Annotated in this window: 77 protein-coding genes; 28 read left to right on the plus strand and 49 right to left on the minus strand. The window is 44.3% G+C overall.

What is annotated here, in order from left to right:
* Window positions 1-162: 162 nt before the first annotated feature.
* On the minus strand, window positions 163-1,128 hold the full coding sequence (locus FFM75_RS10220; protein ID WP_137629077.1) for a hypothetical protein: 966 nt from the start codon (window positions 1,126-1,128) through the stop codon (window positions 163-165).
* 136 nt (window positions 1,129-1,264) lie between these two features.
* Between FFM75_RS10220 and FFM75_RS10225 the strand changes: the two genes are divergently transcribed.
* On the plus strand, window positions 1,265-2,458 hold the full coding sequence (locus tag FFM75_RS10225) for an SAM-dependent methyltransferase (RefSeq protein WP_137629078.1): 1,194 nt from the start codon (window positions 1,265-1,267) through the stop codon (window positions 2,456-2,458).
* Between the two features lie 50 nt (window positions 2,459-2,508).
* Here the strand turns inward: FFM75_RS10225 and FFM75_RS10230 are convergent, their stop codons facing one another.
* The 16 genes from FFM75_RS10230 to FFM75_RS10305 all read right to left on the minus strand — a co-directional run bounded on the left by FFM75_RS10230 (window position 2,509) and on the right by FFM75_RS10305 (window position 17,057).
* The gene (locus FFM75_RS10230) at window positions 2,509-3,225 is read right to left on the minus strand and encodes a sulfite exporter TauE/SafE family protein (protein ID WP_137629079.1); all 717 of its coding nucleotides are present in this window, start codon (window positions 3,223-3,225) and stop codon (window positions 2,509-2,511) included.
* Between the two features lie 75 nt (window positions 3,226-3,300).
* Complete coding sequence (locus FFM75_RS10235; RefSeq protein WP_137629080.1) at window positions 3,301-3,651, minus strand: AzlD domain-containing protein; 351 nt, start codon at window positions 3,649-3,651, stop codon at window positions 3,301-3,303.
* A 20-nt stretch (window positions 3,652-3,671) separates the two neighbouring features.
* Window positions 3,672-4,457 carry an AzlC family ABC transporter permease gene (locus FFM75_RS10240; protein ID WP_137629147.1) on the minus strand — a complete coding sequence of 262 codons (786 nt, stop codon included), beginning with the start codon at window positions 4,455-4,457 and terminating at the stop codon, window positions 3,672-3,674.
* Window positions 4,458-4,604: 147 nt separating this feature from the next.
* A complete protein-coding gene (locus tag FFM75_RS10245; RefSeq protein WP_137629081.1) occupies window positions 4,605-5,102 on the minus strand; it encodes a GNAT family N-acetyltransferase in 498 nt (165 codons plus the stop codon).
* Between the two features lie 148 nt (window positions 5,103-5,250).
* Entirely contained in the window at window positions 5,251-6,582 is a 1,332-nt protein-coding gene (locus FFM75_RS10250; RefSeq protein ID WP_137629082.1) for a D-alanyl-D-alanine carboxypeptidase family protein, read from the minus strand.
* 64 nt (window positions 6,583-6,646) lie between these two features.
* On the minus strand, window positions 6,647-7,807 hold the full coding sequence (locus tag FFM75_RS10255) for a sensor histidine kinase (protein WP_137629083.1): 1,161 nt from the start codon (window positions 7,805-7,807) through the stop codon (window positions 6,647-6,649).
* A gap of 15 nt (window positions 7,808-7,822) precedes the next feature.
* Window positions 7,823-8,512, minus strand: coding sequence for a response regulator transcription factor CroR (gene croR, locus FFM75_RS10260; protein ID WP_137629084.1), 690 nt, complete (start codon window positions 8,510-8,512; stop codon window positions 7,823-7,825).
* 356 nt (window positions 8,513-8,868) lie between these two features.
* The gene (guaB, locus tag FFM75_RS10265) at window positions 8,869-10,020 is read right to left on the minus strand and encodes an IMP dehydrogenase (protein ID WP_137629085.1); all 1,152 of its coding nucleotides are present in this window, start codon (window positions 10,018-10,020) and stop codon (window positions 8,869-8,871) included.
* Between the two features lie 173 nt (window positions 10,021-10,193).
* A complete protein-coding gene (locus tag FFM75_RS10270) occupies window positions 10,194-10,916 on the minus strand; it encodes a DUF1129 domain-containing protein (protein WP_223876661.1) in 723 nt (240 codons plus the stop codon).
* Between the two features lie 24 nt (window positions 10,917-10,940).
* On the minus strand, window positions 10,941-12,041 hold the full coding sequence (gene ychF, locus FFM75_RS10275; RefSeq protein ID WP_137629087.1) for a redox-regulated ATPase YchF: 1,101 nt from the start codon (window positions 12,039-12,041) through the stop codon (window positions 10,941-10,943).
* A gap of 23 nt (window positions 12,042-12,064) precedes the next feature.
* On the minus strand, window positions 12,065-12,256 hold the full coding sequence (locus tag FFM75_RS10280) for a DUF951 domain-containing protein (protein WP_137629088.1): 192 nt from the start codon (window positions 12,254-12,256) through the stop codon (window positions 12,065-12,067).
* 20 nt (window positions 12,257-12,276) lie between these two features.
* Window positions 12,277-13,167, minus strand: coding sequence for a ParB/RepB/Spo0J family partition protein (locus FFM75_RS10285; RefSeq protein WP_137629089.1), 891 nt, complete (start codon window positions 13,165-13,167; stop codon window positions 12,277-12,279).
* Window positions 13,154-13,924, minus strand: a complete 771-nt coding sequence (locus FFM75_RS10290) for a ParA family protein (RefSeq protein ID WP_137629090.1) — start codon at window positions 13,922-13,924, stop codon at window positions 13,154-13,156. Before FFM75_RS10290 ends, FFM75_RS10285 begins: the two co-directional genes overlap by 14 nt.
* 2 nt (window positions 13,925-13,926) lie before the next feature.
* A complete protein-coding gene (gene noc / locus FFM75_RS10295) occupies window positions 13,927-14,778 on the minus strand; it encodes a nucleoid occlusion protein (RefSeq protein ID WP_137629091.1) in 852 nt (283 codons plus the stop codon).
* Window positions 14,779-14,796: 18 nt separating this feature from the next.
* Window positions 14,797-15,531: a 16S rRNA (guanine(527)-N(7))-methyltransferase RsmG gene (rsmG, locus tag FFM75_RS10300; RefSeq protein WP_137629092.1), complete on the minus strand. Its 735-nt coding sequence runs from the start codon at window positions 15,529-15,531 to the stop codon at window positions 14,797-14,799.
* A 242-nt stretch (window positions 15,532-15,773) separates the two neighbouring features.
* Window positions 15,774-17,057, minus strand: a complete 1,284-nt coding sequence (locus FFM75_RS10305) for a NupC/NupG family nucleoside CNT transporter (protein ID WP_137629093.1) — start codon at window positions 17,055-17,057, stop codon at window positions 15,774-15,776.
* 645 nt (window positions 17,058-17,702) lie between these two features.
* Between FFM75_RS10305 and FFM75_RS10310 the strand changes: the two genes are divergently transcribed.
* Window positions 17,703-18,551 carry an alpha/beta hydrolase gene (locus tag FFM75_RS10310; RefSeq protein WP_137629094.1) on the plus strand — a complete coding sequence of 283 codons (849 nt, stop codon included), beginning with the start codon at window positions 17,703-17,705 and terminating at the stop codon, window positions 18,549-18,551.
* 71 nt (window positions 18,552-18,622) lie between these two features.
* On the opposite strand, the gene FFM75_RS10315 is transcribed toward FFM75_RS10310, so the two are convergent.
* Window positions 18,623-19,522: a LysR family transcriptional regulator gene (locus tag FFM75_RS10315; RefSeq protein ID WP_137629095.1), complete on the minus strand. Its 900-nt coding sequence runs from the start codon at window positions 19,520-19,522 to the stop codon at window positions 18,623-18,625.
* 138 nt (window positions 19,523-19,660) lie between these two features.
* Here FFM75_RS10315 and FFM75_RS10320 point away from each other — a divergent pair, with 138 nt between their 5' ends.
* The 7 genes from FFM75_RS10320 (at window position 19,661) to FFM75_RS10350 (ending at window position 25,552) form a co-directional block, all read left to right on the plus strand.
* Entirely contained in the window at window positions 19,661-20,893 is a 1,233-nt protein-coding gene (locus FFM75_RS10320) for an aminotransferase-like domain-containing protein (protein ID WP_137629096.1), read from the plus strand.
* Between the two features lie 279 nt (window positions 20,894-21,172).
* The gene (locus tag FFM75_RS10325) at window positions 21,173-21,985 is read left to right on the plus strand and encodes a transporter substrate-binding domain-containing protein (RefSeq protein WP_137629097.1); all 813 of its coding nucleotides are present in this window, start codon (window positions 21,173-21,175) and stop codon (window positions 21,983-21,985) included.
* Between the two features lie 86 nt (window positions 21,986-22,071).
* Window positions 22,072-22,770, plus strand: a complete 699-nt coding sequence (locus tag FFM75_RS10330; RefSeq protein WP_171001484.1) for an amino acid ABC transporter permease — start codon at window positions 22,072-22,074, stop codon at window positions 22,768-22,770.
* Window positions 22,771-22,781: 11 nt separating this feature from the next.
* Window positions 22,782-23,543: an amino acid ABC transporter ATP-binding protein gene (locus FFM75_RS10335; RefSeq protein ID WP_137629099.1), complete on the plus strand. Its 762-nt coding sequence runs from the start codon at window positions 22,782-22,784 to the stop codon at window positions 23,541-23,543.
* Between the two features lie 140 nt (window positions 23,544-23,683).
* Window positions 23,684-24,001, plus strand: a complete 318-nt coding sequence (locus FFM75_RS10340; RefSeq protein WP_137629100.1) for a PadR family transcriptional regulator — start codon at window positions 23,684-23,686, stop codon at window positions 23,999-24,001.
* Window positions 23,998-24,636 carry a DUF1700 domain-containing protein gene (locus tag FFM75_RS10345; protein WP_137629101.1) on the plus strand — a complete coding sequence of 213 codons (639 nt, stop codon included), beginning with the start codon at window positions 23,998-24,000 and terminating at the stop codon, window positions 24,634-24,636. The genes FFM75_RS10340 and FFM75_RS10345 overlap by 4 nt, the downstream gene beginning before the upstream one ends.
* The gene (locus FFM75_RS10350) at window positions 24,620-25,552 is read left to right on the plus strand and encodes a DUF4097 family beta strand repeat-containing protein (protein ID WP_137629102.1); all 933 of its coding nucleotides are present in this window, start codon (window positions 24,620-24,622) and stop codon (window positions 25,550-25,552) included. The genes FFM75_RS10345 and FFM75_RS10350 overlap by 17 nt, the downstream gene beginning before the upstream one ends.
* A gap of 117 nt (window positions 25,553-25,669) precedes the next feature.
* Here the strand turns inward: FFM75_RS10350 and FFM75_RS14075 are convergent, their stop codons facing one another.
* The 3 genes from FFM75_RS14075 to FFM75_RS10360 form a co-directional block, all read right to left on the minus strand.
* Window positions 25,670-26,074 carry a GGDEF domain-containing protein gene (locus tag FFM75_RS14075; RefSeq protein ID WP_223876662.1) on the minus strand — a complete coding sequence of 135 codons (405 nt, stop codon included), beginning with the start codon at window positions 26,072-26,074 and terminating at the stop codon, window positions 25,670-25,672.
* Entirely contained in the window at window positions 26,061-26,846 is a 786-nt protein-coding gene (locus tag FFM75_RS10355; protein WP_223876663.1) for a hypothetical protein, read from the minus strand. Before FFM75_RS10355 ends, FFM75_RS14075 begins: the two co-directional genes overlap by 14 nt.
* A gap of 261 nt (window positions 26,847-27,107) precedes the next feature.
* Entirely contained in the window at window positions 27,108-28,193 is a 1,086-nt protein-coding gene (locus tag FFM75_RS10360; protein WP_137629103.1) for a YdcF family protein, read from the minus strand.
* A gap of 150 nt (window positions 28,194-28,343) precedes the next feature.
* On the opposite strand from FFM75_RS10360, the gene rlmD reads away from it, so the two are divergent.
* Window positions 28,344-29,789, plus strand: coding sequence for a 23S rRNA (uracil(1939)-C(5))-methyltransferase RlmD (gene rlmD / locus FFM75_RS10365; protein WP_137629104.1), 1,446 nt, complete (start codon window positions 28,344-28,346; stop codon window positions 29,787-29,789).
* Between the two features lie 25 nt (window positions 29,790-29,814).
* Complete coding sequence (locus FFM75_RS10370; RefSeq protein WP_223876664.1) at window positions 29,815-30,252, plus strand: hypothetical protein; 438 nt, start codon at window positions 29,815-29,817, stop codon at window positions 30,250-30,252.
* Window positions 30,253-30,385: 133 nt separating this feature from the next.
* Here FFM75_RS10370 and FFM75_RS10375 read toward each other — a convergent pair whose 3' ends face one another.
* The 9 genes from FFM75_RS10375 to FFM75_RS10415 all read right to left on the minus strand — a co-directional run bounded on the left by FFM75_RS10375 (window position 30,386) and on the right by FFM75_RS10415 (window position 39,138).
* The gene (locus FFM75_RS10375) at window positions 30,386-31,204 is read right to left on the minus strand and encodes a Cof-type HAD-IIB family hydrolase (RefSeq protein WP_137629106.1); all 819 of its coding nucleotides are present in this window, start codon (window positions 31,202-31,204) and stop codon (window positions 30,386-30,388) included.
* 1 nt (window position 31,205) lies between these two features.
* Window positions 31,206-31,967: a DeoR/GlpR family DNA-binding transcription regulator gene (locus FFM75_RS10380; protein ID WP_171001480.1), complete on the minus strand. Its 762-nt coding sequence runs from the start codon at window positions 31,965-31,967 to the stop codon at window positions 31,206-31,208.
* Between the two features lie 192 nt (window positions 31,968-32,159).
* Window positions 32,160-32,606, minus strand: a complete 447-nt coding sequence (locus FFM75_RS10385) for a MerR family transcriptional regulator (RefSeq protein WP_137629108.1) — start codon at window positions 32,604-32,606, stop codon at window positions 32,160-32,162.
* Window positions 32,607-32,688: 82 nt separating this feature from the next.
* On the minus strand, window positions 32,689-33,552 hold the full coding sequence (locus FFM75_RS10390; protein WP_137629148.1) for an SDR family oxidoreductase: 864 nt from the start codon (window positions 33,550-33,552) through the stop codon (window positions 32,689-32,691).
* A gap of 143 nt (window positions 33,553-33,695) precedes the next feature.
* Entirely contained in the window at window positions 33,696-35,690 is a 1,995-nt protein-coding gene (locus tag FFM75_RS10395) for a PTS sugar transporter subunit IIABC (protein WP_137629109.1), read from the minus strand.
* A gap of 14 nt (window positions 35,691-35,704) precedes the next feature.
* Window positions 35,705-37,357, minus strand: a complete 1,653-nt coding sequence (gene treC, locus FFM75_RS10400) for an alpha,alpha-phosphotrehalase (RefSeq protein ID WP_137629110.1) — start codon at window positions 37,355-37,357, stop codon at window positions 35,705-35,707.
* A gap of 163 nt (window positions 37,358-37,520) precedes the next feature.
* Entirely contained in the window at window positions 37,521-38,168 is a 648-nt protein-coding gene (locus FFM75_RS10405; protein WP_137629111.1) for an endonuclease III domain-containing protein, read from the minus strand.
* A 143-nt stretch (window positions 38,169-38,311) separates the two neighbouring features.
* The gene (locus FFM75_RS10410; RefSeq protein ID WP_137629112.1) at window positions 38,312-38,554 is read right to left on the minus strand and encodes a hypothetical protein; all 243 of its coding nucleotides are present in this window, start codon (window positions 38,552-38,554) and stop codon (window positions 38,312-38,314) included.
* A 26-nt stretch (window positions 38,555-38,580) separates the two neighbouring features.
* Entirely contained in the window at window positions 38,581-39,138 is a 558-nt protein-coding gene (locus tag FFM75_RS10415; protein ID WP_137629113.1) for an NADPH-dependent FMN reductase, read from the minus strand.
* Between the two features lie 231 nt (window positions 39,139-39,369).
* Here FFM75_RS10415 and FFM75_RS10420 point away from each other — a divergent pair, with 231 nt between their 5' ends.
* Complete coding sequence (locus tag FFM75_RS10420; protein WP_223876665.1) at window positions 39,370-40,620, plus strand: hypothetical protein; 1,251 nt, start codon at window positions 39,370-39,372, stop codon at window positions 40,618-40,620.
* Window positions 40,621-40,668: 48 nt separating this feature from the next.
* On the opposite strand, the gene FFM75_RS10425 is transcribed toward FFM75_RS10420, so the two are convergent.
* On the minus strand, window positions 40,669-41,325 hold the full coding sequence (locus FFM75_RS10425) for a hypothetical protein (protein ID WP_137629115.1): 657 nt from the start codon (window positions 41,323-41,325) through the stop codon (window positions 40,669-40,671).
* Between the two features lie 188 nt (window positions 41,326-41,513).
* On the opposite strand from FFM75_RS10425, the gene FFM75_RS10430 reads away from it, so the two are divergent.
* On the plus strand, window positions 41,514-41,999 hold the full coding sequence (locus FFM75_RS10430) for a Fur family transcriptional regulator (protein ID WP_137629116.1): 486 nt from the start codon (window positions 41,514-41,516) through the stop codon (window positions 41,997-41,999).
* A 58-nt stretch (window positions 42,000-42,057) separates the two neighbouring features.
* Here the strand turns inward: FFM75_RS10430 and FFM75_RS10435 are convergent, their stop codons facing one another.
* The gene (locus FFM75_RS10435; protein ID WP_137629117.1) at window positions 42,058-42,288 is read right to left on the minus strand and encodes a PLDc N-terminal domain-containing protein; all 231 of its coding nucleotides are present in this window, start codon (window positions 42,286-42,288) and stop codon (window positions 42,058-42,060) included.
* A gap of 68 nt (window positions 42,289-42,356) precedes the next feature.
* Window positions 42,357-43,202, minus strand: a complete 846-nt coding sequence (locus FFM75_RS10440) for a metallophosphoesterase family protein (protein ID WP_137629118.1) — start codon at window positions 43,200-43,202, stop codon at window positions 42,357-42,359.
* Between the two features lie 171 nt (window positions 43,203-43,373).
* On the opposite strand from FFM75_RS10440, the gene FFM75_RS10445 reads away from it, so the two are divergent.
* Entirely contained in the window at window positions 43,374-43,925 is a 552-nt protein-coding gene (locus FFM75_RS10445; protein WP_137629119.1) for a GNAT family N-acetyltransferase, read from the plus strand.
* A 511-nt stretch (window positions 43,926-44,436) separates the two neighbouring features.
* On the opposite strand, the gene FFM75_RS10450 is transcribed toward FFM75_RS10445, so the two are convergent.
* The 4 genes from FFM75_RS10450 to FFM75_RS10465 form a co-directional block, all read right to left on the minus strand.
* Window positions 44,437-44,865 (minus strand): CidA/LrgA family protein, encoded by a 429-nt coding sequence (locus tag FFM75_RS10450; RefSeq protein ID WP_137629120.1) that lies wholly within the window; start codon window positions 44,863-44,865, stop codon window positions 44,437-44,439.
* Between the two features lie 2 nt (window positions 44,866-44,867).
* Entirely contained in the window at window positions 44,868-45,599 is a 732-nt protein-coding gene (locus FFM75_RS10455) for an LrgB family protein (protein WP_137629121.1), read from the minus strand.
* Between the two features lie 176 nt (window positions 45,600-45,775).
* A complete protein-coding gene (locus tag FFM75_RS10460; protein WP_137629122.1) occupies window positions 45,776-46,615 on the minus strand; it encodes a DegV family protein in 840 nt (279 codons plus the stop codon).
* An 850-nt stretch (window positions 46,616-47,465) separates the two neighbouring features.
* The gene (locus tag FFM75_RS10465; RefSeq protein WP_137629123.1) at window positions 47,466-49,829 is read right to left on the minus strand and encodes an FAD-binding protein; all 2,364 of its coding nucleotides are present in this window, start codon (window positions 49,827-49,829) and stop codon (window positions 47,466-47,468) included.
* Window positions 49,830-50,359: 530 nt separating this feature from the next.
* On the opposite strand from FFM75_RS10465, the gene FFM75_RS10470 reads away from it, so the two are divergent.
* The gene (locus FFM75_RS10470; RefSeq protein ID WP_137629124.1) at window positions 50,360-51,775 is read left to right on the plus strand and encodes a DASS family sodium-coupled anion symporter; all 1,416 of its coding nucleotides are present in this window, start codon (window positions 50,360-50,362) and stop codon (window positions 51,773-51,775) included.
* A 69-nt stretch (window positions 51,776-51,844) separates the two neighbouring features.
* Complete coding sequence (locus tag FFM75_RS10475) at window positions 51,845-52,738, plus strand: LysR family transcriptional regulator (protein ID WP_137629125.1); 894 nt, start codon at window positions 51,845-51,847, stop codon at window positions 52,736-52,738.
* A gap of 848 nt (window positions 52,739-53,586) precedes the next feature.
* On the opposite strand, the gene FFM75_RS10480 is transcribed toward FFM75_RS10475, so the two are convergent.
* Entirely contained in the window at window positions 53,587-54,105 is a 519-nt protein-coding gene (locus FFM75_RS10480) for an HXXEE domain-containing protein (protein WP_137629126.1), read from the minus strand.
* Between the two features lie 127 nt (window positions 54,106-54,232).
* On the opposite strand from FFM75_RS10480, the gene FFM75_RS10485 reads away from it, so the two are divergent.
* The 4 genes from FFM75_RS10485 (at window position 54,233) to FFM75_RS10500 (ending at window position 58,968) form a co-directional block, all read left to right on the plus strand.
* The gene (locus FFM75_RS10485; protein WP_137629127.1) at window positions 54,233-54,775 is read left to right on the plus strand and encodes a TetR/AcrR family transcriptional regulator; all 543 of its coding nucleotides are present in this window, start codon (window positions 54,233-54,235) and stop codon (window positions 54,773-54,775) included.
* Window positions 54,776-55,022: 247 nt separating this feature from the next.
* Window positions 55,023-56,201 (plus strand): metal-dependent hydrolase family protein, encoded by a 1,179-nt coding sequence (locus tag FFM75_RS10490; protein ID WP_137629128.1) that lies wholly within the window; start codon window positions 55,023-55,025, stop codon window positions 56,199-56,201.
* 116 nt (window positions 56,202-56,317) lie between these two features.
* The gene (locus tag FFM75_RS10495) at window positions 56,318-57,016 is read left to right on the plus strand and encodes a zinc metallopeptidase (protein WP_171001486.1); all 699 of its coding nucleotides are present in this window, start codon (window positions 56,318-56,320) and stop codon (window positions 57,014-57,016) included.
* A gap of 1,013 nt (window positions 57,017-58,029) precedes the next feature.
* On the plus strand, window positions 58,030-58,968 hold the full coding sequence (locus tag FFM75_RS10500; protein WP_137629130.1) for an alpha/beta hydrolase: 939 nt from the start codon (window positions 58,030-58,032) through the stop codon (window positions 58,966-58,968).
* A 199-nt stretch (window positions 58,969-59,167) separates the two neighbouring features.
* On the opposite strand, the gene FFM75_RS10505 is transcribed toward FFM75_RS10500, so the two are convergent.
* The 3 genes from FFM75_RS10505 to purB all read right to left on the minus strand — a co-directional run bounded on the left by FFM75_RS10505 (window position 59,168) and on the right by purB (window position 62,725).
* Window positions 59,168-60,283 (minus strand): glycerate kinase, encoded by a 1,116-nt coding sequence (locus FFM75_RS10505; RefSeq protein WP_137629131.1) that lies wholly within the window; start codon window positions 60,281-60,283, stop codon window positions 59,168-59,170.
* A gap of 67 nt (window positions 60,284-60,350) precedes the next feature.
* Window positions 60,351-61,256: a metal ABC transporter solute-binding protein, Zn/Mn family gene (locus FFM75_RS10510; protein WP_137629132.1), complete on the minus strand. Its 906-nt coding sequence runs from the start codon at window positions 61,254-61,256 to the stop codon at window positions 60,351-60,353.
* Window positions 61,257-61,426: 170 nt separating this feature from the next.
* Window positions 61,427-62,725 (minus strand): adenylosuccinate lyase, encoded by a 1,299-nt coding sequence (gene purB, locus FFM75_RS10515; RefSeq protein ID WP_137629133.1) that lies wholly within the window; start codon window positions 62,723-62,725, stop codon window positions 61,427-61,429.
* A 318-nt stretch (window positions 62,726-63,043) separates the two neighbouring features.
* Here purB and FFM75_RS10520 point away from each other — a divergent pair, with 318 nt between their 5' ends.
* The 3 genes from FFM75_RS10520 to FFM75_RS10530 all read left to right on the plus strand — a co-directional run bounded on the left by FFM75_RS10520 (window position 63,044) and on the right by FFM75_RS10530 (window position 66,636).
* A complete protein-coding gene (locus FFM75_RS10520; RefSeq protein WP_137629134.1) occupies window positions 63,044-64,333 on the plus strand; it encodes an adenylosuccinate synthase in 1,290 nt (429 codons plus the stop codon).
* A gap of 30 nt (window positions 64,334-64,363) precedes the next feature.
* Window positions 64,364-65,335 (plus strand): GMP reductase, encoded by a 972-nt coding sequence (locus tag FFM75_RS10525; RefSeq protein ID WP_137629135.1) that lies wholly within the window; start codon window positions 64,364-64,366, stop codon window positions 65,333-65,335.
* Between the two features lie 518 nt (window positions 65,336-65,853).
* Window positions 65,854-66,636: a tyrosine-protein phosphatase gene (locus FFM75_RS10530; protein WP_137629136.1), complete on the plus strand. Its 783-nt coding sequence runs from the start codon at window positions 65,854-65,856 to the stop codon at window positions 66,634-66,636.
* 51 nt (window positions 66,637-66,687) lie between these two features.
* Here the strand turns inward: FFM75_RS10530 and cls are convergent, their stop codons facing one another.
* Window positions 66,688-68,133, minus strand: coding sequence for a cardiolipin synthase (gene cls / locus FFM75_RS10535; protein ID WP_171001481.1), 1,446 nt, complete (start codon window positions 68,131-68,133; stop codon window positions 66,688-66,690).
* A gap of 131 nt (window positions 68,134-68,264) precedes the next feature.
* On the opposite strand from cls, the gene FFM75_RS13975 reads away from it, so the two are divergent.
* Complete coding sequence (locus FFM75_RS13975; RefSeq protein ID WP_171001482.1) at window positions 68,265-68,414, plus strand: hypothetical protein; 150 nt, start codon at window positions 68,265-68,267, stop codon at window positions 68,412-68,414.
* Between the two features lie 195 nt (window positions 68,415-68,609).
* Here FFM75_RS13975 and FFM75_RS10540 read toward each other — a convergent pair whose 3' ends face one another.
* Entirely contained in the window at window positions 68,610-68,873 is a 264-nt protein-coding gene (locus FFM75_RS10540) for a Txe/YoeB family addiction module toxin (protein ID WP_171001487.1), read from the minus strand.
* Window positions 68,866-69,135 carry a type II toxin-antitoxin system Phd/YefM family antitoxin gene (locus FFM75_RS10545; protein ID WP_137629138.1) on the minus strand — a complete coding sequence of 90 codons (270 nt, stop codon included), beginning with the start codon at window positions 69,133-69,135 and terminating at the stop codon, window positions 68,866-68,868. Before FFM75_RS10545 ends, FFM75_RS10540 begins: the two co-directional genes overlap by 8 nt.
* A gap of 86 nt (window positions 69,136-69,221) precedes the next feature.
* Here FFM75_RS10545 and FFM75_RS13980 point away from each other — a divergent pair, with 86 nt between their 5' ends.
* From FFM75_RS13980 to FFM75_RS10555, 3 genes are all read left to right on the plus strand, one after another.
* Window positions 69,222-69,365, plus strand: coding sequence for a hypothetical protein (locus FFM75_RS13980; RefSeq protein WP_171001483.1), 144 nt, complete (start codon window positions 69,222-69,224; stop codon window positions 69,363-69,365).
* A 315-nt stretch (window positions 69,366-69,680) separates the two neighbouring features.
* Window positions 69,681-71,126, plus strand: a complete 1,446-nt coding sequence (locus FFM75_RS10550) for a branched-chain amino acid transporter BcaP (RefSeq protein ID WP_137629139.1) — start codon at window positions 69,681-69,683, stop codon at window positions 71,124-71,126.
* A gap of 229 nt (window positions 71,127-71,355) precedes the next feature.
* Window positions 71,356-73,383 carry a KUP/HAK/KT family potassium transporter gene (locus tag FFM75_RS10555; RefSeq protein WP_137629140.1) on the plus strand — a complete coding sequence of 676 codons (2,028 nt, stop codon included), beginning with the start codon at window positions 71,356-71,358 and terminating at the stop codon, window positions 73,381-73,383.
* A 42-nt stretch (window positions 73,384-73,425) separates the two neighbouring features.
* Here the strand turns inward: FFM75_RS10555 and FFM75_RS10560 are convergent, their stop codons facing one another.
* On the minus strand, window positions 73,426-74,457 hold the full coding sequence (locus FFM75_RS10560) for an AI-2E family transporter (RefSeq protein ID WP_137629141.1): 1,032 nt from the start codon (window positions 74,455-74,457) through the stop codon (window positions 73,426-73,428).
* Window positions 74,458-74,912: 455 nt separating this feature from the next.
* Here FFM75_RS10560 and FFM75_RS10565 point away from each other — a divergent pair, with 455 nt between their 5' ends.
* The gene (locus FFM75_RS10565) at window positions 74,913-76,040 is read left to right on the plus strand and encodes a vitamin B12 independent methionine synthase (protein ID WP_137629142.1); all 1,128 of its coding nucleotides are present in this window, start codon (window positions 74,913-74,915) and stop codon (window positions 76,038-76,040) included.
* Window positions 76,041-76,100: 60 nt separating this feature from the next.
* Here the strand turns inward: FFM75_RS10565 and FFM75_RS10570 are convergent, their stop codons facing one another.
* From FFM75_RS10570 to FFM75_RS10585, 4 genes are all read right to left on the minus strand, one after another.
* Window positions 76,101-76,565: a DUF7000 family protein gene (locus FFM75_RS10570; RefSeq protein WP_137629143.1), complete on the minus strand. Its 465-nt coding sequence runs from the start codon at window positions 76,563-76,565 to the stop codon at window positions 76,101-76,103.
* 9 nt (window positions 76,566-76,574) lie between these two features.
* The gene (locus FFM75_RS10575; protein ID WP_137629144.1) at window positions 76,575-76,946 is read right to left on the minus strand and encodes a DMT family transporter; all 372 of its coding nucleotides are present in this window, start codon (window positions 76,944-76,946) and stop codon (window positions 76,575-76,577) included.
* Between the two features lie 14 nt (window positions 76,947-76,960).
* Window positions 76,961-77,269 (minus strand): DMT family transporter, encoded by a 309-nt coding sequence (locus FFM75_RS10580; protein WP_137629145.1) that lies wholly within the window; start codon window positions 77,267-77,269, stop codon window positions 76,961-76,963.
* Between the two features lie 176 nt (window positions 77,270-77,445).
* Window positions 77,446-80,643 (minus strand): BspA family leucine-rich repeat surface protein, encoded by a 3,198-nt coding sequence (locus FFM75_RS10585; protein ID WP_223876666.1) that lies wholly within the window; start codon window positions 80,641-80,643, stop codon window positions 77,446-77,448.
* Window positions 80,644-80,744: the final 101 nt, after the last annotated feature.

The raw sequence follows: 80,744 nt of genomic DNA on the forward strand, positions 1-80,744 counted from the left end.
GTAAAGAAAAGGAACCCCGTTCGCAAGTGAACGAAGTTCCACATAAACCCTCCATCAACACCCGTTGACAAAGAGCCTAAAAAAATCACCGATTCACACTTGAAAATAAGCGTTTTATCGATGATTGTAAAGTCAATTGCCCTACTGACACTAACCTTTTAATTATTTAAATAATTTTTTTGCAGCTTGAACTGGTGAAATATGATCACTCGCCGCTGTTTGTAGCACGGTTCGAACATCTTGATCACTCAAAGCATCCGCATCAATCCCCGCTTCTTTTAATTCTGAACGCGTTGATTTAATTTGGCTACTTGAAACTGACGACCCATTGACTTGTTGTTGTGAACTTGTCACGGTGTATTCATTGCTACCAGAATAGTTGTTCGCAGCTTTTTGTTCTGAGTTGGTTAAGCCTGAGCTACTAGCATCTGCCTTACTTGTAGCAGTACTGCTATTGCTAGAAGAACTGGTGGCTTGACTACTACTGCTGTCACTCGTGCTATCAGTGGCACTGCTACTATTTTGTGAACTGCCATTCGTCACAACTGGTGTTGAACCAGTTAAAGATTTCAAAGCGGCATTGTTTTGTTTCCGTAATGCTTTAGCTTGTTTATAAATATCTTTATAGTAACTTTGACTAAAGTCCTTACTTTGGAACATCACGGTCAAAACACCATTAGAATCGGTAAATTCGTTAGTTTGGTTAAGTTCCAAAGCCTTTTGATAATTTTTACTATACGTCTTCCGTTTGTTAACGACACGTTTAATCAACTTTAACTCAGTTTTCGCACGACTAACCAACACTTTTGACCCGTTCTTGGTGTTCGAAACGGTGGTGAAGCTGGTTTTAGCTTGCGAAAATTGACGTTCCTTGATTGCGTTGGCGCCATCAACGTAAGTCTGCGTTTGCGTCAAGTAACGTTGTGCAACGGCATCGTTGGCTTTCGTACGCGTCGCCCGACTAAAGAATGATTCGGCTTGCGAATAATTTTTATCTTGAATGGCTTCTTTCCCATACCGCATCGCCGTGGCGTAAGCAGTGGCTTGTTCACGATGTTTCGAATAAGTGTAACCGCCGACACCAATCGCGATCACTGCTGCGACAATCACCCACATCCACTTTTTCAAAATGACACCCCCATTAGTTGGTTTCTTTATTATACCATGTTTAGCATCGTAACCGTGAGACCTAGTGCTTACATTCCGATTTTCATTGGCGTATAATAATGCTTGTATTTTTAATCGAGAAAGGATCTTTATTGTAATGCTAGAAAAGACGTTTTACCGCACCTTGTTAAGCCACTCCTTCAACATCCCGGTTCATGTGAACTACTGGGATGGCAGTAGCGAAAACTATGGTGGCGACGGTACTCCTGAAGTTACGGTCACCTTTAAAGAAGCCATTCCGATGCGCGATATTACCAAGAACGCTTCGATTGCCTTAGGCGAAGCTTATATGGATGGTAAGATTGAAATCGAAGGCAGTATTCAACAGTTAATCGAATCAGCTTACGAATCGGCCGATAGTTTCTTTAACAATTCGAAGTTTAAGAAATTTATGCCGAAGCAATCCCATTCAGAAAAGAAGAGCCAACAAGACATCCAAAGTCACTATGATGTCGGCAACGACTTTTATGAAATGTGGCTTGACCCAACTTTGACGTATTCGTGTGCCTACTTCCGGAACGAAGATGACACGTTGGAACAAGCTCAAATCAACAAAGTTCACCACATTATTCAAAAGTTGAACCCACAACCGGGTAAGACCTTATTGGATATTGGTTGTGGCTGGGGAACCTTAATGTTAACCGCCGCTAAAGAATACGGGTTGAAAGTTGTTGGGATTACGTTATCTCAAGAACAATACAACTTAGTTAACCAACGGATCAAAGACGAAGGCTTAAGTGATGTGGCTGAAGTTCGCTTAGAAGATTATCGTGAACTCGGTGACGAAACCTACGATTACATCACTAGTGTTGGGATGTTTGAACACGTTGGTAAAGATAACTTAGCGATGTATTTTGAACGCGTTAAGCACTATCTTAAAGACGATGGCGTCGCTTTGTTACATGGGATTACCCGGCAACAAGGTGGGGCGACCAATGGTTGGTTAGATAAATACATCTTCCCAGGTGGCTATGTCCCTGGGATGACTGAAAACCTACAACACATTGTTGACTGTGGGTTACAAGTTGATGACGTTGAAACCTTACGTCGCCATTACCAACGGACCACTGAAATGTGGGACGAAAACTTTAACGCTAAGCGTGAAGCAATTGAAGATAAAATGGGCACGCGCTTTACGCGGATGTGGGATTTATATCTCCAAGCCTGTGCTGCTTCATTCCAATCTGGGAACATTGATGTGATGCAATACCTTGTTTCTAAAGGCCCATCATCACTTAACTTACCAATGACCCGTGAATATATGTATGAAGATAATACTGTAAAAGCTTAATCAAGCTATAAAAGGCGGTCGCATTTAAGTTGCGACCGCCTTTTTGCTCGTCAAAAAATCAAATAATATAGCCCACTCAGCCCAATAAAGGCATAAATACCACGACGAATCACGGTCATCTTAAGTCTTGGTAACCAGTGCGCTGCTAAAGCCGTCCCAATAACGGCGCCAACCATCCCCACTAACACATAAGGAATAATCGTCGGCGTCAGAATCCCATTAATAACCCGCACAGTTGTGATATAAATAACGTCGACCAAGAAAAAGAGCTGTAAATTCGCCGTATATTTTGCCGTAGAATGTGATAACGACAAAAAATACAAGGCCATCAAGGGACCACCAATCCCAAAAAGCCCATTAAAAAAGCCCGAAATAATCATGAAGCTCACCGCAATCCACCATGGAAATGGCTTCGTCCCGGCCTGCTTGGCGATTGAAAAATATAGCGACAAACTCACTAATAGACCGCCAAGCAATCGTCGCAACACCGTTAAATCGAGCACTTGCCCCAAATGAACTGACCAGGCCGCCACACTGGCATAAATGATAAAGGGTGCCAGAATTCGCTTAACATTCAAAGCCCGGCGATATCGAATCACCAGGGTCAGCACACTAGCCGCCATAATCAAGCCCGCAACCCCCGCGCTTTGTGCCATCGGTAATAATGATGGTAAAAAAATCATCATGATAATGGCCGCACCAAAACCAGTCAGTCCTTGGACTAAACCAGCCAACAATCCTGGAATGAAGACTAATACCCAAGTCATTTTGGACACTCCTTTAACTAATATCAGTAACAGCTCACAAAAAAAGACCGGTTCCCCAGTCTTCGTAATTTACGATTATATATGCAGGACTAACACGAAAATCATCACTGACACTAACCCAACAACAACTGATAAAGTCATTGACCGTGTCCGATAAGCAATCACACCCACTAATATAGATGAAATAATCATGCCTAAGTTGCCCGATGTCATAATGTTGTACTTGCTATCCACAAATACACTCTTGACCACTAACGCGGTAAACAACGAGACCGGCACAAAGCGCATCCACTCATTAAACCATTCGGGAATCTGCCGCTTCGTAAAGAATAAAAGCGGAAAGAAACGTGGGATAAAGGCCACGATTGCACAAAAGATAATCAACCAAAAATGGTCCATACTATTCATTGAACTAACTGATTGCATAATATAAACTCCTCGGTGCCCTACTTGTCAGATTCTTCCATGGCCGATTGACCAGTGGGATCGTGAATCTTATACAACAAATGACTTTCTGGCTTACGTGCTAATAACTGACGTTCAATAAAGTAGCCGGTTAATGACGCAATTAACGTCGAGACCACTAATCCCAACGTACTCTTCATCAAAACGAGGAAGAAAATCGTTAAAACGCCGGATAAAGCACAGACTAAAATTGTCAAGCGACTCTTTGTTTGCATAATTGCCATATAAATAAACAAGGCTGTCAACGCAAAATCAACCACACTTAAATTGATGGTCAGCGCACTCCCAATTAAACTACCAACAATATTGCTGACCGTCCAAAAGAGTAATGAATAATGTTCAACTAATAAAGCTTGCGTTGGCTTCCAATGCTTATCCGTCGCAAATTTTAAATAATTGACCGCATAGTTTTCATCATTCATGGAAAACGCGAACGCAAAAATAAACGGTAACGGCTGCCCCTTTAAATAGCGGGACAAGCTGGAACCTAGTAACGCGTAGCGTAATTCCAAGAAAAACATCATCAAAATAATTGTCGTCATCGGTGCATTAATCGTCAACATCGATGCAATCAAAAATTGGGCGCCACCGGAAAAGACCATTACTGAAATCAACGCCGTCAGTAAGTGGTTGAACCCGGCTGCATGCAATAAGACCCCACAAGCGAGACCGATGGGGATATAGCTAAGCCCAAGTGGCATTACTGTCCGTAAAACCATTAACCAATTTGGCTCGTTCTTTTTCACCAAGAATGCCTCCAGTACCATACCAGTAAAGAATTCTAGCAACATTGTTTGATGTCTATTTGTTTAGACATTCGGGTTTAATTTTAACATGTTTCTAGCTGCAATCCTACCTTTTACATGAGATTGTTCGGCCATTCACACTATGTAATCGTTTGCAGTTAAAAATTATTAATCAAAATGGCGACCCAAAATAACCAAATCGTTTGGTCGTTGATCTAATTCTGCCACGGCTGGTAAGAACCCCCATTGATCGTAGCCGAATTTCTTAAAGAGTTTAATGCTGGGTAAATTGCTTGAAAAAATATAAGCCAATAAGGTCGTTAAGCCAACGGTCGTTAATTGATCGGGTACCATCGTTAAGACCTGACTACCGATTCCTTGGCCTTGAACACCACGGTCTAAATAAATCGAAATTTCAGCGGTTTTAGCATACGCTGCTCGCCCATAAAATGGTGAAAAGCTTAGCCAACCGACAACATTATCACCTTGTTCAACCACCCATAACGGGTAATGTTCCGGTGAATGTTCTAAAAACCAGGCTCGGCGTTGATCAACCGTGACCGGCTTAAGATCAGCTGTAACTTGATGACTTGGAATCGTTTGATTATAAATATCGACAATCGTAGGTAAATCTGACATGGTCGCTATCCGTAGCGTCACATCCATACTATCAACCTCCATTCAACGGCTTATGTAAGCCTAGACCTATTATACATTTTTATGCACCATCATTAAATTCCTTTTTCAATCAGTTAATGGGCACACTAAAAAAAGCGTTTGGACAAAGCTGTCCAAACGCCCAATGTCTTAAAATTTAGAACCAGCTCTTAATACCACGCCACATTCTGACGAAAATATTGGCCTTTTGAACTGATTTTTGTGGGGTCAAGTTGACTTGCATCGTCTTGCTCTTAGTCCCATTAACAACTTGAATCGCGGTCTTATTTAAGCTTAAGTTAGCCGTCCCAACCGTTTTACCGTGGGTCAACGGTGCTTGCAATTTACCACTAGTTGTCGCCGACTTCTTCAAGCTAGCCGTCCCTTTAATCGCAGAAGCATCGGTGCCAGTTGGCAAGTAGATCTTCGTGGCACTACTATTAGAAACCAATTTCGAGGTTAAAGCTTTCCCATCTTGCACATCAACAGCCTTCACATTATTGATCGACTTGTTTTTATCCAAGGTTGTCGTGGTAAAGTTGTGATAAACATATGACATGATCTTAGCCGTTTGGGTAAACCGTTCCGTCCCACTATCATTGGCGGAACCAGCATGCATTACGACCGTAATAATCCGGTTACCATTACTAAACTTAACAGTCCCAGTAAAGGCATTCCCGGCTTTAGTTGACGTCCCAGTCTTCAACCCATCCACTGGTAAAGCGGAATAATGTTTAACTAAGCCCTTCAACATGTAGTTACGGTTATCCATCTTAGTTGCCGAACTCGTGCCTTTTTCAAACCAAGCATGGGCAATGCTTGAAGTCTTCAAGACTTCCGGATATTTACTCAATAACTTTTGCGCAACGGTAGCAACATCTTGGGCCGACATTTCGTTTTCTTCAGAACCCGCAATGTTACTATAACCAATCGTACTACCGACTTCTTTATTGGTTAACCCAGAAGCATTAATGATCGTCGCATCCGTAATCCCAAAGGACTTCGCCGTTTTCCGCATTAATTGAACGAACTTATGTGGCGTCCCGGCAACCGCATCACCTAACGCCGTAATCGCTGCGTTAGCAGAATAAATTTCAGTCGCATTATATAATTGCCGTACTGAATACGTCTTAGTTGATAGCAATGGCACGTTGGCATATGACGTGTTTTGACTCATCTTAGCCACGGCCTTGCTGACACTGATCTTTTGATTCCAAGACAACTTACCTTCATGAATCGCCTTTAAAACCAAATAAGTACTCAACATCTTCGTCATTGACGCAATCGCCATTGGCTTAGTGCTGTTCTTGCTATATAAAATCTGACCCGTACTAGCGTCAACGGCAATCGCCGCTTTCGCTGAAATTGATGGGGTGCTAGCCGCTTGTGCGGTCATGGTGGCATCGGCCACGCCTAATCCAGTGGTCGTGAAGGTGACTGCCGCCACTAAGGCAATCATCGTTTTCTTTAACTTTCCAGCAAATCTCATTTCTCAATTATCCCTTTCCTGAATGCTACTTTTAAGTTTAAATAATTATGCAACCTGAAACAAGCTAATTTGCAACTTTCCGTTCCTTTTTCGTTAATGGATGATCATGTTTGACGGGTAAGTGGATCACAAAGCTCGTCAATTCATCATCACTTTGGGCATAAATATAACCGCCATGATGTTCGACAATACTTTGCGCAATTGCTAACCCCAAGCCCGAGCCGCCCGTTGCTTTGGAACGCGACTCTTCAACCCGGTAAAATCGTTCAAACAACATCCCTAATGAATCAGCTGGAATTCGTTTACCATCATTGGCAACCCGAATCACCACTTCTTCACCCCGTTGTTCAGCTTGTAAGATCACCTTCTTAGCGCCAGTGCCGTATTTAAACGCATTGGTAATTAAGTTGTTAAAGACCCGACCGAGCTTTTCCGCATCGGCTTCCAAATAAATCGGTTTTGGGCCAGTTTCAACTTCAATCGTGAGTTGTTTCTTATTCGCTTCTAGTTCAAAACTTGCTGCCAATTGCTCCATCATCGCCGTAATATTTAGTCGATTGATATTGAGCGGTGTTTCGGTCTGGCGAACTTTCGTATATTCGAAAAGGTCTTCAACCAGTGATTTCATCTGTGTGGCCTTGTTATAGGCGATATGCGTGTATTTAACCAAGTCTTCTTCAGATTGGTACTGGTGATTTTCAATCAAGCCTAGATAGCCAATAATTGATGTTAACGGGGTCCGAATATCATGACTCACATTCGTAATCAACGCATCTTTAGACCGTTCGATCTCCCGTTCTTCATCCATAGAATGAATCGCGGAGTCGACTAACGCATTGACACTTTCAACCACGCGTTGCGTATCACCCGTCAAGCTAAAATCGATACGATGATCAAAGTGGCCCGCCGCAATATAATGCAATTCACTAATGATATGACGTAATTGCATCTGTTTGTAACGCCGAATTAGTCGCCAATACAAAACAAAGGCATCTGCAATCAGCATGAGCGCCACAAACAGATTCTCATAGCTCCAAAGCTGATAATTCGTTGGTCCTAATTTGATGGACCGTTTAATTTGAAAAATCCCACTTTGTAGCCCGGGATTATGCGCAATCGCTTGGTTGATCAAGACCACGATTGACAAGTTCAAAAGGAGTAGCAAAATCACAGTTACTACTCCTTCGAAGAATAATTCACTTTTTTCGCGTCCTGTTAATTTCAAACTTAACCCTCACTCTTACCGCGATTCAATCTTGTAACCAACGCCCCAAACAGTTTGGATCACTTTTTCGCCATCGGTGGCTTCTTCAATCTTATCGCGCAAATGGCTCACATGGACCATGACTGTCTTAGCGGACACGATGCTTTCTTGTTGCCAAACCCGTTCAAAAATATCATCAGCTGAAAAGACCCGATTGGGATGACTAGCCAATAAATATAAGATACCGAATTCTAATGCGGTAAGTTGAATGTCTTTACCAGTCAAAGTCTTCACTTCATGGGAGTCTTTATTGATCACTAACGGTCCGATATCCAAAATATCTGGTTCATTAGTCGTCACATTGTTTTCTGACCGCCGTAAGAGTGATTTGACCCGCGCCATAATTTCTAGCGGATTAAATGGCTTCGTTACATAATCATCGGCCCCAGTAATCAAGCCTTGGATTTTATCCATATCACCAGTCTTGGCTGATAAGACTAAAATTGGTAATTGTGAGTCTTTACGGACTTCTTTAATGACTTCAATCCCATCCATTTCAGGCATCATGATATCCAAGATCATCAAGGCAATGTCAGGATTCGTATTTAATTTAGTTAAAGCTTCCTTACCGTTAAAAGCACTAACGGGTTCGTAGCCTTCATTTTTAATATAAATTTCTAATAATTGTGCTATTTCTTTGTCGTCATCGACTACTAAAATTTTCATATTTGATTTGCTCCTCATTAATTGAGTAATTATGATTCTATTCTAACAAAAAGTTGGCCTAACTTGGGGGTTGGACCGCTTTTTTAGTGAAATCGCAAGGAATCAGAGTGTGAGCGAAGACGGGTTGCCAGTGAACACGTTTCGGCTCGATAGCCAGGTAAACGTGTTCTTAGTTAACGAGCCGAAACGTGTTCAGGCGGGCAGCTTCTTCCGCTTAGCTACACTAGGTGACCATGGTGAAAGACCACACCATAATCCCCTAGCTAGGCTAATGCTCAGAAGCTCCCACCCGCCTTCACACTCAAAAAAAAGAGCCCGGAACCGAAGTCCCCGACTCTCAACGCAGATTCAACTAATTACCCGTTAACCGAATAGTTAGGTGCGTTCTTCGTAATTTGAATTTCATGTGGATGTGATTCCCGCAAACCGGCACCAGAGATTTCCACGAATTGGGCATTTTCAATCAAGGCATTTAAATCCTTTGCCCCAACATAACCCATCCCAGAACGTAAGCCACCGAGCATTTGGAAGATAATGTCATCGACACTCCCCTTAAATGGCACGCGACCTTCGACCCCTTCAGGGACCAACTTGTTGGCTTCATTAACGCCACCTTGGAAGTAACGATCAGATGAACCATGTGCTTGTGACATCGCACCAACGGAACCCATTCCACGATAGAATTTGTATTGACGACCATCGTCAAAAACAACTTCACCAGGTGCTTCAGTGGTCCCAGCTAACATACTCCCAAGCATTACGGCGTTCCCACCAGCAGCTAAGGCCTTCACGATATCACCAGAATACTTGATCCCACCGTCAGCGATGATTGGCTTGCCGTATTCGCGTGCAACACTAGCAGCATCATAAACGGCTGTTAATTGTGGCACCCCAACACCAGCAACGATCCGCGTCGTACAGATTGAACCAGGGCCAATCCCAACTTTGACAACATCAACACCGGCTTCAAATAAAGCTCGTGTGCCTTCAGCAGTTGCCACATTCCCAGCAATCAAGGTTTGCTTAGGGAAATGTTCGCGAATTTCTTTGATCTTACGTAAGACCCCTGCAGAATGACCATGCGCGGTATCGATGATGATCGCATCGGCGCCGGCCGTAAACAAGGCTTCAGCCCGATCAAAGGTATCACTCGTCACCCCAACTGCGGCAACAGCTAACAAATGGTTGTTCGCATCAACGGCAGCATGTGGATGATCAGCCGTTTTCTCAACAGCCTTAACTTTGCTAACTTCTTCGGCTTGGGCTTCAATGCTCAAGTTCTTATGAATAACTGCTAACCCACCTTGGTTCGCCATCGCGATCCCCATGGCAGATTCTGAAACAGTATCCATCCCCGCACTAATAATTGGAATATTAAGTTGCAAATTATCAGCCAGCTTGACACCTAGATGAACTTCATTCGGTAAAACATGACTTTCGGCCGGAATTAATAGTACATCATCAAACGTATAACCCTTTTTTCCAAACTTTGTATCCCAATTAGACATTGAACGTTAGCTCCTTATGATTTTATTTTATCTGTAAAGGTAACAAAACATCGCGACAAATGCAAGGGTTAGTCTGGATTATCAGTAACTTTTCATTTAATTCATCGTCACTGCGGACCCACCGCTAACAAAAAATCTGAGGGCATCTGCCTCAGATTTTTTACCTTGCCACGCTAGAATAAACTGGTCGTAATGTTGTAACGGCGTTTGAGCCATAAACGAGCCACAAACACGATTGCCGCAATAATCAAGTACCAGATAGCTGATAAAGCTGGGTTGATTGACGTTGGCAATGCTGCTGCCAAGGTAAAGATCATCATCCAAGCAATAATCGCCATGACGGACCATAAAATCTTCCGCCAAGTTGGCACTTTGTTTTTCTTGTTTTTAGCTGGTTGCAAGTAATCAAATAACTTGGCAACGCCAAGACCACCAACGATCGACGTGATCAAGATGGCCGTAATACCTTGTGCCCCAGCTTGTTCTGATGAGGTTTTGCCAAAGAAACCAATGGCACCATACATCAAACAGAAAATCATGAATAACATTAACCCGTTATCCAAAGCCGTGATCCAGTAATTAGCCCGCACTTGTTCAGCAGGATCTTTTTTAGGCCCTTCAACAATTTCTTGTGTCCGTTCTTGGACCGTCCCATACAATTGGCGCGCAGTCGTCCCTTTATGTTGTTCAGTTAATAACGTCGCCGTCATTTCATCTAGCGCTGCTTTTTTCTTTTCTCCAGTGAGGCTAGTCGCGTTTAAAGCTTTACGCATTTGGCGCATGTATTCACCATTTCGCTTCGTTAACTCACTATCTTCTCGAACAGGATGTTCAGCCGCTTGGATTTGTTTGGCGCCAGCTTGGGCGTTCCGCGGTTCTTTAGGTGCTTCACTCACGAGCAAGTCCTCCTTTGCTTAAGCTTAGACGTTGAATCGGAATTCAACGATATCGCCATCTTGCATGACGTAATCTTTACCTTCAAGTCGTAATTTACCATTTTCTTTGACTTTGGCTTCATTACCCGCTGCATCTAAGTCAGCAAATGACATGACTTCGGCCCGAATGAATCCACGTTCAAAATCAGAGTGAATAATCCCAGCCGCTTGAGGGGCCTTAGTGCCGCGTTTAAACGTCCAAGCACGCGTTTCCTTGCCACCAGCCGTAAAGAAGGTTTCAAGGCCTAAGAGCTTGTAAGAAGCCCGGATAAGCTTATTCAAGCCTGGTTCTTCAACGCCTTCAGCTGCCAAAAAGTCGGCCTTGTCGTCATCGTCTAATTCCGCGATTTCTTCTTCAGTTTCCGCAGCCACACCAATGGCTTGGGCGCCTTCGTTCTTCGCGTAGTCAGCAACAACTTGATAATATTTTGAACTTTCAGGGTCCGCCATATCATCTTCAGCGATATTAGCCACATATAAAACTGGCTTAGACGTCAACAAGAATAAGCCACGAACAATCGCTTGTTCGTCCTCATTAAATTCAAGTGACCGGACTGGTTTGCCATCTTCCAAAGCTGGTTTGATCTTTTGTAAAACAGCCAATTCAGCTTTGGCTTCTTTGTCGCTACCCTTAGCGGCACGTTGCACTTTAGCCAAGCGCTTGTCAACGGCTTCAAGGTCCGCCAAGCTCAATTCCAAGTTGATGGTTTCAATATCATCTTGTGGGTCAACCTTCCCCGTCACATGCGTGATGTTGTCGTCATCAAACGCCCGCACCACATGAACGATCGCGTCAACTTGGCGAATGTTTTCCAAGAACTTGTTCCCTAGACCTTCACCCTTGCTAGCACCTTTAACGATCCCAGCGATATCAGTAAATTCAAACGTCGTTGGAACCACTTTTTTGGCGGGAATAATTTCTTGAATCCGGTCTAAACGATCATCTGGGACTTCGACCATTCCCACGTTTGGATCAATCGTTGCGAACGGATAGTTGGCCATTTCGGCGCCGGCCTTCGTAATTGCGTTAAATAGTGTTGATTTACCCACATTTGGTAACCCAACGATCCCTGCTGTAAGTGCCATATCAGTTATTCACTCTTCCTTTATTAATCTTCTTTAGCTTTTTTAACAAGAACTTTTTTGAGTTTCTTATCGAACTCACGACGCGTCATCATGACCACGTGACCACAACCGGTACATTTAATCTTAATGTCCGCGCCCATCCGCGTAATTTCCCAGCGATTTACGCCACACGGATGCGCTTTCTTCATTTCGACAATATCACCTAAATCATACATGCGCAACGCTCCTTCACAAATTAATTCAAATCGACGTGTAAGATTTCCAAAATCCGGGTTAAATCATCATTTGACAAATACGGAATTTCAATCTTGCCTTGCTCTTTTTGGTTCGCTTTGGCTTGGATCGAAACAGCCGTCCCAAATTTTTCTTGTAATTGTTCTTCACTTGCCCGAATATATGGTGACTTTTTAACGATCACTTTTTTGGCAGGTTGTTTGGCATCACCATTGTAGCGCGCCACAATTTGTTCCAATTGACGCACGGTTAAATTATCTTTAACGGCTTTTTTTGCCAAGGGTGCTAGCTTCGTTTTATCTTTTAATGATAGCAACGTCCGCGCTTGGCCCATTGAGAGTTGACCTTTTTGAATCAACTGTTTAACCGCTGCTGGCAAGCCTAACAGGCGCAAATAATTGGCGATATAAGGCCGACTCTTACCTAACCGTTTTGACACTTCAGCTTGGGTCAACTTCAACTTCTTCATCAAAGAATCGTAAGCTTCCGCTTCTTCTAATGGCGTCAAGTCTTCGCGTTGCAAGTTTTCCAACACGGCGACTTCCATCATTTCTTCTTCAGTCACATCCCGGACAATCGCTGGAATCGTGGCTTGTTTAGCTAACTTCGAAGCTCGGAAACGACGTTCACCAGCAATAATTTCATACTTTTGAATTTCTGCATCCGGTTGCCGTACGATAATTGGTTGAAACACGCCTGATTTTTTAATCGAACTAGCGAGTTCTTTTAACGCTGCTTGGTCAAACTTTTGCCGTGGTTGATAAGGGTTAGCGCGAATATCCGTTAACGCAAGATCAACAACTGCTGCTTCACTTTCAGGTTCATCAACATCTGCAAATAAGGCATCGATTCCCCGCCCTAACGCTTTGCTTTGATCTTTACTTCTTGCCATGCGCAGCTAACACTTCCTTTGCTAAGGCTGAATAAACTTGGGCCCCTTTTGATTTTGGATCGTAATCAATAATCGATAACCCATGACTTGGCGCTTCTGATAAACGCACATTTCGGGGAATAATCGTGTCATAAACCGCGTCTTTGAAGAACTTCCGCACTTCCTCATTGACTTGTTGACCAAGATTAGTCCGGGCATCGTACATCGTTAATAAAACGCCTTCGATCTTTAATTGGCGATTAAAATGCTTTTGCACTAACTTCACGGTGTTTAGCAACTGACTCAACCCTTCCAATGCATAGTATTCACTTTGCACTGGAATCAAAATTGAATCACAAGCCGTAAATGCATTGATCGTCAGTAGCCCTAACGAAGGGGGACAATCAATCAACACAAAATCGTAGTCATCGCGCACTTCATCAATGGCATCACGCAACCGCGTTTCCCGCGCCATCATTGGCGTGAGTTCGATTTCAGCTCCGGATAATTGAATCGTAGCTGGGACGATATCTAGCCCTGGATGCGTGGTGTGTAAAATCGTTTCTTTCATCGGGGTGTCGTTAATCAAAACATCGTAAATTTCATGTTCGATTGCTGATTTTTGAATCCCCAATCCGCTTGTGGCATTGCCTTGCGCGTCCGTATCAATTAATAGTACTTTTTGGCCTTGTTCGACTAACCCAGCACCTAAGTTGATGCTCGTGGTCGTCTTGCCAACGCCACCTTTTTGGTTGGCGAGTGCAATTACGGCTCCCATAATTATTTACCACCCCTTGGTTGATTTTTCGGGATTTCAATTGTGATGCGATACCCATCGCCAGTATCTTCTTCATGCGTCTTTACTGGTAGGCCGGTATCCGTCACCATCTTAATCGAATGTTTAATCGTATTGACTGCAATCCGGGTATCTCCCGTTAATCCCCGTGGTCGCCGTTTTTTCGGCTTTGGCGGTGTCACTAACTTTTGAATCAGTTGTTCCGTCTCTTTAACCGTCAATGCTTGGTCAATGACTTTAGCTAGCACATCAACTTGTTGCGCCGGCGTTAGTGTCAGCAGTGCCCGGCCATGCCGTTCACTGATTTGCCGTTGTAATAAAGCTTGTTGAACTGGCTTAGCTAACTTCAATAGCCGCAACTTATTGGCGACAAATGATTGACTCTTACCAAGTTCACTGGCCAAGGCCGCTTGCGTTAGCTCATTGAGCTGCATCAATTCTTGATACGCCGTGGCTTCTTCAATCACCGTCAAATCTTGCCGTTGCAAGTTTTCAATCAACGCCATTGAGGCCGTTTCGCCGTCATCCATTTTTTGAATGATCGCTGGCACATCCGCCCAATGTAAGGACATGATCGCCCGAAACCGCCGTTCACCAGCAATGATTTCATATTTCTTAGGTTCATATTCCCGTAACACGATTGGTTGTAATAACCCGTGTTCAGCGATGGTCGCCGCTAATTCCGCAATACCGGCCTCGTCAAAAACTTGGCGCGGTTGAAAACGGTTTGGAATAATGGCCGTTACCGGGACGCGAACAATTTGTTGATTGTTCGACGCCGCGGCCGTGTCCTTATCACGCTTATCGCGATTCGAGCCAAATAAGGAGAATGCCATTTGAATTACCTCCCAACATTATTCATGCGCCGTTAACGGCTGCTTAGCCGGTGTTCCCGGTTTCCGGGGATACCGTTTAGGTGATGGGCGCTTCTTGTCGATCACAACAATATGCCGCGGATCACCCGTTTCTGGTAATGTAAATGCTTGGTCGTCAGTCAGCTGCCCACCTAATTGTTGAATCGCATAGGCACCTTCCGCCGTTTCAGTCCGCGTGTTGGCTGCCTTTAAAGCGACCATTTGACCACCGACTTTTACAAGTGGCAAGCATAATTCGCTCAACACTGATAACCGCGCAACCGCCCGTGCCGTCACTAAGTCATAGCTTTCACGGTGCACCGACTTTTTACCGGCAAAGGTTTCAGCACGATCATGGAAAGTTTGAACCCCCGTCAAGCCTAACGCTGCCACCAAATCATTTAAGAAATTAATCCGCTTATTCAACGAATCAACGATCGTCACTTGTAGTTGTGGAAAGACGATCTTTAATGGTAATGACGGGAAGCCCGCCCCAGCACCAACATCACACAACGTTAGTGGTTGGTCTCGTAATGCGGCCACATAAAATGCCGGCGTAATCGAGTCATAAAAATGTTTCAAATACACTTCGGCTTGATCAGTAATCGTGGTTAAGTTAAATTGACGATTAGTTGCAACGAGTCGTTCATAGTAAGTCGCAAACTGGGCCATCTGCTGATCATTCAGCGTAATACCCTTGGCCGCCAATGCTTGTTTAAATTCTTCTGGATTCATGTAACGCTCCTTAAAATAAAGGTGTAACACCCTGACAGTTGTGAAACAAAAACAATGTTTCACGTCACTTCATAACTTTAACTTAAAACTAGGGTAAAATCAATGCTCCGACCCGCAATATTAAGCGTGACCAACCCTTGTGAATGCTACATTTTCACTGTAATAGCGGGTTTCAATTTTAACAACGAAAAAACGCCCGGCAAAATTGCCGAACGCTTTTAATAACTGATTTTAAATTAAGCTTACCAAACGAATAAGCCGACGACCCCTGATGATAAGAGGGAAACTAAAATCCCAGATAACAACATGTAGCCGACATTCCGTGAAATTAAGTCATTCTTTTCACGATCAACGATTCCTTTGAACGCCCCAATGATCATCCCGACCGTTGAGAAGTTTGCAAATGAGGTTAAGAAGACCGTCAAGACAGCGCGGAAATGTGGTGAGAAGGTGCTAACCTTACCGGTAACTTCACCCATGACAACGAATTCGTTTGTTACTAACTTCGTCCCCATGTATGAGGCCAATTGGAACGCATCGTGCGCATTGAAGCCAAGTAACCAAGCAAATGGGAACATGATGACCCCAAAGATATTTTCAAGTGATAAGTTCGTATTGATCAAACCTAATAACTTATCGATTAATTTGGCTAAGGCCACAAAGGCAATAACGTTAGCCGCGATAATTAAGATTAACTTACCGGCACCTAAGATTGAGTCGCCTAAGAAAGAGAAGAATGGTTCGCGAGCTGGCTTAGCTGCTTTAACTTGTTCATCAGCTAAGGTTTCAGAACCGCTAGTTTCGGTCGTTGCTGTTGTTTCTTCAACGGCAGCACTACCGCCAACTTTAGCAATCGTATCTTCTTCTGGTTTCACTTCAACTGGGTTCAAGATAGCTGCAATAATCGCCGCATTTAAGACGTTCATTGGCACCGCCGTCAAAATAAATTGACCTGGCATCATCTTGATATAAGCCCCTAAAATTGAAGCCGTCACACAACTCATTGACATCATCGCAATGGTTAAGTTCCGTTGTGCTTTCATTTGCTTCAATTGTAATTGTGAAACAGCTAAAGCTTCGGTGTTCCCTAAGAACATCATTTCAACAACGAAGAATGATTCGAATTTTGGTTGACCGGTAATATAAGCTAACCCACGGCCGACCCATTTAATGATCCATGGCAAAACGCCGATGTACGTTAAAATATCGAATAATGGCACAATCAATAAAATTGGCAATAATGAACTGGTAACGAAGTCCATTTGCTTAACATTGACCCAACTGGCCAAGGCAAATGAAATCCCATCATATGAAACGTTCACTAACCAAGTAAACCCGTCAGCAGCTGCTTTAACAGCATCGACCCCGACTTGTGACCCGGTTAAGAACCATGCTAAGAGTACTTCTAAAACCAACATGATACCAACTGAACGCCAGTGAATGGCGTGCTTTTGCTTGGAGAATAAGTAGGCGATGGCGATGAACACCACAATCCCAATAATATTAACCACCAAGTTAAAGACCATGTGAATAATCCCTCTTCCCTATAAAGTTAGTGACCCAATAAAATATTAAGAAAAAACTACCTTTATTAAGATACCATAAATATTTATACGGTGGGAGGTCTTCCGGACAAAATAATCCAATTAATTTAAGGACCCCAAAACCGCGTTATATCAGCAACGAAAAGACCGGCTAGCTCTAAAAAGTTAACCGGTCCAATTTAGAACGTGGTCGTCAAAAGTGGCCACGCGCCCCTGCCAAGGACCCTCATCATACCACGTTCACCAACTTAGCGAACTAAATAATTGACCCGTCCCCTAAATGCGCGTAAGCTACAGTCAATTAATGAAAGGGGGTGATGCTTTTTGAGTACCATATCTAATCTTAAAGCATCAGTCTCTGCCCTGTTCGGAGCACAAGACTGATTGCCTTTAAGGAGACCTGACCAAATCAATTGGTCAGGTCTTTTTGTGTTTTAATAAGCGAAGATTAGGCGTGTAAGCCCCTGCCAACTTCACGTCGCTCAATCTAGACCATTATCACAATTATTGGCAAGAAGCCTTTGAAAATCACCAATTTACGACAAACACCAGTTGCAACTTCTGCTTAATTAAGCTAAATTTAGGATTGAAGGATTCAACTAACGGGGATGGAGGCAGCAACGGACCATGAAAAGTACCACAAAACAAGGCTTAATTACCACTGGGTGGTTTGCGATTTTGCTCGCAGTCATCGGTGGCACGATGTTGTGGCAACGCCAAGTCCGCCATCCACGCCAAAAGGTCAGTGCGGTGACCGTTACTTCGACTGATCGAATTCCAACGGTTCTGCTACTCGGCAATCAGACGAGTACCAGCCACGGTCGTCAATTAGTCGCCGGTTTACAACAAAACAACGGCGCTCAATCAATCGTGAAAGCACAAATCAGCCGGCAAGGGACCGTCACCTTCATCGGTCGGTTCCAACCGCATGACAATCGTCCTTATTTAAAAATCATGTTGCCAACCGGTCGCGCAACTGCCAAGCAACAAGCCCAGTGGGTCCGCGCCATTTTACGGCAAGCCCAACAACAACTGGCTTTCAAGAAATTCAATTTAATTAGCTATGACGATGGCGGTATCGTTGCCACCCGGTACTTATCCCGGACAACTGCAGCGCTAACCCCACAAAACTTTGTCGCGATCGCCACACCGTTTAATGGGACTAGTAGTCGTTTAAATACTGAAAAGACGACCGCTGTAACGACCCAACGTCAAACAACAGTCTTAAAACAATTGATCGCTGAACGTCATCAAATCAATCGCCACATGCGCGTCTTACTCATTGCCGGCCATGCTAAATCAGCCACCAAAGGCGATGGTGTCGTGCCAATCCAAAGTGCCTTAGCCGGGCAAGCTGTCTTTAGCACCCAAGTCACCCACTATCAACAACGGGTCTTACACACTTGGCGCGCGAGTCACGACCAACTTTTTAACAGTTGGCGGCTCGTTAATTTAATTCAAAACTTTATTAACTAACTACTAAAAAACGACGTTCAATTTTGAACGTCGTTTTTAGCTATCAGCTACGCAATCGCAACTAGCCGAGCCTAGGCTTGCCAGAGCATGTCATCATGATATTCATCCGTTAAAAATTGCTTGATTGACCGAATCATCATTGACGTCGACGGCGCCGTCGCTTGCGTCTTGTTAGCGACTAAGGCAATCTCACGATTATACGGTTCCGCAAATGGATAAGTATTCACATCACCGGTTAGTTTCTTCAAGGCTAACTTGGGTAAAATCCCCATGCCAAGTCCAGATTCCACCATCGAAATAATCGATTGATCATCGATTGAAAACCGTAAGAAGTTATTCGTCACATGATAATGGTCTAACGCCAATTTCGTATCGCGATCGTAGTCACTCTGTTGCAAAATAAAGTTTTGATCGGCCACATCATCAATCGTGATAAATTGGCCATTTTCTGGTTCAAATCCAGCTGGTGTCACACAATAAATCGGGTCATTAATCAATGGATGGACTAATAAATTGTCACTGACCGGCATTGAGGTAAACCCAATATCGATCGTGCCAATTTTAGCCCACTTCGTAATATCATTAAAATCTCCCTGAACGACCGAAATCTCAATGTCTGGGTACTCGTGATTGAACCGGCGAATGATACGTGGTAACCAATTGATACAAACACTACTGAACCCACCAATTCGAACGGACCCTGAATGAAGCCCCTGAATGTTATCCGCCACTTGTCGTAAATTGCCTTCAGTATTTAAGATTTCTTGCACATATGGCAAGACTTGCCGACCATCGCTCGTTAATTCAACCCCCGAACGGTTCCGAATGAATAAAGGAAAACCGAGTTCTTTTTCTAATTGGTTAATCGAATGACTGACCGCACTTGGCGTCACATTTAACGTCGCTGCCGCTTGATAGAAGGTTTTCTGTGCAACCACAGTTGCAAAGACTTCATATGCAAAGTTCGCCATAATTTAAATTGCTCCTTAGATGAATTGATTTCACTTTTAATTGAAAAAGTTGAGCTTTACTAAATTCACCCTCCATTTTATCATATGGACATTAAGAAATTAATCCTGAGTTAGCAAATTATATGTGGGGGCAATATTATGAAAGAATTATTAGCACAACGCGTTTTAACTAATGACACGTCTGATTTAGATGAGATTTTCAAGAATAGCGCCAATCCCGCGAACATTTCCTTTGCTGGCGGGTTTCCAGATCAGCATCTCTTTCCAGCTGCTGAGTTACAACAAGCTTACCGTGACGCCATTGAAACGACCGGTCCAAGCCTATTCCAATACGCATCGACCCAAGGCTTACCAGCCCTACGGCAAAAATTAGCGGACCGGATGCGGTCACATGCTAGCGTCGATGTGACGGCTGACGATATCTTATTGACCCAAGGTGGCCAACAAGCCATTGACCTCGTTGCCAAGTTACTACTAAACCACGGTGATGCCATGGTCGTTGAAGGCCCAACTTATATGGGCGCCTTGGCAGCTTTTGACACTTACGAACCAACTTATTATGAAGTTCCGGTCGATAATCACGGCATGGATATCAAAGTCCTCCGCCAGACCTTAAAAGCCCATCCTGAAATCAAATTAATTTATACCGTCCCAGATTTTCACAATCCAACCGGGACGACTTTAAGTGCGAAACGGCGCCAAGCCATGGTTGCGTTAGCCAACCAATATAATGTCATCATTTTAGAAGATAGCCCTTATCGCGACTTGCGTTATAGCGGCCAAGCACTGCCAGCCATCAAACATTATGATACTGAAGGCCGCGTCATCTTTATTTCGAGTTTTTCTAAAATCTTGTCACCCGCTTTGCGAACCGGCTGGTTAGTCGCATCACCGACCTTGATGACACAACTCATCGGCTTAAAATCAGCCATTGATGTCCAATCACCAAACATTACGCTAGCGGCGATCAACACTTATCTTGACCAACACGATATCGACCAACATATCGCGACGATTAATCAAGCTTATCGCGAAAAACGCGATGCCATGTTATCGGCCTTAGATCGTTATTTCCCTAAGAACGTGACTTACACCCGGCCTAACGGGGGCTTCTTCATTTGGGTCACCTTGCCAACCGGCATCGACGCGCAACAGCTCTTAACTGATGTCGTGTTACCACAAGCACACGTGGCTTACGTCCCAGCGGCTTGTCAATTCGCCAGTCGCCAAGTCAAAAATGCCTTCCGGTTAAACTTTACTAGCTTAGATCCAGTAACGATTACCCGTGGCATCCAGCAACTTGGTCAGTTACTTCAAACCCAAGTCACCCCGAAACCAACTGCGACTTGGACACCCGCTATTCAACTTTAACCCTGGTAATCAGTCTTAAAAAACTAAAACAGATAGCCCGTTCAAAAGGCCACCAACCGAAAGTTAGACTTTCGATTGGTGGCCTTTTAGCATAAAATTCCAAATAGGCATCGGGAAGGGCTTTTAGTGCCCCTCGTTTTTTATTAAAGTTTCGATGAGGAAAATTGCAGACCAGCGCACCCTCATTTAAAATACAGTAAGTACTTATTTTTTGTCAGTCGACTAGTTTTCATTTATGATAAGAGCTGTGTCAAAAAAATTAGGGAGTGTCATACGATTATGAAACGTTTTGTAAAAAAGTTTGGGTTGGCATTATTCGGGGTCGCTTTAGCGGTCGTCTTAACCGCTTGCGGTAATAATACCAGCAGTAGTTCAAGTAAATCAGGGGCTGACTTAGGGTTACAACAATCGGGGACGCTAACCGTTGGGTTGGAAGGAACCTTCCAACCTTATAGTTACCGTAAAGATGGTAAGTTAACCGGGTTTGAAGTTGATTTGGCTAAAGATATTGCCAAGAAGATGGGCGTCAAAGTCAAATTTGTTCCAACTAAATTTGACTCTTTAATTGCTGGGCTTGATGTCAACAAGTACGACGTGGTCATCAATAACATCGCCCAAACGAGTGCCCGCGAAAAGAAGTACTTGTTCTCAACCCCATATATCTACTCAAAATCAAAATTGGCCGTTAAGAAATCCAACAAGTCAATCAAGAAGATTACCGATATTAAAGGTAAAAAAGTCGCTGAAACGACGACTAGTAACAACGCCAACGATGCCAAACGGATGGGCGCAACGATCACCCCAACCGATGGGTTCCAACAATCAATTGATTTAGTTGAACAAGGTCGGGTTGCCGGAACCATTAATTCTGGTGAATCGTTCTACTCATACTTGAAACAAAAGCCCAACGCCAACATTCGCTTGATCGATGCTGGTAACGAAATTGCGACACAAAAGATTGGCGCTATCGTGACTAAGAAACATACCAAGTTACAAAAGCAAATTTCAAAAGCAATCCAAGACTTACGTCAAGATGGCACGTTAACCAAATTATCGAAGAAATACTTTGGCGCTGACGTCACTAATAAATAAGCACCATCCCGCCTGGACTGACCGTCCAGCGGTTACATAGCACCATTTCATCACACTTATAGGAGGCCTTCATACTAATGGATTCCATTTGGCACATTATCGTCACCTCAACGCCGCAAATTGCGGCGGCAGGGCTTAAATATACCATTCCAATTGCAATTATTTCCTTTGCGCTCGGCTTGATTTTAGCGGTCTTAACCGCGCTCGTGAAACTTTCACCACGGCACGGTTGGTTCTCAATCTTAAAAGCCATTGCTTACTTTTACGTCTGGTTATTCCGGAGTACCCCACTGTTGGTCCAATTATTCATTGTTTACTTCGGCTTACCTTATTTGAAGGTTCAAGGGCTTTTCCCTAATGGGATTCAACTCGACCCGTGGACCGCTGGGATCATGACCTTTTCCCTAAATACCGGGGCTTACTGTGCAGAAACGATTCGCGCTTCGATCTTATCGATTCCGCAAGGCCAGTGGGAAGCTGCTTATTCCATCGGCATGACCAAGACGCAAGTGCTCAAACGCATCATTTTGCCACAAGCAGCCCGCGTCTCATTACCACCGTTATCCAACAGCTTCATCGGGCTCGTCAAAGATACCTCATTGGCGGCTTCCATTACGATTATTGAAATGTTTGAAGTCAGTCAACAAATCGCCGCTCAGAACTATCAACCACTGGTCATGTATTCACTAGTGGCGGCCCTTTACGCCATCTTATGTACCATTTTAAGCTGGTTACAAGGCTATCTCGAAAAACGGACATCACGCTACATTCGCCCAGCTAATTAGGAGGGTCTACCATGATTAAATTCGAACACGTCAATAAAACGTTTGGTGACCATCCGGCGTTAGTTGATATCACCACTGAATTTCAAGCACACCAAACGACGGTAATCGTTGGCCCATCAGGATCTGGCAAGTCAACCTTACTACGTTCGCTAAATCTACTTGAACGCCCTGAAAATGGCCAATATCACTTTAACGATACCACCATCGATTTTGCCCAACCGCTTAACAATAAAACGATTCTCAACTTGCGGCGCAAAACCGGCATGGTCTTTCAAGGCTATAACCTCTTCCCACATCTAACGGTCGTTAAAAATGTGATGGAAGGTCCCGTGCAAGTTCTAAAGCAAAGTCCGGCTGACGCTAAAGCCAACGCCTTAACGTTACTTGATAAAGTTGGTTTGGCAGATAAAGCCGACGCTTATCCTAGTCAACTATCCGGTGGACAACAACAACGGGTCGCCATTGCCCGTTCACTGGCGATGAACCCGGAATACATCTTATTAGACGAACCCACTAGTGCGCTCGACCCTGAACTAGAAGCTGGTGTCTTACGCGTCTTACTTGAATTGGCCCAGGAAAAGGATTCCATGATTATCGTGACCCATAATTTAGAATTCGCCCGGGCGGTTGCAGATAAGATCTTATTCGTCGAAGATGGTAAGATTTTATTTGACGGCACCCCCGCGGCTTTCTTTAAACAACCAACGCAACGCATCGCTGACTTCTTAGCCGCGATGACGTTTACCGCCATCTCTGATAAGGCCACTGATTAATCACCCAAACATCGCCCGTAACTGCCTTAACTGGTCGTTGCGGGCTTTTTGTGTTAACTAGATTTGACAAAAATACGGGAACTGCTATACTTTTGATTGCACAATACTATACGACGTATAATATAGCAGGAGGAATAGTGATGGCCATTCAAATTAGCTCAGAATTGCTTGATGGCTGTGTACTCGCATTATTGCAGACCGAGGATTACTACGGTTATGCCTTAACGCAAAAGCTACAGGCCACCATCCCAGTTTCTGAATCGACGCTTTACCCAGTCTTACGTCGCTTGAAAAAAAATGGCTGGGTCACGACTTACGACCAAGCCTATCAAGGACGTAATCGCCGGTATTATCAACTGACAGCCAACGGGTCTGAACAACTCGTGACCATTCAACAAGACTGGCAACTTTATTACCAAGCCATTAATACGTTACTAAAGGGGGACGCACCAGCATGACGGACTACTTAGATAAATTCGCAGCCCTACTCGTCCAATTACAAGCAAATGAACGTGACGAAGTCCTGGCATTTTATCGGGAATACTTGCTTGATGCCAATATTCAAACTTATGAGGCCTGTGTGGCTGAGCTGGGCACGCCAAAACAACTCACCCGCAAAATTCTAGCCGATTATTCAATTCGCTTTAATGAAACCATCGGCGAACACCCCACTAAACATCAAAAATCACGGGCAAATATGCGGGCCATTTGGTTGATTGGCTTAGCATTACTCTCAACACCTATCACCATTCCCGTCGCACTAGCCATTTTAGCGATGATGGCGGCACTAGCCATCTTGGTCTTTGCCATTGTGATTGCCATTATCGCAATCATTGCCGCCATTACCATGACGGCCTTAGCTGGGTTAACTGCCGGGGTCGGAGTCATAACCCAGTCACTATGGACCGGCTGCTTTTATATCGGTGCTGGTTTAGCCATTATCGGCGGTGAACTATTAGTCTTCCCACTGGTTATCTGGTTCTTTAATTTAATGATTCAAGGCGTGGCAACCATTGCGCAACGCCTCTATCACCGGTTCGTGAAACGTAATCGAGCCGAACGGGAGGGTCGTCATCATGAAAAAAACCATTAAAGTTGGGATTGTTTTACTCGTACTGGGTGTCATCCTCGCCATCTTAGGAATTGCCAATAATGGAATTCAATCGGTTTATTGGGATCAAGGCTTCAAAATCGCCAAACAACGCGTTCAAGTTTATCGTCCTAAACAGATTAAATCGATCACATTAAATTCCGATTTAGCGATTATCGTTCGCACCGGTGACACCACTAAGATCCGTGTGGCCTCTTCTCATGACAAACCCACGGTGACAACTAAAGCTGGGCATGTTACGATTACCTCCAAACATGCCAGTGATTTACAGACTGTTGGTTTTCACTTCAGTCCAGTTTTAACTGATGCCACCGTTATTACCGTACCGCGTGGGACCGTCCTCAATCAGTTGACCACGACGAGTCAGCAAGGTGACGTTCGACTAAGTGGAATCAAGGTCCGTCAAATCAACTTGGCCAACCATGGTAATGTCACTTTAAACAATGTCAACACTGACAAAGCCTTAACGCTCAATACTAACGATACGGTGCGATTGACTAACGTCACTGCCCCAAGTCTACAGCTGACGACCACGAGCGCCGATTTACATGTGACGACGAGTCAATTCAATGCTGGCCAATCTAATTTAACGACCACCAATGGCAACATCACGATTCGCCAAACGGCGTTTACGCGAGCCCAATTGCGGACAACTAATGGCAACGTGACGTTCAATGACAACCAAGTCACCAAACGCCTACATGCTAATACGACCAACGGCAATATTCATGTTCAGGCGCCAACCGATACCGGTATCAATGCGATAACCTCATCTGGCAACTTGACGATTTTTAACTGGCATCAAACTAACCAACATCAGCATGCCTATCGACCACGAGCCACAACACAATATCAACTAACCACGACTAGTGGCAATATTAATGTATCGGCCAGCTAGTAGCGACAAAATAAGGGCTTCATAACAACAGCTAGTTGTTATGAAGCCCTTATTTTAGTTGATTTCATCAGCCAAGCCAGTTAACGAAATCGTTTGCATTTGTAGTCAATCTAAACTTCAATTTGTCAATGCCATCGTAACACCTTCGACGGTTATCCGATTACGCCCCGCTTTTTTAGATTGGTATAAGTAATGATCAACGCGTTTGAACCAACTATTGAAGTCAGTATCAGTCGCTTGTAGCGCTGAAATACCTAACGAAACTGTCACATTTAAAGATTGACCGTTAGCCATGACCGGTTCTTTTTGTAACGAATCTCGAATCCCCGTCACGACGCGTTGGGCATCACTGGGTGATAACCCCCGAAAGATGATCACGAACTCTTCACCGCCATAACGAAATAATTCACCACGTGAGGTTTGTTTGAAAAGTTCCTGATTAAAGTGTTGGGCAACATGTTTTAAAACAGCGTCCCCCGTCAGATGACCATACTCGTCGTTAAATGACTTAAAGTGGGTCAATATCAAACATCACCATCGTAATCGGAATCCCAGGGTGCTTTTGATAAACCCCAAACACGCCGGTCGTAGTGGTATCAAAGTTGGCACGATTGCGCACTCCCGTTAGTTCATCATAGTTGATCGCCTGATCCAAACTATCCAAATGGTCAATAATATTCGTTAATCGTTTAACGAAGAACCGAATGACCCACATATAACCGATAAAGACCACCAACACATTAATCGTATAAATCAAGTCAAATGGATGGACCGACCAAATGATAAAACACCAGGTGCCCCCATAAACGACTTGTAGTAATAAGTACTTCCACTCCGTGTTCATCACATCGGCGCGATTATGTGCGATGTAAATAATCGCACTCGTCAATAACACTGTCATTCCGATAAAAACCGCCACATAATGGCCGCCATGTCCCATATACATGCCTTGCGCATAAAAGAAAATTGGCATCCCAATATTTACGATTTCAACAGGTAGATTACGCATCATATATAAGCTAAACAATAAAACCGTCATTTGCGCAATCGCATAGCCCCAACTTAACACGTCTCCCGAGTTGATGACCCAAAAGGTCTGTCGTAGCAAAATCACACTGCCGACAACCACGACTGCTTCAAACGCATGGATCAAGGCCACATAATGACGTGGTAATTTTAGCGCACGACGTTCCAGGTAATACGTCATCGCCGTCATTACGGTAATCAGACCAACTGTAATGAGGGCAATGATCGCGGCTTTAACATTCAAAAAGTCATTCAAAAAATTCTCCATAAAGTACAACTTATCACCCCGCACTTTTGGCTACATCGCTTTGCTTTAATAATATTACCATTAAGTCCTTTAAACTGTTAGTTCTAAAGGGGAAAAGGCCGGTTAGTTAGCTTAATTAATCAACAAATTTGTATACCAAATGATAACCTTTAAATATAAAAAAAGCCTGATTTAACAGGCTTTTTCGTCATTGATGCAATTAAGTTAATGGTCAACTAACTCGGACAAAACTTTTTTACCACAAGTCACGCTACCACTAACTTACAAGGTTCCATTTAAAATATCGATCCATTCTAACAAACAAGTCAAAACAAGCATCAACACGATTGCTGCTGCATGCCACCATTTCCGCTGTGCAAAGATCGCAATATATTCACGAATAATCGCATCTGGTAAAAAGAAATGTGCCGTTCTGGCCCCAATACCGTCTGCTTTTAACCCCGCTTGCTTAGCAAAGATGCCAGCTCGTAACGAATGGTAGTTATTCGTAACAAAGATCGTTTTAGGGCGGTTAATCGTACCTTGGTCAATCAACTGTTTACTAAACTGCATATTTTCTAATGTGGTTTTCGATTGCGTTTCGGCCCAACCGTTAGTGGCCGGTAAGCCTTGCTTGATCGCATAAGCTAACATTGCTTGGCCTTCTGGCACCGTTTCATCGCCGCCTTGACCACCTGAAAAAATCATCACCGCCGGATGACCAGTTTTGCGTTGTTGTTTCTGATAAAACTGGTAGCCCCGCATAATCCGTTGTGCCAGCAAAGGCGATACTTGATCACCATGTAATAAGCCAGCACCCAAAACAATAATATAGTCTTGAATATAACGTGGATGATTGAACTGATAAATCACCAGCATCGTCAAGTAGTTATAAAACCAAAAAGCCACGTAAAAGATCACTAGATTCGGAAATATGGCCATAAAACTGCTGACGACCGGTGGCACATGGCTACTAATGGCACTTGCTAGTAGCGGTAACACCAAGATGGCGACACCTAAAATCAACGTTAACATATTGGCTAACGTATGACTCTCACGTTTCCACATGAGCCACGCATTCCATAATAATAAGAATGCCTGCAAGACAAAGACTGCCCCGATCACCATCAAGATCAGCACAAAGATCGCCACACTCACAATAATCAACGGATGATTATTCGTCCCTAAAATCGTCATTGCCAGTACCGCCATTAATGAATAAAAGAATAGCGAAAACCAAATCCCATTGCTTAATCGAACCTTATCATGATGATAACGCCAACCAAAAATCACGCCAAACGTGATTGGTACGACCCATGCCCAATAAGCTTCGGCCGGAATCGGTACCCAAACCGCTGCATTACTCACCCTGTCATCCCCCCTTAAAAGTCTGTTTAAGCATAGCATATTTACTTTAGGGCGCAACTTAATTCAACCCGCCAACTATCAAGTTATACAGCCGCCATGCTATAATAGTTGGCAGACAGTTATACAGAAAACGAGGTTAACTAAATTTATATGAAACCAACTAATCATTATCCAAATCGACGACAAGGTGGCCATTTTCAAAAGCGTCAACAGCCTCAAGCAGCCGTGCAAAGTACGGTTGAACTTGGACAACGCTTTCCATTGACCATTAAACGCTTAGGAATTAACGGTGAAGGGATCGGTTATTACAAACATGTGATCACCTTTGTCAAAGGCGCCTTACCTGGTGAAGTCGTCGTCGCTGAAGTCACCGCAGTCCATCCGCGCTACTTAGAAGCTAAAATCCGGAAGTTACGAAAAATCAGTCCCGACCGGGTGGATCCTCAAGATGCCTATGCCGGTGAAGTCGGTGGCTTTGAACTGGAACATTTGGACTACCCAGCACAATTGAAATTTAAACAAGACGTCGTGCGCCAAGCGCTCGAAAAGTATCGGCCAACTGGCTACCAACACTATGACATTCGCCCAACGATTGGGATGTCGATGCCTTATGAATACCGTAACAAGGCGCAATTCCAAGTTCGAGTTCTCGATGGTCACGTGGCGGCGGGGTTATACCGTGAAAACAGTCATGACCTGGTTGACTTACCTACTTGTTCGGTCCAGATGCCCGTCACGATGACTGTGATGCGTCAGTTGGTCCAATGGTTAGAAGAATTACAAGTGCCAATCTATGATGAAGCCCACAACTCTGGGATCGTTAAGACCATCGTCGTTCGGGCCGCGGCAACGACTGAGGAAGTCCAAGTCGTCTTAATTACGAACACGCCTAAATTGCCTAAAAAGCATCAATTGCTCATGAAGATTGCTGAGAAACTCCCAATGGTTGTTTCGGTGATGCAAAATGTCAATGTTGGCAAAACATCACTTATTTGGGGTGAACAAACCACTTTATTGGCTGGTAAAACCACGATTACCGATGCCCTCGATGGCTTAAGCTTCGACTTATCTGCCCGGGCATTCTTCCAATTAAATCCCCATCAAACTAAGAAGCTTTACCGCCTAACACGTGAAGCCTTAGATTTAGCACCTAACGAAACCTTAGTTGATGCTTATTCTGGGGTTGGGACAATTGGGTTATCGTTAGCAGATGTGGCCAAAGAAGTCCGTGGCATGGATACGATTCCAGCAGCCGTAGCCGATGCGAATGCCAACGCCAAACGTAATGGGATTACCAATGCCCGTTACGAAGTTGGCCCAGCAGAAGAACTGTTGCCACAATGGTTAGCAACTGGCTTTGCGCCTGACGCGATGGTCGTTGACCCACCACGTACCGGGTTAGATAACGTCTTGATCGATGCAATTTTACAAAGTGCACCCGAAAAGTTAGTCTACATTTCTTGTAACCCATCGACCTTGGCACAAGATTTACGGGAACTCACCCGAGGTTATCAAGTGGATTACATTCAATCGATCGATATGTTTCCACAGACGGCGCGTTGTGAAGCAGTCGTCCGCTTTACCAAGCGCCACTAAATTCATGATAAAGGGGTAATTCATCATGGCAGCTGACAGCCAAATTGCGTTAGCGATGACCTTCACATTACGGCCACCTTTTAAAACGCACTTCTTACTATTAAAAGATTACGTGGCGGATGTCCGAATTCCCGCGCGGGATGGAATGTTAACAACTTTAATCGCGAAAAACATTCCCTTATCACCCGCTTTAGAACAACTCTTAACGATTTTTGATGATGTTAAGAATCCGATCTACTGGCAATTACATGATCAGGCGGTCGCCGCTTATTTCGATCAATTTCCAGACAAGCGCCCCATCTTGCCACTTGACTTATTGCAAGTCGTTATCAATACGTTATCTGAACAAGGATTAACCGATGCGCAATTGCGCCACACGATGACCCTCGTCTTTGAACGTCTACAAACTAACGAGTTCAACGGGCGAACAGCACAACGTATTTTGACACAATTAGGCCAATAACCATTCAAATGAGCCACTAAAAAAGTCCGTCACTCCAATGGTGACGGACTTTTTGCTTATGACTTAATTATCTCGGCTTAGCGCCAAACCGGCTTTTTTAGCTTAAAAATAAAGCTGGTGACTGCACTTTGGTCTAGTCAAAATATTGTTGTAACACTTGATAAATGCCATCATGATTATTGTCTGTGGTGACAATATCGGCGACTTCTTTAACGACTTCTGGCGCATTCCCCATCGCAACACCGATTCCGGCTAAATGTAACATCGCTAAGTCATTGAAGTTGTCCCCAAAAGCAATCGCATCGGCTGGCGTTAATTGATCATCCGCGATCAACACTTCTAACGCCTTGGCTTTCGTAACACCCGCGGCAACGATTTCAAGATACGTATCTTTGGACCGATAGGCCGCAATCGCCTTAAAGGCTGGTGTTTGTAGCTTGGCGTTAATTGCCGTAATGACCGATGCATCCGCCATAATCAATAATTTGTGAATTGGAGCGGCGCCTTTGGCGAGCCAACTCGCCAGGTCGGTGATTTGGGCGGGGTAACCAATGCCGGCGGCTTCTTGACGTTCCCACGACCCATTTCGTTGAGCCAGCCAGTCATTATTACTGTAAATATTAATTGAGGCTTGCGGCCAATTTTTGGCGATTAACTTTTGCAATTTGCGGGCGACCTTACGATCAATTGGCCGTTCTTCAAACACTTTCAACTGATCTTCAGCATCCGTTTTCGCTGTCAACGCACCATTATAGGCAATCATTGTCGAATCAATGCCTAATTCTTGGGCTAATCCCCACATGCCTTTAGGTGACCGGGCGGAAGCTAAGACCATAGTTGCCCCTTGGCGTACAGCCGCACGAATCCCCGTAACCGTCGCTGGTAACATCTCAGCTTGATCGTTTAGTAACGTACCATCAATATCGCTTAAAATTAATTTTGGTTTTGTCATGTTAATCATCCTCCGCTAAATTGATAAAAGTTGTCGTTGGGGTAAACCAAGCGCGCTCAGTTGGGGTTAATGGTTCATCAGTAATCACGACTTGTAGTTGGGCCAACCGGCCACCACAAAAACGAGCTGGTTGACCAAATTTACGATGTTCACAGACTAAGATGCCCCGATCCGTTTGACTTAACGCTTGCCGCTTGATCGCCGCATCGCCCGCATCACTATAAAATAAGCCTTGGGCACTCACGGTTGCCGCACCAACTAAGACTTGGTCAAAATGAACCGGTCGTAAAGCCGTTAATGCCGCTGTCCCAGCCATAAAGCGATTGGTTTGATTTAGCTCACCGCCGAGTAATTGTAACGTTACCGCAGGATTGGTTGCCAGACTAATCGCGTTATCTAGTGAATGAGTATATACCGTACAATGTTGCCTTAATAATTGGGTCAATTTCAACAAAGTCGTCGAGACATCAATAAACACGTACTGATTAGCTGTAATCAAAGGCAAGACGCGGCGCGCCAATGCCGTTTTAATCGCGGTAAATTGCTGCAGCCGATCTTGATAACTTGGAATGCCGATGCCAAAATTCCGCACTTGTAACCCACCATGGATCCGTTGCGCCAATCCACGTTCGGTCACTGCGACAATATCTCGGCGCGCCGTATCTCGTGAAACGGCTAATGCCGTCATAACATCGGCAACGCTCATTTGACGCCGTTGATCAAGCTCTTGTAACAATTGTCGTTGCCGGTCCAATTGATTCATCGTAACCCCGCCCTTCGATTTTAGGACAAGCATAGCGATAAATTAAGTATAAATCAAGCATTTGTAAGTATTAATTTAAAAAATGTAAGCATTAGCTGGGTGTAACCCCTGATTAAGGCTGAATCAACAGACAAAACTAACGGCCTGATGAAAATTGAATCTTCATCAGGCCGTTAGTTGCTTGAGCTATTTTTAAGCTCTTGGTTTTAAAATAAACTGCGGTCGTTCATCGACCAACTTTGCAAATAATTCTTGGGTTGGATCTGGATCAAAGGGGCCTAAATCAACGATGATCTCCCCATCATCGCCGAGCTGGAACCCTTGATAGCGGTCAAACAAAACGTGATACATCGTTTGTGCTGGACGCATCCGTTCATCGACTTGGTCAGCAGCGGCTTTTAACGTATAACCAGCTGCCAACAAATTACTCATCGCCGCGGCTTTAATAACCATCTTTAACGTATAAATGCGGGCTCGACCAGGTTCGTCTTGATTCTTAGGAATAATGTACCCCTTTTTTTGCCAGTACCGCAATTGCCGTGGCGAGACACCAGTCATCTTACTTAATTCACTAATTCCAATCGTTAATTGTCCGCGATGAAACAATTCCCGAAAGTCCCCGAGCGATTTTTCAGCCATGCTGGCGCCTCCTTTCCGTTAATTTCATACCATAAATTATAGCATGGAATGACGGCTGGGCGGCGATGAAGTTAATGATAAGCTAGTCTTTAGCCAACTCAGTTTGTAAAAAGGCCGGCAAAGACTGGGCCGTGTGACCCATAATTATTTCGTAATCATCACTAACAGTGGCCAATAATCCTTGGGCACCACCCGCATACATCGATGCCAACATCTGACCTTCATCACCTTGGTTGTATAAGGCCTTAAACTCAGCCAGACTCACCGGTTGATACCCAATCTTGTGCCCAGAAACATTGCTTAAAACGGCCGCTAAAGCTGGCATCGTATAATGTCGTGGTTGCGTTAACGTATAGATACGCCCACTTTGGCGCAAAGCTGGGGTGGTCGCAACTTTAGCAAAAGCTGCCGCGCTATCCGCCTGACTAATAAAACTCAACGCTTGATCACCCATCGGATAAATCACATTTTGCCGTTCAACTAGTTCTGGCAAATACGGTACCAAGGGGTCGGCATACAACGCATTACGAATAATTGTGTAAGACAAGTTCGAGGCAGCCAACCGCCGCGGTACATACCCATAAAACGCCGATAAGCTAAACGGATTATCGACTTGATCAGCGATAAAGCCCATCACTAATAAGTGTTTGACCCGACTCGTTTCGGCCGCAGCTAGCACATGCTCAAATTCAGTCACCCGACTGTAACTATCATGACTCTTACTCGGAATGTAGATTAAAACATCACTATCGGCAACGACGGGCTTCAAACTCGCCACATCTTGGTAATCCATGCCTGTCACCATCATGCCTTGGGCTTGAAAAGCCGCGGCTTTACTAACGGTATGTACCCCTAGATTTAATTGTGTTGCTGGCACTAACTTCGCTAAGGCTTGGACAATTTGGGTGCCTAGATGACCCGTCGCACCAGTAATCGTATATTTCATCATGTCATCGCTCACTTTCTTGTAACTTTATAAGTTACATTAAAACGTAAGTCACTAGCTTTGTCAAGCAGCCGCCCTTGAGCAATTATTGGCGCCAAAAAAGCGCCTGAGGACTTATCCCAGGCGCTTTTTTTAACGTTAGCCTATGCGGCTTGTTCACCTAAATGTTTCTTCTTTGGTGCCGTTTTAACATTTTTAACATCGGCATCGGAGAACCCAAACATATACGTTAAGGTGAAGGAGACAATAATATCAACTAATGATGCAATCCAGAAGCCCCAGAAACTGAAGTCGAGTCCCTTTGGATTGACGAAGGACGTAAAGCCGATCAATGAACCGGCAAAGCCCCACATGTTAACATGCATCAGGCCGGTTAAGAAGCCCCCAACGGCACCACCAATGCTGGCAGTGACGAAGGCCCGACCATATTTCAAGTTAATCCCATACATTGCGGGTTCAGTAACCCCAGAGAAAGCTGAAATCGTTGCTGGCCAAGCCAATTCTTTGATGCTGGCTACTTTAGACTTCATGGCAATCGCTAAGACGGCCCCACCTTGAGCGACCATCGTTGCTGAAACAATCGCATTTAAATAACTGTGACCAGTTGTGGCAATATCGTTGGCCACGATTGGAATAATCGCCCAGTGTAACCCAAAGATAACCAACACTTGATAAAAGCCCCCGATGATCAACCCAGAGATGGCTGGACTCAGTTCGTAAATCTTAACAATACCCAGTGCCAAAGCGCCAGATAAAGCAGTAATGATTGGGCCAAGGAAGAGTAAGATCACCCCAGAAATTAGTACAACTTCAAGTAATGGGACAAAGATCATCCGTAAGACGGTTGGAATCACCCGTTTGAGCCATGGTTCCAACTTAGCTGCTAACCAGGCCCCAGCAATCATTGGGAAGATCGAATACGTGTATGAAGCCACGTGAACTGGTAAGCCAAAGAAGTCAGCATTGATCGCCATCCCTAATAGGTGACTCGTAACTTTACCGGTCGTCGCAATATTCACGATGGCTGGATAAGTCAGCACCCCACCGACGATCCCCATGATAATTGGATCTGAGCCTAATTTCTTAGCGGCGGTAAACCCAACGAAGATTGGCAGGAAGTAAAAGACTGAATCGCCCATCGCATTAATGATGACGTAAGTTGGTGCCGTTGCGGAGACAATCTTAAAGGAAGTCAGTAAGGCTAAGACCCCTTTTAAGATCCCGGAAGCAGCCAACAAGCCAATCACTGGAATCATGGAGCCCGTGATGACCCCGATCAAGGCACTAAAACTATGTTTAACTTTTTGCCAAGGCGTCATCTTTTTCCATGCGGCTTTATTGGCTTCTTTTTCCATCGCGACCATTGACGCATCGTCATCCCCAAAACCAGGGCCGAGTTGCTTAACGACAGCATCATAAACATCGGTAACCGCTGGGCCAATCACAACTTGGTATTGACCACCAGCTTTCGCCACATCAATGACCCCTTTTAAGTTCCGAATCGTATCATCGTTGGCTTTAGCTTCATCTTTCAAATAGAACCGTACCCGGGTGATACAGTGAATCACACTCTTCACATTATCAGCGCCACCGATATTTTCAATAATTTGCGTCGCTAACTGGTCATATTTATCACCAGTAGCAGCGGTCGCAACGGGCTTTTTTTCTTCGGCCGCTTTTAAGTCAACTTCAGCACCAACGGCCCCAGCTTTAACGGCGCCCAACTTAGGTGCTAATTGCGACACTTTGTCGTTTGAGTTCGTGACTGCCAAAATCACGGTTGTTTGTTTACCGGCCGTTTGAATCGCCGCTAAGTCCATCGTCCCGATGGCATCGCCAGCCCGAACTTCATCGCCCACTTTAATATTCAGCTTAAATGGTGGATTATCCTTTAATTCCACCGTATCAATCCCTAAATGCACCAAAACTTCCAAACCATCGGCGGTCGTAAATCCAATCGCATGTAAAGTTGCCGCCACCATCGTAATCTTACCGGTTACTGGTGCGACCACTTGATCCTGGTCTGGCTCAATCCCAAATCCTTGACCCATCATGCCTTGTGAAAAGACTGGGTCTTTAACTGTATTTAACGGGATAAGTTGTCCCGTAATTGGTGATACTAATTGCACTCGTTTCATCGCGATGTCCCCCTTTATTTGTCGCGTAATAAGGCAATTGACTGATATGGCTGTAAAGTAATAGCGTTACCGACGACCGCACGATCATAATTTGAGATCAACACGCGTGCCCCCACAAATTCCGGTGGCAATTCGACTGTCGTCTTACGCCCATAAAAATTGTTAAGCACGGCTAATTGCTGAGTCGCGGTAGTTCGCAAGTAAGCGAGCACTTGCGGATGGTCCAACAAGAACGGTTGATAATCCCCATCAGCAACCACGGCGACCTGCTTTCTTAACTGAATTAACCGTTGGTAATAAGCAAAAATCTCCCCATGATCTAACTCGGCGGCGACATTAATCGTCGCTTGATTGGTTGGCTTTAACCACGGTGTCCCGGTCGTAAAGCCAGCCGTCTCGGGGGTCGCGTCCCATTGCATCGGGGTCCGCGCATTGTCCCGAGACTTAACATGCACTAAGTGAAAGGCGGCACGGTCGCCGTGACCCTGTGCCCGTAACTGCTGATAAGCATTGTGTGATTCTACATCGACATAATCATCAATCGTGTGATAATGCGGATCCGTCATCCCAAGTTCTTCGCCCATATAGATAAACGGTGTCCCACGTAACAAATGAATCACCGTCGCTAACATTTCCGCCGATTTTTCACGGTAATGCTCAGGATCACCGAACCGATTCAACGCCCGTGGTTGATCGTGATTGTTCCAAAATAATGCTTGCCAACCACCTGCAGCACTCATCCCTTGGGCCCACTCATTGATGATCTGTTTGAGGGCCATAAAATCAAATGGCCGGTCGGTCCACTTATTGTCATGGTCATAATCGACTTTTAAATGATGAAAGTTAAAGACCATCGACAATTCATGGCGATCTGGTTGCGTATAAGCCACGCTATTGGCTAAAGTCGCCGAAGATAATTCACCCACGGTCACATCATGGGTATGCTGACCAAAGCTAGCGGCATTCAGCGCCTGTAAATACTCGTGAACAATGGGCCGATCCGTATACAACATCTTGCTACTCATCCCGGCTGGTGCATCTTGTAACTCGGCATCTTTGCCGATGACGTTGATGACATCAAATCGGAACCCGCGGACCCCTTTAGCTTGCCAATAATTGACAATGTCCGCGGCTGCTTGGCGTACGGCCGGATTATGCCAATCCAAATCGGCCTGCGATACATCGTAAAGATGCAAATAATACTGATCTGTCTCACCAAACTTGGCCCACGCAGAACCCCCAAACTTAGAATGCCAATTAGTTGGGGCACTGCCATCGGCTTTAGCGGGGCGAATATAATAATATTGCTGATACTTTTTATCACCCGCTAAGGCTTTTTGGAACCATTCATGTTGCGTTGACGTGTGATTAAACACCATGTCCAGCATGACGTCGATATTAACGGCATGTAACTGACGAACGAGTTCCTCAAAATCAGCCATGGTCCCAAACCGTGGGTCGATTTGATAATAGTCTTCGATATCGTAACCATTGTCATGCTGTGGTGATACAAAGAACGGGTTGAACCAAATCATATCGATATTCAACCGCGTTAAATATGGAATCTTGGCAATAATACCGGGAATATCCCCGATACCATCGCCATTGCTGTCGTAAAACGACTTTGGGTAAATCTGATAAATCACTTTTTGCGATAGTCGCACCATGGTCCCCCCAAACCTGAGTTAAATTGAAGCCTCTTTAGGGTTAAGTAAAGCGGTTTCATTTCTTTATCGCATTCATCATACCGACCTTTTGCCCATCAGTCAAACAAAAGCGTAATATTTATTCGTTCATATTAAGGTTATACTGTTCAATTAATTAACTGAACTAAAGAGCCAAGTGTTGCGTTGATAAAAACGAGTTCGCAAAGTCGGCCGGCGTCTTCACCTGCTTGCCAAATTCCACGATCAACGCGTGCCATTCCCGGGCAGTGGCGAAATCATAGTCCCAAGCGGCCATAATCTCAGTTTGGGCTTTCAAATAAGGACGCGGTAACGCTTGGCCTAACCACGCAAACAGCCGGCGCAAATAAGTGTCGACAATAATCGTCGGATTATCAAAGACATACATGGAAAAGTAATCTGCCGTTTCATCGCCGATACCTGGTAAAGCTTTCAACTCCCGACGCACCTGTGCAGCCGGCAACTGGCGTAAAGTCGCTAAATCAAACTGATAGCGCCCCGCCCATTGTGCCAGACCTTGTAACGTCGGAACTTTTCGCGTATAGAATCCCGCTGGTCGCACTAACGTGGTTAAGTCCGCTGTCGACAACTGCAATAACGCTTGGGGCTCAAATTGCGTCGCTTGTTTTAAATTAGCCAACGCATAATCGACATTACGCCAATTGGTATTTTGAACCAAGACGCCACCCCATAAAATCTCCCACGGCGTCTCAGCTGGTGCGATTCCTGGCTCTAACCAATGTTGTGGCCCCATATTAGTCAACATAACTTGATATAATTCTGCAATCGTCATTTCGTAACATCCTTTCACGTGACCTTTTAATGCCAGCATACCTTAATCCCTGCCGCCACTGGGTTTCAAAGTTCTAACGACAAAAAAACGTGTGCCAGCCTAGAATGCTAGCACACGTTGATATCGTTTGAATGGCGTTGGTTTTAGCTACGTTTAACCGTCAAGACAATGTCAGCTTCTTTGCCAGCTGGCTTGACCGTTTCTTGATAGTTTAAATCAGCATCGTCAAATAATGTTTTGATTTCGGAACTGACTACTTCGAGGTCACGAGTATCCCCTTTTTGCCGTCGAATGTAGACCACGTATTGATCAGGTTGTTCTTCCAAATCATAGTTAACATCTTCATCGTTTAAAATCACATAGATTAACTTACGTTCATTGTTCATCCGAAATTACCCCTCAACTATTAGTTTTATGCTTCTTGAATACGAGCTAAGTCATGCGCAAACTGTAAGTAGTTGTGCATGCAGTGGTCAAGCCAATCAATTGATGCTTGGTCGGTTAAGTCACCATCATTATTGAACTTGTTTTGGACCGTGCCCATCAAATATTCATTGCCAGGTAACGCCCGTGCTGCCACACCGGGAGAATCCAAAATTTGTCGTAACGTGCCTTGTGCGCGAACGGTGCCCAAAGGCCCCATCGTTGCGCCCAAAATCATAACTGGTTTGCCTTTTAAAGGACGTTCGACCCGTGATAACCAATCGATGGCATTCGCCAAAACACCAGGAATACTATGATTGTATTCCGGTGTAACAAACATTACACCATCGGCCTTTAACACACTTTGTTTAAAGTCGTTGACGACGGCTGGGGCTTCTAATTCAATATCTTGGTCATAGAATGGCAAGTCCTTTAATACCGGGATACTAACTTCAATTTCGTCAGCATAACGCTGTTGCACAAATTCTGCTAATTTTTGATTATAGGATGCATGTCGGACACTGCCGACGAGGGCCACAATTTTCATGGGGCGAACACTCCTTTAAGCTGTATTTACTTTAAGTATAACAGTTTTTTCGCTGCTCGGCGGAACCGGTTTCAAGTTCCCGTAACTTTTTTTCGGCAATCATGAAAAAGAATGTCAACTCATCGTTAGGCCATGTTTTCTTAACTTTTTTCAAAACTGAACATCCCACCCATCCCGTCACCAATCAGTCTGTTATACTACTGTATAGAGAATTTGATCGGGGGTCTTAATGTGTATTATCGTGGTGAAGCGCTAGATTTTGTGAATATGCTCCTCACGGACACGGCCGTGCCTTTAATGCGGTCACGGCTGGTTTTTTCTAGCAAAATCGATATCGAACGGCTCAAAGCAGCCGTCTTATCCTCGGCGCAGATCGTCCCCGAGATTTTTGCCCACTATCAAGCAGACCATAATCGCTTTGAAGTGACTAATCAACAAGTTGATGACTTAGTCATTGAAGCCCAAAGTCCGTATAGTCCGGAAAACTTTGATTTTAATTTTAATACAGGACCGCAATTGCGGCTCTTTGTCATCCATCATGATCAATATGATGTTTTGCAGGCTTTTATGAGTCACCTATTGGCTGACAGTGTCGGCTTTAAAGAGTACTTATACTTATTAGCGCAAGCCTACAACCATGATGAGTTAACTGAACTTCAAAACGAACGTCGGTTGCGCCCGATCATTACGAAGATGCAACGGCAGTTCCAACGACCACGTAATCGTGCCGACTTACCTGGTAATGCCGTAAAATTACCCCATTATCAGGGCATTAACTTGCGACATGTCGGCCATATCATGTTGACCAGCAAGCAATTTATGCGCGTTCGACAAGTCGCTAAAGCGCAAGATGTTGGCATTAGTGAGGCCATTTTAGCGGCTTATGCCAAAGCACTACAAGTCTTGACGGGACATACGACGATCACGTTGCCGTATCCCATCAACTTCCGCCACTTTACCCCGGCCGTCGAAAATGTCACTCGAGTCGCTAACTTAACCGGGATGGTTTATCTCAATATCAAAGTCGATGTGGATGCCCCGTTTGCAGCGCTGGTCCAACACGTCCATGATTTATTGGCGGTTGAACGGGCACATGCCGCCTTCTTGTATCGCTTGGTTAATTTACAGAAGATGAACCACACGATGCCAGTTGGGCTAATGCGTAAGTTCACCCAACGCTGGTTAGCACAACAGCCGTTAACCTATACCAACTTTGGTGTCGTTGACCAACAAAAGCTGCATTTTCATGGCTTAACAGTTGTTAACTGTGTCTTTTCGGGGGCCTTTCGCCCAACACCGGCTATGGAGATCGCCGCCAGCACGTTTGCTGGAACGTGCACGTTGAGTTTTAACAGCATTGGCTCCGAGCGCGACTATCAATTAGGGATGAAGATTTTAGAAAATATCCAAGCCCAATTATTGGTTTGGTCGCAATCAACCGTAGTCGCTACAGAAGTAACGGCCGCCAGCGATGAAAATTAATGCTACTAAAAAGACGTTGTATCAACAACGTCTTTTTTGATGCTCGGTTTATTTAGGAAACGGAATAATGATGGCTTTTTTAAGTTGCGTGCATGCGGGTTGATCTAGCAATTCCTCTTCTTCATCATCAGCATAACCTTGCGCAACCATCGTCCCATTTTGCCCGGTCTGCCACTGTAAAGCGGGCGCCTGCACCACACTCATCAAGCCACCAGCTGCCAAATTGACCCCATACTGCTTAAAGTTGGGCCAGATGCGAATCGGACTCGTCGTCGGTGCGGTGGTGACTTGTGCCAAGTCAGTAATTGTCACCATAATCTTGGTCACTGGTTGAAACGCTGACTTTAATAAGTTCGTTAATAAACCATCATACAGTCGAAAAATAGCACCGGCCGATGGCTGCCAGACCGGACGTCCGGCTTGCAACCAATTCAGACCAAATGTCAGGGCAATTTGTTGCTGACTAATATCCACTTCATTGGGGACCACCGCTAAAGTCGCAGCTGCTTGCTTAATGGCCGCAGCCTGTTGGTCACCATGTTGCACGGTGCAAAAAACAGTAAATCGTGGAAAACAACTCGTCAACGACGCTACATGATCGGCGGTTAGCGCTGTACTGGCCGCTAAGACTGCCGACAAACCTAGTTGATACCACCGTTCATAGCGAACCCGTGCGATTGGTAAAGCTGGCACAATTTGGGTCATCACCCTCACCTCCGATTCCCGATTTAGCTAAGCTTAGTCTAGGCGACGACAATTGAACTGACAAGGGTTTCTGGCAAAGTCATTATTAAGTTTAGTAAAAAGTTCAACCGGCTAACGTTTCTAAATTGGAATCCTTCTAAAAAGTGTGGTTTAATAAGGGTGAATCTTAACAAAGGAGGGACCGTATCGTGGCAATCGATATGCTAAATCAAGCGATCCAACAATTAAAAGACCACAAGATTCGGGTGACCCCCCAACGTCAGATTATCTTGACATACTTGGTCACCCATCATAATCATCCATCTGTCGAAACGATCTATCAAGATCTTGACACCCAGCTACCAAACTTGAGTTTGGCGACTGTTTATAACACTTTAAAATTATTCGTTGATTTGGGCATCGTTATTGAACTTCAAAATGGTGATGCTGGTACCCATTACGACTTTTTCGGCCGGCCACACTATCATGTCGTCTGTGACAACTGTGGTAAGATTACCGATGTCTTTGAACCAGATTTAAGTAGTGTTGAAACTAAAGCGGCTGAGCTCTCTGGTTACTTGGTCACGAGTCATAATATGGAAGTCTACGGTTTGTGTCCTGACTGTCAAAAACTTTTGGGTGTCACGCAAACGGCTGACTTGAAGCGGTTAAACTTAACCCATTCTGAACCGTAGCTAACACAAAAGCGTCGACCGTTTTAATTGGTCGACGCTTTACTTTTCTCATAAATCATTAATCACGACTCTGACCAAATGCGAAGTACAGCCATGGCCCAATTGGTTGCACAAATGCAAGCAAGAACCAACCAATCTTATGACCACGACGAACTGATTTAGCCCGGATAATATCTGCGATCACGATACTTGTCGCTGCAAATTCAAAAGCCGCAAAGGGCGCTATGCGTTGCCGCACGTGCCGTGAAAGTTGATGACGTTGTGCATGAGCTTGCCAACGTGATGACATTGTCATCGCCTCCTCATCGAGTTTGCCATCATTATACGCCGTTCGCCATGCAAACGCTATCACGTCTTTTAAACCAATGGTGGCCGCTTAGTCAAAAACTTCGTTGATGGGATTTGTAAGGCATCAATCACTTCTGGTCGTTGTAATAGCTGGCGAATCGTGACACCGACTTGCCCACGATCAACTGTAATAATTTGATAGCTACTCCCCTCACGAATCTCATGGAGTTGGGGATCAGTACAGTTAATTTCGTAAGCCGCCGAACCAGCCACCACGTTCAAAATATTATCACCGATTAAGTAACTCGTTGCAAAGTGCACGTGCCAAGCAAAGACGCCACCAATATTATGACCTCTTAAAACCGACAATAGCGCGGGGGTATTTTGTAAAATCGCATAATGCATATTTTGCATGGTCGGACCATCTAATGGATGATGTAAAAAGATAAAGGCACGTTTTGTTGGGGCTTGTCGCAAGTGCTTACCGAGCCATTGTAATTGTGCGGGTGAAACCCAGCCAGCTTCAAAACCAGTAACTTTGGAATCTAAAAAATAAAAATCATTATTCCCGATACGCATCCGGCTCGCATAATACGGCCCCGGATCAGCTGGCAAATACCCCGCATAAAACGCCTCGCGATTATCATGGTTGCCTAACAGTACGCGAACATGACAGTCAAATTCAGCTTTCATCATATGAATGACAGCATGTAGGCGTTCATAGTCATCGGCCGCCCCACCGTGTAGCAAATCACCGGTAAAAACGATCAAATCTGGTTGATAAGGTAAAGTTCGAATATCTTGAATAATCGCCGTTAGCTTTTCCCATGGATCAGTACCTTGCTGATGCGCTGGGACATCACCGTGCGGCGTTAGGTGGGGATCAGAAATTTGAATAATATGCAATCGTTGCACGCTCAATCACTTCTCTACTCTAATATTCACCAAATGGCTACCGCTAGCATACAAAGTTGACGTAAAGTTTCGACCAACTATCATGTAAAATAAATGTAAATATTGCTAGAGTAGTACTTTAGGTCGCCATGCGCTATGATAGGGACACTAGCAAGTAAATGAGGGATTATTTTGAAAAACATTTTAATGGGACCACGGGTAACGTTAGCAGTGCCCCGCCCCGAAGATTTTGATGAAATTAGTGACTGGTTCACTGATGGGACTTTTATCCGTAACTTGGACACTGATCCAGCACGACCGCTGTCCGGCGAAGAGCTTGAACAGACTTACCGAAACATCAACCGGGATACCGAATTTTACTTTCATATCCGTACCAATGATGACGATCGGTTATTGGGGTTTGTCACAATTTACAATATCGACTGGCGTAATCAGCTTGGTCAATTAGCCATCGCAATTGGTGATGCTGAAGATCGCGGTCAAGGCTTTGGGACCGAAGCGTTAAACTTGATGTTAAATTATGGTTTCAACGAATTGAATTTATATAAAGTCTGTTTGGACGTCATCGCAACAAACCAAAGTGCCATCGCTGTTTATCAGAATAGTGGCTTCGAATTTGAAGGTACCAATAAGCGTGCCGTCAAGCGTGACGGGCATCGAGAAGACCTATATAACATGGGCCTATTTGCAGCTGACTTTCAACCACGGATTAATTTTAACTAATCCATCAGCGCAATTAGTTGCAGCCGGTAGCGTTTGCAATTATAATAGTCGCAGATTGATAGAAAGTGAATAACCGCCTATCAATCCTTAATATTCTATAGTTTTTAGATTGTTAGCGTCGTTGCTGCCATAACGTCGGCTAATGATCACTTTCATTCATAGACTCCCCCAAGTCTTATGAATGGGGTTCATCAAAGCCCCCACTTTGATGTTTCCTACTCCTTGACCACTGCATCCCCTGATGTAGTGGCTTTTTTGTTGCAGAGTGTGAGGTAAGCCGGGTTGAGACTGAGCATTAGCCTAGCTAGACAATGACTCGGTGATCTTTCCGAGTGATTGTTTAGCGTAGCTAAGCGGAAGTCTCTGGCTTGCCGAACACGTTTCGGCGCGCAACATAGCCCCAGCAAAACACCCCCAAATCACGCAGCCACAATCCTAAAAAAACTAAATCCGACTGGTGTACAATCTACCCTACGGTAAATGGCCCACCACCCGGACTTAATCCACATGATTAATCTTCTTCTAGTTCGGCTTGTCGATTATTTCGCCGTTCGATCACCCATTCTTTGACTTGCACTAACAACCATGCAATCCCGGCTGTAAAGAGTAATAACATCAAAGTTGAGACAATCACGACTAATACGATTTGTAAGCCTTCATTTTTCAACACATCTAACTTGGTTACTAAGGCAATCCCAGATGGAATAAAAATCAAACTAATGATTTGAACAAAGAAGTTACTGACACCTTCAACTTGTTCCAATTTGACGATTTTAAACGTCAACAACAAGTACAGCATGATCATCCCAATTAAAGCCGGTGGCATCGGGAATCCCGGCCAAAGTTGATTAATCAATTCAGAAATCAAACTACTGGCTAACAAAATCAAGCCATAAATCATAATCTGCTTAATAAATTTACCTTTAAATTTTTTCGGCATCCTTAACCTCCTAACCCAACTAACTGTGCAAAGCCTGGCACCATAAAGTTCACTAAGATTCCGGCAACCACAAATGCAATCGCACCGGTCGCACCAGCGGCTTCGCTCACTTCAATCGCCTTCGTTGCACCAACCGCATTCCCAGCAATACCAAAACCTAACCCAGCACCAAGCGGATTCTTATGCAACTTGAACCAGCGAATAAAATGATCGCCTAGTGCATAAATCAAAACAGAATTTAAAATGACGGCAAACGCGGCAATCGCTTGATCACCACCAACGGCTTCGGCAACTGGTAACGCGATCGCAGTCGTAGCTGCTTGCACCAACATCGCACCTAACGCAGCATCGGTTAACCCCATCAGTTGTGAAATGGCATAAATACCGAAAAGTGAGAATAGTAACCCTAGAAATAGCGCAATTAAAATGACATCCCAATGCTTTTTGAAAATATCATTTCGCTTATATAGTGGCACTGCAAATGATACCGTTGCGGGGGCAACAAACCAAAACAGCCAGTCGCCACCAACTTGATACGCTTGATAGACTTTTTGCACCGGCGCTTGCAGGGCGGAGGCAATTAATACCAATAAACCAATCCCGAGCAGCATTCCAAAAAATAACGGTTGGAATAATACAAATCGATTCGTTTTGTGATACAAATACTCGCCAATCCCATAGACTAGCACGGATAGACCGATGCCAAAGAACGGATTATTGAGAAGGTAATTCACAGAAGTTCCTACTTTCTTTTGTGGGAGCTAAGTAACAAAAAATGGCGCCCCGTTCGGGTCTAGTCATCATCTACATGGTGGTTAGGCTCGAGCAGTGCGCCAACACGACTCTTTTTTCTACTTTAATCAGTATATCATATGAAAGAATAAATTAATAGTAACAATTAGTTTTAATCCTAGCCCGCTTCATAAAACATCAACGCATAGGCCCCAATTCCAGTATGCGTGGCAATAATCGGACAAGTCCGTTCCACTAATAGTTCCGCCTGCGGGACCACTTTCTCAACTAGCGCTTGCGGTTCTGCCGCAACCGACTCATCGCCGACATACGAGATCCCAGCTGCTTCAACGCGGGTCGCATCTTCCAGTTCCGCTAAAATCTGGGCTTGCGCCTTCAATAAGGCCTTCTTACCGCGTCCACGCGTATATAATTTGAGCTTGCCATCAACCAATTCAAACACAAATTTAAGCTTAATCAAGTTAGTCACTAAGCCCGCAATTTTAGGTATCCGGCCACCTTTTACTAAGTTGTCCAACGTATCGACGAACAAATAAATATGGGTCTGTTGCCGAATCGTGGCGATTTTAGCCAAGATTGGCGCTAGTTCAGCACCGGCATGGGCCATCCGCGCTGCCGTTAGCACTTGAAACGCCATCCCACGATCGGCCGACTGGGTGTCAACCACGGTTACTTTCCCTTGTGCCAGTTCGGCGGCTTGCCGGGCCGCATTGACCGTCCCACTCAAGGTTTCAGTCAAGTGTAATGACAAGACTTCACTACCATCAGCGGTCAGCTCATTGTATAACGTCACAAAATCACCGATTGGTGGTTGACTCGTGGTCGGTAACGTTGCGTTAGCGGCCATTTGTTGGTCAAAGTCCGCCCGTGATAACGAGGTATCGGCGACAAGATTGCCGTCAAAGCCCACTAATAAGGGCACGATATGAATATCATATTGTTCAATTTCAGCCGGCGTTAGTTGCACCGACGAGTCCGCTACGATTTTGATTGTCATGTTAGGTCACACTTTCGAATGGTTTTGCCAGTAATTATAGCATCTCCAACAACCCTTGCTGGTTAAAGGCTTGATATCACAACGTTCAGCAACTAACAAAACTAAAGTTTGACCACGATTTAGTTATAAAGTTTAGAAAAATGATTTTTTCAAGTTACCATCACTTTTTTAGCTTGCCAGCGTCATACTTTCTTCAATGAACGCCGTTATACTATGTTCATAATCAATTAAGAAATTCCCCGTTTCCTAACTGACCACCCTAACTTAAAAAATTCATTCACTCCCCCAAGTAATGAATCTATGTGTGTATACCCTAACTTTTTTGATAATTACTTCCCTTTTCCACCGTATTCCCCGATACGGTGGTTTTTTGATATTAGAGTGTGAGGTAAGCCGGGTTGGGGGTGAGCATTAGCCTAGCTAGGGAATTGTACCGGTGATTTTCCGGTGCGGTTACCTAGCGTAGCTAAGCGGAACCCCCAGGCTTGCCGAACACGTTTCGACTCGCAACATAGAACGATCTAGACTAAATGGAACGCCCAGACTTGCGACTCGTCAGCTAATTAATTCCCAACAAAAACATGTTTTTAGCGCCATCACGTCATATTTTCTTCACGACCAGCCGCTATACTATGTCCATAGTCAATTAAGAAATCCCCCGTTTCCTAACCTGACTATCCTAACTTAAAATTCATTCACTCCCCCAAGTAATGAATCTATGTGTGTGCATAACCTAACTTTTAAATAATAACTTCCCTTTTCCACCGTATTCCCCGATACGGTGGTTTTTTTGACCTAAATAAAGCTTCCAGCCAATAACTGACTGGAAGCTTTATTTTACTGATATGCCTTAATCGCGCTGAACTTGTTGCAAGGCATCCTGAACCGCTTCTTTGATTGCCCGGCTCGAAGCTGATGCGCCGGAAACGGCATCAACATCGGTTGAATTCGCCGCAATAATCTCTTTAGGCACTTGATCAACAGCAACTAACCCGACATCTTCACTTTCATGATGTTGGACAACTTCAACATTTTCAATCCGTTGATGACGATACGTTACGCGAACTGTGATTTTACCACCCAGACCACTATTAGAACTGCCTAAATACTGATCTGCGGCTAGCGTGACTTTAGCCGCATTTTCGGCGTCCACAATATCGTTGATACCATTGACGTCATCAGCGGTCACCTCATCGGCATCGGCTTTAGTCGCCGCGGCATGTTCACCCGCTAATTTACCAAAGATCAAGCATTCCGCTAAATTGCCACCACCTTGATAGCAGTTCGCGACGATGCCACCTAATTCACCCGCACCAAACAGATGCGGAATTGGTTGGTCATGAGTATCTAGGATTTGGGCATTTTCATTACGTTGTGGACCACCTTGCGTATTTAGCACGTCATTAGCCGTCGCAATCGCATAGTATGGGCCATCATCAAAGCAACGCATGCTCTCCGGATGGCGACCAAATTCATAATCAGTCCCTAATTGCTTGAACTGATTGAACCGTGCCACCGTGGCTGTTAAGTTTGCCGCGGGCACACCCATCTTAGTGGCCAATTCCGCTAATGATGGGGCTGAAATAAGTTTCGCCATAAACTTAGGATAAGGCAACCGACCTTTGTCAGCTAATTGCTGTTTGAAATCATTGTATTGGGCTTGGTCAAAGACTAAGTATGGGTGTTGGTTCATCATCGGGATCAACCATGACCCATGCGTCTTGATATGCCCATGCCGATGCGGCGCATCTTCTGGGAAGTAGCGGGTCCCGTCATCGGCGGTCACTAGAATACTACCTTGCTTCAACAACGGCCATTGCTCAATCTGACGACCACGTTCATCAGCCGCTTCTTTGAACGTAATCCCTGGTAAGATGCCATGTGATTCATAGTTGGTCATATGCCACATTTTGGCACCCACCGCTTGGGCCATCTTGACCCCATCACCACGGTTAAATAAGGTGCCTAGTGGCGTTAACCGGCGACTATGCAAGTAGGTTTGAACCAACTCAGGATTGTTTTCAAAACCACCCATCGCCATGACGACCCCGTTTTTAGCATGTACATTCAATAATTGACCCTGTCGTTCAATTTGCACACCACGAATAATCCCCGTATTTGGTTCTTGAATCAGCTGTTTGGCGCGTGAATCGAGCCAAATATCGATCTGATCTGTCCGGGACATCACTTGTTGCCGTAAGACCTTCCATAACCCGGCATCTTTATCACGTTTATGCACTAATGCAAAATCAACCGTCTGGCTCCCCTTTAATTCTGGATATTCAGCCATCGTCTTTTTAACTGCGACCGCATCGCCAGGCTTAATATCATGTTTCCAACTAACCGCTTTGATGCCCAAGTAGGTCTCAAAATAAGCTGGAATCTGACTCATCCCGGTTAAGTAAGCTTGTAAGGTCTTTTCGGGCGTAACGAATGGGGCGTTTAAAGCATGATAGTAGTCAGTTAAATCTGCCAAGTTTTCACCCATAACGACGTGTTGCGCTGAATAACGGGTATTCCCACCTTCACGTCCAAATGGCGCCGCTTCAACAATCAACACTTTGGCCCCTTGATCAGCGGCAAACCGAGCAGCCGTTGCACCAGCACCACCAAATCCTAAGACGATGACATCGTAGTGACCTTGCCACTTTACCGCTACCCTAGCAGTCCCTTGTTGCGTCTTAATCAATTTGATGAAATGTTGAAAACAACTCTCTAGAAAGCTGATCGTATGGCGATCTACCAAATCACCTTGCCCATCAAAAGCTTTAGGTGCAAAGCTCAACATAAATTCATTACCTGGCAGCACGATGGCCCCAACGCCAGGCGCATTTAAGATTTGCCGCAGTTCATCTTGCGCCCGTGACGTGCCTTGAATTCCGAGCGAAGTCCCGACAATCATGACGGGCTTATCCGTTAATGGATGCACACTATAAGATAACCATTCAATCACGCTCTTTAATGCCGCTGGCACCGCGTGATCATATTCTGGTACCCCAATAATGACCCCATCAGCGTTTTCAATTTGGACCACGAGGCCTTGCACCGAATCCGGCAATGACGCATCAGGTTTAGGTTCTTTAAACAACGGCACCTGGTCAATTTCAGCGACCGTCATCGTGACGTTTTGACTAAAGTGATGTTGCATGTATTGTAATAATTCACGGTTATATGATTTTTCGGCATTCGTGCCGACGATTGCGACTAACTTCATTATTCAACAGTCCTTTTCTCAGTAATAACTTGCAAAAGCCCGGGTGGTTGTTTACAGGGTCAATATAACGACTTTTACTGAAAAGGCAACGTATTTTTTTAACAAAGTCCGCAAAACGTTGTCACAATCGATAAAACTAGTGCTTTTACAGCATTAAAATCCGGTTATCAAATCATAAAAGCGCTTTCCTTAGCTAAAAAATAGTTTGCTTTTTATAAATAATATTGATGATTAAACTATGATTTCTGACTTTAGAAAGTCGAATTGCACAATTCTCATCACTAATCATGCCAATTTAGTTGTGATGAAATCCTTTATTCATCAGTATGTTCAGCTAAATCTGCCCCTTAATTAATCCCATCACCTTAAATTATGAATTGACAACTTAAAAATTAAAGTTATGATACCGATGAAGATTCAGAAAGCCAGGGTGGCTTATCAAATCATGTGAATCTTTTATCAAGATCATGATGGCATCATCATGATCGCACCATGCAATTATGACGATATTTTATAGAGGAGTACAGCTTATGATTAATAAAATTAATTGGAAAGCGTTCATCTTGCCGTTAATTTTTGGTATTGGCCTGTGGTTACTCACCCCACTTAAGCCAACCGATATCAACACCGCCGCTTGGCATTTATTCGCGATTTTCGTCGCAACTATCGTGGCTTGCATTACAAAACCACTGCCGATGATGGCCACAACTTTAATCGGCATCACCATTGCGACTCTAACCGGCATCTTTACCATGGATGAAGTCACTGCCGGCTTTGGGAATTCTACTGCTTGGATGGTGGCAATGTGCATGTTCATGGCCGCCGGCTTCATCAAATCTGGCCTAGGTAAACGCATCGCCTATCTTTTCGTCAAATTATTTGGCAAACGGACGTTAGGACTGGCTTATGCGCTATCCGCAGTTGATACCGTCTTAGCCATTGGGATTCCTAGTAACAATGCCCGGGTAAACGGCATTATGTATCCAATCATCGACAACTTAGCACGTGAAATGGGATCTGATCCAAAGAAAGGCACCCAACGAAAGTTAGGTTCCTTCTTGATTTTTAACGAATATGAAGTCAACAACATTACTTCCGGCCTATTCTTAACCGGTCTAGCAGGTAACATGGTGGCCTTAGGTTTGGCCAAAACACAAGGTATCACGATTTCTTGGCTCCAATGGTTTGCCGCTGCGAGTGTCCCTGGCATTTTATCCTTATTGATTATTCCCTTCTTGCTATACAAGATTTATCCACCCGAAGTCAAAGAAACGCCGAACGCGCGTACTTGGGCTGACAAACGCCTAAACGAAATCGGCAAAATGACGATCAGTGAAAAAATCATGTTAACAACTTTCATCTTGGCGATCATCTTATGGCTAGTCGGTGCAAAAATCGGTATCGATGCGACCGAAGTTAGCTTTATCGCCGTCGTTATCTTACTGATCACCGGCGTTTTAACGACCAAAGACATGCTCCATGAAAGCTTCGCTTGGAACATTTTGGTTTGGTTATCTGTCATTATGCTAATGTCCCAAAAGTTGATGATCTTAGGCTTTTTCCCTTGGTTCTCAAAGACTTTAGGTAGCATGCTCCATGGGATGAATTGGGTCTTAGTTTTAATTATTTTATTTTTAGCTTACTTCTATTTACATTACATGTTTCCAAGTGTTTCAACCCAAATTTCAGCCCTGTACGCTGGCTTTCTCTCCGTTGCTATCGGTGCGGGCGTACCACATACGCTAGCGGCATTAATGCTTGCCTTTTGTGGTTCGATCTACTTATCAACGACCCCTTATTCCGCTGGCCCAGCCGCCTTACTTTCAGGTACCGGTTATGTGTCCAATAAAGATTGGTGGAAGCTCAGTGCCATTGTTGGGGTAACCTTCAACATCATCTGGCTCGGTGGTGGACTACTTTGGACTAAAGTCATCGGCCTCTGGTAACTAAAAGCCGCCTTAGCCAAACTAATTTACGTTATACTTAACGTTAGTTTGGGTGAGGAGGCTTTTTTTATGAACGAACGTGATTTAAATTATTTTTGTAGCTTAGTCGAAACGGGTAACTATACGGCAACGGCTAAGCAATTTCAGGTCACGCAACCCGCGATTTCAGCGGCACTAAAGCGACTTGAAACAAAATATCAAACACCACTATTAACCCAACCCAATCATCGTGCACGCCTAGTGACCACGGCTGCGGGACAAGTCTTGTATATCAAAGCCCGGCAATTATTAAAAACCTTTGCCCAAGTCGAGCTTGAGGTCCGACACGCTGATGAACAACAAGTGCGCTTAGGCTTTTCACACGTTGCTGGTGGGATTTGGCTTCCAAAAGTGGTTGAAGCTTTCGCACACCAACGATTATTGGCTGACGTGACAACGGAAGTCGCTATCTCAGTCGAACTCTTAGAACGCCTACGTAATCATAAATTAGACGCTGCGATTTTTTCATCGTTACAACCCATGCAGTCTGAAGACCTGCAAGTCTTCCAATTGGAGACCCATCCCCTCTGCATGCTCGTTAATGTGCAGCATCCATTGAGTCATTTAACCATGATTCGCGCTGAAGATTTACAACAATTCCCAATCATTGCCCGTATGCCGCATTCACTCCCACGAACTGCGTTAGAACGGTATTGTCATCAAAGTAATGTGCGACCTAATATTATTTATGAAGCACATTCAAATCAATTGGTTGAAAAATTAGTAGCTCGTAACTTGGGGGTCGGCTTTGTCATTAGTGATTCCGTCTCATTGAGTCCCAATGTGATCCAAGTGCCGTTAAAACCTAGCCAAGCTATCGACTGTTACATGCAACTAGCTGTGCGGAAGTCTTTCTTACCAAATGCCCATCAAGCCAAGTGCATTGATCTATTGAAACATATCAAAATGCCCACTGATGCATAACGTGATTTATTCAAGTCAAAATCAAGGTTTTAGCCCCATCCCGTCATATTTTCTTCATGACCGGCCGTTATACTATGTCCATAGTCAATTAAGAAATTCCCCGTTTCCTAACTGACCACCCTAACTAAAAAATTCATTCACTCCCCCAAGTAATGAATCTGTGTGTATACCCTAACTTTTTCAAAATTACTTCCCTTTTCCACCGTATTCCCCGATACGGTGGTTTTTTGTATTAGAGTGCGCGCGAGGGCGGGAACTTCTGAGCATTAGCCTAGCTAGTCAATTACTCGGTGAATTTTCCGAGTGGTTGACTAGCGTAGCTAAGCGGAAGACGTTGCCCGAGCAAACACGTTTCGACTCGTCATATAACACCAGCTAAGTCATCTCCAGAGCAATTATTTAGCGCATAATTGGCCTAAGCGGTCCCAACCCCCTGACCAATTTATTCCCGGCAAAATCACGGTTTTAGCCTCGCGGTATCATATTTTCTTCATGATCTCCCGCTATACTATGTCCATAGTCAATTAAGAAATTCCCCGTTTCCTAACTGACCACCCTAACTTAAAACAAATTCATTCACTCCCCCAAGTAATGAATCTATGTGTGCATAACCTAACTTTTTCAAAATTACTTCCCCTTTTCCACCGTATTCCCCGATACGGTGGTTTTTTTATGCTAGCGCGCGGATGGGAAGCAGTATGACTAACAGTCCGAGCAAACATGTTTAAGCGCCATCTCATCAGACAAAACATATCCCATAGTTGGAACTTCTTACCGATTTAGCGTTACAATAACAATAAATTTGGTATTAGTTATAAAAAGGCCGCCAGGTGGCGGCCTTTTTTACTTTATTTTTTAAATAGTGTTGGCTGTTCTAATTTCTGTTGTACTTTTCCCATTACCTTCCAATGCATCATATACATGGTTGAGAAAATAATTGAGTAAAGTATGATGAGATATATGACAAAGTTCAGTAAAGCTATTTGGCCTAACCCAAAATACTTACCAATAATCCAAATCACTAGCGGTGTCTCGATTAAAGCTGTGATAATTCCTGGCACATACTGATGAACTTGTAAACACATTTTAAGATGCAATAAGAAATGAATACCAAAAACCGAAACAGTGGCTACGTATAATGCTTGATTATGTGTGACAAAGCAGATTGCCGAGATGATGATCATCAAACTAAAGAATACAAAAACACCAACATCAAAAGCACTGCCATTTGTAACTGTGCCGAAAAATGGTTTACGTAATTTTTTCATCAAATCAGCTTTTTGGCGCTTCCAGATTGGTACAAATATGACTTCTTCAAAATCATGTAACATAAATAGTAATGGCAAAATCCAATAGCTCATTAACATGTCTATTACCTCCTCTTTTGATGTTTAAAGTATAAGATGTCCAAAATTCAAAATGCATTAATTCAACTTCAACGATACAAATTACTACACTTTGTTACCTTAATCTTCATTAGCTAAGGAGCTTCGTATGAATACTAGAGCATTAGCTTCACAAAATAAAATTATCGCGGCGCTTTTTTTAAAACTTGCGACCGAACCTTTTTCTGACCTAACCATCGCTGAGATTTCTGCAGCTGCCGGTGTATCTCGTAAAACTTTTTATCGCCATTTTTCTAATAAAACCGCCGTACTTAATTGTTATCTTAAACAAACCGTATTCGCCTACTTTCAGCAAGTTAAAAAAGACCATTGTGTGACCTACAAAGAAGTACTCATTAGTTTTTTCACTTTCTGGAATAACGAATACGACAGAATGCAGCTCTTGAAGCGGAACCAATTACTTATGTATACACTAAACCTACAACGTGAGTATATTGTATCGGCTCTACCTAAAGGCGACTTAGCTTGGCATCAAGATTTCAGCACAGAATTAGTTATCGATTTGTTTAGTATCGGTGGTCTTTGGAATGTCTACTTTTATCATCTAGATAAGGAAATCCCACTTGAACCACAGTTTTTAGCCACTGAGATTGTAAACAAACTAAAGACTTTTACTCAGTATTTAGAATAGTAGTTGCAAAAACCGCTAACATGTCCTACACATTATTAACTTAGCTAAGCTTTTTCCCATCGTATTCCCCACTACGGTGGTTTTTTGTTGTGCCAATACAACTTTCCCTAAGATTGTTAGTTAATCAAGCAGTCACTTAAAACACAAAGATACTGAATCAAAGCGTGCGATTATACGCAAACCGTTGACCAAAATCAGCCCTACGCCGTAAGCTGACACTATTTTAATGATTGGGGAGTGACTTTTTATGACAACAACTTTTACGAATTGCCAATTGTTTGATGGGGAGAAAACGATGGTACAACCACATGCTTGGTTTACCGTGGACGACACTGGAAAACTAACTGCGCGTGGGACAGGTGCAGCACCAGCTAGTGAGCATACGGTTGATTTAGCTGGCCAATATGTCATGCCTGGCATGATCAATGCCCATACCCACATTACGATGAACCCTGCGGTCGGTAGTGGCGATACCGGCGTCGATGAAGTTACGGCGACCGTGCGTGCCGTCAACAGCCTACACGACTTACTCAAATCTGGCGTCACATATATTCGCGAATGTGGCTGTACGTTTAACATCGACGTCACGCTTGAAAAACTCCGCGCTGAAGGCAAATTGCCAAAAGTACCCAACATCTTGCCATCTGGTCAACCATTTTCAATCACTGGTGGCCATGGTGATTTACCAAACTTTGGTAAACTTGTGGACTCACCTGACGAAATGCGCAAAGCCGTGCGAACCGCCTTGCGTGATGGGGTCAAAGCAGTTAAATTAATGGCAACCGGCGGCGTGATGACACCGGGCGACTTTATGGATGATCCGCAACTGACGATTGAAGAAATGCAAGTTGCCGTTGCCGAGACCCATCATAAAGCCCATATTGTCGCAGCCCACGCTGAAGGGAACCCTGGGATTTACAACGCCTTGAAAGCCGGTGTTGATTCCATCGAACACGGCTGTTATGTCAACGATGAAGAAATCGATATGATGTTAAAACAAGGCACTTATTTAACCCCAACCTTTGTGGCCGCCTGGACCATTCCAACATTTGGGCCTGGCAAAATGCCAGACTGGGAAGTTAAAAAATCCACAGACGCTTGGGATGACATTTGTAAAAACGTGATGCACGCTTGGCATCGCGGCGTTAAAATCACGCTGGGAACTGATGCTGGGACGCCGCTAAATGATTTTTCAATGACACCAGTCGAGTTCCAATTAATGGTCGAAAACGGGGCCACGCCTTATGAAGCACTGCATACGAGTCAAAATTCAGCGGCATTACTCCAAATTGATGATGAGTATGGGAGTTTAGTCCCAGGGCATTACGCCGACTTCTTAGTCTTAAAGCAAAATCCATTAGTTGACGTTAAAGCCGTACAGCAACCTGACAAAGCAGTTTATAAGAGTGGGATTCAAGTCTACTAAAGTCATCATGACTAAGTGGTCAGTTAAACGCTGACCACTTTTTGTCGTCATTAACGTAGCGTTTGACTGTGATATTTGCTAGAATACGCCTTAACGATGCAACTAGTTAAGGAGGAATTCATGTGTTCTATTTCGACCCAACTTATTTCTTAGTCATCATTGGCTTAGTCATCTCAATGGCGGCTTCCAGCTATGTTAATAGTACCTTCCGGAAATATGATGCTTATCGCAGCCAATCCAATACGACTGGGACTGATGCTGCTCGATTCATCTTGACGCAATCCGGGATCAACGATGTCGGCGTTCAGGCAATTAGCGGGGATTTGACTGATAATTACAATGGTCAAACCAAAGTATTAAGCTTGTCACAATCAACCGCTAACTCGACCTCCGTAGCGGCAATTGGCGTGGCCGCCCATGAATGTGGCCATGCGGTTCAAGATCACGTCAACTACTGGCCAATGCGCTTACGTACGGCACTAGTTCCGGCAGCAAACTTAGGCTCAACGCTATCTTTGCCCATTATCATTGTTGGCGTTTTGCTCAGTTACAATACCACGTTGATCAACGTCGGCATTGCGCTTTTCTCATTAGCGTTACTCTTTCAGTTAGTCACCTTACCGGTCGAATTTAATGCGTCACGACGGGCTTTGCAGATTTTATCGGACGGACAAGTTTTAACTCGCGACGAAGTCCCAATGGTGCGTAAAGTACTAACCGCCGCAGCCTTAACCTATGTGGCCGCAGCGCTATCCACCTTCTTACAATTACTACGGCTAATCTTGCTCTTCGGGGGGCGTCGCGACAACGATTAAGGCCTTAACAAATGCTTAGGGGTTTCTTCATGACATCGCACCGGTTCGTTCACATATTCTTCACACGACCTGGGTATGATTACATCATGGCAATTGAGGAAAAGCTCAATGCTAGCTATACACAACCTAAAATTTTTCATTTACTCCTCCAAAGTAATGAAATTCATAGTGACCTGCGACTCCCCATCGCAGGCCTACCCTACTCCTTTTTCCACCGTATTCCCCGATACGGTGGTTTTTGTATTTAAGAGTGTGCGCGAGGGCGGGAACTTCTGAGCATTAGCCTAGCTAGGCAATTACTCGGTGATTTTCCGAGTGGTTGACTAGCGTAGCTAAGCGGAAGAAGTTGCCCGAGCAAACACGTTTCGACACGTTATATAGAACGAACTAGCCGATTACTCGGCGAATTTCCGAATGATTGGCTTAGCGTAGCAAGCGGAACTGGCAGTCCGAGTAAACACGTTTCGACGCGCAATCTAGCCTGTCACGCAAACTAGAACGCAAGGATACCCAACTAACAACAGGTGTCCTCATTTTCTTACAATTATGATAACTTCAATCAGAATGCTTTAACATTCCCCACCAAACCCGGTATACTAGAAACATGGTAGTTGAATTTGTCACTCGACTATCAACTCTTTTTTCATTTACTCCTCCAAAGTTAATGAAAAATAGTCTCGTTGGGCACTCCAACCTAACGAAACGAACTACTCCTTTTGCCGTCGCGTAAAGCGATGGTTTTTTTGTATCAGCGTGTGCGCGAGGACGGGTTGTCAGTGAGCATTGCCTAGCTAAGCCGATTACTCGGTGAACTTCCGAGTGGTTGGCCTAGCGTAGCAAGCGGAGCTGACAGTCCGAGCAAACACGTTTCGACTCGTTATACCAAACAACCCAATTAAACCGTCCAACGAACTTCCCGTACAGTCACCTAGCTAGTCTGAGTAGAACCCTCGAACTTGCCAAGCCAAAACCAGCAAGCGTATGATAACTAGTGCATAAGGAGTTGATATTGGATGAAGAAAAAAGGGCTGCTAGCTGCCTTAGCGACCCCCGTGGCTTTATTTACAGCCACTTTAGTCGCGAGTGAAAAGTTATATAACTTTGCTTTCAAACGGGTCGATTACGTGCCAGAAACTTCGGCCGATAAACAAAAGTATGCAGATGCTTATTGGGCTTATGTCAACTGGTTGCATCGCCAACCGGTCCAGAAATGGCAACTTAATCGTGATGATGCTGCCAATCATTTAGTCGCCCAATATGTCCCCGCAAAAACAACGAGTCACAAAACCGTTATTGTCTCACACGGTTACAAAGGTGACGGTGAAACCATGGCCAATTATGCTTACATGTTTCACAACATGGGGTACAACGTTTTGTTACCCGACGACCGTGGCCATGGTAAAAGCGCTGGTAAATACATTAGTTTCGGCTGGCAAGATCGCCGCGACTACTTAGAATGGATCGATCAAGTCATTCACAAAAATGGTGCTAATTCAGAAATCGTGCTGTTTGGTGTTAGTATGGGTGGCGCAACGGTGGAAATGATGAGTGGTGAAGATTTACCTAGCCAAGTCAAAACGATTATTGCGGACTGTGGTTATACGAGTATTGAAGAAGAATTGGCCTACTTATTAAAACGCCAGTTCCACTTGCCTAAGTTCCCATTCGTCCCAATTGTAAGTTTTATCAATCGCCACCGCATGGGTTACTTTTTAAGTGACGTCAGTTCCGTAGAACAATTACGTCATAATAAACTGCCGATTTTCTTTATCCATGGTGAAAAAGATGTTTACGTTCCTAGTTGGATGTTAAAGAAGAACTATCGGGCGGCTAACGGCCCCAAAATGATGTGGCAGGTGCCTGATGCCACGCATGCTGAAAGCTTTTGGCTTAATCCCGCCGCTTACGAAAAACACGTCACGGCCTTTTTAAGCCGCTATATGCCAAAATAAAAACATCTCAATGACCCAACGTTTGGTTGGATGATTGAGATGTTTTTTTACGGACTGGTTTTAAAGTGACCAGCCTAAAAATCAACGTCATAATACTAAAACATAACTTCGCCTTACCTAATTAGCATCTGTCGTGTCAACTATGTATGACATAGCGGCTATAAAAAACAGCCCAGTCATCCGGACTGAGCTGCGATTTTTACTGATTGGCAACAATGAGTCGTGCTAAGCGGTCAGCCATCTTTGCCAGATTGGCTGGTCCAGCTTGCATCGCCTCAGCCAACGTCGAAACATGATCAACAATCGGTAGCACTGCGGTGACACCGTGGTCCGCAAACGCCTGATTGGCCCCTTTTTGATTACCGACGAGCAAATAACATGGTTTGCCTGCTGCTTGGGCTTGTTCACTAATCTGAATGGGGACTTTTCCCATAAAGCTTTGGTCATCGACTTGACCCTCACCTGAGATCACCAAATCAACCGTGCCAATTTTAGCCGTCAACTGACTCAATTGGGCAATCAATTGGAACCCTGATTGCACTTGTGCACCTAGAAAATGACGCAAGGCAAAACCAATCCCACCAGCGGCACCATCACCAGTCTGCACACTGACTTGACCAGCCGCGACCGTCATATAATGTTGCATCGCTATATCATAAGCCGGTACATCTGCCACCGCTAAGCCCTTTTGCGGACCGAAAATTGCCGCGGCACCTTGCTGACCCGTTAAAGGATTCGTCACATCAGACGCGTTCACAAACTTGGTCGTCGCTAGTGCAGGACACACTTGCGTCGTCTCAATGCGGGCCACACGACCCAAGTCAGCACCAGTCATCATTAATAACGTATCTTGAGCATCATAAAATTGATAGCCCAGGGCCCGTAAAATCCCAGTACCACCGTCAACCGTGCCACTGCCACCAAGGCCGACGATGATCGTCTTCGCCCCACGCTGCAAGGCATCTTTAATCAATAAGCCAGTCCCATACGTATTCGTATTGTTCGGGGTTAATCCCGATGTCAGGAACTGAATCCCCGATGCGGCCGCAACTTCAATCACCGCGAGTCGTTGGTCAGCAAAATAACCATAAGTCGCTTCGATCGGCCGTTGGGCTAAATCTACCGTTGGCACCGTTAGTGCCACGCCACCCGGTTGATTGGCTAAAAAGGCCGCGACCGTCCCTTCGCCACCATCTGCAATCGCGATTTGTTCGGACGGTATTCCATGGGTTGCGAACTGATCAGCCACGATTTGGTTAGCTTGTTGACTAGTCATCGAATTTTTAAAAGAATCAATTGCAATTAAGGCTTGCATCTCGCCACCGGCTCTCTGAGTTAATAAACTTATTGTCCACCTAGTCGGTTCAAATGACCAGTCAAAATCAACGTAACAGTTTTGCCAGTGCTTGATATTGGCTGACCATCCATTGTTGATAGTTTTGTCCGGTCGGCATCGTTTCAGTGACCTGTAAGACTGGCACGTGGTGTTGTTTAGCTAATTTGACCATATTTGTGACTAACTTATCACTGACTTGTTTATTTTGGACAAAGAAGGCCACTTGCTGATTTTTCAACTGTGTTTGCATTTGTTTGATCACTTTTGGCGATGGATCAGTCCCCTTTTCCACCGCATTTTCAAAATTAACATTCGTCACTTTAAAGCCTAACGCTGATAAGGCATAGTCAAAGACCGGTTCACTAACTAAGACATGCTTAGTTTTGGTCGTCTTAGCCGCTGTTTTAACACTGGCAATCGCACGATCAACCGGCTTTAAAGTTGCAATATAGCGTTTGGCGTTAGCGTCAAACTGAGCCTGATATTTAGGCTGTGCCTGGCCAAATTGCTTGGCTAATGCCAGCGCCACTTTAGGCATCGTTTTCGGGTTATACCACAAATGTTCGTTGTGGCCGGCTTTTTGATGCATCACCTCTTCGCCTACCCGTAAGTAGGTCGCTGCCGGGGCATTCTTGACTAACTTACTCATCCAGCCATCGTAACCAATCCCATTTGCCAAGACGACATCAGCTTTCGCAACCGTCGCCGCAACCTTGGCTGTTGGTTCATAATCATGGGGATCAACTGAAGGCTTATTGATGACTGAAGTCACCTGAACCCGTTTGCCCCCGACTGCCCGCGCAACCTCTCCATAAAAGTTAGTTGTCGTCACCACTTGTAGTTTCGCCGTGTCAGTCGTTGCCGTTGATGACTGTTGCTGGCACCCGGCTAATAAACTAAGACTCCCGACAATCCCCAATACGAACATGATCCATCTATGCTTTCGTTGCATCCTAAATCTTCCTCTCACTTTTTAAATCGTAATCATTACGTTTTAAATTCTAGCAAGATTCAGTTCGTTTGTAAATAGTAATTATTACGATTTATAAAAATCAAGTCAATAAAAAAGCACGGTGAATCGTATTCTATCAACGATTCACCGTGCGATATTAATTTCAAAATTTAGTCATCCAAGCCTAAACGCCTAAAGATATCATCAATGTGCCGTAAATGATAATGATAGTCAAACGCATCATCAATCGCAGCTTGGTCAAGATGTTGCCGAATCTCGGCATTGCCTTCAACTAGCGGCTTGAACTGTAACTGTTCATCCCATGATTTAGCCGTCAATGGTTGCACCAAATCATAAGCACTTTCACGCGACATCCCAGTATCGATCAACTTCAACAACACTCGTTGACTGTAGATCAACCCATAAGTAGCACTCATATTTTCCTTCATGCGTTCTGGAAATACCGTTAAGTTCGTCAAAATCTTGTTGATTCGCGTCAAAATGTAATCCGTTAAGATCGTGGTGTCCGGTAAAATGATGCGTTCAGCAGAAGAATGTGAGATATCACGTTCATGCCACAATGGCACATCTTCATACGCCGTCATCATATGCCCTCGAATCACCCGCGCCAACCCGGTCACATTTTCAGAACCAATTGGGTTACGTTTATGAGGCATCGCTGATGACCCTTTTTGGCCCTTATTAAAGAATTCTTCAACTTCATGCGTTTCGGATTTTTGTAAGCCACGGATTTCGGTGGCAATTACTTCGACACCCGTTGCAATCAAGGCCATTGACGCGACATATTCCGCATGTAAATCCCGGGGTAGCACTTGAGTTGAAATATCTTGTGCCCGTAACCCTAACTTATCACAGACGAACTTTTCAACGAATGGTGGAATATTGGCAAAAGTCCCAACTGCACCACTGATTTTTCCAGCTTCAACCCCTGCGGCAGCATGGTCAAAACGCTCGATATCCCGATTGATTTCGGCATACCACCGTGCCAACTTCAAACCAAAGGTCGTTGGTTCAGCATGGACCCCATGCGTCCGGCCCATTTCAACCGTATATTTATATTTTTTAGCTTGTAACGCCAACGTTGCTCGTAAATCTTGTAAATCTTGACGAATAATCGCATTGGCCTGCTTCAAGCGGTAACCTTGTGCCGTATCGACAACATCGGTACTGGTTAACCCATAATGAACCCACTTACGTTCGTCCCCAAGTGATTCAGAAACATCTCGCGTAAAGGCCACCACATCATGATGAGTCACGGCTTCAATCTCCGCAATCCGGTCAACATCGAATTTAGCATTATCACGAATCTTAGCGACATCGGCCGCTGGAATCTTCCCTAATTCAGCCCAGGCTTCATCAGCGGCGATTTCGACTTCCAACCAAGCTTGGTATTGATTTTCCAGGGACCATACTTTGCCCATTTCGGGCCGCGTATAACGATCAATCATTGCTAATCCTCATTTCTATTTACTCATTTACTAACAAAACACGAACATTATTATAGCATATCGACTACCCAATTAATAGTAACGAACAATGAAAAACTATAGTTAGTTTTCACATCTTTTCATCATAAAACCGGCTTCAATTTAGTTTATCACGATAATCATGAACAATTATAATCAGTCAAAATAAGAACATTCGGATTTAAGGTTGCACTCTGGGGTTAAAATTGCTATACTTTTGGCTGTTGGGTTGGTGAACATTTAGCCAACCAGTGCTATTGAACATTCATAATTAAAATAATTTAATGAGGTGGAAGAAATATGGCATCAGTCGTAGTAGTAGGTAGCCAATGGGGCGATGAAGGTAAAGGAAAAATCACGGACTTTTTAAGTCAGGAAGCAGATGTGGTCTCACGTTACCAAGGTGGCGATAACGCTGGTCACACCATCGTATTTAATGGTAAAACTTTCAAATTACGGCTGATTCCATCAGGGATTTTCTTCCATGATAAGATCAGTATCATCGGTAACGGCGTCGTTTTAAATCCGAAGTCTCTAGTAGAAGAATTACAATACTTACGTGATAACGGCGTCCAACCAGATAACTTACGGATTTCTAACCGCGCTCACGTTATCTTGCCTTACCACATCGTCTTAGACGGTGCCCAAGAAAAAGCCAAGGCTGGCGGTAAGATTGGGACAACTAATAAAGGGATCGGCCCGGCTTATATGGACAAAGCCGAACGAATTGGGATTCGGGTTGCCGATTTATTAGATAAAGATACTTTTGCGGCTTTACTTAAACGTAATCTTGAAGAAAAGAATCAAATTATCACGAAGTTATATGATTTGGAACCATTGAAGTTTGAAGATATTTTCGAACCTTATTATGACTTTGGTCAAAAATTAAAACCATACGTCACTGACACTTCAGTTGTCATTAATGATGCTTTAGACGATGGCAAACGGGTCTTATTCGAAGGTGCCCAAGGGGTCATGCTTGATATTGACCAAGGGACTTATCCTTACGTCACGTCTTCAAACCCCGTTGCTGGTGGGGTAACGATTGGGAGTGGTGTTGGCCCTTCTAAAATCGATAACTGCGTCGGCGTCTTAAAAGCTTACACGTCTCGTGTCGGTGATGGGCCTTTCCCAACCGAACTCTTTGACGAAACGGGTGACTTCATTCGTGAAACGGCGCATGAATATGGGACCGTGACGAAGCGGCCACGGCGGATCGGCTGGTTTGACAGTGTCGTCTTACGCCACGCAAAACGGGTTTCTGGTTTGACTCACTTAAGCTTAAACTGTTTAGATGTTCTAACCGGCTTGAAGACCATCAAGATCTGTACCGCTTATGACTTAAACGGCGAAACCATTTATCATTATCCAGCTAGCTTAAAAGAACTCGAAGCTTGCAAACCAATCTATGATGAATTACCTGGTTGGGACGAAGATATTACCGGTGTTAAGACGCTTGCAGAATTACCTGAAAATGCCCGTAACTATTTGAAACGGATCGAAGACCTAGTTGGGGTTAAGATTGCGACCTTCTCTGTCGGTCCTGACCGTGACCAAACCAACGTGATCGATCACGATATCTGGAACTAACACCCAGTTTTAGCATAAGGAGCCTTTCTCATGGAGATTTTTGATTACGAAGATATTCAATTAATTCCGAATAAGTGTGTCATCAACAGTCGTTCGGAAGCTGATACGACCGTTGAACTCGGTGGTCGTCAGTTTAAAATTCCAGTCGTGCCCGCCAACATGGCGACGGTTATTAATGATGACCTCGCTGCTTGGTTAGCGACTAACGGCTACTTCTACATCATGCATCGCTTTGCACCCGAAAAACGGCAACAATTCATTAAAACCATGCATGATCAACAGCTATTTGCCTCCATTTCAGTTGGGGTCAAACCAAGCGAATATGACTTTATTAACGACTTAGCCGCTGATGGTGACGTCCCAGAATATATCACGATCGATATCGCCCACGGACACGCTGACAGCGTGATCGAAATGATCAAGCATATTAAGTCGGTCTTACCCGCTAGTTTCGTGATTGCCGGCAACGTGGCTACTCCCGCTGCCGTCCGCGACTTAGAAAATGCAGGTGCCGATGCGACTAAGGTCGGCGTTGGCCCTGGTAAAGCTTGTATCACCAAAATCAAGACTGGTTTTGGGACTGGTGGCTGGCAATTAGCGGCGGTCCGCTGGTGTGCCAAGGCCGCTCGCAAGCCGATCATCGCTGACGGTGGCGTGCGGACCAATGGTGACATTGCCAAGTCCATTCGTTTTGGTGCAACGATGGTCATGATTGGCTCCATGTTAGCCGGACATCAAGAATCACCTGGTAACATTTTAAAAATCGACGGCAAGACTTATAAACAATATTATGGTTCTGCCAGTGAGACCCAAAAAGGGGAACACAAAAACGTTGAAGGTAAACAAATGCTCGTGCCCTACCGTGGGCATTTGGCTGACACGTTAAATGAAATGCAAGAAGATCTCCAATCTTCGATCTCATACGCCGGTGGTCGCGACCTTAAGTCGATTACCAAGTGTGATTATGTCGTCGTTAAAAACTCGATTTATAACGGGGATTAACCCTTCAAAAGCCGTTAGCGTAATCTGCTAGCGGCTTTTATTGACAAAAAAAGCCACCGTACGGGGATACGGTGGTTAAAAAAGGGATGTTATTTTCATTAAAGTTTAGGTTATGCACACATATATTCATTACTTGGGGGAGTAAATGAATTGTTAGGTTAGGGTTCAGTTAAGAAACGGGGAATTTCTTAATTGACTATGGACATAGTATACCGACGGGACATGAAGAAAATGTGACGTTGCTAGGCTAAAAACGTGATTTTGAGTTGAATAATTTTGTCATTTAGGCTGGAATTGGTGGGGTGCGGGCTTAATTAACGAGTCGAAACGTGTTCACTCGGGCTGTCAGCTCCGCTTGCTACGCTAAGCCAACTAGTCGGAAGTTCATCGACTAATTGGCTTAGCTAGGCAATGCTCACTGACACCCGCCCTCCTTCACACTCTTACCAAAATCTTTACCGTCATTCTCCCCCAAAACCAGTTATACTTATGGCAAAGACTAATCGAGGTAATGACATATGGAACATAACCGCGTTTTACGGTTGGATCATGGGATTAACTTTCGCGAATTGGGCGGCTATGCGACGACTGGTGGTCAAACGATCAAGTGGCAAAAGCTCCTGCGTTGCGGTGGGATGTCGCTCTTAACGGCCCATGATTTGGCCTATTTGGACGATTACGGCTTACGCTATGATATTGACCTACGCCAAGCTAGCGAAGCGCAGATGTCGCCTGATCGCTATCCAACTCACACTCAGTATCAAAATACGTCCGTCTATCCGTTCGCTGATAACCGACGACTCGACCGGCGCTTGAAACGACTCTTCAAACGCATGACATCGATTGATACGTTTGGGACCCAGACTTATGCCCGGATGGTCACTGATAGTCATCCGGTAACTGTTTGGCAAAACCTATTCGCCACTTTGTTGGCTAATGACCAACCAAATCAATCCGTACTCTTTCACTGTGCCGCTGGTAAAGATCGGACCGGGGTCGCTGGTACGTTGATTATGACGGCGTTAGACGTCCCCCGTGAAACGATCATTCAAGATTATTTATTGACCAATGCCGTCTTTATGGCAGCTGATCAAGTGGATAATGACACGATCATCACTGAAGCCAATAACGGTGATCTGGCAAGTCGCTTTAACTCGGCCTTAAATGTTGAAGCTGATAATTTAAAGATGATTTTTAACGTTTTTGACGAACTCTATGGTGGTGGCTTAGGTTACCTCCGCCAAGTACTTGGCCTGAGTCCGGCCGATATTAAAGACTTACAAAAACTTTATCTAGACTAAAAATATCGCCACCCGCTTTAACTGGGGTTGGCGATATTTTTGTTAAACTTACTATAGAATTGGTGATAACAACCGTGAGAAAGTTTGTTTGAACTTCAACCAGAACGACTGATTTTGGAAATCCTGTACCGTAATCAAACTACTCTTCTTCAAATCGGCCTCGAAAATGCCTTCTAGTTCTTGGGCTAATTCGGTGTCGTATAAAAAGGCATTCACTTCGAAGTTTAACTTAAAGCTCCGAAAATCCATGTTAGCCGAGCCGACCGAGGCCACTTGTCCATCGATCACCATCGTCTTAGCATGAATAAAGCCATTATTGTAATAGTAAATTTTAGCGCCCGCTTCGGCGAGTTCCCGTGCATAATACTGGGTCGCTCGATACACAAACGCATGATCCGGTTTGTCTGGAACGATAATGCGCACATCAACGCCTGACATCGCCGCAATTCGAATCGCATCCAGCACCGAGTCATCTGGTATCAAGTATGGCGATTGAATCCACAGCCGATGTTGCGCGGTGGTAATCATCTTGATGTAGCCGAGCTTAATTTGTTGCGCATCACTATCCGGGCCACTAGAGACAATCTGTAATGACGTATTCCCTTTGACCTTGATCACTGGGAACATCTCATTAGTTGGCATAATCCGATGATCCGGATCAGTCGCGTTCCAATCTCGGATAAACCGTTCTTGTAATTCGAAAACCCCTGAACCGACGATCCGTAAGTGGGTATCGCGCCAGTAACCAAATTTTTTATCACGTCCTAAATACTGGTCACCAACATTAAACCCACCGACGTAACCGACGCGGCCATCAGTCACCACGATTTTCCGGTGATCACGGAAATTCAACCGAAAATCTAAGACCGCGGAATGTGCGCCTAAGAATGGCCGCGCATGACCACCAAGTTCCTCTAAATGTTTAAAGAAACTCCGAAAGGTTCCCATCGACCCCCATGGATCATACAAGACGCGCACGTCAACGCCTTGTTCTGCCTTACGTTCGAGTAAATGCAATAATTCGTTACCAATTTGGTCATTATAAAACGTGTAGTATTCAATATGCACGTGTTTTTTTGCCGCTTCAATATCTTGGAACATTGCATGAAATTTCTCATGCCCATCAGTATAGATTTTGACCCGATTTTTCCGACTCAATAATGCGCCATCGGAATTCAAAAATAAACTGACCATTCCTCGTACCGAACTGGTAACCGCATCAGCTGGCATCAACTCCGATCCCAATTCATCGCGTTGGCGTTGAATCGCTTGGTCTAATCGAATCTGAGTTTCTTTCTTCAAACGGAATAACCGATTCTTCGGTAACTTCCGGCCCAAAAAGGCATAGGCAATAAAGCCGGCCACTGGAATCATGATCAACACTAATAACCATGCCCAAGTCGCCGCAATATCACGCCGATCCCGAAACACCGTAATTACCGCCGCGACCGCGTTAATAATCACGATGAAGTTGATAATTGGCAAAATATATTGCAATTGAGGCACCTACCCTACTTTAATGATAAATTCATTTTAACGCAGATGGCCTTGAGATAATAACATTTTGCGATTGATTAATTGCTTTTTATGGTTGAAACCGCGATAATTTCGTCATGGAGGCTGAAATTATGGTTGCATTGTTCGGGATTCATGGGCTCGGGCCGATTCGCTTGTTTCATTTAAGCGAACGCGTTGCCGGCCCTAAAGGTGCCATTGGCATTTTACTGATTATCATTCTGTTAATCATCGCTTACCGCCATTATCGACGGGAACACTAAATAATGGCTTTGAACGACGCTGATAATTCAAAACATTTAAGCTGACCATCAGTAGATTGACCTTAATGGTGCAATTAAACTTGGTCAGTTTTTTTATTGACGTCCTACATGATGCTATAACTTTAAATAGATAATCAAGCCGCCGCAGTAGCTAAACGAGAATCCCTCAACTAGCTGCTACTGAGGGGGCATCCTTCACTTATTACCATAGTGCGTACGACAGGCTAAAATGGTTATTTGCTGTTCATCGACCCCGTAAATCAACCGATCCTTTTCATTAACACGTCTGGACCAATATCCCTGAAAGTTCCCATGTAATGGTTCTGGCTTTCCAATCCCGCTAAATGGTGTCCTAGACGCATCCTTTATTAACAAATTAACACGCTTTAGGGCTTGCTTATCGTTCTTCAGTAACCACATATAGTCTTCCCATGCATTATCCGTAAACAACTTATTCATCGTCATCAGCTGACGCCAATAAATCATGCTGGCTGACTTTACCATGTTTGGCTTGTACTAAAGATTCCTGTAGCCAAGACAAGTTGGCTGGGTTACTCAAAATATACTGATTTTCTACCATATTGTTATATTCAGCCTCTGAAATCAAAACAGCATTTTGTCGGTTCTTACGTGTAATCGTAATTGGTTCAAAATCATCGGTAGCCTTGTCCATATACGTTTTCAATTCTTTGCGAAAATCACTAAAAGTAGTTGCTTCCATCCTTATTCGCCTCCAATTATATTTATCTTCTCGCCACCAAGTGTACATGATTAAGTACAACCAAATCAAATAAAATGATTGTCCATATGTATATTCTTGGCACGTATACCCTTAATTATGGTATTGCCATTTTAGACGCCCAACAAAATCAACAGCCAACGCCAAAAATCCGTATCGATTTTATCATCTTGTTAATCATCGCTTACCGCCATTATCGACGGAAACACTAACATAACCATGCTCGGTCAACGTTTATTCGGCGTTGACCGATTTTTTTAATTATTGGCAAAAATTAACCTAACAAAAATTATTTTAATATGACCGGCGCTTGAGCCTTAGCTTCCCTCACTTAAGCCCCAGTTTTGACTTGGTCAAAATTGGTTCAATAATTATCAAGCAACGTCCAAATACCCGCTAATTAACCAATTTTAATCATTTTTAGCTATTTTAACCATAGAATAAGTTTAATTCAGTTAAGTTAGCTGATTCAAATTTTGTCAATCCGATTAGAATAGGAGCCACTAAATTGAAATGGGGCGAGTATCATGGATCTTACGCATACACATTTGCTTCGTAAAAAAGATATTGGGGCCATGTTGGCGGATTATCATAGTCCGCTAAAAAAGGAACTCAAAACTTTCGATTTAACCATGCTCGGAATTGGGGCCATCATCGGGACCGGGATCTTTGTTCTAACGGGGACTGGCGCCTTAATCGCCGGTCCCGGCTTGATGATTTCCTTCGTCTTAGCCGCCATCGCCTGCTTATTCGCATCGCTATGTTACGCCGAATTCGCCGCGATGGTGCCGGAAAGTGGCTCCGCTTATACCTACTCTTACACCACGCTTGGTGAAATTGTTGCCTTCATTATTGGTTGGGACTTAATGCTAGAATATCTATTCGCCGTTTCAACCGTCTCGGCTGGTTGGTCTGGTTATTTCCAATCATTTCTAGCGGGGTTTGGCTTAAAGCTCCCAACGATTCTTACCGCGGCGCCGGGCTCAGTCGCCGGGGTGACGACTTATTTCAATTTACCAGCCTTTGCGATTATCATGTTGATCACCTTACTCTTGTCACTGGGCGTCAAAGAAACGAAACGTGTTAATGACATTATGGTCGTCATCAAGTTAGCCGTGGTCGTCCTCTTCATCATTACGGCCGCCCGCTTCATCAAGCCGGCTAATTGGACACCACTCCTGCCCTTTGGGATGAAAGGCGTCTTTGGCGCCGCTTCAAGCGTGTTCTTTGCCTTTATCGGTTTCGACGCCATTTCATCTAGTGTTGAAGAAACTTTGGAACCGTCTAAGACCTTACCAAAATCAATGCTCTTATCTTTAGGCATTTGTACCGTGCTTTACGTCGCCGTTTCCGCTATTATGACCGGCGTTGTCCCCTTTAGAATGTTCGCCAAATACATCGACCACCCCATCTCAGCAGTCTTAGTTTACTCCGGTCAAAACTGGTTGGCTGGCGTCGTCGACTTAGGGGCCATTCTAGGGATGACCACTGTTATGCTCGTTTGCCTATACGGCCAAACCCGGATTTCATTTTCAATGTCACGTGACGGCTTATTATCGCCACTCTTCAGTCGCATCAGCCCCAAGTCTGGCGCTCCAGTTGCCTCGACTGTCTTATTCGGTTGCGTTGCCGCCGTTATCGGTGGCTTCATTCCATTGGCGGACTTAGCTGAATTGGTCAACATCGGGACATTGACAGCCTTTGTACTCGTCTCATTTTCTGTTTTACGACTACGCAAGACGCAACCAAACCTACGTCGACCATTTAAGACGCCGTGGGTGCCATTTGTACCGATCATGTCGATTATTAGCTGTGTCTTCTTACTCATCAACTTGAAACCAGTGACTTGGTTACGGTTCGTAATTTGGTTAGCCATTGGGATGATTGTTTACTTTAGCTATTCGATCAAGCATTCTAAACTTGGTAATGCCCAAGCCGCAGCAGCCGTTAATGAAGATAAAACAACTAAATAAGTCCTAGCGAAAAGCCACAGCCGGATTACCAGCTGCGGCTTTTTTATGAGTCATGATGCGTTGGACTCACAGAGGAAAAGCCCCAGCACCAGTCTGGTTACTGAGCTTACCAAAAGCGGGCTCAATTTTGCATAAATTAATTAATTTTCATTCGGATAAAGCGCCACTATTTTTGAAAACGAGTATCCTAATAGTCACAACTGAATGCCAAATTCTGGGGGCCATTAAAATGGAAAAGCAACGAATCCAGACGCGGTCAATCTTTGGCATGCTCATCACGTTAGGTGTCGTTTATGGGGATATTGGAACGTCACCACTTTACGTTATGAATGCCATTATTAACGATGCCGGACCACTAAAAAAAGCCACGCCAAGTTATGTGCTTGGCTGTGTCTCATTGATCTTTTGGACATTAATGTTAATTACGACGGTCAAGTACGTCTTGATTGCCTTACGTGCCGATAACCACCATGAAGGTGGCATTTTTGCGTTATACGCCTTAGTTCGTAAGCAAGCCAAGTGGCTCATCTTACCCGCCCTAGTTGGGGGTGCCGCACTATTAGCTGATGGTACCCTGACGCCTGCAGTGACGGTGACTTCCGCTGTCGAAGGGTTAAAAGGCTTACCAAATATGGCCGGTTTTAGTCAACATCCGCTATTGATTCCGTTAACCGTAACCGTGATTTTGTTTGGCTTATTCATGATTCAAGGTTTTGGGACTGCCGCTATTGGTAAATCTTTTGGCCCCATCATGTTGCTCTGGTTTACAGCCATTGGCGTCGTTGGCCTAGTCAATATTGGGCATGCGCCCATGATTTTAAAAGCATTCTCGCCACTTTACGCGCTGCAAGTGCTCATCAGCCCGACAAATAAAATTGGGATTTTCATCCTCGGCAGCGTCTTTCTCGCCACAACGGGTGCCGAAGCGTTATATTCCGACTTGGGACATGTTGGTAAAGCTAACATCGATGCAACTTGGCCCTTTGTTTATCTGATGTTAATTCTCAACTACCTTGGTCAAGGGGCCTGGATTTTACAGCATTATCAATTAGCTGCCTACCGCGATGCCGTCAATCTTAATCCCTTTTATGCGATGATTCCGGCCAACTTACAAGTCGCCGCCATTATCCTGGCTACGCTGGCCGCCATCATTGCGTCACAAGCACTGATTACCGGTTCATATACATTAGTCGACGAGGCCATTGGTCTGAAGTTCTTACCGCGCATGATCATCAAACATCCCAGTCAAGTCCGGAGCCAAATCTATATTGGCGCAGTGAACTGGATGCTTTGTGGCGTGACTTTAGGCATCGTCTGGTTATTTCAAACCTCGGCCCACATGGAAGCAGCTTATGGCTTAGCAATTACGATTACCATGCTGATGACAACCTTACTCCTGACCCAATTCGTGAAGATGCATGGGCATCAGCTAGCCGCCCTGGCGTTATTATTAGGGTTTGGCACCTTGGAGTCGATTTTCTTAATCGCTAGTCTCACCAAATTTATCCATGGCGGTTACTTAACGCTCGGCTTGACCTTTGTGATTTTCTTGATTATGGTCATCTGGTACTTCGGCAACAAACGCCGGCTGCTCTATAATCGCGACCAGGAACAAGTCAGCCTACTCGATTATCGCCAACAATTAATTCAACTGAGTCATGACGATAGTATCCCATTATTTGCGGCTAACCTCGTTTATTTAGCCAAAGTCGACGCGACTTATCACGTTAAGCGCTCGATTCCGTACTCGATTCTCGACAAGCGACCGAAACGCGCTAAAGTCTACTGGTTCATCACGATCAATGAAACCAATCAACCATATGATTGTAACTACACCGTCGACATGCTCGGGACCCGTAACATCGTTGAAGTCCAATTGAATCTAGGATTTAAAAAATCACAACATGTCACGATCTACTTACGCGAAATCGTCAATGATTTGATTGCCAAGCAAATCATTGACCCCCAGCATCCCCATTACGGTACGGTCAAACATCGCCAAGTTGGTGACTTTAAATTTGTCGTTCAAAATCAACAGATTATGGACTTAAGTAGTTACCCAACGATGCGTGAGTTCGACCGGTTCCTCATTGGCGGTCGCGTCCTCTTACAAAACATTACGCCGTCAGCTGCCATTTGGTATGGGCTGGAATTCAGTGATGTCTTGGAAGAGACGATTCCATTATTCACGACTCCGGCAACGGAAAATACGTTGACCAATCGGGCCGTACGGCATCAAATTCAGCCGCCACAATAAATAAAACCAGCTTAGCGCTAAACTAAGCTGGTTTTTTAACACCTATTTTGACACGATTCGTTTCGGCTTTTCAGAATCTTGAACACCTAAAATGTCTAAGAAGAAGGCAACGATTGGAATCCCAACGATCAAACCCCAAGCACCTAGCAGACTTTCCATAATAATCAACGTAATAAAAGTGGCAAAGACGGGTAAATCCGTCCGATCCGCCATTAAGCGTGGGTGCAAGAAGTAAGATTCAAACGCATGGATAATAATCACTAATACGATGATTTCAACGACTCGAATCAACCCACCAGAAGCAAAGGCTAGTAACGTCAATGGAATCATCGACAACAAGACCCCGGCAACCGGCACCAGCCCTAAAATAAAGACAATGATCGATAGCACCATGATACTTGGCATCCCAATAATCACGAACCCAATCGTCATTAGGAGTGTATTGATCGTACAAATGATCAATTGCGTTTCGATAATCTTACCAAGAATTAACACAAACTTCCGGGTCAAGAAATACACGTTATGAAAGAACTTACTGAATTTCGAACTTAAGAATTGGCGGCCAAAGCTAACCATCCGCCCACGTGTCAGGCTGAAGATAAAGCTTAAAAAGATTGCCATCAACACGTGGGTAAACCCAGTCCCAATCTGACCAGCCTCTTTAATCCCAGTCAGTAAGAGTGACTTACCATTTTGAATTAGCTCACTACTATGAATCGCTTGATTGATCCATTTATCAATATTTTTATTCAAGACCGGATGATTTGTGATGGCTTTAGCCAGCATATCCGGAATGACTTTAAGTTGCGTCACTAGTGTCGGTGCTGCGTATGACAGCGCCCCGATAAAGACGCCGATCACCACGACATAAACAATGATCACCGCGATCCAATACGGGATATGGGCCTTTAAGTTCAACCAGTGACTAACTTTTACCGCTAAAAAGGCAAAAATCACTGTCAACAACACCACGGTCGCAAATCCCCGCATCAAGTAAATAATCACGATTAAAAATGCCAACGTCAAATACATATCCACATCATCGCGCTTCAAAAACCGGATAATTCGATCCATAAACGAGCCCCCAAAATCTTTTGCTAATAGTCATTATAGCATTGCCCTACCGAAAACACGGGGTCATCCCCCTCGCTTAATGGAAACTTGACTTTCAAAATCAGAACCGGTAGAATGAGTTCAACATTAAAGAACGATTAAAAGATGAGTAAACTAAGGCAACCGTTTAGCGAGCATCGGGGTGGTGAAACGATGTCGGTCCCTTAGTTGAAGATGGTCTTCGTTACAACGTTATATCAGTGAATGCTGTGCACAAACTGGTATCGACCTAACTGCCCGTTATCGCAGTTGCGGATCGTGCACTAGGCACCGTCCGTTCGAGGAAACGTGGTGTAAACCCGTTTTGAATCCAGGTGGTAACCCGGCCTAACCGTCGTCCTGATTGACTTTAGTCAATCGTGGACGGCGGTTTTTTTCGTTCTCAACCTAACTTTAATGAATGAGGTGCTTTAACTATGACAGAATCAACTTTAACACGACCATTTCGCTATGACGTGGTCGGTAGCTTATTACGACCAACCGTTTTAAAACAAGCGCATGCCCAACTCGCCGCTGGTGAAATCACTGCCGACGAAGCCTTAACGATTCAACAAACTGAAATCAAACGTATTGTCGACGAACAAGTTAAACTCGGTCTACATGCAGTCACTGATGGCGAATTTTCACGTAGTTGGTGGCATTTAGACTTCTTATGGGGCTTAACTGGTGTCGGCAAGTACGACTATCATCAGAGTTACAAATTCAAAGGTGATCACACCCGGACCGATAATGCCGAACTCGTTGGCAAAATCGCTTATAATCCCGACCATCCCTTCTTTAAGGCCTTCACTTACTTACAATCAATCGTTCCTGATGGGGTCTTAGCCAAACAGACGATTCCATCACCTACCATGCTCTTCCGGGATAATCGGAGTGATAACTGGTCACAATTTTACGATAGCTGGGACGCTTATTTGACCGATCTAGCAGCTGCTTACCACGCGACCATCCAACACTTTTATGACCTTGGCTGTCGCTATATCCAATTAGATGACACGACTTGGGCATTTCTAATCAGTCAGCTTAACAATACGGATCTAAGTGCTACTGATCACGCCCACTTTGAACAAGTCGCTAAAGATAGCGTCACCGTCATTAATGCGGCATTACAAGACTTGCCAAGTGATTTAACCGTTACGACGCATATTTGCCGGGGGAACTTTAAGTCAACTTACCTCTTTTCTGGTAGCTACGATGTAGTCGCTAAATACTTAGGCCAACTCAAGTACGACGGCCTATTCTTGGAATACGACAATCAACGCGCTGGTAACTTTGATGTCTTAGACCAAATTTGGAATGGTGATGCCAATAAACGCATCGTCTTAGGTTTGATTACGTCAAAGTTTCCACAACTAGAAGACACTGAACAGCTTAAAGCCCGGATCCAAGAAGCTGCCATTAAAGTACCACTAGCCAACTTAGCACTATCGACACAATGTGGGTTTGCCTCAACTGAAGAAGGTAACCAACTAACCGAAACTGATCAATGGCACAAGCTCCAATTAGTCATTGAAACGGCTAAAGCGGTTTGGCCAGAAGCTTAGCAGCCAACAAAAAAACGATAATCACGACGTCAATTAACGTCGTGATTATCGTTTTTTGATTTAGCTTTCAAGTTGGATAATCGCCTGTTCAAGTGCCGCCGCAGTTGTGCAGGCTTGCTGCAAGACTTGTGCTGTCATGGCTTCACGATGGTCAAAATCTAGTGCCGTACATAGCGGCACGACGACAATGGCATAGTCATGTTGTGGTTCATCGGTTTGATGCCACTTACTGGCTTTAAAAGCCGCATAATATGTCGTTGTTACTGCGGCATTCTGTCCCATCAACCACAATTCTAATCGCAATTGTGCATGATTCAACACCAAACCAAATCGTAACTTACGAACCCGCAAAGACGCATTAAAAAATGGAACGTAAGTGTAATCCAAGTAACCTAATGACAAATTCCCGGTTTGATAACTCGCTGGTAACTGACGCTTTAGCGTTGTCACATATTGTACTAACATTTTATACGTTCGCTGTAGTTCACCTGATTGTAGTTGTGCTTGATACTGTTGTAAGTCCATCACATTCGCCTACTCACGGGTCGTCCGTGAACGCCACCGCCGTGCTGGCCGCGGACTGCTCGCTTTGACCGGCATATTTAATAAAATCACACCAATAATAATTGCCATAAAGCCAACCGTTTTAGGACCGGTTAAAACTTCACCAAAAGCCCAAATGCCAACCAATCCCGTAATCGCTGTCCCAACGCCAGCCCAAATGGCATAGCCGACGCTTAACGGAATCTTTCGTAAGGCTAACGAAAAGCTAAAGATAGCTAAGCCGTATAATAACATACCAGCCATGCCTAACCATAAGTGACTAAATCCAGCCGAGACTTTTAATAAACTCGTCCCCACGATTTCGACCCCAATTGCTAACACTAATTGCATCCATGCGCGCATTTCGCCGCCCCCTTTTAAATGTTAAGTAAAATTGCCCCAATCACAATCGCCATTAAGCCGCTAATTCGAGCGACACTCAAGCGTTCTCGATAGACAACGACCGCTAAGATAACCGTTGCAACGGTCCCTAAACCGGCCCACAAGGCATACGTTACCCCGAGTGGTAAGCGTTGCATTGCTAACGTTACTAAAACTAACGAACTAAAATAACCTACTAACACCATTACGCTTGGTATCAAATTTCGAAATCCATTTGCTTTTTTCAAGAAAAAGCTCCCGATAACTTCCATTAAAATACCACCAAACAATAAGCTGTATGCCATGTTTATCACCTCGCAAAAAAATTCAGCTGTCCTACCATTCTACTGGAGGAATATATAAAACGCAATCAAAAAGATACGCCTGGCTGATTACAGTTTGATGACAAAATTGATCGACATAAAAAACGGGGACTCGTTGGTTCACGAATACCCGTTTTCAAATGTTAGTTTAACTTGATTTAACGCGGCTGTTTCCGGCGGCTGCCTAACCAACTTAGCCCACTCAATAATACTAGGCCTAACACTTGCCACCAAGCGCCTGGTTTGGTTTCCGACGTCACTGGTAACGTCGTCGACTGGGTCTGCTGCTGTGCTGGTGCTTTAGTCGATCTGTTAAGACTAGCGGTTGAATCAGCCGAAGCACTCAGTTGCTTAGTTCCCCCAACCTGCTTAACAGCCGGTGACGACTTATCAGCGCTGGTTTGCTGACCGGTTACAGTTGGCTGCTTTGGTATGCCGGGCTTTACCGGTGTTGGTTTCACCGGTACTGGTTTGGTTGATTCTGGTGTCTCCGGTTGTGGATCTGGCTTAACACCTTCGTTACCCGTTGGATTAGACGGCTGTTCACCGGGGTCTTCTGGTGTCGGTGGTACTACCGTCGACGCAACCACTGTCACCGTTGCAGTTGCCGTAATTGGCGTTAGCATTGGATTTTTAGCATAACGATACGTGACGTGATACACGCCTGGTTGTTGCCAGTTGACTTGCCCCGTAACCGTTAAGTCGGTCAAAGTAAGTGGTTGACCATTATAATCCGTCGCCACAACTAAGTTATCACCTGCTTGCCAAGCTTGCCCTGCCGTCAGTTGGCTGTTTTTCACTTGCAGTTTTGCTTGATTGGCTAAAATGGTCACATTGGTCACTTGCTGCTTAAGCTGGCCAGTCCCATCCGTAAAACTAAAGGTGACGATATACTGGCCCGCATGCTGCGCATCGATTTTAGTGACAACTTGATGGGTCTTCGCATTGGTGATCCGATAGTCTAATGCTGTAACGACTTGGCCAGACTCATCTTGCGCGCTAGCTTGATGTAACCCGACTTGCCACTGGCTCTTTTTGTCTGCAATCAATGTCACATCTTTAGCGGTAATGCCACTTTGTGACGCTAAGACCGTGACCCAAGCAATAGCTGTTGCGGTATGGCCCTGGTCATCGGTATATTGATACGTAATTTGATACTTGCCCGGTGCCGTTAACGGTCCACTAGTACGTGCCAACCGTTGTGATGGTCCGATTGGGGTAACCGTTGTCAACACGTGTTGATAATCAGTTAATGGCCGGCCTAATTCATCGGTCACACTGGCTAAGTTATCTGTCGGTTGCCAAGCAAATGTCTTGGGACCAGCATAAAACGTTAAGTTGGTTTCTTTCAAGGCGAGTTTAACCCGATAGCGGACATGGACTTGGGTCGTCTGCTGAACCGTATAATCGCCTGCTTTTGTCTGATACGTATACGTTGCGGTATAGTCCCCAGGGTGCGTCAAGTCTAACGGCTGATTCCAGGTTACTTTTAAATCGGCTAGCTGCAACGGATTACCTAGCTCATCAGTACCACCTTTGAAGTTAGCCGCAACCGACCAGTTAGGGTCATCATCAATGTACAGTGATACTTTAGCTTGATCAACATTAACAACTGGTACGCTAGACCGTAAGTACGTCATCGTTTCCGCCGGTGCTTGCCCTACAGCATACAACGCCATTAACGCATCCGATGAGCGACCCTGCTTCAAGTCAGTAGTTGGATACCACTGACTTTGATAACCTGTGGTACTGGTTATCGTTGGTAGGTTCACATTGCCAGAATCATCCTTTAAAACCACTTGCGGGCCGACAGTTAATTTGGTTAAGGCAGTTGTCCCGGCTAGAAAATCTTGGAGCCCTGAAGTTTGTTCAGTGACAAAATAATCTGCAGAATTCATAGCATTGACAAGCTCCTGATAACTCGTAAGTGCTAATATTTTTTTGCTATAAAACATCTCAAATGATTGCGTACTAGCCATATTAAAATGGCTAATATCCAAACTGGTTAATGCACTATCGTTCAAAAAGAGCCAATTAAAAGCAATCATCTGTGACGTATCAATCCCAGATAAATCAATACGCTTTAAACTGCTACAATTAGCAAAAGTTCCCCACAGCATACTTTGCTGCGTTGAATTAAATTGTGACAAGTCCAAAGTCAATAAACTACTACAATTAGCAAACATAAGCGCGGCTTCGGTTAACGAATTACCTCGGAAGGAAGCTAGATCAACCGTTTGCAATGACGTATCTCCGTAAAACATCCAATCCATATTCGTCACATTTTCAGTTGCAAATGAAGATAAATCTAAATCTACCAAAGCTGTACAAAACGCAAACATTCCTGACATATCATTGACCCGACTCGTGTCAAAGTTAGCCAATTTCAAGTTAACTAAGTCCGTACAATTAGCTAGCATATAACTCATATCTACTACTTGACTGGTATTCAATCCACTTAAGTCTAAGTCGGTTAAGCTAGTACAATCACTGAATGTCTCACTCATATCTGTTACTGCACTTGCATTTACGTTACTAAGATTGAGGTCTGCTAAATTCGTACAACTACTAAACATATTCTTCATATTAGTTAAATTGCCAATGTTTAGATCATGCATATCAATGGCCTTCAAGCCAGTGCAACTGCTGAAAAAGCCACTCATATCTGTTACATTTGAAAAATTGGCTTGACTTAAGTCGATATTAGTTAGTCCTGTACAACCACTGATAAAGTGACTCATATTTGTCACTTTACTTGCATCAACTTGACTTAAATCTACACTAGTCAGACTAGTGCAGCCGCTTAGTAGGCCACTCATATTAGTTACCTGACTAGTATCAGCTTGACTCAAATCTACGCTGGTCAGACTAGTACAACCACTTAGTAGGCCACTCATATTAGTTACCTGACTAGTATCAACTTGACTCAAATCTACACTGGTCAAACCAGCACAGCCACTTAGTAAGTCACTCATATTAGTTACCTGACTAGTATCAATTTGGCTCAAATCTATATTAGTCAATCCAGTACAGCCACTAAATAATGCCGATAAATTCGTTACATTGCTCGTATCCAATGGACTCAAGTCAACAGTAGTCAATCCGGTGCAATCTTTAAACATACCTGATAAGTCCATCAATACCGAGCTTTTTATAAAGCTCAGATCAATAGCAGTCAACCACGTACACCCTTCAAATGTATTGGAAAATATACGAGCTTCAGAAGTATCTAATAAACTTAAATCAAGATTCGTCAGAGATATACATTTAGCAAACATCGCACTAAAGTCAAAGACCTCTGATGTATCAAATTTAGATAAATCAATGGTTTTTAATGATTGACATCCTGAAAACATGCCCTCTACTAAATCAAGTCTGACACTAGGGACTGTCTGAAAACTAAAAATTCAGGTATAATCTGAGGAAAAACGAATCGAGGCATTCCGATGACAACACC

Origin of the sequence: Lactiplantibacillus daowaiensis (assembly GCF_005405085.1) — a bacterium.
In the GTDB taxonomy this organism is placed as follows: domain Bacteria; phylum Bacillota; class Bacilli; order Lactobacillales; family Lactobacillaceae; genus Lactiplantibacillus; species Lactiplantibacillus daowaiensis.

Bases quoted from the DNA above. Each gene is read 5' to 3' on its own strand.
- FFM75_RS10225 (WP_137629078.1), top strand. From the start codon at position 1,265: ATGCTAGAAAAGACGTTTTACCGCACCTTGTTAAGCCACTCCTTCAAC.
- FFM75_RS10230 (WP_137629079.1), bottom strand. From the start codon at position 3,225: ATGACTTGGGTATTAGTCTTCATTCCAGGATTGTTGGCTGGTTTAGTC.
- FFM75_RS10235 (WP_137629080.1), bottom strand. From the start codon at position 3,651: ATGCAATCAGTTAGTTCAATGAATAGTATGGACCATTTTTGGTTGATT.
- FFM75_RS10240 (WP_137629147.1), bottom strand. From the start codon at position 4,457: ATGGTACTGGAGGCATTCTTGGTGAAAAAGAACGAGCCAAATTGGTTA.
- FFM75_RS10245 (WP_137629081.1), bottom strand. From the start codon at position 5,102: ATGGATGTGACGCTACGGATAGCGACCATGTCAGATTTACCTACGATT.
- FFM75_RS10250 (WP_137629082.1), bottom strand. From the start codon at position 6,582: ATGAGATTTGCTGGAAAGTTAAAGAAAACGATGATTGCCTTAGTGGCG.
- croR (WP_137629084.1), bottom strand. From the start codon at position 8,512: ATGAAAATTTTAGTAGTCGATGACGACAAAGAAATAGCACAATTATTA.
- guaB (WP_137629085.1), bottom strand. From the start codon at position 10,020: ATGTCTAATTGGGATACAAAGTTTGGAAAAAAGGGTTATACGTTTGAT.
- ychF (WP_137629087.1), bottom strand. From the start codon at position 12,041: ATGGCACTTACAGCAGGGATCGTTGGGTTACCAAATGTGGGTAAATCA.
- FFM75_RS10280 (WP_137629088.1), bottom strand. From the start codon at position 12,256: ATGTATGATTTAGGTGATATTGTCGAAATGAAGAAAGCGCATCCGTGT.
- FFM75_RS10285 (WP_137629089.1), bottom strand. From the start codon at position 13,167: ATGGCAAGAAGTAAAGATCAAAGCAAAGCGTTAGGGCGGGGAATCGAT.
- FFM75_RS10290 (WP_137629090.1), bottom strand. From the start codon at position 13,924: ATGGGAGCCGTAATTGCACTCGCCAACCAAAAAGGTGGCGTTGGCAAG.
- noc (WP_137629091.1), bottom strand. From the start codon at position 14,778: ATGGCATTCTCCTTATTTGGCTCGAATCGCGATAAGCGTGATAAGGAC.
- rsmG (WP_137629092.1), bottom strand. From the start codon at position 15,531: ATGAATCCAGAAGAATTTAAACAAGCATTGGCGGCCAAGGGTATTACG.
- FFM75_RS10305 (WP_137629093.1), bottom strand. From the start codon at position 17,057: ATGGTCTTTAACTTGGTGGTTAATATTATTGGGATTGTGGTGTTCATC.
- FFM75_RS10310 (WP_137629094.1), top strand. From the start codon at position 17,703: ATGAAAAGTACCACAAAACAAGGCTTAATTACCACTGGGTGGTTTGCG.
- FFM75_RS10315 (WP_137629095.1), bottom strand. From the start codon at position 19,522: ATGGCGAACTTTGCATATGAAGTCTTTGCAACTGTGGTTGCACAGAAA.
- FFM75_RS10320 (WP_137629096.1), top strand. From the start codon at position 19,661: ATGAAAGAATTATTAGCACAACGCGTTTTAACTAATGACACGTCTGAT.
- FFM75_RS10325 (WP_137629097.1), top strand. From the start codon at position 21,173: ATGAAACGTTTTGTAAAAAAGTTTGGGTTGGCATTATTCGGGGTCGCT.
- FFM75_RS10335 (WP_137629099.1), top strand. From the start codon at position 22,782: ATGATTAAATTCGAACACGTCAATAAAACGTTTGGTGACCATCCGGCG.
- FFM75_RS10340 (WP_137629100.1), top strand. From the start codon at position 23,684: ATGGCCATTCAAATTAGCTCAGAATTGCTTGATGGCTGTGTACTCGCA.
- FFM75_RS10345 (WP_137629101.1), top strand. From the start codon at position 23,998: ATGACGGACTACTTAGATAAATTCGCAGCCCTACTCGTCCAATTACAA.
- FFM75_RS10350 (WP_137629102.1), top strand. From the start codon at position 24,620: ATGAAAAAAACCATTAAAGTTGGGATTGTTTTACTCGTACTGGGTGTC.
- FFM75_RS10355 (WP_223876663.1), bottom strand. From the start codon at position 26,846: ATGGAGAATTTTTTGAATGACTTTTTGAATGTTAAAGCCGCGATCATT.
- rlmD (WP_137629104.1), top strand. From the start codon at position 28,344: ATGAAACCAACTAATCATTATCCAAATCGACGACAAGGTGGCCATTTT.
- FFM75_RS10370 (WP_223876664.1), top strand. From the start codon at position 29,815: ATGGCAGCTGACAGCCAAATTGCGTTAGCGATGACCTTCACATTACGG.
- FFM75_RS10375 (WP_137629106.1), bottom strand. From the start codon at position 31,204: ATGACAAAACCAAAATTAATTTTAAGCGATATTGATGGTACGTTACTA.
- FFM75_RS10380 (WP_171001480.1), bottom strand. From the start codon at position 31,967: ATGAATCAATTGGACCGGCAACGACAATTGTTACAAGAGCTTGATCAA.
- FFM75_RS10385 (WP_137629108.1), bottom strand. From the start codon at position 32,606: ATGGCTGAAAAATCGCTCGGGGACTTTCGGGAATTGTTTCATCGCGGA.
- FFM75_RS10390 (WP_137629148.1), bottom strand. From the start codon at position 33,552: ATGAAATATACGATTACTGGTGCGACGGGTCATCTAGGCACCCAAATT.
- FFM75_RS10395 (WP_137629109.1), bottom strand. From the start codon at position 35,690: ATGAAACGAGTGCAATTAGTATCACCAATTACGGGACAACTTATCCCG.
- treC (WP_137629110.1), bottom strand. From the start codon at position 37,357: ATGGTGCGACTATCGCAAAAAGTGATTTATCAGATTTACCCAAAGTCG.
- FFM75_RS10405 (WP_137629111.1), bottom strand. From the start codon at position 38,168: ATGACGATTGCAGAATTATATCAAGTTATGTTGACTAATATGGGGCCA.
- FFM75_RS10410 (WP_137629112.1), bottom strand. From the start codon at position 38,554: ATGAACAATGAACGTAAGTTAATCTATGTGATTTTAAACGATGAAGAT.
- FFM75_RS10415 (WP_137629113.1), bottom strand. From the start codon at position 39,138: ATGAAAATTGTGGCCCTCGTCGGCAGTGTCCGACATGCATCCTATAAT.
- FFM75_RS10425 (WP_137629115.1), bottom strand. From the start codon at position 41,325: ATGACCCAAATTGTGCCAGCTTTACCAATCGCACGGGTTCGCTATGAA.
- FFM75_RS10435 (WP_137629117.1), bottom strand. From the start codon at position 42,288: ATGTCATCACGTTGGCAAGCTCATGCACAACGTCATCAACTTTCACGG.
- FFM75_RS10450 (WP_137629120.1), bottom strand. From the start codon at position 44,865: ATGCCGAAAAAATTTAAAGGTAAATTTATTAAGCAGATTATGATTTAT.
- FFM75_RS10460 (WP_137629122.1), bottom strand. From the start codon at position 46,615: ATGACAATCAAAATCGTAGCGGACTCGTCGGTGCAACTAACGCCGGCT.
- FFM75_RS10465 (WP_137629123.1), bottom strand. From the start codon at position 49,829: ATGAAGTTAGTCGCAATCGTCGGCACGAATGCCGAAAAATCATATAAC.
- FFM75_RS10470 (WP_137629124.1), top strand. From the start codon at position 50,360: ATGATTAATAAAATTAATTGGAAAGCGTTCATCTTGCCGTTAATTTTT.
- FFM75_RS10475 (WP_137629125.1), top strand. From the start codon at position 51,845: ATGAACGAACGTGATTTAAATTATTTTTGTAGCTTAGTCGAAACGGGT.
- FFM75_RS10480 (WP_137629126.1), bottom strand. From the start codon at position 54,105: ATGTTAATGAGCTATTGGATTTTGCCATTACTATTTATGTTACATGAT.
- FFM75_RS10485 (WP_137629127.1), top strand. From the start codon at position 54,233: ATGAATACTAGAGCATTAGCTTCACAAAATAAAATTATCGCGGCGCTT.
- FFM75_RS10490 (WP_137629128.1), top strand. From the start codon at position 55,023: ATGACAACAACTTTTACGAATTGCCAATTGTTTGATGGGGAGAAAACG.
- FFM75_RS10500 (WP_137629130.1), top strand. From the start codon at position 58,030: ATGAAGAAAAAAGGGCTGCTAGCTGCCTTAGCGACCCCCGTGGCTTTA.
- FFM75_RS10505 (WP_137629131.1), bottom strand. From the start codon at position 60,283: ATGCAAGCCTTAATTGCAATTGATTCTTTTAAAAATTCGATGACTAGT.
- FFM75_RS10510 (WP_137629132.1), bottom strand. From the start codon at position 61,256: ATGCAACGAAAGCATAGATGGATCATGTTCGTATTGGGGATTGTCGGG.
- purB (WP_137629133.1), bottom strand. From the start codon at position 62,725: ATGATTGATCGTTATACGCGGCCCGAAATGGGCAAAGTATGGTCCCTG.
- FFM75_RS10520 (WP_137629134.1), top strand. From the start codon at position 63,044: ATGGCATCAGTCGTAGTAGTAGGTAGCCAATGGGGCGATGAAGGTAAA.
- FFM75_RS10525 (WP_137629135.1), top strand. From the start codon at position 64,364: ATGGAGATTTTTGATTACGAAGATATTCAATTAATTCCGAATAAGTGT.
- FFM75_RS10530 (WP_137629136.1), top strand. From the start codon at position 65,854: ATGGAACATAACCGCGTTTTACGGTTGGATCATGGGATTAACTTTCGC.
- FFM75_RS13975 (WP_171001482.1), top strand. From the start codon at position 68,265: ATGGTTGCATTGTTCGGGATTCATGGGCTCGGGCCGATTCGCTTGTTT.
- FFM75_RS10540 (WP_171001487.1), bottom strand. From the start codon at position 68,873: ATGAATAAGTTGTTTACGGATAATGCATGGGAAGACTATATGTGGTTA.
- FFM75_RS10545 (WP_137629138.1), bottom strand. From the start codon at position 69,135: ATGGAAGCAACTACTTTTAGTGATTTTCGCAAAGAATTGAAAACGTAT.
- FFM75_RS13980 (WP_171001483.1), top strand. From the start codon at position 69,222: ATGTATATTCTTGGCACGTATACCCTTAATTATGGTATTGCCATTTTA.
- FFM75_RS10550 (WP_137629139.1), top strand. From the start codon at position 69,681: ATGGATCTTACGCATACACATTTGCTTCGTAAAAAAGATATTGGGGCC.
- FFM75_RS10555 (WP_137629140.1), top strand. From the start codon at position 71,356: ATGGAAAAGCAACGAATCCAGACGCGGTCAATCTTTGGCATGCTCATC.
- FFM75_RS10560 (WP_137629141.1), bottom strand. From the start codon at position 74,457: ATGGATCGAATTATCCGGTTTTTGAAGCGCGATGATGTGGATATGTAT.
- FFM75_RS10565 (WP_137629142.1), top strand. From the start codon at position 74,913: ATGACAGAATCAACTTTAACACGACCATTTCGCTATGACGTGGTCGGT.
- FFM75_RS10570 (WP_137629143.1), bottom strand. From the start codon at position 76,565: ATGGACTTACAACAGTATCAAGCACAACTACAATCAGGTGAACTACAG.
- FFM75_RS10575 (WP_137629144.1), bottom strand. From the start codon at position 76,946: ATGCGCGCATGGATGCAATTAGTGTTAGCAATTGGGGTCGAAATCGTG.
- FFM75_RS10580 (WP_137629145.1), bottom strand. From the start codon at position 77,269: ATGGCATACAGCTTATTGTTTGGTGGTATTTTAATGGAAGTTATCGGG.
- FFM75_RS10585 (WP_223876666.1), bottom strand. From the start codon at position 80,643: ATGTTTTCAGGATGTCAATCATTAAAAACCATTGATTTATCTAAATTT.